Source organism: Variimorphobacter sp. HTMS_6, assembly GCF_059717775.1.
In genome coordinates, this window is the sequence record NZ_AP046094.1 from 2,821,029 (window position 1) to 2,936,371 (window position 115,343).

Sequence of the window (115,343 nt, forward strand, 5' to 3'; positions counted from 1 at the left end):
ATGTTCTCCCATGACATTCTGACACTTTCTAGTAGTAACATATTAATCCACCTCCGCTTCTGTAAGATATCCGTCCAATATCTTAACCACTCGTTTTGCATGCTTTGCTATATTCTGATCGTGAGTGATCATAATAATCGTTCTGCCGTCCTCATTTAATTTCTCAAACAAATCCATGACCTGCGCTCCGGTTTTCTGATCCAGCGCACCGGTTGGTTCATCTGCTAGAAGAATCGTCGGTTCAGTAACTAATGCTCTGGCGATTGCAACACGCTGTTGCTGTCCACCGGAAAGCTGATTCGGTAAATTACTCATCTTATCCGATAAGCCTACCTTTTCTAACATTTCCTTCGCACGTTTCTTACGCTCTGATACGGGGACATTGCTGTATATCAGTGGAAGCTCAACATTTTTGAGAGCAGATAATCTGGGGAGAAGCTGAAAGTTTTGAAATACAAAACCGATTTCTTTATTCCTTACCGCTGCTAAATCCGTTTCGTCCAAATCCTCTATGTCCTTACCGGAGAGCAGATATTTTCCGGAAGTAGGGATGTCCAAACAACCGATGATATTCATCATCGTTGATTTGCCAGAGCCGGATGGCCCTAAGATTGAGACAAACTCTCCTGAATGTACGGTCAGATTCACATTATGCAGAACTTCCAGTTCATCTTCACCCATATAGTAGCTCTTGCAAATATTTTTCATATTAAATATTTCTGACATTACTTACTCACCTCCTCCATTGGCACGACCAAAGCCAGTGTTACTGGAAGTAGTAGTATTTTTCTTGTAAAAAACGTGATCTCCCTTTTTGATGCCACTTACCACTTCAACCGTGGTACCATCATTAATGCCTGTCTTGATTGAGGTTTTTATCAAATTGTCTTTCTCATCTTTCAAATATACATAAGGGCTATTGCTTTCATCAAACTGAACCACTGACATCGGGAGTGTGATAACATTAGTTACGCTTTTGCCCGGGAACTTAATCTCTGCAGACATTCCTACCTTGATTGCTTTATCCTTTTTCAAATTAATGTCAGCGGTAAAATAAGTTACTCCATTAACGACCTGACCTTCCTTGGAGATACTTTTAACAGTTCCTGTGATCTCCTTATCAATTGCATTGATATTAACATTCGCTTTTTTACCTACTTTTAAATCAGGGATACTGTATTCATCTACCTTAACGTTAATCTTAAGATTATTGTAATCAACTATCTCAAGCAATGAGATTCCGGCCATAACTTGTTCATTCTCTTCGATATCAAGTTTAGACACTTCACCGTCAATCTCAGCTGTTATTTCATCATTCGTAGTGGTAGTGAATAGAACGTCACCTTCTTTCACCTTATCCCCTTCTTCAACCTTGATATTATCTATCTGCATTACCTTTTCAGACATTACGTTTTGGCGGTTTTTCGCCTCAACATTTCCAGAATAGGATAAATAGGTTTTAATATCTCCGCTTTTTGCATCAACACTTTCATAATTGTTTGCCTTCGGCCGGGAAACAATAGCAAATACCACTGCAGCAGCTAATGCTATTACAATAATACTAGTTATAATGCGTTTTTTTATTTTCGACTTTCTTTTTGTATTCATTTTGTTACCTCCAATTTTTATTAAACTTAAAGTAATACGTTATTATGAATTAAATATGAACTAAGACACGTAATAATACAACTATTATTCTATCCACTTATTTGACTTCCTAAATATGGAATTGTATAATTATTTAAATGACGCATATAAGCGTTATAATTCGGATAAATAATTTGAATAAAATCTCTATGTAGTTTACTACTCGTTACTTATTATTTCCATATATGTCTCACACTTTTTGGTAATGCAAAGTATATTTGCGTGACAGTTCATCAGATATCATGTAGTGTGATAACAATATTATAGTGTGACATATTAAAAATCATAAATCACACATAATCATTTGAGCCTGTGATATCCTTGGCTCAAACTACTAAAAAAGGCAGACAATTTAGTTTAAAATTAATCACATTAACACGAGGAAGGGCATGGTTGTTTATATGAATTTAGTTTCTAAAAATATAAAAAAATTAAGGCAGCAGAAAAAGTTTACACAGGAAGATATGGCCGTCAAGTTATTTGTCACTAGACAAACCATCTCCAACTGGGAAACCGGGAAATCACAACCTGATATCGAAACATTAATGAAAATTGCAGAGCTGTTGGAAGTTGATATTACTGTTCTTATTTATGGGATTCCTAATTCGGATACTAACAAAAAAGAAAAGAAACACCTGCTTATCGCTGGAGCGATATTGCTTATTTTTGGCGTATTCCTTTATTTTGCAACTCAATATGGAGCTTATATGTTCAGGCAGCAGTTTATTATGTCACCAGTATGGCTTTTACAGCTACTGTTATATCCCATCTTCTGGCTTATTCTTGGATGGATTATATTACAGGTATTAGGAGTGTTAGGAGTTGTTAAACCACTCAAATCAAAGTATTCGAAAGCGATACATATTTCTATAATACTGATTCTGTTCTTGTACATTATTATTATGTCACCGTTTTATATAAATGCAATAATTGATACAATTCAATCGTATCTATACATGCAATATCCGTCACTTTATCAAGGCGGTTATTCTTATACTTATGTAATACCATCATTTATCTCAATGATTGAGTCTCCCATCATAGATACGACTGGTCAACATCCTATTTTATTTGTTATCCCCAGCCTTATCATCTGGTTTACAAAACCTACCAGAAATATCAACAGTTGTAAAAATATATTACAATCCAGGCATTGACTATTTATTCATACAGCCGTATAATTACCCAATTAACAATTTTGTTTATTCACGTCAAGTTAAACAAACAAAAATTATGGGGGTATTATATGGACGACATAAAAATTACAAAAAGAGCGATTACAGTGAATGAGTTTATCAAGATGAGAGATTCTGTCGGCTGGGGTTACCCTGATAAGAATACCCTACTAAATGGATTATCAAATTCATTATTCTCTGTTTGTGCCGAACACAAAGATCAGATTGTTGCATATGGAAGAATTATTGGTGATGGTGCTTTCACCCTCTACATACAAGATATTATGGTTAAACCGGCTTATCAACGATGTGGACTCGGAACTGCCATCATGACAGAAATCATGACCCATATTAGAGAAACCTATGTATCCGGAACCATGGTTTGCTTAATGTCAGCGAAAGGAAAAGAGAATTTTTACAAGAAGTTTGATTTTATCGAACGACCGAATGAACATTATGGCTCCGGAATGATACAATTTTTAGATAAATAGAATTTAAGAAGCTCTTGAATCCCTGTAACCCCAGGTATTTCAAGAGCTTTCATTCTTATTTCATATATAGTCCAATCAGTTTCATGTCTTTATTAAAACTAATCGTAAAAGTTACATTCTTCTTCTCATACTTTGCGATTACCACTACAACTGCTGCGTCATCCTTTGTACCTTTTACCTTTTGGCCAATCACTACTACATCCTTATATTTTACAAATGCACCGGCGCTTCCATAAGTCTTTTCAACTGCTGATTTTAATGCATCAGATGTTAATTGAGGTTTTAACTCCTCGGTAAACATGCTACATACACTGTCATATTTCCCAGCGTTTAAGTAATCTACTACCTGTTTGGAGGTAGATTCCACGGTCTCTTTGTTAAATGCGTCTGACAATTTTGTAGAAGCACAGCCACCAAGCATCGATGTAACAAAGACTAAAATCATAATTATAACAATTATCTTTTTCATATTCTATCTCTCCTTTTTCTAAATCACAATATATTCTTTATCGTTCATCGAATCACGTGAAAACCTTTCATTAAAACTCCATTTATAATTCACTACGTATGCTCCTGCTTCTCTTTGAGAACAACCGCAACGCAAAAGCAAGAACCAGGATGGAGATAATTATAATATATAGTTCTATTCCCATAATCCCTAACCCTATTGCCGCAGGAAGGATTACAATCATGCTATCTAATAATCCATGTAATAGAATTGCTAATATTGTATATCGGAGAGCTTTATGCTCCCGAATTCCATAGAGTATAATCAAGCTGGCACCGACATGGAAGCACATTGCAAATACTCGCTCCATTCCACCGATTAGCAGGTTTAAATTCCCCACACCCGATAAATCTACTTTTCCTAATGGATACAGGATCAAACTTGAGATATAGCCTATTCCGGTTATCAGCATCGCTTCTATCCCGCCATGACCAAGCCCGAAGGCCAGACCATCCGCTTCTCTTGTTCTTCCTTTTAAAAAACCCTTCATAAATATCAACCTAGCGGTTTCTTCAAATACTCCGGCTGATAATCCCAAGAAGATGCCGTATAGATACGGATTAAGTTGAAGCTTTATGTACCAGATGAAATTCGGCAATACCAGCTTGAGTATCGGAATGCGAATCAAAATCTGGCTAACTACAAATGCACACATACCGATAAAAAATGGCTTCCGGACTTTGCCGTATTTCCTGCTTAAGATAATAATTCCAATTATCGGAACACCAAAGCAAATAAAAACGTCAATTAGCAAACATAATTCTTGTAATAAAATATTTCTCTCCCCATTCATATTGAATATCTCCCTTATACTTTTTTACCACCCACTCGGCATTCTTAAGTCCAAGTCCTTCATGCTTTTCTTTGGTGGATAAAAAAGAGTTTCCTTGCTTTACCGGCTGATGATCCATCGTATTTTTCAGGGTTATCGTAATAAAATCATGTACTGCTGCCATTCGTAAAATAATTTGTTTTTCCTCGCTTCGTTTCGAGGCTTCAATTGCATTATCCAGAATATTAGCAAATAAGGAGGTCAGATCAACATCTCTGATAAAATGAATATCAACTCCGATTTTTATATCATCCTTAATGCCACAAGCCTGCATGGTTTGAACCTTATCATTCAGGATAATGTTTAGGATTTTATTGTCCGTATAATACTTATGCCCCATTTGATTTAGCATAGCGTGAACATCCTGTGCATATTGACGCCCTTCCTCATTCTTCTGCACCTCATATAGCTGTTCCATCGCCTGAATATGGTTACGTATATCATGAATTAATTTTCTGGTACTATCATATTTCTGCTCCAGATTCTCATAGTATTTGATATGTATATTCTGTTGCTGTTTATGAAGATTCAACTCATTTTCCAGATGATTGTTCCTGCTGATTACATCAAAAATACTGGCAAAATAGATGTTAAGCCCGATTAGAATAACCACGTTCACCGAAAACACCATCATATTTTCTTCCGATGGATACACCTGTATAAATAACAACATACTAAATAAATTTAGAATACTATATAGTGGAAGAATAAAGTAACCAATCAGCTGTCTTTTGCTCACCTGCTCATGAAGTTTTCTTCGGATCATCCATACTAATATCCGTAAGATCATAAATTCGATTAACCTTGTAGTGATAAGGAGTAAGATATAGTAGGCATTCATATTAATAAAATAAATTATCTCATTTGATACCAACAAAGTTATAATCGTATTCACTACGATATCCGTAAGATAGACCGCAATAACCAAAGCAGTGTAATACATAATATAAATTCGTAAATTATTATACAAATGATGTCCAATCACAGGAATGAATAACAATACAATAAGATTTATAATTCCACTACCAAGAAAAGATATCGAGACGGACAGTATGATGTAACTGATTACTATAATTCTCTTCCTCCATACACCTGTAGCAATATTCGTCCCGATTCGGCTCATACTGAAAAAGATTGCATACATTATAAATACGCTACCCACCAGTGGAAGAACAAAGTAAATCAATATATTCGACATTAATATCCTCCCATTCCTTCTGATAAGTATTGATTCAACGATTTGCGAAATTCCATTGACTTCTTCTGGGACAAAGGAATAACTACACCATTGGTCATCATAATATCATATCCTTTAATCTTTTTAACCGCATAGAGATTAACAACAAAACTCTTATGTGGCATCGCAAACCCCTTATCCGCTAACTCTCCAGCAATATCAGATATTTTCCGCTTTATCGAAAAACTTTGTTTGTGCGTTCGTAGATATACCTTGCGTTCTAGATACTCCAGATATATGATATCCGACACATCAATTCGTACTATCCCTTCTTCTGTCAAAAACTCCATCGGACTTGGAACAGGGATATTCCTATATTCAAACGCTTCATCCAACTGTTTATAGAGTTCTGATTTATTCACCGGCTTAAGCAAATATGCAAAAGCATGAACTCCAAAGGCGAAAGTCGTATAATCATTATAATTTGTAAGGTATATGATCTTAACCTTTTTGTTGGTTAGCCGTATATGTTTTGCGGTTTCAATACCATTCATATTAGGCATATCTATATCCAGAAGAATTATCTCATACGTCTCTTTACTAGCAAGGAGATCTCTTCCACTGGTAAACATATCAACAACGAGTAATGCCTTGTTGTACTCTTCTAGTACTTTTTTTGTTTGATGCAAAGTTTCCACTTTATCATCACAGATTGCAATCCGTATCAAATTCTCCCTCCCAATTATTACATATTCGAGTCTCTAGTTACATTATATTGTTAGGTTTTCAAAAAGCAATAGTAATCACCTAAGGTATGGTAATTTATGTATAAGATACGGCTTTTGTAGCCAATATGATATTGTTTAAAGAAAGATGGCACTGTATAATATTACCATAGTATTTTACTGAGTTTAATAATAAGTAAAACACTATTCTAGGTGGAATTAAGCTATATTTCATATTTACAATGTACATTCATTAATAAGGAATTATAAAATGGAGGCTTTATGAAAATTATACCAGTATTATGTTGCACCATTATTTTTATTGCTTTACCAATCCTTGTTGTATGGCACGCTCGTACTCATTCGTATATATGTAAAAAATGTGGTCATGTATTTTCAATTTCAATTTTAAAAGATTTTATAAGCCCTCATTGTTTTTTAAGATGTCCGAAGTGCAATACATTAACATGGCAAAAAGAAATCAAGAATAAAAAACTTAATAAATCCGACCCCTTAAAGCAAGATAAAAACGAGGATCATATTTTATAAATGGGGTTATTAACACCCAAATTTATAAAAATATATGCAACCTATTTAAAATATTACCGTACTTATCTTACGAGGGGGATAAAACATGGAAGATGACAAAATAATTGAGTTATATTGGGCCAGATCTGAACAAGCCATCATAGAAACAAAAAATAAATATGAGAACCTATGCACCAAAATCTCTTATAATATTCTACATAATAATGAGGAAGTAGAAGAATGTGTAAATGACACATATCTTGGAACATGGAATGCGATACCTACTGCCAGACCAATCTACTTCTCTGCTTTTCTTTGTAAAATTGCACGTAATCTTTCAATGAAAAAGTTGGAATATCGTTTAGCGAAAAAGAGAAATTATGAAATAACAAGAATTTGGGATGAACTCGAAGAAGTATTAGCAAAAAATATTAATTTATCAGAAGATCTTGAAATGAATGAATTGGTTGCCACAATAAATGAATACCTATTGAACCTATCACTGGAGAAAAGAAACATATTTATCCGACGCTACTTTTTCTTTGATTCCATCGAGGACATATCAAAAAGGTATGGTTTCAGTAAAAGTAAGATAAAGTCCATTTTATCAAGAGACGGAAAGAATCTGCGTGATTTTTTAGCAGAAAGAGGATACCAGAATGCGCATTAATAATATCTTTGATGCAATTGGAAAAATAGATGATGAACTTATTCATGCTTCCATAGAAACCCCCACAAAAAAGCAGGCTGTTACGAGTCATTGGTTGATCAGAGCTGCTGCCATATTAATTATTATTGCAGTCTCCTTTTCTACTGCCCTGACCGTCAATGCCCAGTTTCGAAAGTGGGTTATATCACTGTTTCAAATTCAAGAAGTTGAGAAGGTTCCTAGTTCAGAACAAAGTAATAAATCACCAACAAAATCAATGAAAGCTCCGAATACTTCAAACAATCAAAGCCATATCTCTCTTTTTGCAACCAATACAATTGAAGATTTATTTAAGGTACAATATCTAGAATCCGATCATTTTATGAACACGATAGGCCCACTATTTTATTATACAGACGATTTCGTAACTAACAAATATTTTGCTGCAGAAAATGGTAGCTTTGTACCGGTGAAAACCCAAAATATCAAAAGAAAAGTTAAGCTCTTGGGTATATCGGGGAAGATTGATTACACACGGATCAAATATGATAGTGAACTATTCTTAATAGAGAAAAATCGTAATCGCTTTTTGCTAAATAATGAGGATGAAGCAGAATTCAATTTAACTGTCGAAGATAATAATGAGGTCTTGCTCTGGCTAAACAAAAATCCACAATCGGATGTTTGGACGTATCCTGCAAAATATGACCTTGGTTCCGGTAAGACATTTGACTTCCTTCAAGGAATTCAGATAAACGGTAAACTACTTTCAGACTACCATCATCTCAATAATTGGAGCATTCTTGATAACGGTAAATTCACTGTATCCTTGGGGCAGTCACCAAGTGATAGTAATATCTATCTAATAGATTCTGAAACAAAGCACGCCACTGCTCTCTCTAGTATAACAGGTCTCTCCTCCGTTATGGGTGTAAAAGTGTTCGGTAATCAACTAATATTAATGGAAAGAAGCTCTGAAGCAAATACCAATAACTATACCCAAACATATTCCGGTGGTTATGGTGAAGAACACTTTAATTATTACAGGTATAACCTTATAACGGGTAAACTTACAAAGCTTTTAGAACATGCTAAATACTGGTCTTCAAGTGAGCAAGGAGGTGGAAGTATTCGGGTACGTTCTCTTGGTGGTAGATATGATTTTATAGAAGATGATGATTTAATCTATCTGCTTGATAATCTTACCGGTAAGCATATGACTGTGGAAGGAATCACAAAGGAATTAGCCGAAAACTCTGCAATTAATTCTGATGGTAGCAAAATCCTTGTATCCTCCTACTCTGAAAATAGCATGTCGCAGCTTGGAGTTATTGATATAAAAGCTGAAAAATTATACCTATGGAATCGAAAAAACCAAGAGGGAGTTCAAGAGTCTTCAATTGGTTGGAATGATCAAAATCACATAGCAATCAATGCAAGCAATGATATCTCCGGGAAAAGTTATGTTTATCTATATTCGTTAATCAAGTAAGTTTGATAAGTATTTTATATAATTCATCATTGTTCTGCTTCATATTTTAAAATAGATCCGCTTCATAAGAGATTATTACAATTTAACATAGTTCTGCTTCATAAGAGAATAATACCACTAATCTTTTAATTACAGATATCAGTTTGAGCTGTATCTTCTGTTATGGATTGAGTAGCCGTTCTTTCTTCCTGTTTTAGCGTAATAATATCATATTGAGAGTTGATAACAAGCCATAATTGTGGCAAATATATCATTATGTTCCATATAGCAATTCCCAGAGTTTTATATTGGATTGACAGGTTAATAAATGCATTCATTGTTCTTGCATCCACAAACCACACTTCATATTTTCTAGGAATATTTACTTCCATCTGTATATAAGAAAAGTGTGGATTTTGAGATTTTTCATCAAATTGAATCTCTACTTTATTATCAACGGCCAACCTTATAATCGCATTATAGCTCAAAGAAACTGCCTGTGTTACCCCTATTAGATAGGGTAGTTTCCATGAATATCCGATTAACGGAAGTCCAATCATTATCTTTTGAGGTGGTATCTGAGTAATCAGATAATTCATAAATTCTTGAATCATAGATACGGAAGCAGGAGGCGCTGGTGGCCCGGGATTATATCCCCAGTTATAATTCATAGCAATAACTTGATTAGCAGATTTTCCGATCACGGAATAATCAATCTTTTCAAATGTAACCGTACCGTTCTCCAATTGCAAAACCGGGGGGATTGAAACTACTACGCTATATCCCTGGTAGTTAATTCTATTTGTGACTTTTTCGACGAATGTATTGTAGGCATCTACATTTTCTGAATATAAATAAGATAAAATTATGCCTACTCCGCTTAATCCTTTTCTTTTTAAAATCGCTATTGTGTTATTAATATATCGATCCAAAGCTTCCTCGTTATAAATTACATTATATGCGGCCTCCGCACTTCCGACTCCTTCATATGATAATGTTGAAACCAGCATAATAGGAGCCACCCCATAATCCTTAGCCATCTGAATAATATCATCAACATCAGGCTCCTTTATCTCAGCGCCTGCCGTTAATTCATATCCAAATATGGTTAAATAGGTTAGAAAAGGTAAGGTTTGCTTTAAAATCTTCCGATCAATAAAAGGATTTGTGTATCCATTTGTCATCAGCTTTGTTCTATTTTCTCCATAACTGATGATTAATGTATCTCCCGGATAGATATATTCACGCTCCGATAAAAACGGATTATTTCTTAATAGTTGTATGATTGTTATATTATAAGCATTCGAAATCGACTCCAATGAATCTCCTTCTTGTACAACATAGGTTACCTTTGGATATGCGATAACGATACATTGTCCAATTACCAGCTCCGTCGGATTGTGTATACCGTTATCCTCTATTAATTGTTTCGCAGTAGTATTATATTTTCCCGCTATTGATTCAATCGTATCCCCTTTTTGCACTACATAAATTTCCATAACAAACCCCGATAGTGTAATCATACTATTATATGAGCAAACATATGAATCGATGTATCCACCTAGTCTATATTTAGTATTTGGGTTATTCTAATTTGACAATAATATCCTTATGTTATACTATTAATCTAATATATTTATATTACACCTATCCCTGTTAAAATCCGTTAAATCCATCCAGAGAAACCATCAATACTGTTTAAAAAAGGAGTAACCTTATTATCATGAAGATATTAGAGATCTGTGGCAGCCCCAGACGATCTGGTAATACGCAGTTTGTCCTGGATCAATGCGAAACGAAGTTAAATCATTTGTATAACAATGAAAATATTACATATGACAGAATATCCATTTATCACAGTAACTTAAATTGGTGCAAGGGATGTAGAATATGCTTTAATATATCCGAAACCAAGTGTCCTCACAAGGATGACTTATTGGATATGAAAAGCAGAATGGAGGAAGCTGATATTATAATTATCGGCAGTCCCATTTATGTGGAGGATGTGACAGGTGCATTTAAGAATTGGATGGATCGAATGGCATTTAACTGCCATAGACCTTTCCTTAATGGGAAGCCTTTATATGTATTTACCACTTCTGCTGCCAAAGCATCAAAGCATGGTATTAAGACAATCTCAAGAGCTTTGACCTCATGGGGAGGGACTGTAATCTCGAACGATAACTACATAATGGGAGAAAATTTTATTTCATCTGATATTGATAAAGCCTACACTACATTAATTACTAAACGAATGTTGATGCTTACTCAGGCATATCACAAGAAATCAGTGTCCCTTTACTCTTTAATCAGCTTCGGTATTCAAAAAAGATATTGGAAGCGCAAAAAACAAACAGCCGATTATCAATATTGGATCGATAAAAAGTGGTTTCAATCTGACGTACTATATTTCAAACCAATCAAAGTGAATATCATCAAAAAGTATATAGCCTCTACCATCAGTTGGGCGGTAGACACGTTTATTCTATAGATTAGGAGCAATACCATAAAAAAAGATGCGATAAAGATGAATCCAATCACCTTTATAACATCTTTTTATGCACTAATTCTTGTCGATATGGAATATTCCAATCTCCTTGTAATGCTCGATTTTAAAATTCACAATATTAAGACTGTTGTCCAAATTCTTCATTTGCTCCTGAATCCTTGACTGATGTCTTATTAATAACTCTCTTCTCTCTTCCAAAGAATCCTTGCCCTTTAAGCATAGCTGCATAAATTCTTTGATTTCCTGCAACGGCATACCGGAGTTTCTTAAACAACAGATTAGGTTGATCCACTCCAAATCATCCTCAGAGAATTGACGAATACCACTCTGCGTTCTCGTGATTAATGGGATGAGTCCTTCTCTGTCATAATATCTTATGGTGTGCTCCGTTAAGTTTGTCTTTTCTGAAATCTGCTTGATTGTAAACATTATTCTCCCTCGGTTATTCTAATAATATAGTCATGCGTTATAAACATTTTAACATAGTTTCGAATATTTTCAATAATTGCTTGACTTTGAGTCAACTCTAAGGGATATAGTTGATTTAGTTAAAGAATTGAAAGGAGTATTGTATTATGAATTTTAATTATTTTATTCCAACAAAAATATTATTTGGAAATGGAAAACTGAATGAACTCCATAAGGAGAATTTACCGGGGAAAAAGGCTTTAATTGTTATTTCTTCCGGCAAATCCATGAGAGCAAACGGATACTTACAAAAAGTAGAAGAACAACTACGCTTAGGCGGCATACAATCCGTAGTATTTGATAAAATATTGCCAAATCCTATAAAAAGTCATGTTATGGAAGGTGCAGCACTGGCGAAACAGGAAAACTGTGATTTTGTAGTTGGGCTAGGTGGCGGAAGCAGTATTGACGCAGCAAAATCCATTGCTGTTATGGCGACGAATGAAGGTGACTATTGGGACTATGTTGGAGGTGGCAGCGGAAAAGGACTTCCTGTACCAAATGATCCCCTACCGATTGTAGCCATTACGACCACCGCAGGTACCGGTACCGAAGCTGATCCCTGGACCGTAATTACCAAGGATGACACAAACGAAAAGATTGGTTTCGGGAATGCCAAAACCTTCCCTGTCTTATCCATTGTCGATCCTGAACTTATGTTAACGGTACCCCCACATTTAACCGCTTATCAGGGCTTTGATGCTCTATTCCATAGTACCGAGGGTTATATTAACATAACAGCGAATACAATGAGTGATCTATACAGTTTGAAGGCAATTGAATTGTTAGCGAAGAATCTAGCAGACGCAGTGAAGGATGGTTCAAATCTTAAGGCCAGAGAAAATGTTGCACTTGGTAACACCTTAGCAGGTATGGTTGAATCCACCTCCGGTTGTACCTCCGAACATTCCCTTGAGCATGCGATGAGTGCTTTCCATCCTGATTTACCTCACGGAGCAGGTCTAATTATGATTAGCAAAGAGTACTTTACCTTCTTTGCGAAGAAGAAGGTATGCGATGCTCGTATGATCGATATGGCAAAAGCTATGGGTCGGGAAAATGCCAATGATCCGATGGATTTCGTGGAGGCACTAGTAGATTTACAAAAGGCATGTAATGTGCATGAGCTTAAGATGTCTGATTACGGCATTACCAAGGAGGAGATTCCTACCTTAGCGAAAAATGCATTTGAGACCATGGGCGGTTTATTCGAAGTAGATCCTGCCCCGGTATCTCTAGAGGATTGTATCGCAATCTACGAAGCATCCTACCGTTAAACATTATCCATCTTTGATAACTAAGTAATTATAATCATCAACATTTAATAGAAAATATAGGCTAAATATTTATGAAGTCACGCCTTGAGAATAGTGAAAGGACTATATAATATGAAAAAAATACCTTTTGGTAAAAGTGGACTTTCGGTGCCGAACATTGCAGTCGGCTGCATGAGAATTAATAGTATTGAGCCTCAGAGGGCTGAAGCTTTCGTACAAAAATCATTGGAACTGGGCGCTAATTTCTTTGACCATGCGGATGTGTATGGTGGGGGTGAATGTGAGAAAATATTTGCAGATGCAATTCATATGTCACCCCAGGTACGTGAAAACATCATCCTTCAGTCTAAATGCGGTATCCGCCCCGGCATGTTTGATTTTTCAAAAGATCATATCCTAGCTTCTGTCGACGGGATCTTAAAAAGATTACAGACCGACTATCTGGATGTACTTTTGCTACACAGACCGGATGCTTTAGTTGAGCCTGAGGAAGTGGCTGCAGCATTTGATGAACTTGAAACCTCAGGCAAGGTTCGTCACTTTGGTGTGTCAAACCAAAAGCCAATGCAGATTATGCTATTACAAAAGTTTGTAAAGCAATCCATTGTGGCAAATCAACTACAGCTAAGTATAACCAATGCAACCATGATCGGTAATGGTCTAGAGGTGAATATGCTTACGGATAATGCAATCGATCGTGATGGAAGTATTCTTGATTATTGCAGAGTTCATGACATTACCATTCAACCTTGGTCTCCGTTCCAATATGGCTTCTTTGAGGGAGTATTTCTGGATAATGATAAATTCCCTGCGCTTAATAAAACCGTAAATCAAATAGCAGAAAAATATAATGTTACCAATACTACTATTGCAATTGCTTGGCTCCTTCGTCATCCCGCTAATATGCAGCCGGTTATCGGAACGATGAATCAGAAACGCTTGGAGGAAATCTGCAAGGCATCTGATATCTATCTGACAAAGGAAGAATGGTATCAGATTTACATTTCAGCGGGAAACAAATTACCGTAAAACGAATCCGCAGTATTTAAAACCAGCATAGATGATACCATTGTATTGGTAAAGAAATCTATGACTCGATATACGAGGAGCGTAACATATGAAAATATTATTCATAGGCGGAACAGGAATTATCAGTACCGCTATTACAAATCAAATACTTGAAAACTCTAATCATCAGCTCTATTTGATCAACCGTGGCAATCGTAATGACATGCTATCCGATCAAGTAAACCTGATTCAGGCGGATATAAATAATGAAGAGGACGTAGCATCCAAAATAAAAGATATGCATTTTGATGTGGTTGCAGATTTTATTGCTTTTGTTCCCTCACAACTAGAACGGGATTACCGTTTATTCCAAGGGAGAACCAAACAATTTATATTCATCAGTTCAGCCTCCGCTTATCAAAAGCCGTTGAGCGACTATAGAATAACGGAAGGAACCCCTCTCTCCAATCCTTATTGGGAATATTCAAGAAATAAAATTGCCTGCGAGGATTTTCTTATGAAAATGTATCGTGAGAATGGCTTCCCTGTGACTATTATCAGACCAAGCCACACCTATGATGAACGTTCCGTTCCACTTGGGGTTCATGGCGATAACGGTAGCTGGCAGGTAATCAAGAGAATGAAAGAGGGTAAGCCGGTAATTATCCACGGTGACGGAACCTCCCTGTGGACCATGACGCACAATAGCGATTTTGCGAAAGGTTTTATTGGATTAATGGGTAATCTTCATGCAATCGGCGAGGCAGTTCAAATCACCTCAGATGAGTCCTTGACCTGGAATCAGATTTACAAATGCCTTGCTGATAGCCTAGGAGTAGAGTTTAAGCCCTACTATGTATCTTCAGACTTCTTAGATGCAGTTGGCAAATATGATTTTAAAGGCGGGCTAATCGGTGATAAATCAAACTCCGTTGTCTTTGATAATAGCAAATTAAAACGCCTCGTTCCCTCTTTCGTCGCTACTACACGATTTGATGAAGGTATTGCGCAGACGCTTCGTTATGTTCTAACTCACGAAGAATGTCAACAACCGGATGAGGAGTTTGACTTATGGTGTGATCGTATTATTGAAGCGTTAGAAGATGCGAAGAGGAAATTAACACAGTAAATAAAATGATTATCAAAAGCCCTTTCATAAAGTATAATCATCAATATGTAACAGGAAGGATACACCCCAATGAATTTCAATCAAAAGGCTGTTATTTGGGATTCCATCGATCGAATTCAACGAGCGAAAAAAATAGCAGATGAAATAAATAATTCCATACCTCTTAAGAACAATTATCTGGCAATGGAATTTGGCTGTGGTACCGGATTAATCAGTTTTAATCTTATGAAACAGTTAATGCATATTACTCTAACTGACACGTCAGAAGGCATGATTGATGTACTGCATCAAAAAATCAGAGCAAATCATGCTACGAATATGGATGCGGTTTTAGGAGATGTTATTGAGCATCCGGAACTTATCCCGCAAAAACATGATTTGATTTATACATCCATGGTATTACATCACATTATAGATACTAAAACCACTTTACAAACTCTATATAATATGCTGAATGACCAGGGTTATATCTGTATTGTCGATCTTGTGGAGGAGGATGGCAGCTTTCATAAATCAGAGAATGATTTTAACGGACATGATGGATTTAATCAGCAAGATTTAGGTCAGCTATTAACAGATGTCGGCTTTCATGATGTAAGCTCCCATGTATTCTATTATGATATCAAAAGAATGGAGCATGGTGATGTTGATTATTCCCTTTTCATAATGGTAGGGAAAAAATAAGCTAAAATTAATAATAAGAAGATAAAAAAGACGCGTTACAATATAAATTCAAAATCATATTGTAACGCATCTTTCATGAATAATATCTTATAATCTTTAAATAAGTACAAGAATTAACCCAATATATTATTTTAGGGCTATTGCGGATAATCAAGCCTTTAAACGGGGAAGCTGATTAGCAATAGCCCCCTTACTAGCATAAAATTATTTTGTAATCGTTCCATCAAGATCCCATAGATCTTCCCAACCTTTTGCATCTTCCCATAGGAATACCTGACCTTTTATCAAACGATTATTTTTATCAATCGTTTTTAATATAGCCATCTCTTCATCGGTTAACGGATCCTCTGTGGTACATCTTAAATTGCTCGCATACTCATTTTCATGGATAGAGAACGGAATTGGAATTTGACCCCTTTGAACAGCCCACTTCAGGCAAATTACAGCTGGATGTACATTGTGCGCTTTTGCAATTTCAACTAATTCAGGCACTTGAATATCTGCAACATCATCTTCTGTTTTATCACGATCAGGTCTAGTAGGTGATCCGATTGGACAGAATCCGATCGGCTGAATCTCATGTGCTATACAGTAATCATATAATTCAGGCTGTTGGAAGCAAGGATGTAATTCCATTTCAATTGCTACCGGTTTAATCTTACACAGCGGAAGTACCGCTTCCAATTTAGGAATTGTCATATTAGACATACCTATGTACTTCACAAGACCCATCTCTACTAATCTTTCACATTGTCTCCAGGTTTTCATGAATTCCTCTACACTAAAAGGTTTTGAATCAGGGTTTCTGGAATCTCCATCACAGCCCGGTGCATGATAATTAGGAAATGGCCAATGAATAAAGAACAAATCTATATAATCTAAACGTAAATCGCTTAAGCTTTTTACACAAGAGAGTAATACATCCCCCTTGCCATGCATATTATTCCAAACTTTTGTGGTAATAAAAAGCTCTTCTCTTGTTACGGTACCTTTTTCAAAAGCAGCTTCAAATACTTTACCGATTAAATCTTCATTACCATAAACTGCAGCACAATCAAATAAACGATATCCTACTTCTATGGCACCTGCAACTGCTGCAGAAACCTGATCAGGGGTGAAGCGATCAGAACCGAAGGTTCCCATACCCATGGCCGGAATATAGTCCCCTGTATATAATTTTCTCTGTGGAACAGTTTTTGGATCAATAAATGCTGTCATAATGTGTTCTCCTTTACTTTGATATTATAATCACTGAATTTTTTGTACCTTTATATGTGGCAATAATTCTTCCATATCTTGTTTAATGAAGAATCCGGTTTCCATACGCATCGCATTTGCAGCAGAGATTGCACTTGCTAGCTTAATGATCTCTTCCATGGACATTCCTTTCGCGTAACCAACCGCAAAGCCGGCAATCATCGAATCTCCGCAACCTACCGTGTTGACTGCTTCAATCTTCGGCACAATTGCTCGGTACACACCTTCATTACAAACAATTAGGGATCCCTCAGAACCAAGGGAGATTACCACCACTTCAACACCTGCACTTTGAAGCGCTATTGCTGCTTCAATTAAATCTTCTTGGCTATCCAGTAATTTTCCTGTAAGCATTTGAATTTCATCCATATTAGGCTTTATCATATAAGGCTTTGCTGCAACGGACTCTTCCAACAACTTACCACTGGTATCTAGTATTACCTTTTTGCCATGCTGACCTGCCAATCGAATCATATCAATATATAAATCGCTGGTTACACCTTTGGGCACACTTCCTGATATTGCAACGATTGAACATCCTGGAAGCAATTCGATATATTTGTTTAGCATCTCTTCTTTATTTGAATCGGTTACAAATACGCCAGGCTCCAAAAATTCTGTCTGAGTAAGATTGGTTTCATCATATATATTAATGCAGGATCTGCTTTCTCCGCTGATATGAACGAAGTCACTCTTAATGTTCTGACCCTCCAGAACTTCTACGATATAGTGACCTGCATGACCTCCGACGAATCCGGTTGCGGTAACTTTCTCACCTGCAATCGTAGCAACGCGAGATACATTAAGTCCCTTGCCTCCGGCAGAGTAACTGCATTCCTTTACTCTACATACGCCACCGGTTTTAAACTCTTCCACTACATATCGTTTATCAATGGCTGCATTTAATGTGACTGTTAAAATCATATGTGTTTAATCCTTTCCATTGATATCCGGCATTCTCTGATCGGCAATAAGGATACCGGATCAATTCATGATCTTATTCTTCATTCACTAATAAGATCTTACCATTTACCGCGCCGGGTACCTTAAATAACTGGAAAGCCTCCTGAGCCTGACTCATAGGAAATCTATGTGCGATTAACCCTTCATCAAATTTCAGTTGCCCGGTTGCATAATAATGTGCGGTTAACTCCCACTCTTTGCCCGGGAATGGTGCACTATAAGACATCCAGGAACCAGTAAGCTTGAATTCTTTGCGGTTCATATTCTCCCACATCTTCTGCGTAAATTCTAAATTCACATGAGGTGTACCGATAAAGCATACATGCGCCTTATTTGCAGCAAGTTCAAAAGCCATATACATAGTTGGTGCTGCTCCTGCAGTCTCAAATACGTAATCATAACCTTTTCCATCCGTGAATTCCTTTGACTTATCCATAAAGCCATCTTCTTTTGTATTTACTGTTTCATCAGCTCCGAGTCGCTTAGCAAGTGCCAGTCTTTCATCATTGATGTCAAATACTACAACCTTCTTAGCACCAAAGATTTTAGCCCATTGCATCGTGAATAAGCCAATAGTTCCTCCACCTAGAATTGCTACTGTTTTGCCTCCCTGGTAATCATTTAAGAACAAACCGTGAAGCGCAACTGTGGATGGTTCAAACATTGCACCTTGTTCAAATGGTATACTTTTATCAAATACAACTGCATTTCGTTCCGGCAAAACAACATATTCCGCATTACTGCCTTGTTCTCTGGAACCGATAAAGCTGTAGTGTTTACACAAGGAATAATTACCGTTCTGGCAATCCTCACATTCCATACAAGGTAGAAGAGGCGCTCCTGATACTCTATCTCCAACTTTAACCTTTGTAACACCTTCACCAATCTCGACTACTTCTCCTGAGAATTCATGTCCTAATACGATTGGATAAAAGTGAACTCCATTTTCTAATACTCTGGGAATATCTGATCCGCAGATACCGGATACTTTTACCTTTACCTTAATGGTTCCCGGTGTGGTTACCGGTTCTTTGTAATCCTGATAACGTACGTCTTCATTTGCGCATACCACTGCTGCTTTCATGGTGCTTACCTCTCTTTCATGGTATTTTTTAAGTTGTTATATATCTCTTTGTATGTCTTATAATTTTTTTGATAAACTGCATGATGTTCCATATTGGGTTTATGATATCTCTTTACCTTTACCGTCAGCTCAACCGCTTCTTCAAAATCACGATACAACCCAACGCCCACACCGGCTAATATCGCGGCACCTAGGGTTGTAGCAGTATCCGAAGAAGGAACAGCTATTGTTTTGCCGGTAACATCCGCCTTGATCTGTGTCCATAACAGGGAATTGGCAGATCCACCCATTGCTCTCATCTCATTTACCATTGCTCCTGCTGCTTCTGCAATATCGAGATTATGCTTCAAAGAATATGCTACGCCTTCCATAACCGCTCTTACAAAATGTCCTTTTGTTTTGCTATAGTCAAGTCCGTAATAAACTCCCTTGGCATGAACATCCCATATTGGTGATCTCTCCCCTGCCATGTACGGAAGGAAAACCATACCATCGCATCCGGGATAAATTTTATCTGCTATCACATTTAGCTGTTCCAATGAGGATTTCCCTGATGTCTTTGCTTCTTCTCTTTCATAGTCCGCAAACTCTCTTTCAAACCATCTCATAGCCCCACCACCTCCGGTGGTACCTCCTTGAAGAAGCCATCGATCAGGGATTACATGAAAGCTTAAGATTAAGTTTGGATCTGCATTGTACTCGCCCATGCAGATGCTCATGCCACCGGCTTGCCCGCCCTGTTCTTGGGTCTGTGAAGGGTTTATCACTCCGGCTCCAAGTGTACCGCATGCAGCATCCAAGCCACCTGCTACCACCGGTGTACCTACGGACAATCCGGTTAACTTTGCCGCTTCCTCAGTAACATATCCAACAACCTTATGACAATCATAGATATCGGGAAGCAAACTCATTTCAATCCCAAGTCTTTCGCACATCTCTTCATTCCAGGTACCGGTACGCATATCAAAGCAATGAAAGCCATAACCTTGAGATTTATCCTGGCTAAATACTCCTGTTAATCGATGTACAATAAAGCTGTTTGATTGTAAAATCTTATATGTATTCTCATAAACCTGTGGTAGATTTTCTTTGTACCAAATAATCTTGGCTGTTGTATAGGATGGCTGGAGTGAGTTTCCTGCTAGTTTAAATATAGCCTCAGCACCAACTTCCTCATTCAATCTCTTGCAAATATCATCAGCTCTGGTGTCCATCCAAATCGGAGTATTGTGTAAAACTTTGCCTTCCTGATCAACTGCAATTGCCGACCAGCTTTGCCCATCGACACCCACTCCGGCAATCATCGTACCATCGATATTCGCTTTCTTTAATGTGGTACTCACTGTCTGATAAATTGCCTCCCACCATTCTTCCGGATTTTGCTCAGCATAGCTACGCTGAGGATAGTAAACCTGGTAATCTCCGTTACCGCTGGCAATTACTTCACCATCTCGATTAAATACAGCCACCTTACAAGCACTGGTTCCGATATCTATTCCAAGTAAATATTCTTTCACTTTCAACCTCCATAAAAGTCGTATCGTTTCGGTTTTTAGCTAAAAAACTGTATAAAACTATTGCTCTTACAGTTTCCTGATTGAATTACCTTCCTTAATGGCTGTTTGTAATTTAAGAACCTGAAATTCCCGTTCCTCTTCACTGTCATTTTCTTCAATTCGCTTTAAGATCAATTCCGCTACATTTTCAGCAATTTCTTTCATTGGTTGTGTAACGATCGTTAACTTAGGATTACATGCTCTGGCAAATTCCACATTATCAAATCCGATAACTGACAAATCGTCCGGTATTTTTATACCAAGCTCATTAATACCAATAACAGTTCCTAACGTCATTTCGTAATTCGCTACAAATACAGCGGTCATATCCTTATTGTTACTTACAAGATTTTTTACGCAATTCACACCGCCATCAATGGTATAATCACCATGAACGATGAACCTCTCTTCCGGTACGATACCTGCCTCCATTAATGCCAGGCGAAATCCGAGCATTCTTTCCTGCGCGGTAAAGATATCCTCCGGTCCTCCAATCATACCGATTCGGGTGTGGCCATTCTCAATTAATTTCTGTATCGCCTTTTTTACAGCAGTAAGATTATCCACCAGAACATAGTCACAGTCGATACCGTTTATCTTACGGTCAATCATAACAATTGGCTTATTCGACTTCTGAAACCAGCTAAGATGAGACCCGTCCGAGTTAACCGGCATATTAATAATACCATCCACTCTTTTTCGATATAAAAATTCTACTGCTCTCTTCTCCAAATCAGTATTCGTTCTGCAATCACATACGATTGTCGCATACCCATGATTTCTAAGAATATCCTCCATATATGTAATGATTTGAGTACAGAAGTTATTATTTAATTCCGGGATCACCACTCCGATGGTCTTGGTCTTATTTGTTTTTAAACCTCTTGCTACTTCATTCACCTCAAAATTCAATTCCTCTATCGCCGCTTCTATCTTCAACTTATTTTCAGCTCTTACATTTCCGCCATTCAGATAGGAAGATATCGTCGCTAATCCGAGTCCTGTATGTTTTGCTATATCCTTAATTGTAGATGCCATTGCGTAATTACCTACTTTCGATAAAATAAATATTATTTTATCACTTTATTATCACTACCGCAAACCAAAATACGATTTTTAACCAATTCTTTCAGCTTTTCCATTCCCGCTAACCCAAAGTTCTTCGGATCAAAGGTATCGTTTTTCGCTTTTAATAGATCTTTTATACCATCGGTGTATGCAACACGAAGTTCCGTAGCAAAATTCACCTTACAGATACCTCTCTTTACACATTCCCTAACTTCTTCATCACTTAATCCGGAAGCACCATGTAATACCAACGGAACTGACACTACTTTTCTGATTTCAGAAAGTCTCTCTCTATCCAGTACCGGAGTTCCGCTATAAAAACCATGTGCGGTACCGATTGCAATCGCAAGTGAATTAACACCTGTTCTTTCAACAAATTCCTTTGCTTCCATAGGATCGGTATTGGTATCCGCTTCCGCTTCCAAATCATCCTCTTTACCGCCAACCTTACCAAGCTCTGCTTCTACCGGAATTCCGTTTGGTGCAGCCACCTCAACAACCTTTTTGCTTAGTTTTATGTTTTCTTCAAAGGATTCGTGAGAACCATCGATCATAATTGATGTATATCCCTCTTTGATTGCTCTTACTGCAAGTGCAAAACTACTACCGTGATCCAGATGAAGTGCAACCGGAACAGATGCTTTTTTCGCTTCTGCACTTATGATAGCTGCAAATGTTTCTAATGAACCATATTTTACTGTGGATGGAGTTGTCTGAAGCATAACCGGCGCATTCAATTCCTCCGCGGCTGATAATACTGCTTTCACCATCTCCATATTTTCAACATTAAATGCTCCTACCGCGTATCCGCCTTTTTGAGCATTCAGTAACATTTTTTCCGATGTAACTAATGGCATATTTATTCCTCCTAAAAGATAATCCGAAACGTTTCTGTTTTCAACTTAATAATAATCCATTTTCATTCTATTGTCAATCGATAATATTTCAAATTTTACGCCGCCCAATTCTATTGACTTTTTGTCGATAAACCTATAATATTGGCTGTATAACGCAGAATTAAGAAAGGTGGTATACATGAATTATTTATTAGAAAATGAAAATCTCGTTATTCAGTTCTCCATACAAGGTGGCGGAATCGTTTCGATTAAAGACCGAAATGATATTGAATATTTATGGCAGGGAGACAGTAAGTATTGGTCGGGTCAAGCTCCTGTTATGTTTCCTATCTGTGGTAGCATCCGTGATAATCATGCGCAGATAGGCAATGATATGACATGCACTATGGATCGTCACGGAATCGTTAGAAAGCTAAACTTTGATTTTATACGAAAAACAGAGGATAGTATTACCTTTTCCATTCAATCGAATGAGGAATTAAAAGCAAAATATCCTTATGAGTTTGAATTGCAAATTACATATATCCTAAAGGATAAAACTTTAACCACTCTTTATCAGGTATTGAATCAAGATTCTATCCCAATGCCTTATTTTATCGGCGGTCATCCCGGCTTCAACTGCCCTCTTTTACCAAGCGAGAAGTTTGAAGATTACGTAATTGAATTTGAAAAGCAGGAATACGCAATGTGTCCGGAAGCAAATCCCTCTACTGGTCTTATTAACGTAAATAACCGTAGTTTAGTTTTAGAGAACGAATCTGTACTTCCACTTAAACATGAATATTTCAATGTAGATGCTCTGATCTTTGATCAGTTACGCTCTCGTTCGGCAAAGCTTGTAAATCCTAATACCGGTAGGGGAGTCAAAGTGGATTTCCCTGACTTTTCCTATTTAATTCTATGGTCCAGTGCTAACCAAGGTCCTTTCGTAGCTCTGGAGCCCTGGAGTGGCCTCTCTACCTGTAACGATGAATCCGATGTATTCGAAGAAAAACGTGGTGTTTCAATACTTCCCGCTAATCAAAGCAAAAAACATTCCTTTGATATCACAATTTTATAGTTTATGATTGACATTACATGTAATAAGCTTTATGATTGATATAACCGAAACGTTTCCGTTTTAAATATTTGAATGGAGGAAATAGATATGTTAAAAGGAATACCCTCAATTTTATCCCCCGAATTATTAAAGGTATTATGCGAAATGGGTCATACGGATGAACTTACAATAGGTGATGGCAACTTCCCGGGTCATACATATGGCAAAAAAGTAATTCGTCTAGACGGACATGGTGTTCCTGAGATTTTAGATGCCATTCTACAAGTATTTCCGCTTGATACCTATGTTAATAACCCAGTAACCCTAATGGGAGTTGTTAAGGGTGATGACGCCAAAACTCCGATTTGGGACGTTTATAAACATATCGTTGCAAAATACGACGATAGAGGCGCTGATTGTTTTGAAGAAATCGATAAATGGGATTTTTATGAGAAAACAAAAGAGAAATCAACCGTGGTTATTATGACCGGCGAAACAGCTATTTACGCAAACATCATTCTAAAAAAGGGTGTTGTTATTTAGTATATTGTGGATTATCCGCTAATTGGAAAATGCACAACCCCCCCGTCTAATTTATACAAGGCAAAAAGGGCAATTTTATTGCCCTTTTTGCCTTGTATTTTTACCCGGAATGAAGCTCTCTGAATATTAAGCTGATTGATTTTTATTTCATATTTAATGTACTAAATACCCTGATGTAATTTCTCCCATCCCAAACTCAGGGCCGCTCCAGCTTACTTTTAGCTCCCCAACCTGTCTGAAGCTGGTATATAGCACTTTTATCGGATAATAACCTGATTTTAGCTCAATCATGGTCTCTTCCGCTTTATAATCATGAGGCTCATCATTGTCAACAAGTAGTTTCCCACCAAGCAACAATACACTTCCATTAGTACTTTCCAGCTTAAAGGTATAAACACCCTCCACCGGTACATTAATATACCCCTCATAAGATAATGAATATCCTAAAGGAACCTCAGCCGGATTGACATTGATTGTCTCGAGTATACCTTTTTTTTCATATTTTATTATGGATGTGGACTCAATTAAAGCTGCAGTCTGGATGCCTCCCGTATAATACTTATATTCTATCCCTTTAACAAATTTTGTAGCGTCTGTAAGGACCGGATTAAATCCTGTTTGTATGCTATCTTTTACATCGTTTGTATCTTCCGGAAAATCACTAAGATAAAGCCCGAAGTTATTGATCATCGGATTATCCCAACTTCTCAGAATGTTAAACCGAACTCGATCTGTTGTGACTTGTTCGATACGTTTAATATTCTTATAGCCTATGGTTTTATAATGAACTAATTCCTTCCACTCATGCCCATTCCAAAATTCAAAGTTCCATTCTGCAATTCTTTGCCCTTCTCTAACATATTCCTGTAGCATAACATTGTCGAACGTCTTACTTTCTCCCAAATCTAAAGTAATAGAAGCCTTGCTGTTATTAACGTCCCATACTCCGTCGGTAGTCCAATATGTCATCTTATCATTATCTAATATTGTAGTTGCTTTATGATCCGAAATCTCACTGCTTGCAATAACGTTCGCTGTTGCTGCTAGATTAAAGCTGAATGTCCGACGGGTGAACTCTTTCAACAACATAAGGGCTTGTATCTGCTCTTCGGGTACTACCCCACTTCTGTCAGGACTGATATTCAGAAGCAGTACACCATTATTGCCGATGGAATTATAATACGTATCAATTAACTTGCTTAGACTTTTTACTTTTGATGTATCCGGGTTCCAGAACCATTGATTCAATATGGTAGTATTCACTTCCACCGGATACCATACAGCACCTACTGCATTTTGATAGTATTTTTCCTCCCCCAAATCCTGAAAGGTAGCATTTTCAGCTATCATCCTATCAAATACAGGCTGAACACTCCATTCATTGGCTCTGCTATTACCCTCTTCATTTCCAACCCAACGTACTGCTTTTCCTCTCCACTCAAGTTTGGCTTCACCTGCCTTGATTTCCTCCCATTTCTCCTCCGATGTAAACATATATGGGTCATACATCCTAAATACTGCATTAGGCTGAACCGACTCTATATAATCATACCAATCGTCCGGTTTATAGGTAGGAACTTTTTTCCATATCTCATAGTCACCGCAGGCACCATCAAACCATACTTCATTCACATCACCATATTGAGTCAGCAGTTCCTTCAGTTGTGCAAGAAAGTAATTGTTGTACTCTTCTGTATTCCATAAACCAAGATCTCTCTGATGCATATCCCATGGTGAGAGATAAACTCCAAGTTCAATTTGATTACTCTCGCAACTATTTTGCAGCAACTGTGCAATGTCTTGCTTAACCGGAGAGTTTTTCGTTGAATAATCTGTAGTATCGGTGAACCATTGGCAAAACCCATCGTGGTGTTTTAACGTGTGAATCGCCATTTTCATCCCTGCCCGAGAACATACATTTATCCATTGCGCTGGATTAATGTCTTTAGGGTTAAAATTGGAGGGGTCTTCACTCCCTGTTCCCCATTGTCTTCCGCTGAAGGTATTCGGTCCAAAATGTATAAACCCAATATATTCCTTTTCCATCCATGCAAGCTGAGCATCGCTTGGTTTGACGTGAGCCGCTTTTCTTAGCCTCTCTTCCAAAGTATCATTCGGTGAAAAGGTTACCACCCATGGACTTTCACTAATGTCTTGATTCATAATTATTCTCCTCTCTTAAATCACTACACCATATTGTACTTCAATTAATAGGATCCTTCTTAAACAAATTACTCTGGCATTAATTGATAAAATCATTTACAATGTAATTATATTGATTTTATCAAAGATATTCTTGCTCATTTTTGACTCATTATAATATTATATTGACATGCGAGGTGCTAAATGGAAAGTTTCCAAAAAGAAATGTATAAAGAGAAGGCGATTCGAGGTGAATCTCTGTTTCCGGTTGGTTTTTATCGAATTACCGACATACAATCCATTCAAATTCTTCCTTATCACTGGCATAAGGAATTTGAAATCATATATATGACAAAAGGAACCGCAATTTTTCAAATAGATGATGAGTGCTACGAATTGAAGGAAGGCCAAGCGATATTTATCAATGGTGGTAGACTCCATTCTGGGTTAACAGTAAATGATCACCCCTGCAGTTATGATGCGATTGTCTTTGATCTTGAGGACTTGGTTGATTTTTCTGACAAATGTATTGAATATTTAAAAGATATCAAAATGAACAAAATTATTATTAGAGTCTGCTATACCGGTGAAAATCTTTGGGAACTGGAGCTTTTGCATCATTTGAAAGAGATTTCTACCAGCCTCTATAAACAAGAGTATGGTTTCCATCTTGCAGTGAAAGGACGGCTTTTACTGTTGTTTTCGCTACTATTGGCCAATGGGGCTTATTCAACCAATGTTAAAGGGAATATCCCTTTGACTGAAAACGTTGAACGACTGAAAATAGTAATTCAATATATACAGGAACATTATCAGAACAAAATTACAATTGATGATTTAGCAGCGCAACTGAATATGAACCGCTATTATTTTTGCAGGTTCTTCAAAAAGGTTACCGGTATTACAGCGGTTGACTATATCAACAGCTATAGGACTGATCGCGCAGCTGCTCTTATTGAAACAACAAGCATTAGCATCATGGAAGCTGGAATGGAGGCTGGTTTTGACAATTTTAGTTATTTTATTAAAATTTTTAAACGTATCAAAAATTGCACACCCTCCGAATATAGGAAAATCCAAATCGGAAAGCATAATGAAGAAGACAGATCAGAATAAAAACCGGAGTTTTTGCTATAAAAAACCTTGGGTTTGCTATAAAAAAGAGGGTTCACCCATGCATATTTTAATGCAAGCCGTGTGAACCCTCTTTTGCTATTCGCTGTCTATTTATATGAATATCATTACTTTATAGTTGATTTTCTGTTACTAATTGATATCTGAACTCGTGAGCTTTTAATGAAGAGTATCTTATAATGTCTATCTTATAATATTTAACTTATAATCTCTCTCCTTCACCATTCCCTGATAGCTCCCTACTACATCTCCAAAACTCAGCTTTTGTTCAGTTTCAGACCAGGTCAACTTCGTAATTGCATATTCTCCATTCTCATAACGATAACTGTTACCTTCATCCTCATAAAGTTCAAATTCAGCATCCTTACCGGAATAAACACGTATCTCAATCGGCGCATCCGGTATCTCATCAACGTAATTCATAAACTCAGTCATTGGTAATATACTTCCTGCCTTGACGAATAACGGTATAATATCGATTGGTGCCTCTGCAGTGATTATCTGTCCGCCTTCATAATATTTATTTGTCCAGAAATCATACCAGTCTGCTCCCTCCGGAAGATAAACCTTACGTGATTTTAATGACTCCTCAATCGGCTTTGAATTCTTTTCATAATACATGGGTTGAGTAACAGGGCATACCATTAGGCAATCACCGAACAGGAACTGATCCTTAATTTCTCTGGCTGCTGAATCATCCGCAAAATCAAAGGCAAGCATTCGGAGCATAGTGTAATCGTCCTTCCATACTCTTGCTGCTATGGAATAGATATAAGGCATGAGTTCGTATCTCATATGATTTATTTTTATTAGTGCCTTATAAAATGGATCCTCTTGATCTCCAAAGTTCCATAACTCACGGCGAAAATCAGTTCCATGGCTTCGAAACATAGGGAGAAAGCATCCGTACTGGAACCACCTAGTAAATAATTCGCGATACCCTAGATCCTCATAACCCAACTCATAATCTCCGTTCCAGAACCACTGTACGCCTTTCTTTACGAAGAAAGCTCCAATATCCAGCGTCCAGTATGGAATACCACTTACACAGAAATTAAGTCCTGCCGCTATCTGTCTCTCCATCGTTTGCCAGTTTGCTGATATATCTCCGGACCAAAGAACCGTTCCATATCTTTGCTGACCTGTATAACCGTTACGAGTGAGATTGACTACTCTTTTTTCATCCGTGACTCCCCGCTGTCCCTCATACATAGTTCTTGCATGAAACAAACCATAAGAATTTGTTAATTCGGCAGGAATATACTGGCTGGCAGTATCATAAAACTCATGATACATGGTGCTTGCCTCCGGCTCACCCATATGATTCCATTCCGGCGTAAACGGCTCGCAGGAATCACACCACCAAGAATCTATTCCATGAGAAAACAGTCCCTTATTCGCTTGCTCCCAGTAAAGCTTTCTCCCCTCCTCAGTAAAAGGATCATATATACTACTACCCTGTAAAAGTAGCTTCTTTTTTTCAAATTCCTTGTAGTTATCACAATCATTACTCATATTCGGCCAGATAGAAATCATCAGATTCGCATGATTTTCATGTATCTCCTCCATCATAGCCGTGGGATCCTTAAAACGTATGTTATCAAAGGTCTTTTGTCCCCATAACTCCCCTTCCCAGGAGCGCCAGTCTAGCACAACGCAATCGAGACCAATTTCTCTGCTTCTGTAATTCTTAACAAGATCGATCATTTCAGTTGCACTCTCATATCTTTCTTGAGATTGTACAAAACCAAATGCCCATTTCGGCAACATAACCGCTTTGCCCGTTAGATATCGATATCCTTTGATTACTCCATCCATATGACCTCCATGGATAAAGTAAAAATCCATCTCCTCATCCGCTTGTGTATACAGATAGGAACCAAAATTAGTATCATTAAATATCATCGGTGAATAAGTATCTACCAGCAACCCATACCCCAGGCTGGATACCATTAGTGGTATTGTAATTTTCTTATTTGCCTGATGTAGGAAGGCAGTTGTCCCACGAAGATTCAGATACCCTTCCTCATGCTGTCCAAGTCCGTATAATGATTCCTCCGCCTGCCATTCGAGAAAAAGCCTGGTTCTATAAAGCTTCTTGTCAAATACTTTCGCAGCATCCTTTATCACTTCTTTAATACCGTCTGGCGTGACTACCTTTTCGATTTTCGTATTCTCATCGATTACTGTCTTGAACGAATCAAATTCCTCTAGATTTTTACTTTCATAATCTCTTTCCTTAAGAAGGAGTTTACCATTTTGGTCAAAATACTTAATGGATGCCGTGATTTTATTCAATATCAAACTAAGTTTTTCTGTTCTTAGTATAATTTCGTTTTCTGTTTCTTCATAATTCCAGCAACCATAAGCATCATTTGATACAATTCCCGGTTTCACCTGCTCGTTAAATGCATCTGCCAAGGTATAAACCACCCTAATGATATCCGCGGTTTTTGGTTCAAGCTTTATCATACCATGATTGGAATGCAGTATTAGTGCATCTTTTTTTCGTTCAACCCTGATGATTTTTCTTACTGACCTTTCAATTGCTTCTAACATAGTATCCTCCATCCATTAATTATAAACGATCTTATAAACGATACCTAATTTAGGGGTTCTACTGAATAGAACCCCTTTATCACACAAATTCTTTAAATTTCACTTATTTCTTTCCATTGATTTAACAAGGACAACAAATTAGTCTTCAGTAACAAATATATTGACTTTTTCCTCCAGAACATTCGAATCATGCCCCATCTCATCCACGGTCTGATTCAGAGCTTCTACAGCTCTCAGCTGTTCTCTGGCCGTTTCACTGAGCTGATCCATCGCTGCGGTCGTCTGCTCTGAAATCGCGGAAATCTCTTCAATTGCCGCTAAAGCATCTTCCTTTGCATTTTCAATTTCATTAATTCTTAATGTAATGTTGTCAAGAACCACCGATAATTGTTCCACATTATTATCAATATCATGAAAGATAATGATTGTATTGTTTAACGCATCCTCTCTTAGTGCCTCTTCATCCTGCGCCTGTCTTGCGGTTTTCACCGTAATTTGAGTCTGAGTTTGTATCTGCTTTATAATTTTTCCGATCCGTTCCGATTCTATCGAGGAACGATCCGCTAACTTTCTTATCTCATTAGCCACCACATTGAAGCCCTTTCCTTCTCTACCGGCTCTGGCAGCTTCAATGGAAGCATTTAATGAAAGTAAATTCGTCTGCTCCGATATCTCATTGATACTCTTTACGATATCCGAGATTGCACGAGATTTTTGCTCCAGATTTTCAATATTATTGATTACAGATTTCACAATTTCGGATGATTTTTTCGTTTTATTACCTAAATCATCAATGATTAATATACCTTTTCTGACCACTTCCTTGGTAGTATCCGCTGATCGTTTAATATACAGAGTATTCTCTGATACTTTACCAATCTGCTCAGAAAGATCCGACATTTGCAACAGACAACTTTCGGTTCCTTGTGATTGTGAATGAATACCTTCCTTAACTTCACCAACGGATGTAGTTATATTTTGTGTGGTATGCATAAGTATCTCAGCATTATCTGAAACCCCTACCGCCGATGAAGAAACCGTCTTGCTGACGATTGCCATATCCCGTATCAAACCCTTAATACTTTCCAATAATTGATTAATACCATTTCCTAACATAGAAAATTCATCTTTGCGTCTGATACTAACTTTATTTGTTAAATTGCCTGATGTACTTTTATCAAGCACCCCATTGATGGTCTTAATGGTATTGCTGATGCCATAGGATATCACCGATCCGAATATAATCGCAGTTACGCTTGCAATCAGAACAATGATTACAGTAAGGTTCTTCACTGCATCTGCCTGCTTCGTAATGATTCTTTGTGGAATCAATGCACACAGATAGCTGTCACTTTGTTTGACATAACTATAAAGAAAAAGATATTTCTGACTATTTACAACTACATTGTCAAAGCCGCTTTCCTTTTTCCCATTCCGTATCAGTTTTTTATAGTATTCCTGACCACTAAAATACTTTTTATTTAATGATGAATCACTCCGTATCTCTTTTCCGTCATTTGAAGCAAACGCCACTATACTCCCTTTTGGTAGCCCACTTCCCTTTAACGTATCGCTAATAAAATCCGTAGATACATCCAAAATGATATAACCAATCTTTTCGCTATTTCTATTATAGATATAGCTGACATTACTGATCGAATAATCACTATCCGTTATTGTAGTAACCCGATCCAGATAGGAATGTCCTCCAATCCATTGATTTTTAGCCTTTGAATCCATAAAACTTTTTCCTTCATCAGATAGGTTGAAGTCTTGATACAGCGAACTTGGGGATATTCCTTGGGTCAAGATCCCATTTCCATAACTGCCGAATATATAGATGTTTTTTATAATACTGTCAGATAAAATATTTGCATATACAAATTCCTGCAACTCTTTAAATTTCTTTTGCTCATCAACTAAATCATCTTTGTAATTTCCGGAATAATAATTTTTCAGTACACTATTTGTATTCAGTAGAATCGATTTATCCGAAACCATCTGAAGTCCGAGATCAATATAGCCTGCCATATTCTTCATATTGGATAACGTTGATGTCTTGTAGTTATTAACCAGAGCATCAGATGCTCTTAAGAATGATGTAGTCCCTAAAAAAATGATGAATCCTACCGGAATTAAAAATGCTCCAATCAGCTTTATATGAATTTTATTTAATTTACCAGCCTTACTTTTTATATTACCCGCCTTATTTTTTAAATCAACGGCTTTATTTTTTAATTCATTACTTTTTTTATTTTTCTTTAATCTCATTCTTAATACTTTTATTTTTTCTTCTGTTGCTTTTCTTAGTGTTGATAACATCATCGTTACCCCCTATTCGTCGTGTGTATGCCTGAATTAATATCCTAATTCATTATTAATTACAAGAATCCTCGCTGTCGATCATTTATATGATTTATGAATTATCCTTTTACAGCTCCTGCTGTCATTCCTGATACAATATACTTCTGTCCAAAAAGATAAATCAGAATAACAGGAATACTTGTCATTACAATATCTGCACAAATGAGATTCCAATCCTTGAAAAACATTCCAAAAAAGTTGTAGACGGACAAGGTCATCGGCCATTTTGCTGAGCTACTCAAAAAATAAAGAGGAGAGACAAATTCATTCCAATTATTTAAAAAGGTAAGAACAATAACAGTAGCAACTGCAGGCTTAAGCAGAGGGAATACAATCGAAATAAATAGCCTTATGGGCTTGCAGCCATCGATAATGCCTGCTTCGTCCAGTTCAGTAGGTATCTTAGATATAAAACTGTATAACAAGAATATGGAAAAAGGAATCTGCATTGCCGCATATAAAAGCACAATCCCAAGTCTCGTATTATTGAGGTGTAACATCATCATTACCTTCACTAACGCAACATAATTCATCGGCATCGTAATTCCAAGAACTATGAATAAATATATCACCTTACTCAGTTTTGTACGGTTTCTGGATAACACATAGGCTGCCATTGAAGAAAAAACGCAACAGATAACCACGCTTCCAACCGTATATATACTACTGTTAATAAATGATTGTAATAATTTCCCTTTCTCGATAACTACAGAAAAATTACTCCACTGTAAAGGGAACTGTGGGAAACTAAGATTCATGTCCGATGCATTAATACTAGTTTTTAAGGAATTGAACAAAATTAAAATCAACGGAGCCAGTGAAATAATTGATATTAACCAAGCAACCAGATTTCTTAATATTACATATAATTTTTTCTTCATCATTCCACCACCTCATCCTTTGTCATAATCCTTATCATAAAGATTCCAATTACCACCATAAATAAAAACATGACTGTAGAAAGTGCCGTTCCAACAGCATATTGCCCTGTACCAAATTTTTTAAATACTGCGGTGTATAAAACTTCAGTTGTTGTTTTTCCTGGACCGCCATTAGTCAAAGCATATATCATATCAAATATCTTGAGACCATAAATCACATTCAAAACTGTTGTAGTAGCTAATGTCGGAAGTAATAATGGTAAGGTAATATAACGAAACTTTTGAAAACCGTTAGCACCATCGATGCCGGCCGCCTCATAGTATGTAACGGATATAGACAGTATACCGGCAATTAATATTGTCATGATATAACCGGTTCCTCTCCAGATATCAACTGCCATTACCGAACCAAAGGCAAGTTCAGAAGTTACAAGCCATTTACCCGCAAGAAAACCGAGTCCTATAGAACGTAAAAAAGTATTTAATAGCCCTCCCGACGGATCAAGAATAGACTTGAATATCATACCAATAATCAAGGTTGACAAAACCGAAGGCATGAACATAATTCCTCTATGAAAATTTAAAAACTTAATTGATTTCGTAAGTAATAAAGCTAAAATAAGGCCTAATACATTTTTTAATACAGTAGTGATTAGTGTAAACTTTAACGTATTACCGATTATATTCATATAATTTTCATCTGATGAGAATACCAGTTTGAAATTATCTAATCCAACAAAATGTAACTTATCCGAATATGCAGACCAATCCGTAAAAGAATATGCGATTCCTATCAGACTGGGAATTACAAATAAAACGACATATAACAAAAGAGCACCAAATACAAAATAGATAGGGTAGACTTTGTTCTTATTCATTGTCAAAATTCCTCCTGTTTATTAAATAAGGCCGTCTTTGATAACAATTAAGACAGCCTCATTACTACCTATAACTACCTATAACTACTTAGCCCAAGCTGAATCTTTTGCCGCTGTAGCCTGTTCAGTTCTAGTTTTGTCAATAGCAGCTAATACTTCATCTGGTTTCATTTCACCTAACAACAATGCTGACATATTCTTTCCAATATCCATCCACTGTGGATTTACATATTTTACAGCTGTTTGAAGTACTGTTTTCTGGTTCGGATATCTGTTATAGAAATCCTTGATGGTATCTGTATACTTAGTTGGAGCATTTACATATGGCAACTTATTAAACTTCGCAACGTTATCTGTCATATATTTCAAACTATCAGCAGAAGCCATAAACTCTAAATATTTCTTAGCTGCTTCGGCATTCTTACTTCCTGAAAAGATAAAGCGGGACGGTCCGGACGGATTTACATTCAAAGTCTGGTTATCTGCCAAAGGAATTACAAAATATCCGATGTCATCTGCACTGAACTTAGAGTCAACCTTGTTTACCTCAGTACCAAACCCTTGATTAGCAAGTGTCATTACATATTTACCTGATGCAATATTCTTAGCCGAATCCGCATAGGTATTTGACATGTAGTTATCACCCCAGTATCCTGCATCTACCATCTCTTTAACCTGAGTTAAGATTAATTTCATTGTAGGATCCTGTGCAAGAGTGGTTTTATTATTATTTAAATTGTCAAAAAGACCGGGTGTAGCTACTTCAGCCTCTACTGCAGCTTCAGGTAACCAAAGAACATGATGCCATCCGTCGGAAACACATTCATAAATCGGAGTCTTTTTTGCAGCAACGATTTTATCACATATTTGTTTAAATTCTGCGTAATTCTTAGGAATTGAAAGTCCTAATTCACTAAATATCTTCTTGTTATATGCAACAGCCCATACAGCTGATAAATCTTGTGTTGGCTGTCCATATAATTTTCCATTCACCGAAAGTTCTGTAGCAGCTAATGGATCAACATCCTTAGCCCAACTTTCACTGGATAAATCAACCGCATTTTTTTCTACATTATATTGTGTCACAATATCGAATCTACCGCTTTGACCACCAAAAATATCAGTACATTCGCCAGTATTCAGCTTTGTCATCAATAAACTGTTATACTGATCCGATGGCACAATCTGATAATCAATCTTGATACCAGTCTGTTCTGTAAATTTCTTGCCCAACTCTATTTCAGCATCTTGTACCCAGTCCTGACTTGCCATAAAAGATAGTGTGATATCCTGTTTCTTAGTATCAGTAGGCGCTTTTGTTGCGTTGTCTCCTCCTTTAGTTTCTTCTGTTGCCCCCTTGGAACCACATGCCACAAGTAAGAATGTCATGGTTGCCGCCAACCCTAAAGTCAGCACTTTTCTCCAAATTTTCATAAAACCTTCCTTTCTTGTCCTCCAATATCAATTTAGCATTATGTCTAATAAATTCTTGTAATAAATTTATTTTTATAAATTATTGACATATTAATGCTATGTCTTAATTATAGTGATCAAAGCTTGTTGTTGGAATGTATAATTTGTGCATTGTATATGTAATAATTTCACCTTATAGAAACACAGGTAATAGTCTAATTTACTAAAAGCTGAAAATGAATACAATCATCTTTGTTTAGAATCTGACCTTTCAGTAAAAGACATTTAATACCTATTAATTTTGATCGAAAGTAAACAAAATTTTATTCCCTGCTGGTTTGTTAAGCATTATGTCTATTATTTGTACCTAATCTTATTTCCTTTTATACATTATTGACATTTGAATGCTATGATAATATTATAGATGTTGACTTCTCGGATTGAAATATATGATTTGAGTTATGTATATGTAATAATTCTACCTAATTAGCAAATATAGAGAGGGCTTCAATTAATGAAAAGATCACCAAAAACCAAAAGTATTCAATCCACCCTATTTGTTACTTATTTTTATATATTATTTAGTGTTTTACTATGTTTAATGTCCTTTTTTATTATTTCAGAAACAAAAAAAATAGAGAAAAATGCTTACTTACAACTTACGCAAAATACGGATACAATTTCAACATATGTTGATGAAGAAGCAAAAACATTAGATACCGTAGCACAAAACATCTCTTATTCCAACTTAATTAAAGAACGTTTTTCAACTTATGTAAATAATGTTGAAAATCAAACATCACCAACCAAAATTTCAGATTATAATAATATTCAAAATACAAAAGTGCTTATTGATATGCTGACCGCCATATTAGGTCCAAAACAACCTGTCGCGCAAATTTACTTATATTCGCTCGATAAAGGAGTATTTGGTGTGGGTCTTGATACGTCAACATCCAAAAACACAGCTAAAAATTTTCCATGGTATGATAAATTTATGTCATCTGAGCATTATAAATTATTAACCTGTGATACAGATAGTCGACTTAAAAACTTTTACTCTTATAAAAATGGCTCCTCCTTTATTTCCATGTACGAAATGTATTATAATTCTTACAATAACCCGCAGGGTATTATTGAGGTTAAAAATCCGATTTCTTTATTAAATAAAAAAGTCAAAAAAATCATTAGCTCCTATAACGAATCAATTTACATATATGATTCAAACGGTAATTTAATTTATCCCGAATTTTCCAGTTACGAAAATTCAAGTTATTACACTTCAATAATCTCACAACCAAAATCGAGTGATAGTAAAGTTCTTAATTACAAATATGATAATAACACCTATATATTTTACAAAACCTCAGAATACACAGACTTTACGGTTGCCACTGTTGTTAAAAATAAAGATTTGTTTAAACCTATCAGTGAATATGTAAAAGCTAATGTGATCATGCTTGCTATAATTACTATTGTTTTGCTTTTGGTTTCGTTTTTAGCTGCACGGATTATAACCATACCCATTACAAAAATATACAAACAAGTTCACTCTTTCAAATTAAATACAACAAATACTAATGAAAACTTTCCTAATATTGATACTCATATTATTGAATTCAACACTCTTTATGACGCATTAGTTACAATGCAAAAAAAAGCGCAACGATCTATGGAACGAGAAATCACCTTACAAAATCAAGAAATGCAATCTCGTATGCTTGCTTTACAGTCACAAATGAACCCACATTTTTTATATAATTCATTAGCCGCTATTCAGTCCATGGCCGATGAGAATATGAATACTGAGATCCAATTAATGTGCCAAAATATTTCGAGTATACTTCGTTACATTTCTTCCGATAAGGAATTATTGGTTCCACTACAGTTAGAAATAAATCACACCGTTGATTATTTAAAATGTATGAAAATAAGATATGACGACGACCTAGTTTATGAAATTTCCATTCCCGATGAAATGTTAGGCATAAAAATTCCAAAACTTTGCATGCAGCTTATCGTAGAAAATTCCATTAAATTCACAACAAAATCAGTAAAACCACCATGGAAAGTCACTATACGCGGCACTATAACAAAATCCTATTGGGAGCTCGCCATTTCAGATAATGGAATGGGATTTAGTGACTCTGAAATCGAAAACTTGAACGAAAAAATCGATATAATAAACAAAACCGGGTTACTACCTAATTTAGAGATAAGTGGTATGGGACTTATGAACATCTATATACGATTTAAAATTTTATATAAGGGAAGTCATATTTTTCGCATAACTAATTTGGCACAAGGTGGCGCGTTGTTAACAATAGGAGGAAAATTGGATGAATGATAAAAAGTTTTTTTCTGTTGTAGTCGTTGAAGACGAGAAATTATTAGCCAAGAATATTGCAAGAAAAATCGAACAAGCTAATAATAATTTTAAAGTTATTGGTATTGTTAATAATGGTGAAGATGCATTAAGTTTCATAAAGGAACAAACTCCCAATGTAATTTTTACTGATATTCAGATGCCAATCTTGGACGGAATCCAACTAATTAAGCAAATTTCTGAATTTAATAACTATATAAAATGTGTTGTATTAAGTGGTCATGATGATTTTTCCTATGCTAAATCAGCCATTGAATACGGTGTGTTCTCATACTTGCTTAAACCCATAAACTCAGACGAATTGACCAGTTTACTAAAAAGACTGGAACTTACATTTCTTTCTTCTCATGAGATGTTTGCAGCTAATCAGGATCCATCAGTTCACAGTTCAGAAGAAATTGCAGAGTTAATCAAAAAATATATTGAACAAAATTATCAAAAACCAATTGACCTAAATTTAATTGCCGACCATTTTTCATTTTCTCCGTCCTATTTGACCAAAATATTTGTGAAACATACGAATATTACTCCCTCAAAGTATATTATGAACTATCGAATCAATATAGCAAAACAGCTTTTCCATGATAATTCATTAACAATAAATATGGTTGCAAATATGGTGGGTTATACTGACCCTTTTCACTTTAGTAAAACTTTTAAGCAATGTGTCGGAATCAGCCCTGCCAGTTACAGGGAAGAACTAGGTAAAAATAATAAGGAAAGGTAATAATTTTTGATTAGTGTAAATCAAATAATACGGAGTTAGCATAAAGGTGCTGACTCCGTATTATTTGTCTATCCTACTATCGTTAATATTTTATTTCCCTAGTCTAATAACATGAAAACTTTTATCACATAAAATTGCTTGAAGTATCCCATCTTCCAGTTTTGAAGTACCTCCCATAACCGGTGCAACATTATCCGGAAACTCTTGTGAGTTAACTGCCTTTAAGTCAGGATGAGTCAGTACTATATGCTCTTTAATCTGATAGTCTTTAAACTGACGTAAATCACAACTTAATTCCATGGATTCGTGTAGATCTTTATTTACAGCAAATATTGTTAAGGTTTCCTGCTCCTCATTCATCATACAAACTGCATCCAGATAAGGAGCATCCCCATGCTTACTGTCGTATACCGGTGCTTGCACCACCGTATTCAATACAACTCCGGGGCCGTAATTACTAATTAATGCAAATGGATGGTAGATTGTCTGCATCCACGCTCCGGTATCAGAGGTCATGATTGGTGCTATTACGTTTACTAATTGTGCTAGGCATGCGATTTTAACACGGTCCGCGTGACGAAGTAATGTTATCATCATGCCTGCTACCAGTAATGCATCTTCAAAATTATAGATGTCCTCCAATTGATGTGGTACTTTTCCCCAACGTTTCAACTGTTTATCCTGTTCATTTGAATGATACCAAACATTCCACTCATCAAAGGATAGATGAATCGTCTTACTTTTACGTTTTTTCGCTTTTACTGCGTCGCATATCGAAACTACTGATTGAATGAAACGATCCATCGCAACCGTATTAGCCAAGAAGTCCGCAGTGTTATTATCCTGATTACCATAATATTGATGCAGTGATAGGTAATCTACCTGGTCATAACACTCACTAAGAACGGTATCCTCCCAGGAACCGAAGGTATCCATCTCGAGTGATGAACTTCCGCAAGCCACTAGCTCAATGGAGGGATCCACCATTCTCATGATACGCCCCGCTTCCGCTGCGACCCTACCATATTCCTTTGCTGTCTTGTGTCCCATCTGCCAAGGACCATCCATCTCATTTCCCAGACACCAAAGCTTAATATCATGAGGTTTATCATAACCATGACTTTTCCTTAACTCACTGTAGTAGCTACCTCCATCTATATTACAATACTCAATAATATTTTTAGCATCCTCAATTCCTCTGGTACCAAGATTGATTGCCATCATCGGAGTTGTGCTCGCTTTGTTTGACCAATCCATGAATTCATTTAAACCAAATTGGTTCGTCTCAACAACACTCCATGCTAGATCTAATTTTGCTGGGCGGTCTTTGATGGGACCAACTCCGTCCTTCCAATGATAGCCCGATACGAAATTACCTCCTGGGTAACGTACTAGTGGTACATTCAATTTTCGAATTAATGTAATTACATCCTTCCTTAACCCCTGTTCGTCAGCAAGTATACTATCCGGTTGATAGATCCCCTCATATACCGCGCGTCCAAGATGTTCGATAAACGATCCATAGATCCTTTTATCCACCTCAGCGACAATAAAATGTTTATCAATCCACAAAACAGATTTTTTCATTCGTATGTCTCCTTTCAATGTTTATGTTTGTAATAAATTCCCTTTGAAGTATATTATTTTTTTGTTGAAATTTGTCCTATAAAATGATACGATAAGGCCTGTGCGTTTTTGCACGAATATAATAATGGAAGGACTACTAACAATTATGTCAACTCAAACACAATCTAATATTGCTAATCCAGCCCCTCTTGGTCTTTTAGGCTTCGGTATGACAACCTGCTTACTCAACTTATGCAATGCAGGCTTTTTACCTTTTTCAATCGTTATCATCGCTATGGGCATTGCACTTGGCGGCGCTGCACAGATTATTGCAGGTATCATGGAATTTAAGAAAAATAACACCTTCGGAGCAACTGCTTTTACTGCTTATGGCTTCTTCTGGTGGTCTTTTGTTTTAATCAAAATAAATCCTTTCAAAGGTATCGCAGCTGCAGACACAAAAAGCCTTGGTTTTTACTTAACTCTTTGGGGCATATTCACCCTATTTATGTTCATCGGAACATTAAAGCACAACCGTACTTCTCAAATCGTATTTTTCTCATTAGCTGCGTTATTCTTCTTACTTGCAGCAGGAGATTTTACTGGTATTGAGCAGATTCATACGTTTGCTGGATACGTAGGTATCTTCTGTGGTTTATCCGCAATCTATAATGCCCTTGCACAGGTTGTAAATCAGGAATTCGGAAAAACTGTATTACCTTTATAATTTATAACATAAAGAAGCAGAGTCGGAATAAGAACTTTTTAAATTTAGTTCTTTCTTATTCCAATTCTGCTCTTTCATTTATAAAGCTATTAATATCTTCCACTTCTCTTTTCTGAGAGGTATATATCTAGTGCTGCAATTCCTCTTCTTAAAAACATTATCAGTAAAACTATGATGTAGATACTTATTCCAATTATAGCAAGTGAAAACAAAATATAAAATATACCGATAAATCCAAATCCAATCATATAATTACCCTCCACCTATATCTTCTATGACATCTATAATACGATAACTTGTATAGCTCTATTATAATAATTACAATATAACTTTACAACTTATTTTTCCTATTATATCCATGGATAAGATATTAGGTTTTCAAAGAAAGGCTTAGATATTTAATTCAGTATATATAAATTCACACGCATAAAGAATAATAAATACTTACTGATATACCCTGTGTCAATCCGCTGCAATCGCAACTTAATACCTTCTGGTATACTCACCGGTTACATTCTTTACACTAGAGGTCTCATCAATAAATAATGTACCACTGCAATCAACATTCTCAATGATACAATTGGATCCGATTATAATATCTGTACCATTCACAGTTTGTGATTTCACTCCATATAACTCAATCGTTGTCGCCTCAATCATTCTAACCTTTGAGCGAAAACGATTAAATAGATTAACAATCTTATGTCTCGGGTTATGGGAGCATATTTTTATCTTATCACCAACTATCTCATCGGCTTCGATGCAGCCCTCCGCATTCAATATATCCGTTGATATCTCACCCTTTGCTTTAATTACACCCTCACATACAATCTCGGTTGCTTCAATCTTTCCGAATGCGTCTACATTAAATACGCCCTCAACATTTATCTTTTTTGCTCTGATACTTGCTTTAAAGTTTGCTACTCCTTCACAATACAACGTTCCAGCTTCAATTTCACCGGAGCAGTTGAAAACCCCTTCGATGTTTATGCTTTCTGCCTTTAAATCATTCGAGCAATTCCCAACTCCTTCAATTTTAACTGTATCAAATTGGCCTCCGTTTATCTTGCCGATACCTTCCATAATATAATCACCCATACAAATTACTCCTTCCAATATTATTTGATAAATAAACTCTTATACTTCATTTTAATCATATCTGATACTTCACTTAAGTAGATATGTTCTACCGATTCAATATCGTCGTCAAAAGCCAATGGTGTAGAATTCAAGGAAAATACGGTGTGATATTCCTCCTCCAGCTTAAATACCGTACATAATACATTTGTATTCTTCTTCGCGATAGCCGGTGTAACTGATTTCGCCAGCAATCGCTTCGTCTGCTCGGTGGACATCCCGCACTTTGCAGCTGCTTGCGATAAGGCAACAATTAATGCCACATCAGAAAAATCGAACTTATCCTTTGTGAATATCTCCTCCATGCTGTCAACCAATTCGGGAGCAATCTCAGTTACTTCCCGAAGTGATTTAAGTGATATCTGCGCCACTGATGATTCCGGCGATAATAATTTCGCTAATTCCTCCAGTGAATAGTTATCCTTCAATTCCAAGATTGAATTGATTCTACTTAAAATCTGCTCTCTGGGAAAGAAGGTCTCCTGTCCTGTGTATGATGATTGTTTAATAAACCACTCCTCCGGTATCAATCGTTCTCTCTTCCATCTGTATAATTGACCGTATGATATTCCGGTGATTGCTAATAAGTCTTTTTTTGATATTAAATTCAAACATTTCACCTCCGTAACGTAACATTGTTTTATTTCATGACTATAATGTAACATAACAATGTTACGCTGTCAATATGTAATTTACATATATTTCAACTAAAATATGATTCCCTTTTCTGATTTTCAAATTTATTGTTTCTTTTTTTATAAATATTCGATATACTTATCTCATTACATGTACGCAAATGGTGGTTAATAATTAGTAAACCATTATTTTTATGTTTAAATTTATTCTAATGCCAAAATTCATAGGTATACACAGAAAGGAAAATAATAATGAAAAACGAACTATTAAAAATCGGTCCTTTCGTAATTCACGGGTATGGCTTAATGATTGCTATCGGAATTATGGCGGCCTACCTGACAGTAGAATACCGGGCAAAGCTTAAAGGTCTGAAACATGAACTCATATTTAACCTGACCATATGGTGCGCAGTAGGTGGAATACTCGGTGCAAAGCTTCTTTACATAATCACTCAATTAAAAGAGATTATTTCTGATCCTAGCGTACTATTACAGGTTTCAGAAGGATTTGTAGTTTATGGTGGTATTATAGGCGGCATCTTTTCCGGGTATTTATTCACTAAGAAGCATAAGCTTAATTTCTTAGAGTATTTTGATATTGTTATGCCCTCTATCGCACTGGCTCAAGGTTTTGGACGAATCGGTTGCCTCTTGGCAGGGTGCTGTTATGGTGCTGAGACTAATAGTCCTTTTAGCTTGATATTCCCTCACTCAGATTACGCGCCGAATGATGTTCACTTAATTCCTACCCAGCCAATCTCCAGTTTATTGAATTTTCTAAACTTTGCTGTTCTTGTACTGATTTCCAAAAGAACAAAGGCTCATGGACAGGTTGCAGGTTTTTATCTGATATTCTATAGTGTTGGAAGATTTATTATTGAGTTCTTCCGCGGTGATTTAGAGCGTGGACAAGTTGGCAATCTATCTACCTCACAATTTATATCCATCTTCCTGTTCTTATTTGGTGTTGCACTTGTTGTGATTTGTGCTTTCAAAGCAAAGAAGGTAATTCCGGCGGAGATTCAGGATTCTGAAAAGATATCCGAGCCCACAGATAAAGAGGATTAATCAAAGGTGATAAAAAAACCTACCCCTATGAAAGTTATCACAACTTCTGAAAGGGTAGGGATTTTTTATTTATACATATAAAGAAGCCAATCTATTTATCATATACCGTGCATTAATTCACAATCTTAGAAACATCGATAGAAAATCACTCTATTTCGAGATATTCTGTCGAATGTCCAGTCTCTTCCTGTCCAGCGGAACCCTTGAATAAATCTATCGTCTATTCGGGTAATATAAAACCAGAAGTTGCTTCCATTTCTTAACCAGATATACGTAAAACTATTTAAACATCTTCTTATAGGACGATTATACCTACCCTGTTGATTAGATGGATTGACAAAATACACCCCGCCCATCGGGCTTCTCTCCATCTTTGGTGCTTCCGGAACAAAGTTGGGAGGAGGAGTATTTGGCATTCCATCCATACCGGGTGAAACAGGAGGGAAATTAGGCGGCATAGGCTGTGGCCTCGGTCCCGGTCCTGGCATAGGCTGCGGTCTTGGTCCCGGCCCTGGCATAGGCTGTGGCCTCGGTCCTGGCCCTGGCATAGGCTGCGGTCTCGGTCCCGGTCCTGGCATAGGCTGTGGTCTCGGTTCCGGCCCTGGCATAGGCTGTGGCCTCGGACCCGGTCCTGGCATAGGCTGTGGCCTCGGACCCGGTCCTGGCATAGGCTGCGGTCTTGATCCCGGTCCTGGCATAGGCTGCGGTCTTGGTTGTGGCATAGGCTGCGGTCCTGGCATAGGCCTTGGCTCTGGCCTTGGTTGTGGCATAGGTTGTGGCTGTGGTGACGACCCAGGTCTTTGATTTCTGTCTCGATTACGCTGATCCCGGTTCTGATCACGGTTATTAGATCTATTATTGTTATTTTCTCTATTCAACGATGTATCCCTTTCTTTGTTTAAATTCATACAATATTTTATGACAATTAAATAGAAAGGTGAGAACAAACGTTATGATTGCTGGAATGAATGCACATACAAAAAATCCCACAATATATTGCATGAAAGTGGTTAAAATTCTTTCTTTATCAACAATTGATTATTTCAACAAGTTATAATATAATGTAAAAATATAAGTTAAAATTTATAAATAATCGCGCTGATTCCATGCGTAGAAAGAGGATAGTCTATGAATGATACTAAAGTTGTGAAATTTGGCGGAAGTTCACTTGCTGATGCGAATCAGTTTAAAAAGGTTGCGGATATTATCCACTCTGACAAATCCAGACGTTTTGTTGTTGCCTCCGCTCCCGGTAAACGCTACTCCGAAGATATTAAAATTACAGATATGCTTTATAACTGTTATGATAAAGCTTCCAAAGGCGAGAATTTTGATATAGAATTCTCATCTATTGAAGAACGTTATAATTCTATAATAAAGGACTTGAATATCGATTTATCTTTGGAGGAGGAGTTTAAATACATAAAAGCCTCCTTTGCTCACAGTGCAGGACGTGATTATGCAGCTAGCCGTGGAGAATACCTCAATAGTATTGTTCTTGCAAAGTATCTCGGATTCCCATTTCTAGATACCGTTGGTCTTCTCTACTTCAATGAGAGTGGTATATTTGATTTAGATAGAACGATCTCAAAATTGGGTCCTAAACTTGCGGAGTTAGAAAATGCTGTTATCCCCGGCTTCTACGGATCTATGCCTAATGATACGATTAAGACCTTTTCACGAGGTGGATCTGATATTACCGGTTCTATTGTTGCTAGTGCGATCAATGCAACAATATATGAGAACTGGACTGATGTTAGTGGATTCTTAATTTGTGATCCTAGAATCGTTGAGGATCCTAAACCGATTAGAACTATTACTTACAGAGAATTAAGAGAGTTATCCTATATGGGTGCTACTGTTCTTCATGAAGATGCGATCTTCCCGGTACGTACCAAGGGTATTCCGATTAATATTAAAAACACCAACCACCCTGAGGATAAGGGTACCATGATTGTATCCCAGACTGTCGACAGCAGTAATTTTATCATCACCGGTATTGCCGGTAAAAAGGGCTTCTCCGTTATCAATATTGAAAAAGATATGATGAACAGTGCCGTAGGCTTTGGAAGAAACGTTCTTCGTGCTCTTGAAAAAAGCAATCTTTGCTTTGAGCATATGCCATCCGGTATCGATACACTCAGTGTAATTATTAACACAGAGGCAATTAAAGGGAAAGAAAAAGTAGTTTTGGATGAAATCACCTCCAGAACAAATCCGGATCATATCGATATTGAAAATAATCTTGCTTTAATAGCCGTAGTTGGTCGAGGTATGAGAAAAGCGAGAGGAACAGCGGCACGTATCTTCACCGCTTTGGCAGAAGCGAAAGTAAATATTAAGATGATTGACCAGGGCTCTTCCGAATTAAACATTATCATTGGTGTTTCAGAAGAGGATTTTGAAGAAGCAACCAAGGCAATCTATAAAATATTTGTTCAAGAATAATTCTAATCAACAACATTAATTGAATTAAAAATACGAACATACAAAAAGGCTGTTACAATAAATCAACATATTGTAACAGCCTTTTAAACCACTCTAAAATGCTATATTAAGTACCGGTCTAACGTGAATGGTTTGGCTCGTGACATCATAACCGTAATCCATTATTGTTCCCTTCTCGGAATAGAAGGCTGCCGTTCTTTGACTACTTCCCGGAGAACGAAGCCACGCATTTAATTTCATAGTTGGTAATTGCGGTAAAAAGGTTTTTGCCTCGTCAATACTAAAAAGATAAACATAATCCTTCGTATCATTACCACCACTTGTTCCATACGTAGTATTTTTGCTATTTTTTAAGTTAGTAAGCTCTATCTCCTTTTGCTCTTCTTTTGAAAATGCCTGATTCAGATAATCTGAATTTAACCATTTTCTAATTGTAGATTTCTCCCAAGTTATATCACCTTGCGTCTCATTATAAGCCATAACGGGTAGGTTTTTTTTTCGTATCATGAATATATTATTGTTTTCATTGCTCAATATAATCCACCTACAATTACCAAAGGTAATAATATCTCCTGCAACACTGTTCTTCATTTCCTTCTTTTCCACAACCGTCTTTAAACTTGCACTATCCTTATAATCTCCGGCATTACCGAATGCATTAATTGCATCATCTAATTTTTTCGTATGGGACAGTGACTTTCCCCACAAATAATAACATTCGGTCTTTTTCAATTCACTATCCTTATAATTGTTTAGTCGAGTAAATTCGTGAATGGCTGTGCCATAGGCTTTGGTAAACATACATGCATTTGCATAATAGTATTTTGCATGTTTGGTATTCGCACCAACAATGATAACCACTAACACAAGCACTGTAATTAGCGTTTTTATCATTGATTTTCTTTTCTTATCCCTGCTCTTTATATCGGATAATTTTTCACACTCTTCAATCAAATCTTTTGAATCAAGATATCCTATTACCTTTTTATATTCATTGATAGCTTCTGAGTAATCCTCTGAGTCTCGTGCATTCTCTTTTAAATAATTTGCTTTCTTATAGATTACTTCCTTTAAGTCTTTCTTGGCAATTTTGACATTCTCCTGACAAATCTTAATCATATCCTGAGAATCTTTATACCCATCCATTTCTTGCAGATCGATAATTAGCTTTTGATACATATCAATTAACTGATTACTGATAAGCATACACTTTATACTTGCAAGTAATCTGACCGCAGTTTGATAATCTTCCTCCAATTGGATTAACGCAAGCTCTTCTTCACTCAGCTCGTTTTCACTGATCATATTATCATTCTGATTAAATTTTTGTTCCACTTTATTATCACTCCTCGTATTATTCATATTTTTTCCCGTTTACCCTACTTTAATCCAGATTGATAACTTATTACTGAATATCGCATATCGATTTAGTTTAGCACATGTATCACCAGTTGAAAATATATATGGGCATTAAGATATTGTGTAGATTCTTGCTATTGTTTTTCCATTTTAATCCTTGTAAAAAATAATACTTGAAATCTCCATTAACTTTCATTATAATATAAAAATCCAGTAGATTTTATATACAATTCAGCGAGACAATGACGTCTAGAAGATGAGTTCAATTATGTTCTCATTTTTTAACGTCATTTTTTCGTGCATTTTTCTACTGAAGGTTACAGATACGGATTCAAAGAAATTTTCATGCTATCAGTCCTTCAAAGGGGAAGCGGCAACGGAATTAAATTCTGTATAGGCATGAGTAGTCTGGTTCGCAATCGTTGAAACGAATAAGAAAGAGGCAATTTCTCAACGCAACGACGCCTTGAGACCGCTCACTTAACAAGGAGGTTTATGTATGAAAGCTTTAAATGGAGCAGATATGGCATTTGTCATTTTCTCTGCTGCTCTTGTCATGCTCATGGTGCCAGGATTGGCATTATTTTATGGTGGTATGGTAAAGAGTAAAAATGTATTAAGTACAACACTACATAGTTATGCTGCATTAGTAATTATCTCTGTGCAGTGGATTTTCTTCGGCTATTCTTTAGCCTTTGGACCTGGAAATGGTTTTATTGGTAATTTGGACTGGTCCTTCATGAAAAACGTTGGTATGGATGCCAACGCTGCTTATTCTTCATCCATTCCTCATTTATTATTTGCAATATTTCAAATGATGTTTGCTGTTATTACAGCTGCTGTTATATCGGGTGCTTTTGCAGAACGTATGCGCTTTCCGGCCTTCATTCTGTTCATTCTTCTATGGACCACTTTTGTATATGATCCGATTGCGCATTGGGTATGGTCAGACAACGGCTGGTTAAAGAATATGGGTGTTCTTGACTTTGCCGGCGGTAATGTTGTTGAAATCAACTCCGGTGTATCCGGCCTTGTCGCAGCTATTATATTGGGCAAGAGAAAGAAAACAAATCCCGATCCACATCACCTCCCTATGGCTATTCTCGGTGGTGGTATCCTTTGGTTTGGTTGGTTCGGATTTAATGCTGGTAGTGCGCTTGCAATAAACGGTGTGGCGATCAATGCATTTTTAACTACGAATACATCAGCTGCTGCAGGCGCAATCGCTTTTGTAGCATGCGAATGGTTAATAAATAAGAAACCGACTACCCTCGGAACAATATCCGGAGCAATCGCCGGACTTGTTGCCATCACACAGGGTGCCGGTTTTGTAACCCCTACTTCTGCATTTATTATCGGTTTAGGTGGTGGTACAGTAAGCTTTATCGCAATTGCGATCATGAAAGTGAAGCTCGGTTATGATGATGCTCTGGATGCATTCGGTTGCCATGGTGTTGCCGGTATCTGGGGTTCTATCGCAACCGCAATCTTTGCAACAACTAGTGTAAATGCTAATGGAGCAAATGGTTTATTACACGGTAATGTCAAACTTCTGACAGCTCATCTTATTGCAATTGTAGCCTGTGCTGCATATGCAGCTGCAGCTACCTTCGTTATCTTAAAACTCATCAGTCTAGTTGCAAAACTTAGAACGGAGAAGGACGCTGAATCTCTTGGATTAGATATCGCCTTACATGGGGAAGCTGCCTATAACATCTACAACAGATAACGATCGTACGAGTGATAACATGGGTATACTTGGCTATATTAATTGCTATTATTCCCATATAATGATACAATGTACCTAACAGACAAGGAGGGATACTTATGAATGAAGTAATGACTAAAGTGGATATAATAACTTCTCCCAACAAGCTTGACGATTTGATTGATGCATTGAATAAAATCGGCATCACCGGAATGACTGTATCAAATGTATTAGGATGCGGTGTTCAAAAAGGCCACAGAGAATATTACCGTGGTATGCCGGTAGATATTAAGCTTTTATCAAAAATCAAGATTGAAATTGTAATCTGTGAGGTCCCAGTTGATTTGCTGGTTGAAACCGCTAAGAAGGTTCTCCATACCGGTAATATCGGCGATGGAAAGATTTTTGTTTATGATGTTCAAAATGTAATCCGTGTCAGCAACGGCGCTGAGGGAAGAGAAGCTCTAAAATAATCGAATCAATTATTGAATCGACAGAAGAAGGGAGTATCGCGAAACTATCTTACAGTAGTTCGCGGTACTCCCTTTTTCTTATTAAACTCAAATAACATAGAGTATATACATATACAATTTCGTAATAGTAACATGCCGTTATTCTACATATTTTCTCTGAATCCCTTTTTGAATCGCAGCAATAGCTGCTCCCACTAAGATTACGCCCATAACGGCAGGGGCATAATGTCCCAGTGATATGTATAATACTCCACCAAGAATTGGTCCTATAATACGTGTCAGTGCTTGAATGGATTGACTTCCCCCTTGAATTCTACCCTGCTCCTCCGGTCTGACTGAATTGGAAGCGATTCCGTTAACAGCCGGGCCAAATATGGCATCTCCAAATCCAAATATTACAATTCCCACAATAAAGAATGGAACGCTTAAGAATAAGCCGGAAAGGGCAATTAGTCCATAAGCTATCATTTCACAGATCATACCGAGGACTGCAATCTGTATTACTTTGAGTCTCTTTAAGAGCATGGGCATAATAAGACTTTGCGTAATAATGTCCATTCCACCGATTATTGAAAATACTATTCCTATGATAACAGGTTCCCAGTGGAATGAATCTTTCGCAAACTGTGAAAAGAAGGTTTGCAACGAACCGGAAGGTACTCCTAGTAAAAATATTGCAATAAAAATCCATTTTAAATTCCTCACTGAAAATATACTTGAAAACTGGGTAAATGGATTAAGCCTTACAACGGATATTTTTTTTAATCTATGCTCCTTACTCAGACTTTCCGGCATGAAAATTGCTCCATACCCAACATTTAATAAAGTTATCATCACACCAAAATACATAGGGGTTGAATATCCAAACTTAGCAAGCAAACCACCTAAGGAAGGTCCGATGATAAAACCGATTCCGGAAGCAGCTCCTGCCCACCCGAAATATTTGGTACGCTGCTCATCAGGAGTTATATCTGCAAAATATGCTAATATGGTACTGATATTCCCCCCTGTTATCCCGTCTATGATACGTCCTAAAAACAGAACCCATAATGCTCCCCCAATACCAAAGATCAGATATCCTATGGCTGATCCTAAAAGACAGATAATAAGAACCGGGCGCCGACCATACCGATCGCTCAAAGCCCCAAGGGCCGGCGCTGCCAAAAATACGCAAACCGCATAGATGAAGGTTAATAGAGCAATAACAATAGCTTGATTTTGCGGACTATTTACATATGGTTGCACTAAAAATGGAACAACCGGTGTAGTCAGTCCAAATCCAATTCCATAGAGGAGCACGGATATCAAGCCGAATATTAAAGCATTCTTATCCACACTTTGTTCTATGGATTTTGTATTCATTGATTTTAATTTGTACATGTTAATTCACACCTCTCATAATTATGTTTCCCAGGAAACATAATTATGATATCATCATATTGTTTCCTTGTCAACAAAAAAGAACCGAATAAAACGCATATGTTGCAGCATTTCAATCAGCTCTATAAAAATGAATTAAATGGTTCAATTATTCAATATCATTTTGTTCCGTAATATCTAACCCTTGATTCTTTATTTCTTCATCCAAATGATTACCATATTTCTCTATAAAATCAAGCATGACTTTATATTGTTCTTCGCTTACCTGATCAAATACCGCCTTATCCCTATCTTGAAACTCCCTATGCAAGCTCTCGTGGATTTTATAAACTTCATTTCCCTTCGAGGTCAAGCGAAAATAGATTTCCTTCTTATTATCAGCTTTTTGATAGCTCTCAATGATGTCTTTATTAATAAGCTTCTTTGTAACTTTACTCATAGCCCCCCTGGTCATGAAAAAGTACTCTGCAAGTTTTGTTACATTAGCGTCAATATTTTCCCCTATATACTCAATACAATGTACTTCAGAGGGTTTATAATCCTTCAGTCTCTCTTCCATTTTAATCTTATTTAGAAAAACCATCTTATTATATAAATCTCTAAAACCCCTTATTACCTGTACTCCTTTATTCATGGATGCTCCTCCCACGTATTGTATTATTGATATTATATTTAATTTTTGTTTCTTTTTCAACAATATCATAATAATTTGGTAAAATTGAGTCTATTATAGAGGTATGTTTTGTCAATACAAAAAAAATCATAATTTTTCATTCAAAGTTGAAGACATTTGAATTATACTATCGTTATAAATTACATGAAGCGACTTACATATATAACAGAGGGGAGGCGGAAACGATCAGTAATGAGCAATATTATGAGTATCTAATCGATACATATCAAAATTTAATCTACTCCATTTGCTATAAAATTGTAAGAGATTACTTTGAAGCGGAGGATTTGGCTCAGGAAACATTTCTTTCTGTCTATAAGCATCTTCCCACCTTCGACCGTCAATATGAGAAAGCCTGGATTTGTCGTATCGCGACAAACAAATGTCTGGATTTTATCAAACGATCGGATAGGCAGAGTCTCCCCACAGAAGAAGAATACTTTTTAGCACAACCGGTCAAGGATCCCTTGCCGGAGGAAAATGTACTGGAGAAGGAAATTAAGCAACAGCTCTCTGATCGGTGTAATCAATTAAAACCGCCTTACAGAGAAATTGCACTGGATTATTTTTATCACGAGCTATCTGCTGCAGAGATAGCGACAAGCACAGGAAAAAACATCAAAACAGTCCAGACTCAGATTTACCGAGCCCGCACGCTGCTCCAAAAAACATATCGAAAGGAGGCAATCATCCATGAGTGATAAACATCATATCGAAGAACACGATTATATATTATTTCAACATGACCTTATGAATCCTGCCGACAGAATTGAGTTCCTAGAGCATATCTCCGGCTGTGATTATTGTGCTGATCATTTTGCCTCCTTAATGTCTGAAGAAGTTATAACTGCACCACGTGATCTGAAAGCCAATATTATGAGAGCAGTTAATCGCCCCGATATCAGGCTTTCTAAAAAAACAAAGGAAAGTTCAAAGAGGTTACAATTAATATGGTATAGCCTAAAGGTGGGCATGGCTACTGTATGTGCATTAGCACTCCTAATTATTACGATGAATCTGTCCCATATCGTTAACACCTCTCAGGCCCCACCAACTGTGGTATTCGTGGGAATTAAGGAACCCAGCAATGAGGAACCAATTACAGCATCGATAAAAGATAACATGGATCAAATCAGTAATTCAATATTAAATTTTTCGAATAAAATAATGAAAACGGAGGGATCTAATCATGATCAACAAACGAAGTAATTTCTTAACTTTTTGTTTTGCATTCTTACCCGGAGCAGGACAAATGTATATGGGCTTTATGAAGCGCGGAACCAGCTTTATGTCAGCTTTTTTCCTTTTAATATTTGCCTCAACCTGGCTTAATCTTAGCCCACTCTTATTTGCTTTGCCGGTTATATGGTTCTTTGCATTTTTTGATACCTTTAATCTACGTTCCTTACCGGATGAGAAGTTTTACGTAGTTGAGGATAAATACATCATATATCCGGATCTGTTTGCAAATAAGACCAACATCCTTCAAGGAAAGCCCCGCCTCATCTTCGCAATTGTATTAATCTTAGTGGGCTTTTCCATCCTGTGGAATAATCTTTACTCGATGATTAACTGGGTTCTTCCGGATGTTATCCGACAGATACTTTATTCCTTCGGACGTTACTTCCCTCAGTTCTTTGTAGGTTGTGGAATTATTGCCCTCGGCATATACCTGATTGCTGGTAAGAAGAAAGATCTTGATAAGGAAAACAAAGATAATCAAATTGAAAATCAGGGAGGGTTTTAAGATGAATCATTCTCATCGTGTCGGTACCTTAACCTTAGGTGGTATGTTAATTGTATTTGGAGTTTTATTCTTACTTCGTATGTTTGTGCCACACTTAAATTATGAATACGTATTTCGCTTATGGCCAATTGTATTAATATTTTTGGGATTTGAAATCCTGATTGCCAATTTTACACGTAAGCAGGAGAAGCTTCTATACGATAAAACTGCTGTGGCCTTAATAATTGTGCTCTCCTTCTTTACAATGGGCATGGCAGTAGTACAATTGTGTTTGGAATATGCCACCAATCATCTGACACTAAGCTTCTAGAGGAATCTATATAATTTGCTTACAATCAATCTATTATATAAAACCGAAAACTGACGTTTACAGAAAAGAGTCCTATGATTTTACATAGGGCTCTTTTCTGATATAAAAAACTTGATACCTCATCATTCAATCTGAATATACTTATAATCTTTGAAAACAAATGAATTTTGTATGATTAATATAAACTCTGCAAACAATAATACATATATTTTCGGTAATTCTAAATCATGCATTTAGCCAGTCGTCTTAACTGGTAGATTGGAGGTTCAATGGGTGTTTCTCATAAAGGTGCAATCTCACTTGGTCTTCTATATATTCCGGTGGGCTTATATACCACTACCAGAGATAATGATATCAAGTTCAATCAGCTATGTAAGGATACCAAAGAGCGGGTTAAATATAAAAAATATTGCCCCAGCTGTAATAAGGAAGTAAAACCGGATGAAATCATAAAGGGTTATGAATATGAAAACGAAAAATATGTTATGATGACGGAGGAGGAATTAGAAAAAATAAAAACTAAGAAGGATAAAACAATACACATCATTCAGTTTGTTAATCTCTCTGAAATTGATTCAATGTATTATGAGCGTAATTATTATGCAATCCCGGAAACCGGGGCAGAAAAAGCCTTTGAGCTGTTACGCAGTGCCATGCTATCCGAACAGAAGGTAGCCCTTGCTAAAACGGTAATCGGCACCAAAGAAAATCTTATCGTGTTATATCCAACAGAGGGTGGAATAATCGCTAAAACACTCTTCTACCAGGATGAGATTATTGCCGTACCCAAGCAGGTTGCTCCTGTAGAACTAAACGAGGCTGAAGTTACCATGGCAAAGACATTAATAAATTCTATGACTCAAGCATTCGATGCTTCCAAGTATAAGGATGAATATCAACAAAGGCTACGGGATGCTATCATGCAAAAAATCCATGGAGAGGATATCGTCGCAGTGGATACCTCTGCTCCGAATAATGTCATAGACTTGATGGAGGCTTTACAACGTACGCTTGAGATGTCAAAGGATCAGAAGTTGAGTGGTACCGCCTGATGGATTTATTTGAAGAAAAGAATATTAAACCCATGCTAATCTCTGATATGACGCAGCCTTTTAATGACCCTGATTGGATCTATGAACTAAAGCTCGATGGAATTCGCTGTGTTGCATATCTGGATAAAGAGACTGAGCTTCGTAATAAGAGAAATGACAGACTTCTGCAGAAGGTTCCGGAGTTATCCGATATCTTTAGGCAAGTATCCACTCGCTGCATACTTGATGGGGAATTAGTTATATTAAAAAATGGGGTTCCTGACTTCTTCGAGCTGCAAAAAAGAGCTCTAACTTCAAATCGCTTTAAGATAGAACTCTCCTCCGGCAGTTTTCCTGCCTGCTTTGTTGCATATGACATTCTATATCGCACCGATACCCAGTTGACTGATCTTCCGTTAATTGAACGTAAAGCCATACTCAGTGAAGTGGTGAGTGATAGCCCGAAGCTGGCTGTCAGCAGGTACATTCCTGAGAAAGGAATCGAACTGTTTGATGCTGCGAAGAGTCAACAGCTGGAGGGCGTGGTTGCAAAAAAGAGAAATAGTAGATATTACTTTGATAAACGTACAAAGGACTGGATCAAATTCAAATTCCTTGCCGACCAAGACTTTGTGGTATGTGGATATATCCAAAAGGAAAAAGGAGTCACCAGTATTGTACTCGGACAATACGATGGTGACACTTTAATCTATAAGGGGCATGTTACATTCGGCGTAAAATATGGAGATTTAAGAAAGCTAGATACGATGGAATCCTCACCCTTTCGTGAATTACCTGCAGGTAATGAGAATGCGGTCTGGCTGGTGCCGGAACTGGTTTGTGTCGTTCAGTATATGCCAAACGAAAAGGGCATGCTTAGACAACCCGTATTCAAGGGGTTTCGCGATGATAAAGATCCAATGGAATGCCAGATCAAGAAATAGTAGCAATGCCTTGGAGATTATGAAGTTTATAATAATATGAACGAAAAATAGCATACAATTATTATCCATCAGAGACACGTTCCCACTCGTTGACGCACGTAGCGGCACATAAGGCTCTGTCAGATCAAAGACATCTGCCACAGCCTAAATGCCGACGGCGTCAAACGGTCTCTTTATGGATTAATAAATGTATGCTATTTTTCAGCCAAGTTATGTGATAAACTTCATAATCTCCAAGGCTCCGTTACACAATTTTTAGTTTTAATATACCATAATTTACTCTTTTATTAGCGCATGCATTATTTTCCGACGAAGACATGTTTCCGCTCAATTATCGCATGTAGCGGCACTGCCGACAGCGATTAACGGTCTCCTTATGGATTAATAATACATGTGCTATTTTTGAAGGTATCGTGTAATAAATATTCAAAACATGAACGGCGCCAACATAGTTATTGAGGGTTGCATTGCAACGATGGTTTGATGCCGGAATAAAATATCTTGTTAAGTGGTTAATCGCCAAAGGCATAATTTTCAATAATTATCTGTATGAATAATCTATGCACGTCAAAAGCCAGAATATTTCTTACAATCGTTAATATGCATATCAATATGTTTCGCAATTTAATTTGTTACATTTATTTGTACATATTAACGATATCATTTTCGATAGCGGCTTAACTCATATTTCAATTATTTAACACCTCGCAGGTAATTAATATATCTACTTGGTAAAATACGTTTCTAAAACTAAATACGAACTCCTTAATTTGATATCTATATGACGACGCCTATGCAAAAGTTTCTATATTCACTTATAGAGTTGGAATATGGTTCAGAGTCAACAAATAGCATGTTTGACGAGCGTAGCGAGGAGTTTTCGCGTAGGCAAAGTGAGCAGTTATAAGCTAGCTTGTAAAATGCGAACGCACCCGCGATCAGGTGGAACACGTTTGTGTTTCACCTGATGCTTTTTTGGGCTCTGTTTTACCATATGACAAATCTATTAGTGAATTGTAACGTTGCATTGAAGTCGGAATAAAGATATTAAATTAAGGAGTTCATCTTTAACTATATAACGTATTTTAGCAAGGATAATAATATAAATCGCCTGCGAGGTTCATGTTAATTATTTAAAATATGCCACTCCGGATTCGAAGATATACTGGTTCTGGTCACCTGCTATATTTATCGCAACGGAAGAACCTCTACGCTCGGAATGAGCCATCTTACCGAGAACACGGCCATCCGGGCTGGTGATACCCTCAATGGCATAGTAGGAACCATTTGGATTGAAATCCTCATTCATCGTCGGATTGCCGTCAACATCTACATATTGAGTAGCAACCTGGCCGTTCTCTACCAACTTCTTAATCCACTCCTCATTAGCAACAAAGCGTCCTTCGCCATGGGATGCAGGGATGGAATATACTCCGCCAAGCTCAGCCTTCATTAACCAAGGAGATTTATTGGTAACTACTTTGGTATAAACTGACTTGGACACATGGCGACCAATATTATTCATAGCAAGTGTCGGAGAATCTTCCTTTTGAGGTGTAATTTCGCCATAAGGTACAAGGCCTAGCTTAATTAACGCCTGGAAACCATTACAAATACCAAGTGCAAGTCCGTCCCTGTTCTTAAGAAGATCATTTACTGCTTCTGTAATTCTTTCATTACGGAAAGCGGTTGCAATGAACTTACCGGAACCGTCCGGTTCATCACCTGCTGAAAAACCACCGGGGAACATGAGAATCTGTGCCCCCTTAATTCCCTCTGCAAAGGCCCCCACAGATTCTCGTATATTGCTCTCCGTCAAATTCTTGAAAACAACAGTTTCGATTTCTGCACCGGCATTCTGAAATGCTTTTAATGAATCATATTCACAATTCGTTCCCGGGAATACCGGAATGAAAACCTTCGGTTTTGCTACTTTATTTTTTGCAACATAGATTGTTTTGCTATCATAAAGCTTCGTTTCAATCTTGGAATCGGAAGCCTCGATCTCCTCAGCCACTTTAGAACGAGTAGGATATACCTTCTCCAATGTTCCTGTCCATGCAGTTAATGCTTCCTCCATCGTGATGATAACATCTTTGTATACGAATTCACTCTTTTCTGTTACTGTACCGATTACACTATATTCCTCTGCTGCAAATCCTGCCTGAGATAACTCCGCAGCAGCTTCCTTAGTCATCTCTATCACTAAGGAACCGTATGCTGGTAAGAAAAGATCATTATCGCTTAACTTACTATCTAGGGTGACACCAAGTTTATTACCAAATGCCATCTTGCTCACTGCTTCTGCAACACCACCAAACCCTAATGCAAAGGAGGATACAGTCTTGCCAGATCTCATAAATGAGGTAATCTTTGAATAAAGGTCTATTGTTTGTATATAATCCGGAAGATCATATTCATCCTTCTTGATATCAAAGCGTACCAAGACATTTCCGGCATTCTTAAGTTCTGTTGTAATGACATCACCGCTCTTTGCGATATCCACTGCAAAGGATACTAAGGTCGGAGGTACATCAATATCATTAAAGGTTCCTGACATACTATCCTTTCCACCAATGGATGGAAGACCAAGCTTAATCTGAGCATCATAAGCGCCGAGAAGTGCTACTAACGGCTCACCCCAACGTTTTGGATCATTTCCAAGTCTTCTGAAGAATTCCTGGAAGGTAAAACGAATCTTCGTATGGTCACCACCTGCTGCCACAATCTTAGCAACAGAAGAAATCACTGCATATACCGAACCGTGGAATGGAGACCAGGTAGAAAGGTAAGGATCAAAGCCATAACTCATCATAGTTACCGTATCACAAGCGCCTTCAAGTACCGGAAGCTTCGCTGTCATTGTCTGAATCGGTGATAACTGATATTTACCACCATAAGGCATCGTCACTGTGGCTGCACCTATGGAGCTATCAAAGATTTCAACAAGGCCTTTCTTGGAGCATACATTTAATGCTGCTAAGCTCTTTAACCATGTTTCCTTTGTGTCTTTTCCCTCTACATCAAATCCTTTATTCAGATAATTATCTTCTTTGGATGGAAGTGTTACATAAGCACTTGCCTCCTGATGCGCACCGTTTGTATCAAGAAATGCTCTAGAGATATTAACGATTTCATTACCTCTCCACTTCATAACCAATCTTGGTAATTCAGTAACCTCAGCTACCACAACAGCCTCAAGGTTTTCTTCCTCCGCAAATGCAAGCATTGTGTCTACATCCTTAGGGTCAACCACGATTGCCATTCTCTCCTGGGATTCTGAGATTGCAAGTTCCGTACCATCAAGGCCAGCATATTTCTTTGGAACTTTATCTAAGTCAATTTGAAGACCTGCTGCAAGCTCACCAATCGCTACGGATACACCGCCTGCACCGAAGTCATTACATTTCTTAATTAATTTACTAACTTCTTCTCTGCGGAATAAGCGTTGAAGTTTACGCTCGGTTGGAGCATTTCCCTTTTGAACCTCTGCGCCGCAGGTATGAATTGATTCTGTTGTATGGCTTTTTGAGGAGCCCGTTGCTCCGCCACAGCCGTCACGTCCGGTTCTACCACCCATTAAGATAATAATATCACCTGGGTCGGAGTTCTCACGGATTACGTTCTTTCTCGGAGCGGCGCCCATCACGGCACCGATTTCCATTCTCTTAGCCACATAGTTCGGATGATAGATTTCATCCACCAACCCGGTTGCAAGACCAATCTGATTACCGTAGGAGCTGTAGCCTGCTGCTGCACCGGTACAAATCTTTCTCTGCGCTAATTTACCTTCTAAGGTATCCTTAACAGGAATCGTCGGATCACCTGCTCCAGTTACACGCATCGCCTGGTATACATAACCTCTTCCCGATAGTGGATCGCGAATTGCTCCGCCAAGACAGGTTGCTGCACCACCAAACGGTTCAATCTCGGTTGGATGGTTGTGTGTTTCATTCTTGAAGAATACAAGCCACTCCTCGCTCTTGCCGTCGATTTCAACAGGCACTATGATGGAGCAGGCATTGATCTCATCAGATACTTCCATATCCTCAAGTTTACCGTCTGCTTTTAATTTCTTCATTGCAAGTAAAGCGATATCCATCAAAGAGATATATTTGTCATCTCTGCCCTTATATAATTTCTCACGTTCATTGATATAGCTGCTGTAAGCAGCCTTAATCGGAGCTGTATAATATCCTTCTTCAAACTGGATGTCTTTTAGCTCTGTCAGGAATGTAGTGTGACGACAATGATCAGACCAGTATGTATCGAGCACACGGATTTCTGTCATGGAAGGGTCACGTTGTTCCTCTGTTTGATAATAATTTTGAATGAACTGAAAATCCTTCAAAGTCATTGCAAGATTCAAGGAAGCATATAGCTGTGATAAGTTATCCTGCTCCATTGTTTGAAAACCTTCAAATATAATAACATCTTCGGGATCATTGAACTGTGTTACCAAGGTCTCGGGCTTTACTTCATCTGTCTCTCTGGAATCCACAGGATTAATACAGTATGCCTTAATTTTATCAAATTCCTCATCTGTAATGTCACCGGTAAGGACATACGTAGTAGCGGAATGAATTACCGGCTCTTCCTTTTCATTCAAAAGCTTCACACATTGCACCGCAGAATCTGCTCTCTGATCAAATTGTCCGGGAAGGTATTCCACTGCAAAGGTTCTGTCCTTCTTGTCAGTCTCAAAGGACTCCTCGAAAAGCACATCAATCGGCGGTTCAGAAAATACTGTACCAAGGGATTTTTTATATGTCTCTTCACTAACATTCTCTATATCATATCGGATTAAAACACGAACTGCTTTTATGCCCTTTATATCCAGGTAGCTACGGAGCTCAGATTTTAATTCCTTCGCTCTTACTGCATACGGTGCTTTCTTCTCTACATAAATTCGTTTTACGTTGCCCATGTGATAAGCTCCTTTTAAATATTATAGTCTAAATAATTTTCGGTTTCGTATGTTATTTGTATGAAAGAAGTTTAACCCTTTTTCACGCTCTCTATCATTTACTTGCATTATAGCATAACATGTCTTATAATCATAATTAATATATGTTAATCTTTTTATTAGATTTGCTTATAGATATTGGAAAATAAATTGACGTATTTGATTATAACGGAGGTTTGTATGGATATCAATTATGAATTGTACAAGGTATTTTATCAAGTTGCCAAAAGCCTTAGCTTCTCAGATGCTGCAGATACATTATTTATCAGCCAGTCAGCAGTCAGCCAGTCCATTAAGACGCTCGAAAGACGACTGAATCAAACCCTATTTATTCGTAGTACAAAGAGGGTCGCCCTCACCAAAGAAGGGGAACTCTTATTAAAGCATGTTGAACCTGCCATTAACCTCATAAGCCGTGGTGAAAATCAGCTTTGCGCTGATCCTAAGAGTGGCGTTCAATTAAGAATCGGTGCAAGTGATACCATTTGCCGTTATTACCTTGTTCCATTCTTAAATATGTTTCATAAAAAATATCCAACGATACACATTAAGGTTACCAATGCTACCTCCCTCCAATGTGCGAAGCTTTTAGAACGAAACGAGGTCGATATCATAGTAACGAACTCACCGAATTCCGGATTGAACAATATGATGCAAATCGTTCCTGTGAAGGAGTTCAGGGATATTTTTATAGCTAATAAGGAAGCCTTTCCATTAGAAGGACGCCCAATCACGCTACAAGAACTTCAGCAAAATCCAATTCTGATGTTGGACAAGCGTTCCACAACCAGCATCTTCCTGCATAACTTATTCCTTGAGAACTCTCTGGATCTGGTTCCTGCGATTGAGTTAAGCAGTAATGACTTGTTGATTGATCTCGCAAAGATTGGTTTAGGAATTGCTTTTATCCCGGATTTCTGCGTAAAGGAACTGGATGATTTATCCGTCATTACAACCACTCAAGAGATTCCATCGCGACTATTAGTTGCTTCCTACAATAATGACATTCCTCTTTCGGATGCTGCAAAATTCTTTATTGATAGCTTAATTGAAGCAAATAATCAGGAATAACATTAAATCATATTGTAAGAAAAGAGTAAACGCCTATATTCCTTGATGATTCAATAAATACAGTTATAAAAATAGCATGAGCCTCTGGTTATATGATTAAGATACACACAAAATCATATAACCAGAGGCTCATGCTTTGATTAATTAATTATTTAAACTCTTCTAATCTGCCCTGAATTATCTTGTTATAATTCATCACTCTTCTTTCATAATCCTCATTCATAAACTTTGAAGTAATTAAGAAGTCCGCTGTTGCACGGTTATTTGCAACCGGAATATCATACACGGCACTGATACGAAGAAGTGCCTTAACATCAGGATCATGTGGCTGAGACGCAAGCGGATCCCAGAAGAATATAACAAAGTCAATGTTACCCTCAACGATTCTGGAGCCGATCTGCTGATCACCACCCAAAGGGCCACTGTTATATGCCTTTACCGGTAATCCTGTCTTATCAACGATTAAACGCGCTGTTGTACCTGTACCACTTAAAAAATGGTTTTTTAGTATATCTTTATTCTTATTTACCCATTCCACTAACTCATGCTTCTTTGTATCATGCGCAATTAATGCGATGTGCTTTTGTTTCGCAATTGTAAAACCTATATAGTCATCATTAATCATCGTACTACTACCTCACTTATTCATCAATATTTGGCTAAGATACTTCTATATTTCACCATCATCTGCTCATAATATGTAACTATCTATATCATATAGGAAAACAAACATGATTTCAAGTTTCTTTATGTAAGGATGATGGAAATTTCTATAAAAAAGAAATTGAAATCAATCCTATCCATTATTCACTTTCGGTTTCTTTTTAGCAAATACCAATCCATCTACTTTATGAAGAGCCTTCTCAAATAATAATGCCAAAACTATAGTACTCAAAACTGCTATAATGAAATACGCGTATGGATGTGATGCAATATGACCTTTACGGCTCATAAAACCCATAGGAATGCGTTGAAGTATATATAAACTAAACACATGATTACCAAAAAATTTCAGAAAATTATTATCGAAACTGATTTTCATCGTAATTAGCACAACTAAAACCGTAAAACAAACTGCCCATCCTTCATAATACCATACATGTAAGCCTCTTCTGGTATAAAAAACATAATAGGTCATCAAAAACACAAGTACAGAACCAAAATACCATAGATCATTTTTCATGACCCATTTTTCGATCTTTTGTCGATACAATGAAAACCAAATTCCTAACGGATAGCAAAGAATTGTGTTATACCAGTAACTGCCTTTCCAAGGCATTAAAATATACATAAATGCTATACATAATAAAGTAGTGAGAATTGCACCTAATATATGATTTTTTTTGCATGCTTTGAATGCAACATAAGTAAATAAATAAGTGACTATAATAGCCATAATATACCAGTTGCTGTTACCGATACTTTCCCAACAAACAAAGGATAATAATACTTGTTTAACGGACACTTGGACTCCCAGAATAAAATCAAGCAATAAATATAATATTACAGCAACATCAAAATGCATTAGCGTTTTCAAAGCTTTTTGGGTTGGAATAGAATTCGCATAAGAAGTTCCTTTTGACTTAATTGCTTCTAGTATTCCATAACCGGAGTAAAATAAAAACATTGCTACAATTAATTGCCCTGTACTTCCATCTATCCATTTAGCAAAACCATCAAATGGCCCATTTAACTTAACATACTGTAAAAAATGGCGAAGAAAAACAAGCAGTACAAAGATACCTTTCACAGCATTGGTTTTTGACATTTCCATATAATCTCTGCAAAAATCATTTTCTTTTGCAAAGGCAAGATTTTTGCAGCTAAATACAAATAACACAAGCAGAATTATCGACATAATAATCTCCCTCCCTTTAATTCTATTATATTATAGGGTATACAAACACTATTTGCAATTACTAACCTTCTATTTTTTACAATCGTGCTATATTGTTTTTATAATAAAAGAAAGATCATAACATATCATAACGATTTATCACTTAGCTAACATACGAAAAAGAAACAAATTTTCACAAACCATTATGAAAACCTGTTTCTTGTTCATTTATAAATCTAATAGTTATTATCAATTAAAATAATCATATTTATTCTTAGTACTATGCTTATATTATCTCCTGCTTAAGTGCATCAATAATATTTTCTTTTCTTACCTTACTGCTTGAATAGAGCATTGCCATGCCTACGATGAGAAATACAGATACAATAACAATAGCAATATTTCTTATAGGTAATGTAAACACAAAATCAAACTTTGCCATCAACACATCATAGATCAGATACATTACAAAAATACTAATTGGTATACCATATAACAAAGCTTTAATTCCATAAAAGATACTTTCATAATTCAACATTTTATTAAAGCCCTTGGGTGTAATACCAATGGATTTTAACATAGCAAACTCTCGCTTACGGAGCGCAATACTTGTGGATATCGTATTGAAGATATTCGCAATGCAAATCGCTGTTATCAATATGATAAATGCATAGGTAAACACGGATAGCAATAAGACGGATTGCTGCTCATTCTGCTTATAAAAATATACATTATCAATGGTTATGCTTCCCATACCGACTTCATTTTGAATCGCTTCTAATTTATTCTGAAGTTCCATCGGTTTATCACTGTTCAAATAGATATAAGTATCTATTATAGGGTTACTTTTACTGCCCATTCCCTTTAGCAATTGATGAAGAGTCTCTTTTGAAATAATCATATAAAAATATGATGCGTTACCGCTTGATAATATCCCCATCGGCATCTCTTTTGTTAATGCAGCCACCTTAACCTGTGGTAATACTTTATCAACACTTGTATCATCATTCCTGGTAGTAAGATTAAAAAATTCACCTACATTGGCCTTTATACACTTCGTTTCAATATACTTATCACTAACTCTGTCTTTGTAAGTCACTGTATCAATTACAATTGCGGATGGCTGATTTTTATCTTCCAACTTCTTTTTATCAACACCAACCTTCTTAGCATACTCCTCCAAATTCTTATCATCTAACACAGTAAGTACAACCTCATATGGGTATTTTCCGTCTTGTAGCATTTGACTACTGTCCGCTTTTAGAAAATCACCAATTTTCTTTGGATCAACCATAGTAGAAACATTCAAGGTCATAGCTGTGCTTATTTTTGTAATGTTATCTAGGGATTTGATCTTCTTTATAATATCATCTTTCGCATCACCTACTTTTGGATCTATTCTTACCTGAACGTCGTAATTAACGCCAACTTGTGACATTGTCATTGATTTTTTTAAATTATCCGTAAAGGCAGAAACCACTAAAAATAGGACCATACTGATAATTAGTGAGAAAACAGTTGCTTTATATCTCGCCTTATAACGCTTTAGGTTTTTTAGTCCAAGTTCCCCTTCCATTCCGAATATCATTCTAGTAAGTCGAGAAGTTTTCACCTGTTTTCTACTGATTTTCACATCACTTACTTGACGTATCGCATCAATTGCTGAGACATTGGAGGCCCTCCGTGCCGGAATGTAGGTAGAAATCAGTATCGTTACTGCAGATACCAGAAAAGCAGTAATCACAGAGGAAGGATATACAATCAATCGGAATCCTCCCTTATGGTTCAGCATACCTTCAAGCATCGGATTAATGAATAAATAAGTGATACCAAGACCAATATATCCAGCCAGAATTCCAATCGGAATACTGATGGCACCAATTACTGCCCCTTCGAAGAAAACCGAATTACGCTTTTGCTTTTTGGTCGCCCCAACACTGGATAACATACCAAGATATCGCGATCGCTCCGAAACCGATATTGCAAATGCATTGTAAATTAATGATACCGACCCTATCACAATAATCACCATGATAATAGCTGACAGTGTTGCTAACATCATTTTCACGGAATCGTCCTTGATAATTCCATAGAATCGAAGTAAGCTATTATTGTACTCATACACTTTAATATTGTTATCCTTTGCGATTTTATCACCCCAAGAAAAGAGCTTATTATTAATATTTTTAAATAATACGGATACATCAAAAGTATCGGAAGTTTTTACTGTATTCTGATCAAGATAAGAGATTGATGTATAGCCCGGCGACCATGTCAACTCCCACTCCGGACGCTCGAAAAATCCAACTACAGTATAAGTCTTCCCACCTTCTGTCGTAAGCTTTTCAGCAACTTTATCACTCTCCCATTGTAGGCTACTATTTTGCTCTAGGGGTTTACTGTTATCCGTATCTTTCCGGGTTGAAAATCTCTTACCTACGGATAGCTTAATTTGATCTCCTACTTTATAAGTTACGCCTGCATTTTCTGCAACCGCTTCGGACAGCAGTATCTCACTTGGCTTTTGGGGAAGCCTTCCCTCGGTTACCTTGACCGGCATATGCTGAAACATAGATTGACTGAATTCTAAAATATATAGATAAGGTTTATTGGTATTCTTGCTGCCTTTTAGATAAGCATATCCACTCTCCCTGTTCATCATCGCCGTTTTCACATGCTTGTTCTTCTCAATTTCTTTCAGCTGTTGTTCATTAATATTTTTATAGGTAGCATGCCACTCACCATTTTGCGTAATGACCTGTCTTTGTAAAACATCCATAAAGGAAAGTCCAAGGGTAGCCACTGCTGTGATCATCGCCGCAGATATGATAGTCCCGATTATGGTCACCAGTGTTCGTTTTTTATTTAACATCAACTGACGAATCGTTAACTTATTGATTATATTCATGGTCGGATCACCTCATCCTTAGCGATTTTTCCATCCTCAATAGCAATGATACGATCAGCCTGTAGAGCTATTCTTTCATCGTGAGTGATGATAAGAAGTGTTTGTTTAAAGTTTTTATTAAACATTTTGAGAAGCTCAATAATCTCATGACTATTCTTACTGTCCAGATTTCCGGTTGGTTCATCCGCTAACATAATAGCAGGGTTGTTGATTAATGCTCTACCAATGGAAACTCTCTGCTGCTGTCCACCTGACAATTGATTCGGCAAATGATTCAATCTTTTTTCTAAATCCAAGGATTTTACAATATCATTTAATTGATTTTTATCAACTTTTTGTTGATCTAAAAGTAAGGGCAATGTTATGTTTTCTTCCACGCTCAGTACAGGAATCAAATTATAGAACTGATAGATCAGTCCAATCTGTCTACGTCTAAAGATAGCAAGCTGTGTTTCATTCAATTGATAAATATCTGTGTTATCTACATATACCTTTCCTGCTGTTGGGCGATCTACCCCTCCTAGCATATGAAGTAATGTGGATTTACCGGAACCGGAAGGGCCGATTATCGCCACAAATTCTCCCTTTTCTATAGAGAATGAGACGTCATCCAACGCATTCACCGCTGTTTCTCCGTTTCCATATTTCTTTGACAGATGCTCTACTCTTAATATTTCCATTTTATAACTCCTTTTCTATGGCGGCTTTCGCCCTCCATCCAATAATCATTATTACCTTATAAGCAAAGTTTAACTGTCATAGATGACGGCACGATGACTGAAATATTACAATTTAGTCACATAACTTGTTTTACCAGATTATTCTATACCAGAATCTTATTATACAACATGAATATGTTAAAATTAATGAATACAATGAAATTTTTAATAAGAAAACCAAGTAAAATGCAAAAAGTTATATGATAATCGTTTGCTCGAAGTAACGGGGAAAGTGGAAAGTGTAGGTACTGATATACTAAACCACACTTATGTTTGCCTTGGTAGTGAAGAACAATTTACCTTTGTTGGAATCCAATGTTATGCAAAAACTGAAAGTGAAGTTAACAAAATAGCAGATTTAAAAAAGGGAGATCTTATAACAGTACGCGGAAAAGGCGATTGTAGTTCCCTTACTTTCAGCCTAAAAAAAATAGAAATAGTAAATCCACATAAATAAATAATAATTATACCCCCTCACAATACGAATATTGTAAGGGGGTATTAATCTCTATTTCCATTTTCTTTTATTGGATAGACATATTTTAATTCATAACACAGCTAAACGATATTTCTTTTCCCACTCTCAAGGGCCATAACTACATGACTTCCTTCTTTCAGATATAAACTACCCGTTTTAGCCAGCTCATCTGATGCAATGTGCTTTATATCAGTATATGCCTTAAACTTACCTGTTTTTAGCAGCTCTCTCCGAAGTGATAATGTCGTATTATTCGCAGGAATATTTAATCCTGCCAATTTATAGCATGCAGATACAAGTGATGAACAATCGAATTCACCTTTTGCGCCCACTACATGTTTACTGTTTCTCAATATAGCATTATAACCGGTCAACCGCTGTAATTGGTCATACCCATAGCCTTTGTTATCACAGATTTGTTTCATAATTGAGACAGCTCTATTCGCTAACTTGCTATCAGTACATTCCAGATATACATTCCAGGGTCGATTATACCAAGAACCGATCCGAATTTCTCTACCGGTTTGATCTCCTATCTTCCCTCCAGCTAGTTTTCCGTTCTCGTCTATACTTGCGTAACCTATCCTAATACTCATTTGTTCCACCCCCAGTCATTTTCTTCTCATACTATTTTAGTACAATCCTAATGAAAATGTACATTGTCCTTGTCGAATATTCGCATTATTTGTCGTATGAGTTCTGACTGATAAATCGGGTGATGATTATACGATATGTTTATAAAATTTTATATTAAATTCAACGCCCTTCTTCTTATTTGTCACAAAGATATCTCCGTTCTGATTCATGATAATACTCTTTGCCATAGCTAGACCAATGCCAACGCTATCCTCATTTGCGTTTTTCCCTCTGTAAAATCTTTTAAAGATAAACATAAGATCTTCTTTTGGTATACCAACTCCGCTATCTGATACTGTAATGTCTGTACTAATCGGATTTTCACTATAACTAATTGAAATCTCCCCACCTTCACCGGTATGCTCAATGCAATTCTTTACAATATTAATGAGAGCTTCCGCGGTCCACTTGAGATCTCCCTGAAAGGTAAGTAAAGGATCTCCCTTGACGGTAAACTGCTGATTTTTTAACTCCATCGCAATCAGCAGCGGCTCTACCGATTGATTAATTAGTTCTATTAATGGAACCTCTTCCGTTTTAAATTTTATTGTACCTGCATCAATCTTAGATAATTTTAGAAGCGAAGTTAGTAGCCATTCCATACGTTCCAGCTGAACCTCAATATTTCTTGTAAACTCCTGTCTTCTATTTATCTCAAGATTTTCATTTTTCAATAAGTCCGTCATAACAAGCATAGATGTCAGAGGAGTTTTTAATTGATGAGAGATATCGGATAATGCGTCTGCTAACTGCTCTTTTTCCTCTTTTAATTGTTCCGCCTGCTTCGATAATATAAGAGTCACCTTATATATCTCATTTTTAAGTATGCTTAGCTCCCCTTCTTTATTATCACGAATGTCAAGAGAATAATCTCCATTATAAACTCTTCTTAAATATCCAGAAAGTTTTTCAATATCCCGATATCGACTATTTGAAAATTGAATATATATTCCAATTAAAAATAAATCAGAGAATATTAGAACCAAACCTGCTGCCAGGTTAATTACACATGCAATGATACTAAATATCATCAGTCCCAATGCCATGAAGAACAACATTACCCGATATTCTTTATTACGAAGCATCTCAATCACCCACCTTATATCCCAATCCTCTGATTGTTTTAATAATAAGAGGGTTTTGAGGATCATCCTCCAACTTATCTCTTAGCCTCTTTATATATACGGTCAAAGTATTATCATTAACAAAATCCCCTGCTACATCCCATATCCCTTCCAGCAACTGATTACGGGATAATACTTGTCCTTCATTATTCGCAAAAGTCAATAAAAGTCGGTATTCCAAAGCCGTTAATACGATTTCTGATCCGTTTTTATATATTTTGGCATCCAGCGTATTAATACGGATAGGACCCAATTCTATAATATTCTTTGCTTCACTACCTGATTGATAGCGGCGAAGAACCGATTTAATGCGAGCTGTAAGCTCACGTATTCGAAATGGTTTGGTAATATAATCATCAGCACCTAATTCCAGTCCCATAACCACATTCACTTCCTCATCGCATGCAGTGAGTATGATGACCGGAGTATTCCATTTCTCTCTTGCCAACTTACACAACTCATAACCGCTCCCATCCGGAAGAGTGAGGTCAAAGATGCATAGATTAAATCCATGTTCATAAAAAGCACTTTTCCCTGAGGATACATCATGGCATACAACAACGGTATATCCCTCTTGTTGTAACGAATACTCTAATCCCATTGCAATTGTTTTATCATCTTCTACGATCAGTAGTTTCATACTTCACCCCATTTGTTTCGCTGATATCATCATAAACCATATTATATCATAATCTTAATCTGCTTTAAATTGCTTTAACCTTAGAATACAGATTTTCTCATATACTCCATTCAATTCAGGTTTTTTGACAAAATGTAAAATATATTGCTATAAGCCACTTCTTATTCTACAAAATAATAAATATTTCCATTAATTTCAAATTACCCATTTACATATATTACTAAATATGTTATAACCAGATTAGGTAGATACAATATTTACCAACATTTAATACCATTGTTATGGTTTATTCCCCAATATCCTACATAGACAAGACCTTCCGGTTATAATCAATTTGATATACCGGAAGGTCTTTCTAATTTAAATCAAGTATTCATGAAGTTTACTTACTAAAATGCTCTAATCTTTCTGAAACCTGCTTCATCATATCTGTATATTTCTCTAACTTCGCTCTTTCTTCAGCCAATTTGCTTTCCGGTGCTTTACTAACAAAGTTCTGATTATTGAGCATACCAGTAACACGCTTTAATTCACCTTCAAGACGTTCTTTTTCTTTTTTCAGTCTTTCAATCTCTTTTTCAACATCCACTAGATCTGCGAAAGGAATATAGATAACTGCTCCCTGAATAACTGTTGAAACTGCATCCTCCGGAATTCCTGCCTTATCCGCTTGAACAACTACCTCATTGGAATAACTGAGAGTAGCAAAGAATACTTTACTATCATCAAAGATATCACGAATCTTTTCATTCTCAGATACTACTGTAACGGTAGCCTTTCTACTAGGTGGAACATTCATCTCTGCGCGAACATTACGGATGCCTTTAACTGCTTCCTTGATGAGTTCCACTGCTTCTGCTTCACTATGAAATGCATATTCATTCTTGTATTCAGGCCATTTTGCAATCATAATCGACTCTGCTTCCTGTTGACCCAACATCTCCTGAAGAGTACAGAAAATCTCTTCTGTGACAAATGGCATATATGGATGAAGTAATTTTAACGATGTAGTTAATACATACTTTAAGGTCCAAAGTGCTGCTGCCTTGGTTTCATCGGTTTCACTATATAATCTAGGCTTCACCATTTCAATATACCAATCGCAGAATTCTTCCCATACGAAGTCATTAATTTTTTGAACTGCAATACCAAGCTCGAAGCCTTCCATATTCTCGGTTGCTTCCTTCACTACAGTATTTACTCTGGAGAGAATCCACTTATCAGCGATGGTTAAAAGCTTCTCATCAATGGTCTCACTGATGGTTGCTTTCTCAAGATTCATCATGATGAATCTTGATGCATTCCATACCTTATTCGCAAAATTACGGCTCGCCTCTACTCTCTCCCAGTAAAATCTCATATCATTACCCGGAGCATTACCCTGAATCAAGCTAAAGCGAAGTGCATCAGCACCGTATTTATCAATTACCTCAAGTGGATCGATACCGTTTCCAAGTGACTTACTCATCTTACGACCCTGTGAGTCACGCACTAAACCGTGTATCAACACCTTACTGAACGGCTTTTGACCCATCTGTGCATATCCGGAGAATACCATTCTAAGAACCCAGAAGAATATGATATCATAACCGGTTACAAGTACATCAGTAGGGTAGAAATAGTCAAGTTCCTCTGTTTTCTCCGGCCATCCGAGTGTTGAGAAAGGCCAAAGTGCTGAACTGAACCAGGTATCCAATGTATCCTGATCCTGTCTAAGGTGATCATGTCCACACTTAGGGCAGGTGGTTGGAGTTGATTTAGATACAACTATTTCGCCACATTTATCACAATAATATGCTGGTATTCTATGTCCCCACCAAAGCTGTCTGGAGATACACCAGTCTCTAATGTTCTCAGCCCAGTTAAAGTAGATTTTATCAAAACGCTCTGGCACGAATTGAACATCCCCGGTCTTAACCCCTTGGATTGCTGGTTTGATCAACTCATCCATTTTCACAAACCACTGCTGTTTAACTAGTGGCTCAACGGTTGTTTTGCAACGATCATGTGTACCTACATTGTGCACGTGATCTTCTACTTTTACCAAATAGCCTAATTCCTGTAGCTCCTTAACAATAAGCTTACGTGCTTCATAACGATCAAGGCCAACGTACTTTCCACCCTTCTCATTGATGGTAGCATCATCATTCATGACGTTGATTTCCGGAAGATTATGTCTCTTGCCAACTTCAAAGTCATTCGGGTCATGTGCAGGTGTAATCTTAACCACACCGGTACCAAATTCCTTATCCACATAAGAATCAGCAACAACCGGAATCTCTTTGTTCACGATTGGCAGTAAAACCATCTTACCAATCAGGTGCTGATATCTTTCATCCTCCGGATGAACCGCAACCGCTGTATCACCAAGCATCGTCTCCGGTCTCGTAGTAGCAATCTCAACAAAGCCTTCTTCTCCGACGATCGGATATTTGATATGCCAGAAATGTCCGGCCTGCTCCTCATGCTCAACCTCAGCATCAGAGATGGTCGTATGACAAACCGGACACCAGTTAATAATCTTAGATCCTTTGTAGATCTTACCTTCATTATATAATTTTATAAATACTTCATTTACGGCATTGTTACAGCCCTCATCCATCGTAAAACGTTCTCTTTCCCAATCACAGGAGGAACCTAGTTTTTTAAGCTGAGAGATAATTCTACCGCCGTATTCTTCCTTCCATTCCCATGCCTTAACTAAGAATTCTTCTCTTGTTAGGTCTTCCTTGTTAATGCCCTGTTTCTTTAACATCTCAAGGATTTTAACCTCTGTCGCAATACTTGCGTGATCGGTTCCGGGCTGCCAAAGTGCATTATAACCCTGCATTCTCTTAAAACGAATCAAGATATCCTGCATTGTATTATCGAGTGCATGACCCATATGCAGCTGACCGGTGATATTCGGGGGCGGGATCACTATCGTGAAGGGTTTCTTACTACGATCCACTTCTGCGTGGAAATATTTTTTGTCGACCCATTTTTGATACTGTCTCTCTTCAATATTTTGGGGGTCATAGGTTTTTGCCAGTTCTTTTTCCATGATTTCTTTCCTTTCGTGTTCTGGGGTAGGTTATGACAAAGGTCTAGGTAGCGTGTTCTAGGGTAGCCATCGTGTTCTAGATACGGTACTTTGCTTACCAATTTTCATTTGTGCGACGGTATAAGTTCCTAGTAACTACTACACTTCTCTTAGCTCGCTTGTTTCGGTCCGTCGGATTTGTAGCGGCTTCCTTGCCGCACAATCCTCTAACGCCCATCCATGGGCGTTAGCCGGATTCAATTCTTACTATAGTAGAGCGTCAAAAGCACTGAGCGATAATTATAGCAGTTAATATGCACCACACAATATACTGCTTAGGAAATATGTTTTACAGTTCTTATCGATTCATATATTTGTGCATATTGACGTGACTACTTAGCAACAGAGCTTTTGACTCTCAAATTCTAGCACAATAAAAAAGGCCCTACGTCTCAAAGGACGAAGAACCGCGGTACCACCTTTATTCTTGGCCTGCACCTATAGTGGGTACAAGTCAACTCTTTGTCTGTAACGGGACTTCCCGGCATTTCCTACACACCCTAAGGATTCAGAAATGCTGTTCCGGAGCTACCTTCAATAAGCTTGCCTTGGATCACCTTTCAGCCGGTGAGCGATCCTCTCTGATAAGCTACCCTTATCTAATCCTCTCCATCACTACATTTACCATATGATATTTAATATTATTCAATGTTTCATGATATGTCAAGTAGTATTTCGAATGTAACCTATATCATTGGTATGAAGAAATTGTAAATATTCCGACCAAAATCTTGCAGCTTATATAGCTGATATCAATTGTTAATTCAAAAATCCTGTGAATATCAGCTATGTTATCCACATTGCTACGGTTTTATTCCCAATTCTTCCACACTTCCGGCTGATAACCCACCGTTGCCTGCTTACCGTTACGCACAATTGGGGATTTAAACAGCTTTGGATTCTCTAATAGTTTCTCTTCCATATCTTCTGGGGATATATATTTTATCAACGCTAACAAATTTTTATCCTTCGCTTTGTCATCAATCAGATGCTCTACTCCTCCAACCGCTTGCTTCACGTTGTTGAATTCGCCCTTACTCATACCGAATTTTCCTAAGTCGATGGATTGAAATTTGACTCCACGTTCCTTAAAATATCTCTCCGCTTTTTTTGTATCAAAGCATTTTGACTGACCAAATATCTGTATATTCATGCTTATTGCTCCTGTCCTTTTAGCTAAAGATTACCTTCTTCTGCATTAAGATCAATTCGGTAATTCCTAAGTAACTTGTCCGTCTCATCCTCACATTCCGGATATTCATATCTAATTTTTCGAATCTCCTGTATTGCATTCTCAGCTTGCTTAATATTTAGGTCAATTCGTTCTCTGAGTTTTTGTCTACGTATATTGAGGCGATGACGGATATCTGTCATTTCCTTCATATCAAGAATTGCTGACGCCTGCAATATCCAGATTTCACAATCAGAGATTCCGAACTTTCGAAGTTCCATGATCAATTCTTTATTAAAATATTCTAATTCATCTGTGTTTCGTTGATACTTGCTCGCTTCCTCTTTAATTCTTCTATATTCATTCCATAAGGACTTGAACTGTTCAAAGCTTTCAACACTATATTTATTATAAGTGTAATCCAGATAATTCAAATTGTTAACTGATTTGATAGTCACTTTATTAAGTAATGTCACCAAACGCTTCTGCTTTTGATGTACAATATTTACTTCTGATTCATTCTTTCTTGCCTCTCTGACAATATAGAATGTTGCTACAATCCCCATCAATACCGTCATGGAAAAAGGAAGGACATAATCGCCTCCGGTATATTGTTTCAGCATTATGAAAAGTGTGAATAAGAATACAACCATCATACTTATAATAATTGCAATTCCTCGAAGAAATGACTGTTTACTACTGATATCCTCTTGCTCATCCTCTAGATCTAATCTTTCATCCTCAAGATGATTCATATCCTGTTCAATTGCCTCTCTCAATAGCTCATTTTCCTTTAACTTCGGCAACTCCTTCGGAATCTGCAGCTCATATTGTTCAAATATATGAAATTGTTGTTCGGATATCGGACTATCTTTTCGGTTTTGAAATTTTTCCCGCTCCCTAGTTAATGAGATAATATTTTTCGCCGCTTCATATAGCTTACCTCTTTGTTCTAGCGGAATCATTTCGATTTTCTGCATATCGGTAAGATACGAAGTAACTGCCTGATACTCTTTCTTGGATTCCTCCGTCTGTCTCTTACTTTCCTGAACTGTTTCGCAATTATCCTTGACATAATCCATCATGTCACTCATTGATTTAAATCGCTTTGACCTCTTTTTATCCTTGGCCAAATCAAGTGAGAAGGTAGCTTGCCCTTTTTCCTCTATATTATGTTTCGGTTTACCCTTAAATAGATCAAATAATCCCATTCCTTCAACCTTTCTTCTGTCCGGTTAACTCAAACGAACCTTTTCCTTCCACGTTTCTATGATTTCATTTATCCCGTGATAAAATTCATTCATCTTACCTTGTATTTTTTTATCCTGAAGTTTATAAATCGCCTGAAGCGTGGTTGTTTCCTCCGCTTCCTTCTCAAGCTCCAATAAAAATCCCTTAATTAACTCCCTCTCTTCTTCATCCACCTGGTTAATCTCAATTACATTCTGGTACTGCTCCTCATTCTTCATTATATAAAGAGTATAAAGGTGTTGCTTAAAGCTCTCTTTCTTATGATTACGCTCATATGCCTTTTCAAATAATTTGGAGGCTTCCTTAAGCCCTGTAATATGGACTTTCGCAACTGCCAAATTATGATATACATCTCCGTATTCTTCCGGTGTTAATTCTACCGCATCCGGTGAGAGAATAATCCGCTCGTATTCTGCTGCTGCCTGTTCATATTGTTGCTCTCTTAAAAAGCAACCTGCTTTTATGATATTTCGCTTGATCATCGGCATCCCTGCCACATCATCTAATAATCTAAGAAGATTTTTTATCTCCTGTTCGGTATAATAATCGGTACTGCATAGGATGAATGTTACTAGCGTTTTCAGATCGGCATTCTGTTTTCTCAGCGTACGCAGCTTATCCGCACGCTCTGTAAGTTTTAACTCCAGATCGATAAAATCAAACAGCTCCTCCGTTAACATCGTCTCATCAATCACATGAACATGCTGATATAAATAATAGCACAGTTCCTCCATTGAATAAATACGAATTCCGTTACGGGTAAAAGTATAAGGCTTTGTTGTTCGTGATCCGCTACATAATATTAGTTTACCCATGGATACCTCCAAACATTAGATTTCTATCGTAATTTGCGTTATCTGTCCTGTAGCAGGGAATATGTCTCCAAATCCCAGATCATTAACCGTCAGATGCGCTGTTAATTTATCGGTACAGTTCAGGGTAATTAAAAGTCTTGTCATTCGGTTTGGTCTTTTCGGAAGATCTTGTAGCGAATACGTGATGTGCTCTACTTCATGCGTCATAATATTTTTTTTCAATAGCTCGAGATTTGTCTCCCCATCCATTATTACTTCTAAAGTACGATTAATCTCAAACCAATTCTCTCCCGGTGACATAATCGAATATTCCTTGAAAGCCGTATCACAATATACTTTAACCGATAAATAATTGGTTACCATATCATCGCTAAGTAAGATAAAATCCTCTAATTGACCGTCACCCGATAATTCCTTAGCTGCAAAACAGGCTCCCATAGTATATAGATTCTGTCCGAAAAACACTCTTCGCCCGGTACATAGTGATTTTATAACTTCTTCTGCCCAACCACCGTCAAATCCACAACCAGTAAAATATAGTGTAGTGATCAATTGCTTATACAATACTGTATTAGCCAGATTTTCAAGAATATAAGCCGGATCTGCTTTTCCCATTTTCCTCAGTTTCAGGATTTCATAATTCATCTCTTTCGTAAAGTCCAGCTTATCGATTTCTGCAACCATTGGCTTTGATCTTCGATTCATTTTAATCTGATAAAAGTTTAATCCCTCTTTATCAAAATCGAACAACCCCACATCATTCATCCATAGTGACTTATCCTGGCTGAGCGCATAATACAGATAAGCACCGTCGTGATTCATGATTACCACTCTGTCTTTCTCTAGCCCAAGCCTTGTCAGCGCCTCGTATAACTTTGAAACCAGCGAAGGGTCAGTATTTTTAACTGTAATTACCATCTTTGTAATCGGTTCTGAAGGAAAATAATTTTTAACCAAGGATAATGTCCTTCGTAGAAATATTTCCAATAAGGATATTGTACTGACTGTCTGTCCCAGAATCTCGATATCCTCACCTATCGTCGCCTTCTCCAAGAGACGTTCCACCAGGATACCGGCTCCTTCCTCACCACATACCCTCGCTTCATCCCCAAATAACCATTGCTTTGTGCTTGTTTTCAGACACAATAAGGTCGGTATGGAGTATAGCTCTTCTCCATCCCGCATACTTATTAGAATCGGTTCCATCGACTTATAGCTGAAGCAGCTGATTTGAGTCGCTTCTTCACATAAATCATAGCCAACAATTAATTTTCTCGGTGAATCCATGAAACCAAACCTCCGACTCGCCTAAAGCGTTTACTTCAAATCTTTAATTAATCTTCTATCTGATGAAAACATGACTCTATCATATATTCCCTCTTCGCATAATTACCCATAAGGTCAACCAGTGTCGCATCCTCTTTCATCTCTAAAGCCATCAGCATTAAATTAATATGATTATAACTGGAATGATCATCCTCCGGATTATCACATTCATATTGGAGAATCACGCTCTCCATAATCTCTGTATCGTCGTCTGATTCCACCGTAATATAATACTGTAGTGTCTCATGATAGAATAATAAAAAGCTCTTTGTACGAATTCCCATAAAGGAATCCTTCATCAGTTCGGTTATATACTGCTGCCCTTTGTCTTTATCCATACGATAATGGATAAAAACGCGCTTTCTAGGATCTGCGTGAAAGGAAACGATATGTTGATCCAGAATTTGATCCGGTAGATTAATACTCTCTTTATAGCCCAAAAAGAATGGAAGAACAATTCCCTTTTGAACCATCATCAATATATTATATTCTGCGAAGGTTCTATCCTGCTCATTCAATTCCTTATTATCAGCATGATACTTTAACCAAGCTAGCAAGCAAACATCATTTTGTTCATAAAAGAGCTCCCTCTTCATAACCTGGAATAATTCTACATCAATTATCTGATCATGTAACAGATATTGATATGCATAGTAAGAAAGAAATGCACGAACTAACAGGCTGTTTGAAGCTCCGCTATAATAACTTCGAAATATCACATAACTGTCGCCTACGTAGCTTTCGGTATATAGAATCTGCACCAATAATCTTTTCTCCAAACTATGACATGCTAGCTCAAAGCTCTTAGAAGCCTGCCACAACTGGTACATTGATATTGTCGATCCGGTATAAAATACGGTTAGATATTGAAGGATTACCTCATCATACTTCCCTTCACAGAACGCATAATGACATAGTTTCACCATAAAGTCCTGTTTTTCCTCCACTCCGAACGCTTTCAAGTACCCTGAACACAGCTTAACCAAACGGGTGATTGCAATTCCTTCAAGTCCAAATACCTCAAGATTTAAAATAGCCTTATCATATAATCCTCTGACAATCATTAATTCAATGTATTTTGCTCTTTCATTTTGACGAATATACTGTAGATCTATTTGACAAAGATAATAATCCAGCCATTCATCATTATAATGCTCAAAATAATATTCAATCAGCATCTGATAACATGCTGTTTTATACTCATTTTGAAGACCTTCTAGTAATAGCACCTTCTTAAACAGTTCGATAGCATCTTTTCGAAAGATTCTGTTCTTTTGATAACGATCAAACAGATGCAACAGTAAATTAGAATGATCACTGCAATTTAAACAAGTATCTAAGTACTGTGAATAATCAAGGAACTGTGTTAACCGGTAAGGAACGGTATCTGCATAACGATTGCCGAAGGAATCCACAAAAATCAGCTGTGTATTCTCTGAGACTATATCAAACTGTGCTTTTTGGTTAACTAGATTATATGTTTCTGTAGAATTAATTTCATCCTGTATCACTAATAGACTACCAATACCCGCATCCATGCATTCTAATTCCTGACGGAACATTACATAGGGAAGATGCTTCCATACCTGTGCACCATGAATGTTTTTATTCAGAAACTCTTGATATAGCACCGCCAAATCTCTGTTTATGTAATGTCCCTCTAGCATTGTCAGGGTAAAGATCTCCATCTTTTTATAATAAGAACGGTAAATCGGTTCATTACTCTCTTTATTCTTTACTACATTGGCATATAAGAAAGCTTTTTTGCTATCACTTAAATTATTATTATAGATGAAATAAAGCAATACGGGTTGGGCAATAACACCTTGAACGGAACTGTTAATTGAATGCATATAGTATTCATAGAGCTCGGTTATGCGAAGCTGTTCCTCAACACCCAAACGATACCACTCAAAATATTTTTCAGTTCTTTTCAACCCTTTAATCAATAGGCTACAGATTGCCGTCAGGATATCTTTGCCTCCATACTCATCATAAAGCTTAACCAACCCGTTGAAAACAAGTGGACTAAAGCTCTTCATCTTCGTTGACAGATAAGTATACTGCTTTGCAGCCTCTTTTGACAATATCCAATTCTTTATCCCAAAATTAAGAGTTTGGATTTCAAATTCAGATAATTCCCGAAGCAGGTAGGGTTCTTCATTCAAGATGCACACTGCCTCATAATACATAATTGGGCTGCGGCAACCCTCCTTATATTGTTCCTTAATATAAGAAAGCTTCCCGTTTTTATTATGATCAAAGCTCTTATCCGTATATAATAAAAACCACAGAATCCTCCAGTTAAAATGTCCACTAACATAAAATTTACGAATTGTGTCAGCAGCTTTCTTAATCTTTGCGTCCTCTTTATAATATAGGGCGTCAAGATAAAGATATGCACAATACTCTATAACAGATTTCCTTCTAACAATCACTTCATCCTTCGCAAAATCTGACAATAATTCTTCCGCAAGCTTTGTTCTTCCGGTTATAATAGCAATATGAGTTCTCATAAGTTCCTTCATATAGCTGACCTCTGGCCCAGGTAATCTGGCAATCATCATCTCCGTGTCATCCAGATATTCCTCCAGACCTATTTTATTAAGTCGGAAACTTAAATAAGTGTCCAGAAGTCCTGCGTCGATTTTCTGTCTGAAACGCTCAGAAGAAATTTTATGTTCCACCTTTTGATAATTGCATACTATGGTAACGGTGATATTCTGGTGTGCCGTTCGTATATAGATATGACCATAATTTTCTCCGGTCTTTAACTTTGATTGAATGATTGTATATGAAATTTGATGAGAATTACCGATAAAATGATCAGCCCAAACAAATTTTTGATCCAACTGAATGAATGGAACATCCGTACTAACTCTGATCTCAGCATATCCCCAATGATTTTTCGATAATATTAATTTGTCAGATATATTATCCTGGGTAACCGTATATTCGCAACTTACTCGGTCAATTTCTAGTATAATTTCAGATTTTTTATGTATCGTAACTAAAAACTCCTCCAGCGCCTGGCTGGTAGAAATGCTTTTTACCAGATTTCTATAGAGTATTTTATAGCGATCCTCGTTAGCAAGGAGAATGCGTTCAAACTCCTCAGAACGGAACAACTTTTTTGCATCCGACCAATCCATAATTGCCAAATTGGTGAACTGGAATAAATCCTTGATTTTTCCCATAGTGGACGAACAGTAAGCAGCTTCTACCTGAATCGTATAAGGAATCGATATTTCACCTATATCGCTAATGATAAAGAATTCTCCCTTTACCTCTTCCCCTGCTTGTAAGGAGATGGCATTAAAATGATATCGGATTGTATTCACAATATCACGAAAGCTCTCATTTTCGATTTCCATCAAACGATTAGAAGTATAAACCGAACCCTGCATCTCACACTCTCGGCTGTTACTTATGGTAAAACCGCCCTCACGAATTTTACCTGCTTCCACCGTTACTATAATCTCATCATCGGATAAGACGATGAATGGTAGCTGATATTCAAAATACCCTTTTGAAAAACGCTTGATTTTTTCTCTCAATTCATCACCCCAAGATATCATTGACCCTTCGTTTACTGATTCAATTCCACATAAATTCCTTATCTGCCCTATTTCATATGACAATACCATATTTGGGGCATCCCCTAAATGATAAGTGATTGCAATTTAAGGAAAATCAGCTATAATATGTATCATATTATAATTCAAACAATAGAAAAAATCTAGTATTTCACATAAATCGCCAGTTAAACTTTATTTCAGACAAGAAACTGCTTTAATTTTAGATAAATCGATTAAAAATATCAATTACCACTAATACTTTAGTCCTATAGGAGGGAAATAATATGATTAAACATACGGATCATTTTCATGGAAGTGACCTTGAGATGATAGAAAAAGTATACGGGATTAAGAAAGAAGATATCATCAGTTATTCAGCGAATGTAAATCCTCTTGGAATATCCCCAAAATTGAAAGCTACACTATCAAGTCAAATCGATGCGATAATGAGCTATCCGGACAGAGAATATACACAGCTGCGAAGCAAAATAGCAGAATATGTACAGACCGATTTAGAAAATATTATCGTCGGAAACGGTTCTACCGAATTAATCTCATTATTTATACAGATCAAGCATCCACAAAAGGCTCTCATTATAGGACCTACCTACTCTGAATATGAGCGTGAGGTATCCTTAGGGGGAGGAACCACAAGGTATTACCGCTTAGATGAGGACAACGACTTCGAGCTGGATCTGCAGCATTTAGAAGAGGAGCTCACCTCCGATATCGACCTGTTGGTAATCTGTAACCCAAACAACCCAACATCTACTGCTATTACGCGTAATGATATGCGAAAAATACTCGATATCTGTAAGCAGAAGGGTATCTTTGTGATGGTAGATGAAACCTATGTTGAATTTGCAGAAAACACAGATTACATCACCTCAGCGCCACTGACCGGTTACTATAATAATATTATCATTCTACGTGGAATATCCAAGTTTTTTGCAGCTCCAGGCCTAAGACTTGGTTATGCAATCTGTGGAAATGTCGATCTGCTCAAGGAGATTAATCAAAGAAAGAACCCTTGGACAATCAATAGTCTCGCTGCTATCGCGGGCGAAATCATGTTCTCGGATTCTGAATATATTGAGAACACACGAACGCTAATCAGCACAGAAAGATCTAGAATTTGTAACATTCTAAGTAATTGTGCTAATGTAAAATATTTTACGCCTACAGCTAATTTTATACTAATAAAGATATTAAAAAAAGATGTAACCTCTATGGATCTGTTTGAAGCAGCCATCAGAAAAGGTCTAATGATAAGGGATTGTTCTACCTTCCCTTTCCTAGATAATAAATTCATTCGATTTTGCTTTATGGATCCGAAAGCAAATGACACGCTTTTAGAAATCCTTTTAGAAAAATTGAAATAATAATCTATGTTTAAAATATTCTCTTTTAAATACCGATATACGCACTTTAAACTCCGGAATATGTTATTGCTGTTTCAATAAATCATAGAAACAGTAGATAATTATAATGAAACATAAGAAAGGATAGATACAATGGGATGCCTGATATGTGAACGTATTGATATGATTAAGAATAATCAAAATCCATATTTTGTAAAAGAATTAGAAACCGGTTATGTTGTAATCGGGGATCATCAACATTTTAAGGGTTATACCTTATTCCTATGTAAGGAGCATGTAACCGAACTTCACTTTCTGCCGGAGGAATTCAGAATAAAATACTTAGCGGAAATGTCTGTTGTTGCAGAAGCCGTGTATAATGCTTTTCAACCGGATAAGCTTAATTATGAGCTCCTAGGCAATGGCGACTCGCACATTCATTGGCATCTGTTTCCGAGAAATGAGGGTGATACCCCAAGAAGAGGTCCTGTTTGGTGGTTGCCCTACGAAGAAATGTATGATGATTCAAAGCGACCTACTAATGACGAGTTATGTCGCTTGAAGAATGTGCTAAAAGAAGAACTAGATAAATTATTACTAAAAAAAGCAAACACTTACTAAACTGAGAATTTGATAGAAGCAGAATGATCATCACCAAAACAAACCAGTACTTAATAATATCAACCGATGAAAGGATAGGATTATTATGGAAAATATCTTAACCGAACACCTGATTATTAGAAGGTTTCACCCAAAGGATTGGTCGGATCTGTACGAATATTTATCGGATGAGGAAGTAGTCAAATTTGAACCCTATCATACCTATTTACCGGATGAGGTGAAGGAAGAAGCGATACGAAGATCCACCGATAAATCATTTTATGGTGTTTGCCTAAAGGATAATCAAAAATTAATTGGCAACCTCTATTTAGGAAAAGGTGAATTTGATACCTGGGAATTAGGTTACGTATTTAACCGTAGCTATCAAGGTAGGGGCTATGCCTTTGAAAGTAGTAAAGCTATAATTGATTATGCTTTTTCACAATTAGGCGCAAGGCGTATCGTTGGAATGTGTAGTCCGAAGAATATTGGTTCGTGGAAGCTATTGGAGCGCTTAGGTTTTCGTCGTGAGGGATTCCTTCGTCAAAATATATATTTTAAAGAAGATAATAATGGGAATCCTATATGGCTGGATACTTATGAATACGCTATGTTAAAAAATGAATGCAACATCCTTTTCTTTTTGTGTTATTAATGTATGAATTATTTACTTTTGGTTAGATTTAAATAGATATCGTAGAAATCTTAACGAAATTTTAATGTTCCTGATGATTGACTTGAATATAATGTGTGATATAATACAATTTACTTAGGTCCCTAACTAATTTGACCATAGAAGGAGGGATGTGAAAACATAATGAAATCAGAAGTAAAAGCACTGATGGGAAACCTAGCAGAAATAATGAAATACATCCATCTTCGTTCTTATCATAAAATGAATGATAAGAATGTGTATCCTGGCCAACCAAAGCTTCTCTCTTGTATCAAATCTAATGAAGGAATCACGCAAAAGGAATTGTCTGAAAAGAGCTTTGTCACACCGGCAACTATTACGGAGATGCTTCGTAAACTTGAGAAGAACAGCTATATTTATCGTGTGGCCGATGAAGCTGACAAACGTGTCATGCGTGTATACTTAACACCGGAAGGGCGTAAATTCGCGGAATATTCCGAAGAATTTATTAACTCCATCGTTGATCAGCTATTTTCCGGATTAGAAGAATCAGAATTACAGCAATTGTTAGCTCTCACCGAAAAGGTGAAAACCAATACTCAGAATATTGATAAATAAATGAACGGCTTAACTTATCACTAACAGAAAGGAACATTTATGTTAAAACTAATTAAATTTTTGAAGAGCTCAGCTTTGACCATTGTATTTGTAATACTGCTGCTCATCTTACAGGCAAATTGCGACTTGGCTCTTCCAACCTATACTTCTGATATCGTTAATACCGGCATCATGAAGCATGGTATTAAGGATTCCATACCGAATGTTATTCGTAAAACTGAGCTTGATAAAATCTCTCAACTCATGACCGAGAAGGAGAAAAACACTGCACTTAAGCATTTTAAGCTCATGAAAAAAGAGGACTATACCGAAAAAGAATGGTCCGATTATCTAAAGAAGTATCCCGAATTAACGAATAAGTCAATATACAAATGGGATGGAGAAGACGAGGATACTGTGGCTGAGGCTATGGGAAAACCAGTATTATTAGTCCTTGGTTTGGAAGGTGATAGTAAGGATTCCAAAGACAAGAAAGAACAGATTTTATCCATGCTACCAAAGCAAATTACGGATAAAACAAAGGATATCTTTACTATACTTACACTACTTCCGGCTGAACAATCCGCTCAGCTTGTAAAAGGAATGCGTGATAAAGTGGATGCTATGCCTGAGATAATGATTACTCAGTCTGCTGTGGCCTATGTTAATAAAGAATACACTGCTATCGGTATCGACGTGGATAAAATGCAGGTAAATTATGTGTTGATTGCCGGTGCTAAGATGCTCGCTCTCGCCTTTATCGGAATGTTAGCCGCCATCCTAGTTGTATTCCTAAGTGCACGTATCGCTGCAAAGATGGGTCTTGAATTACGAAGTAAAGTATTCAAAAGAGTATTGTCCTTCTCAAATAAAGAAATGGATCAATTCTCGACTGCATCCCTCATTACCCGAAGCACAAATGATATTCAACAAGTACAGCTCATGATGGTTATGTTGATAAGAATTGTATTCTATGCACCGATTCTGGCGATTGGAGGTATTATTAAAGTATTGCATACCAACTCTTCTATGTCATGGATTTTGATTGTTGGTGTAGGAGCAATCTTTATATTAATCGGTGCACTCTTAATTGTTGCAATGCCTAAATTCAAAAAAATGCAGACCTTAATTGATCGCATCAATCTTGTTACCAGAGAAATTCTTACCGGACTACCTGTTATTCGTGCCTTCAGTACAGTGAAACAGGAGGAAAAAAGATTTGATGAAGCAAATGTCAACTTAACAAGAAACACATTATTCGTAAATCGTGCGATGACTTTTATGCTTCCTTGCCTCATGTTAATCATGAACCTTGTCTCCATTCTTATTGTATGGGTAGGTGCTGATAAAATTGATGCCGGAACTATGCAGGTCGGAGATATGATTGCATTTATTCAATATACCATGCAGATAATCATGTCCTTCCTGTTCCTAACAATGCTTTCCATTATGCTCCCCAGAGCAATTGTGGCAGCTGGTCGTATTGATGAAATCCTTAATACAAAAACTTCAATTAAGGATCCTTCCAAAGAAGTGTCACTTGATGACAATTTAAAGGGAGTATTAGAATTCCGTGATGTTGCTTTCCGTTACCCTAACGCGGAGGAAGATGTATTATCAGGCATTAATTTTATCGCGAAACCTGGTGAGACAACAGCTATTATCGGTAGTACCGGTAGCGGTAAATCCACTTTAATCAATCTAATTCCAAGATTTTATGATGTAACCGGCGGTTCTATCCTGATTAACGGTACCAATATCAGAGAGATCAAGCAGGATACTCTTCGAAAGAAACTTGGTTTTGTTCCACAAAAGGGTATACTATTTAGCGGAACAATCGAATCCAATATTAACTTTGGTGTTCATGATACTACGGAAGTGGGTATGAAGCGTGCTGCAAGAATTGCTCAGGCAGAAGAATTCATTAACAGCAAACCGGAAGGCTATGCAGAACATATCTCACAGGGTGGTACTAACGTATCCGGTGGTCAGAAACAACGTCTTTCCATTGCTAGAGCAATTGCTAAGGATCCGGATATCTACGTATTTGATGACAGCTTTTCCGCTTTGGATTATAAAACCGACTCTGCTCTTCGTAAAACCTTAAAGGATGAAATCGCAGACAGCACCGTGATTATCGTTGCACAGAGAATCAGCACCATTATGAACGCAGATCAAATCCTTGTACTGGATGACGGTCAAATTGTTGGTAAGGGTACTCATAGAGAATTATTAAAGAATTGCGAAGTATATCAGCAGATTGCTTCTTCCCAATTGTCAAAGGAGGAGTTAGCGAATGAGTAATGAAGAAATGCAACAATCCAAAGCTACCCCCCGCAGAAGACGTGGCGGCGGTGGTATGGGCATGGGACCCGGCGGACCAGGTATGATGCCCGGAGAGAAGGCAAAAGATTTCAAGGGAACCATGAAAAAATTAATCTCTGCTCTCTCCATTTATAAGATAGGTTTTTTGTTCGTTTTAATTTTTGCAATTGGTAGTACTATTTTTAGTGTTATTGGTCCTACTACTCTCGGTAATGCTACCACCGTTATTACTGATGGTATCATAAGTAAAGTTGGTGGTGGTGACGGCATTAACTTCACTAAATTAGAAAATATCTTAATAAAATTAATCCTTATGTATGTAGCAAGTGCCATTTTCTCCTTCCTTATGAGTCTTATTCTCACCGGCATTACTCAGAGAGTAACCTATAAGTTCCGTAAAGAGATATCAGAGAAGATTCATCGCATGCCGATGAACTACTTTGACACTACCTCCCATGGAGAGATTTTATCAAGAGTAACCAATGATATAGATACCTTAGGACAGAGTTTAAATCAGAGCTTAGCTCAATTAATCACTTCCGTTATTATGATTATCGGCGTACTAATCATGATGATTCGTATCAGTGTGCCTATGACATTATTAGCATTGGTTATGCTTCCAGTCTCCGGTATTGTAATTAGTAAAGTAGTGAAGAAATCTCAAAAGTACTTTAAGCAACAACAGGAATATCTTGGCCATGTTAATGGTCAGGTTGAAGAAGTATACGGTGGACATAGCATCGTTAAAGTCTTTAATAAAGAAGATGATGCTATCAACGAATTCGATGAAAAGAATACCAAGTTATATGAATCTGCATGGAAATCACAATTCTTATCAGGAATCATGATGCCAATCATGCAATTCATCGGTAATCTTGGATATGTAGGTGTTGCAATCCTTGGTGGATACTTAGCAATTAAGGGTGATATCAAGATCGGACAGATTCAGTCCTTCTTCCAGTATATCCGTAACTTTACCCAGCCGATTGCACAGCTGACCCAGGTAGCGAACATGTTCCAATCTACTGCTGCTGCTTCTGAACGAGTATTTGAATTCCTTGCGTCCGAAGAAGAGGTTCAGACGGTAGAGAATGCCAAATCCATCGATGGTATTGAAGGCATGGTAGAATTCAAAGATGTACACTTTGGTTACAATCCTGATAAAATTATCATTAATGATTTTAGTGCCAAGATTTATAAAGGGCAGAAAATTGCAATCGTTGGTCCTACCGGTGCAGGTAAAACCACTATGGTTAAATTGTTAATGCGCTTCTATGATATTAATAGTGGTGAGATCTTAATTGATGGCAATAATATTCAAGACTTTAACCGTAGCGATCTTCGTAAATTATTCGGGATGGTTCTTCAAGATACCTGGTTATTCAACGGCTCCATTATGGATAACATCCGTTACAGTAAATCGGATGCCACAGATGAAGAAGTAATTAAAGCTGCTAAGGCTGCTCATGTTCATCACTTCATCTCCACCCTGCCAGATGGTTATAATATGGTACTGAACGAAGAAGCCAGCAATGTATCCCAGGGTCAAAAGCAGTTATTAACAATTGCTCGTGCAATCCTTGCAGATCCTAAGATTTTAATTCTTGACGAAGCTACCAGCTCCGTTGATACCAGAACAGAGATACTGATTCAGAGAGCAATGGATTCACTGATGAAGGGAAGAACCAGCTTCATCATTGCACATCGATTATCTACGATTCGTGATGCTGATTTAATCCTTGTTATGAATGAGGGTGATATCGTAGAAATGGGTAATCATGAGGATCTTCTTGCACAAGGTGGCTTCTATGCGAAGCTATATAACTCTCAATTCGAGAGATCAGCATAGTCAATTATATTCCCCATAATTTGATTATTTTCTTCTTTATTATCGGGAGCTGATGATTTGATATAATACCAAATCATCAGCTCCCTTTTTCATATTATAAGAAAGGGATTGTCATAAAAATCATTTATTACCTATCTTACCATGTATCTTACTGATTAATCCGTTACACTTCCATCAAAATCAATTAATCTGCAGATTATCTAAATATGCATCCCATTGACCATTATCGGCTGTTACAACAAGCTGAACCTCTTGGTTCCCGGTTCCATGGCTGATATTATTCAGGGTGTAAACTGCAGGACTACTTCCACCGAAATAGAAGGTTCCTTTTGTTTGTCCACCTATTTTCAAATCAACTCTTGCCATGTTGGAATTATTGGAACATCCACGTAATGAAAAGTTATTGGTGGAAGTAGTAAAATTCTTCGTAAATTTCACCAAATCATTATTGCCATATAAAGCCACACCGTTAAAAGGAGAGCTGATATTACCGGTATACTGTCCACCTTTTGTCATACTCTCACATTCTGTCGTGTTACCTGAACCACCGGGTACCGGAGTTGGAGTTACTGTTGTGCCAGGAGTGGGGGTTGGTGTTGGGTTAGTACCACCGCTACCTACGGTAATATTTGAACTACCACTGCTTTGATAACCTTCCGTCTCCATAATCTGATAATCCCAAGTAGATCCCATATTCATACCTTTATTTGCCCAGGCACTAATATGGTTACCGAATGAAATCGTACCGCTAGATCTCTTTGCAGTGCGAACACTCCAATACTGATCAAATGTCGCGGTTCCAATTATGGACGGCTGATTAACACGCTGTAATTTATAGATATTATACGTTCCACCATCGGAACTTAATGTACCTAAAGAAGATCCTCCCGGAGGTGTCCAGGAACCGTAGTTTTCTACTACATAGTATTCGATCAGTGCATTCTTTGTCCAACCGTAAAGAGCTAAATATCCATTGTTACCACCGTTAAAGCTACCGGAATAGCTTACATTTCTGGCAGAACCAGTGCTCCAACCTTTACCGCAGGTAAAATTATTGCAATTGCTCCAGTTAACACTGTAATTACCACCGCTGCCTAAAGTCATGGTTACTGAGCCACCTCCGGCATTCCAAAATGAATAAAAATATCCATCATGAGTGCCTGTTTGATTCGAAGTAACCGTTGTATCGGCCAAAGCATTTACTCCCGGAATTGCCAACATAAAGCTTATTAAAACTGCTATAAATAACCTCAACTTCTTTTTCATTAACGTACCTCCTTTCAGATTTGTATAGCCATCTTACAACTCGAGTTGCTGTCTCCCTATGTTAAGGTTGAATAAACGAATGCATTAGAAAAAGTATAGTATATAAACTAATTTCTTATCAAAGCAACCCCTCGAAGCCTTGGCACTCAGCTTACCTCTAACATGGTTGGTAAATATTTACAGCTTCATAGTATCACCATTTCAAATATTGTGCAAGATTTTTCATGAATCATTTTATGATTGGATTCTTTCTTATATTTTATATAATGCTCTTCACTAATCCACGGAATATTTTGGTTAATTTTACCATAATCCTTTTTATCAAAAGATTCTGCTTAAACCACCGTAATACGCCGTTATTTGTCCTGCTAGCCCGATTCGTTTTTTACAGATTGTCCTTATTAGTATTCATATTTTATCGATAACGATAATATATTCAATTTTTTACAATATTGCTTCAAAATGATTCATATTCTGATTTTATTAAATCTTTACGCAAATTGTCATATAAAAGAATCTCAATCATATAATATACTGATGTATTAGATTGGACAGGCTCGGGAAAGGAGAAAAAGCTATGAGAAAAATACTAAGTTTATTTTTGGTTCTTGGAATGGTTTTTGTCAGTGCTTGTTCACAGGACAAGCCTGGTCAACTGGTTTTGATCAAAGGAGGGACATTTAAGAATACTAATTCTAATTTCTATGGGGAAAACAGTACTAGTATTTCAGATTTTTATATTGGCAAATATGAGGTGACACAGAAAGAATGGGATGCTGTTATGGAAAGCAATCCATCACAATTTAAAGGAGATAACTTACCGGTTGAAATGGTGACCTGGTATGATTGCGTGGATTACTGCAATAAGAAAAGCGAAAAAGAGGGCTTGCAACCATATTATAATATAGACAGGAATAAAAAGGATCCGGAGAATAAGAGCCAAAATGATTCGATAAAATGGATCGTAACCTTTAATAAGGACGCGAATGGCTACCGATTACCGACCGAAGCGGAATGGGAATATGCTGCTGATGGGGGGCAAAAGAGCAAGAACTATACCTATAGCGGATCAAATAATGTGAATAAAGTGGCCTGGTATTGGAAAAATTCAGGTAATAAAACATTAAATGGAGCGTGGAATTGGCCAGCTATCCAGGCAAATAAAAATCAGACTAAAAACGTTGGGAAGAAGAAACGTAATGAATTAGGCATTTATGATATGTCAGGAAATGTAAGGGAATGGTGTTCGGATTGGTACATAGACTCTAATGGAAAAAACACCTCCATGCGTGTGTGGAAAGGCGGAGGCTGGATTGGTGATGAGAGTGGCTGTGACATCACCTACAGAGGCCAGCTGGATGCAAATGGGGTAGGCCCCGATCAAGGCTTTCGAATCTGCCGTAGCAAATAAAATCTAAGGCTTACCATATTATTTTATACCTAAAAAGGCTGTTTAAACAAATATATAGTAGGAATGATGTTGTATTGCCATAACGCACTGTTTGGAATACCATGTTTATAATTATATATTTCGAAGGCGTACTGTTATGTACAACTACGAAACACATAATATGAACATTGTCCTCAAACCTATGTATGAGGCAATACAACATTATTCCAAATTCATTATTTGTTCAAACAGCCTCTTATTTATTTAAGTTCAATTATATTACCGCCGTAAATCTGCGATGAAGTACTGATGACACCGATTTCAACTTTTGAAGATAAATCTAAAATACGACCAGAATCCGTCACAGCCAATATTTTATACACACCATCCTTATTCATATGGAATGTTATACTTTGATCCGGATGATAGCTGTCGATTAATATCACTTCTTTACTCTTCATATTTACTGCTTCAATTTCAGCGTTTTCTCCATTTACATCAAGTCTCAACTCAGGGATATGAATTTCAGAATCAGTGGTAAATTTTACTGCAGTACCATAGTCATGAAACACCAAGTCATTTTGTTTATCGTCAAAGTCTGTTTTATTCGATACTTTTCGTTGATCTCCAGTCGTATTATTATCCTGAAGAGCTAATTCACCTTTCCGACATCCGGTTAATGTCAGGACTGATAGAAGAACGACAAATATGATAAGCTTCTTCATCCCTTCACCCTTTCTGCTCTGATTTTGTTATCCAGTATCTTTCTACCTAATTATTCTAACTCATATCTTCTTCCTAGTCTACCAATAATTCCCTAACAAGTATCTATTTATATATTTTAAAAATTTATTTGTTTTTCATTTTAAATCATGTTAAGTTGATTACAGACCGGTCGAGTACAATAAGAAAGGATAAAAAATATGAATTTTCATACTGAAACCATGCCCTCATATAAGATTTTATATATGAGAAATGTCGGTCCTTATGGAACGGACAATGTACAGACCATGGAGAAATTAAAGAGTTGGGCAAATTGCAATGAACTTTTAGACGAGAATTCAATCATCTTGGGAATCGCAATGGATAATCCGGAGATAACTCCTCCGGAATCCTGCCGCTATGATGCATGTCTGGTTCTTGATCAGGACTACAAGCTAAAGGATACTCCCCTTCAAACGGGTGTATTACCCGGGGGAAACTATGCTATTTGTGTCATCAATCATACAACTACCGAATTACAAAATGCTTGGAACCAGTTATTTCCCGAACTACAAAAGCATAATTTAACCATTGATCTGTCACGCCCTATCATAGAACGTTATGCCGTAAAGATGGTACAAAATCATCTCTGTGAATTATGTGTTCCGGTTAATCTTTGATAAACTTGTTGAGAAATAAAAAATAAGGATAAATTATCTTTACTCATAAAAGATAATTTATCCTTATAATAGAAATTAAATTAATGACCGATTATAAAGTATGCTTGTAATAGAAATTCATTAATTACTGTTTGAATATATAGTGATATATCCACACTCTTACTAGTTCTTTGAGGCTTCAATCTGCTCTGCAAGATCATTGAGATACACCCAACGATCCATCTTCTCTTCTAAATTCTTCTCAAGTTCTTCTTTTTTTGTCATCAATTCATTGAGCTGAGCGTAATTCGTTGCGGATTTCCCTATCTCCTCCTCTGTTTCAGCGATCTGCTTCTCCAAGGAGGCAATATCCTCATCAATTGTGTCAAATTCTTTTTGCTCCTGATATGTGAACTTTATCTTACTGCTTTTCTGCTTCCAGGTTGTAATACTGGCTGATTTCTGATCCCCTCCGGAATTGCCCGAATTTGAACTGGAGGAGGAAGTCATCTGCCCTTCGTCTCTTATGGTTCTCGCCTCCTTATAATCCGTAAAGTTCCCCTCGTATTGACGAATGTTGCCATTCTCGAAAGAAAAGATTCTTGTTGCTATCTTATCAAGGAAATAACGATCATGTGATACCGTTACGACGATTCCTGGGAATGTCTCCAGGTAATCCTCAAGTATGGTCAGGGTTTGAATATCCAAATCATTCGTTGGTTCATCCAGTATCAGAATATTCGGAGCTTCCATTAAAACCTTGAGCAAATAAAGTCTTCTCTTCTCACCACCGGATAACTTTGCTATTACGGAATACTGCATTGCTCCCGTGAATAAGAATTTTTCACACATCTGAGAAGCGGTAATCGTCCCTTCTGAGGTTTGAATAAATTCCGCAGTTTCTCGTATATAATCAATCACCTTAAGGCTTTCATCCATATATTCATTTTCTTGTGAGAAATACCCAAGCTTAATTGTAGTTCCAATCTCTAATGCACCAAAGTCAGGCTCTAATTTACCGGTAATAATGTTCAACAAGGTAGACTTGCCACAACCATTTGCTCCAACGATACCAATACGGTCTCCGGGAAGAAGGATATAGGTAAAGTTCTGAATTAACGTTCTGTCTCCGAAAGCTTTCGAGATATTGTTTAATTCAATTGTCTTTCTTCCCATGCGGGAGGAAAGAGCATTGATTTCTACCTTTCCATCTACTTCTACTCCCTTTCGATCTCTTAACTCTTCAAAACGCTGGATATGTGCTTTCTGCTTTGTGGATCGAGCTCTTGCTCCTCTTTGCATCCATTCCAGCTCCATTCGAAATAAGCTTTTTGCTTTTCTCTCTGTTGCCAGAACCATATCTTCTCGTTCAGCTTTAAGCTCCAGGAATTTTGAGTAATTAGCATTATAGGTATAAATATTTCCCTTATCCAATTCAATAATTTTATTCGTAACCTTATCCAAAAAATATCTGTCATGGGTGATCATTATAAATGAACCACGATACTTATTTAAGTACTCTTCAAGCCATTCTGCCATTTCACTATCCAGATGGTTCGTAGGCTCATCCAGCACCAGAATTTCCGCCGGTGTTAATAACGTACGAACCAACGCAACGCGTTTTTTCTGACCACCGGATAGTTTTCCCGGATATGTATTCACATCCGCAATTCCTAGCTTAACTAACATTGCGGCTGCTTCTCCCTCCAGATTACGGTATTCCTCTTCTGCTTTCTGGTTTAGCACGACATTCTGTAATATAGTGAGCTCATTATCAAATTCCGGTGATTGCGCCAGATATCCGATACGAACCTTCTTACCCCTTGTTACCGTTCCGCTGTCCGGCTCCTCAATTCCCGTAATAATCTTTAATAAAGTGGATTTACCGGTACCATTGATCCCAATTACACCGATTTTTTCCCCTTCGTTAATGCCAAAGCTAACATGGTCAAAAAGCATTCTTTCCGTATAACTTTTCGACATATTTTCTATTGTTAATAAATTCATCTTAAACCTCACATATGCTATTTCAGCCAAATTATTTAGAACAATTTCCTACTCGATCAGTTTCAGTAGATAATGCAGAAGTCCTGCATGATAAATCATACAATCAAATGGTTATTCGTTCTTATAGTTACTGCCAAATTATCGTACCATATGGATATAGAAAAGTCTAGAAACATAATTCCATTGTTTGCGTCAAGCACTTATTGGCTAAGAAAACTCCGTGTTAATTTACAGAAAAGTACATGTATTTCTAAAAGTAATGCAGCAAGTGCCAGAAAACACGCAATGTTTTAGTATTGTGGGTTTTTCTTATATCTCTGTCTCTCATCAATAATAATTTATAGATCTTGTATTAGTTATTCATATAGTTACATTCGTTCCGTGATTTTTCTTAAGAACGAAGTGACTAGAATATGAGGCTTTTCCTTGGTGGCGCTTAATTGTGGTTGGTATAACGTGATTACATAGAAATCCTTCCCATCATGTACCAGAGCGCGTATCTCGCCCTGCTCGTCCTTTGCAGCTATTTTCCAATCCTTCTGCAATAATGCTTTTTCAAACTCCTGATTCAAACCGAAACTGCAATTATAACGCTCAATTACCGTAGATTCCTGATAAATATCAGATAGTAGGGAATTATCTTGGATGAGTATTGTCCGACTTTGACCAACAAGGGAACAGGACAGTTCGGACAAAAAGATGTTAGTGGAATATATATCAAAATTCTCATCTTCTATCTCATTATTATGAAGAATGTTTTTTGCATATTCAAGAATTGCATGCTGAAAACCACCACAGGTCCCTAGAAAAGGAACATCATTCTCCCTAGCATATTGAACCCCATTCAACGCTCCAAGCATACTTTTATAAGGACTACCGGGTGCACACCATAAACCCTGATATTCTTTTAACTGTGATGTATCTCTTAATAATGACTCCGTTGGTACCCAAGTCACACTTATTGCTATACCAAGTGCCTCACTACTATGAAAAAGTGCCTCTGAAGTTGCAACATGTGATGGTCTTCCATCATAATCTCCGATAATTCCAACTTTAATCGTTTTACCATTCTTCATATAAAAAATCACGCCCCTTCCTTATTTTCTGTATACTTTTTAACTACCCCTCATATCCTGTATACTTTAAAACAGTCCTCACTCTATTATTACCACTTTTATAATAAGTTTCTATTATATGTTAAATATCCCCTTAGGGCAAGTATATATTTCAATTACTTCATGAATTAAATGCAAACCTTAATTAATAGTATTTGGACAATGAATCGTCAACAGTAAATTAGACAACTTTTTTAAGGTTATCCAGCTTGTACTGATATGGTGTTTTGTAATCAAGTGATGAATGAATCCTGTGATTATTAAACCAGTTCACATAATCAGCTAGTTTGTAATTAAGCTCTTCTAAAGTATTAAAAGTCTCTCCGTTTACAAACTCAGTTTTTATAATTTTGAAGGTGGCTTCAGCCACAGCATTATCATAAGGGCAGCCCTTCATGCTAAGAGAACGGGCTATGCTGAAAGTGCTCAAGGTATCATCAATCAATTGATTTTTAAACTCATTTCCTCTATCAGTATGGAAAATTTGGATCTGTTTTAAATTGGTTTTTACATTTGCAAATGCCCTATGCACCAAGATGGCATCTTTCCTACGACCAGCACTATATCCTATGATTTCTCGGTTGAACAGGTCAATTAGTACACAGATATAGTTCCAGCTCATGCCTACACGGACATAAGTCAAGTCACTTACTACTATATTATATATTGGCTGATTGCTGAATTTACGGTCAACTAAGTTAGCCACCTTAGATTCATTACATTTATCATGGTGTGGCTTAAACTGCACTACAGTATATTTAGATACCAAGCCTTCCTGTTTCATAATCCTACCGATACGTCGTCTTGAAATTTGGTAGCCTCGTTTCTTTAGCTCAACCTTGATTTTTCGAGTCCCATAGTTATTCCGGCTACCTTTAAATATATCAACTATTTCAGAGGTTAGTGTACTCTCATCGGCTTTTTGCTTTGATTCATAATAGTAAGTGCTTTTAGCTATTTGCAGGACTTTGCACAGTGCTGATACCGAATATTTGTGAAGATTATTCTTAATCACATTTATTTTCGTCCCATGATCAGCGCTGCTTGTTTTAAAATATCGTTCTCCATTTCTAATTGTGCAACGCGTTTACGGAGAGCTATGAGTTCATTTTCCTCAGGTGACCGGTTGTCTATCTCCTTAAAGGAGCAAGATGTCTCAGATTGATGTATCCATTTGTCTAGCAGAGATGCCGCAAGGTCATATTCTTTGAGGATATCACATTTTCTTTTGCCGCTGTGATATAACTGAACCATTTGAGTTTTAAACTCAGGGGTAAATGTGCGGCGAGATCTAGGTTCTTTGTTATTGGACATAAGGGCACTTCCTTTCATTATTAAGTAAATCATACATGCCCTTAAAAAAACTGTCCAGTTTATTGTAGCCTATTCACAAATATCCTTATTAGAGTGAATCTGCTTGTCATTTATATCACGTAAATGTATCAAATTGATTAAGCCATCTTAAAGAGCAATATTATATCCAACTTTGTAAGCACTGATTACACTTTATTGAATAACTAAATTGCACTTCATATTTATCTTGATAAGGAAATAAAATAAGCATAGTACAACATATTATGCTTACTGAGCTATTAAACTCTACCATACATAATATGTAAACTATGCTTAAACTAATTTTAACTAATCCCCTAACTATAATTGATACTATAATGAACTGGAAGAAAGTATATCATGTTCTTGCAAGTTCTCTATATACTAATCCGCTGCAGTAGTGCAAAATTTTTTATATATATTAAAAAAAGGTATCTTAACATCAGGCTCATCAATGATGCCAAAGTCCAACTTTTTATATGTCCAAACTGCTGAACCAATTCCATGTCTTTTAAATACTCTACAGATATCCTTATACCATAAACTTGCACTTTTCGCATCAGCTTGATCAATAACTCCATATTCTCCACAATACAAACTAACACCTTTTTTTTCAGCAACTTTGATTGCTTCTTCAAATAATTCTTCAAAAAATCTATGATCTATCAATTTCTCAGGTGTCGGATCATATTCCATTGGGTTTTCTCTACTTGGAATAATATCAAAGTACTCTTTTCTTTTTAACGGATACGTTATGCTGAAATCCTTTGGCATATCCTCAACCCAATATGCATTCTGGTGAGTAAATACTAGCGGTTCATAGCAATGGAAATTATAGATTAGGTTTTTATCCTCAGGTAAATCTAATAATTTAATTGCATTTACGCTATTGTAGCAAACGCCGCCGACTATTATTTTTATATTTGGACATATAGAACGTATTTCATTAATTGTTTCTGTCGCGATATTATTCCACTGTGAAACCACCTTCGAATCAACAACTTCATTCAACAATTCAAAAGCTAGTATATCTTCCTCTTTACCAAATCTCTTTGAAAACTCTTTCCATATATCAATAAACTTTAACTGTAATTTTCTATTATAAAAAAAGTCATTTGAATTTTCGTAATCATCAAAAACATACCCTTCCGTTTTATGAAGGTCTAATATCATATTCAAACCATATTTTCTGCACCATAAAATGCAGTTCTTAATATAGGAATAACCTTTTTCTATATAGTGACCATTCCCATCACTAATCAATTCAAAATCAATCGGTAAACGGATATGATCCGCTCCCCATTCTGATATTCTTTTTACATCATCTTCCACTATAAATGAGTCGTAATGATCATAATCCTTTGGACATTGTGATAACCAACCGCCCAAATTAATCCCGTGCATATATCCGTCTAACTTTTTCATGTTCTTTATCCTTTTCTTATCTGTTCAATTTATCATAAATATTATCGTTCAAAACGAATAATCTTTTATCTTCTGAGTTGTTAACACACTGGTGTTAGTATATAACAGTGGACACGAAAAGTTTAACACATTACAATAGTTCCAAGAAAGGTGTGTGTTATTCAATGTCCAAGAACGGTGTCCGTTATTCGGAAGAATTCAAACAACAGATAATCGATCTGTATCAATCAGGTAGTTCAGTTAGCTATCTTAGTAGTGAGTATGGTGTGGCAAATGTAACGATTTATAAATGGATTAAAGAATCATCTCCAATTAAAGTATCTGAGAAGGAAGAAATCACTTCAAAGGAATACGAAAAAATGAAAAGACGTATTGCTGAACTTGAAATGGAGAATGAAATCTTAAAAAAAGCTACCGCCATATTCGCCAGAAAACGATAGAAGAAATCGTTACCTTCATCGAAAAATACAAATCAAAGTATACCGTTAAACTTATATGCAAAGCCTTGAAGTTCCCTAGGAGCACCTATTATAAGGCTCTAGTTCATGTGCCCTCAAACCGACAGATTAAAGCTGAAAAGTTGAAGGCAGAAATCCATAAGATTTATTCAGAAAGCAAATGCCGCTATGGAGCTCCCAAAATTCATAAGATACTGATAATGAGAGGTAAAAATATTAGTCTTAAAAGAGTTCAACGTTATATGTCTTCCATGGGGCTCCGCTCTATCGTAGTTAAAAAGTTCCACCCACATTCCTCTAAATCAAATGTGGTAGAAAGAGAGAACATTTTAAATAGAGATTTTAAAGCAACCAATATAAATCAAAAATGGTGTACTGACATAACTTATATTCATACGTTAAAGGATGGTTGGACTTATCTTGCGTCTGTAATGGATCTCTACAGCAAAAAGATTTTAGGCTATGCATATGGAACTTCAATGACTACAGAGCTTGTAATTAAATCTTTAGAAAACGCCTGCCTAAATGTAAAAAGTACAAAGGGAATTATTCTCCATAGCGATCTGGGAACACAATATACCAGTCAGAAATTTAACGAGTTAATAACCCAAAAGGAAATGGTGCATTCCTTTAGCAGGAAAGGCAATCCTTATGATAATGCATGTATTGAATCCTTTCACTCCTTACTAAAAAAAGAAGAGGTCAATCATAAAAAATACTATGATTTCAATGATGCCAGTAAGGCAATCTTTGAATATATCGAATCCTGGTATAATCGAAAAAGGATTCACGGTGCAATTAACAATATGACTCCTCATGCAGTGCATGACGCTGCTGCATAGGAAGTTAAACTTTTTGTGTCTACGTTATTGACACAAGTCCAACACTATAACAGGCCTAGCTGCTGTATAGTCAAATTAGGGAACAAACCATTTTTAAGAATTCACAAAAATGGCTTGTTCCCCATTGTATCTTATTCCACTATAAATTTAATTATTTAGTTTTTACTATACTAATCTCACTAATTTCTATTGTAGAAGCAGGTGTATCTATATCCTTAATCTTACCCATTGATATAGCAAATTCAATTGCTGAACTTGTATCTTTTGCTACAGTTATATCTTCTTCAAAAGTTAGTTCTTCGCCTGCAGTGAGAGCGATATCTTCTCCCTCATACCAATCGTAACTTTTGGAAGGACAAAGTAATGCATATTTTATAGTTCTTGCTTGCGTTGATTTAACTTTAAATTTAACATGGTAAGTAGATCCGTTCTCTAGTAATAACCCATCCTGCTTAAGCTGAACGTGCCAATCCTCTGAACCCGTGTTAGTAATATCATAGATAGCCTTGCCTTGCGTTAAATCTGCCGTTGCAGCTCCCGGTGCAGTAACTGCATTGATCCAGCTTTCTTCTGCCTTTGAAAAATCTCCGTTCTTGATTAAATCAGTTCCAACTGGTACGGTATCAATTTGAGGAGCCTCTACTTCAACTAATTTAATGTTATCAATATATACCTGATGTGGCTGTTCAATTCGATTTCCATCTACAGCACCCATGGATATACTGAATATCGTTTTCGGATCAGTAGTACCACTCATCTGGAATACCTTTGAAAAATTCTGATAATCTCCTGTAATACTGATTTTATTTGATCCAGAGTATGGTGTCCAATCATTATCTGAGCTTCCATCTCTTTGTAATGCATACATAATAGAACGATCCATCGATGCTTTCGCATCAAAGCTTATCTTATACCATTTACCTTGCTCAAGCTTAATATTATTCTGTTTCAGCTGAATCTTCCATTCTGCGTCACCTGTATCATTGATATCAAAGAGCGCCGCATTATCTTCTTTCTGGGAATCTACTGTGTAAGTCACCTTACTGGAAACACTAGCATCAGCAAATGCTTCAAAACCGGTTAATCCGTTTGAGAAGTCGCCGTTAATCAATAATGCATCCTCTTGGATACGAACATTATCGATATAGGCTGTACCTTCTACTCCTAAAAGGAATTTAAGCTCACTACCGGATAGTCCGTCTTCGGTTGTAAAGGTATATTTGTAAGATTTCTTTGTATCGGTTAAGGTTGTATCAAAAACTTTACCTGCAACCGTAGTTTGAATGGTTTGAGCATTATCTCCATATGCATCAAAAGATAATATATAAGTTTTTCCACCTGTTATTGCTATAGAATCTTGTTTTAGAACAACCTGTGACATGTCTGTTACACTATTTGGAACAACTGCCTTTAATTCACGAATATTATTAACATTCGTAACAGAAACTTCTGCTCCATTACACTGATTATCAATATTCCAATAAGCTAAACGGTTTATGCCTTCCTGGAATGCTCCATTATAAACATAATTTCCATCTGGAAGTACACTCTTCGTCTCTGGTGGTGTAACCGCTTCACCGATCATCTCTAATCTTACATTACTGATTTTTACTTGTGCAGTGGATCCCTGATTACCAAGATTAAATTCTAATCTTCCATTTGGATCACTGTTATTTAACATATCAAAATCGTATGTATATGATTTCTTTTCAGTAGTTAAATTCGTAATGGTATTTGGCATGTAACGAATATAACCATTATCCGGTGCTGACACATCTGTTATCATAGTACGATTGTCTGCCGCGGAAGCATCAAAAGTGAGACGATAACGATAGCCTTTTTTCATCGGTAAATCAGGTTGTACAACTTGAACGCTGTAATCTAAACTTCCTGCATTAGTTGTGTTAATTACTAATTCATTATTTGTGATATCTGCTGTTGCTTCGCCGCCTGCAAGTAAGAATCCCCAGTTTTTATTATCACTAAGACTCTCATTTACTGAAAAATCACCGTTATTAATATAGTTGCCTGTTGAATCAGGATCACGTAAGGTTACATCAGTGGTAGGTTTCTCTACATTTTCATTATAACTATCTTTCTGATATACTTTTACATAATCAACTTTCAATTCTGCATTCTCGCCAAATTGTGTAGTTTCATCCGGATTACCAGGCCAACTACCGCCAACTGCGAGATTGAGAATCATGTAGAATGGTTGATCAAATGGAGCAGGATAGGTCACTTCACCAAAACCTGGCTTCTTTGAAAACCAATCATTTACCGTATTGTATAATATACCATCTACATAAAAACGAATTTCACTTGGTTCCCATTCACAGGAATATACGTGATATTCACTTGCAAAGTCACCATTTGCCAATGTATAACTTCCTTGCTTTTGAGTATGTGGTTCTCCAAAATGAAGTGTTCCATACGCCTTATTAGCCTTGTCACCAAGAACCTCCATAATATCAACTTCACCACATTTTGGCCACTGACCATATAGGTTTTCATCCGTTGGCATCATCCAAAATGCTGGAAGGAAGCCCTTTCCGCTAGGTGATTTAATTCTTGCTTCAAAGCGACCATATTTATAGTCTTGCTTTTTCATAGTATTTACTCTACCCGAGGTATAGGAAACTTTTCCATTTGCATCGACTTCTTTTATAGCTTTAATTACGAGTGAGCCATCTTTAACAAAGACATTATCCTCTGAAGCTGTATACTTTTGTAATTCATTATTAACCCAACCTGGATCATGTAATTCATAATTCCAATCGTCTGAATTCAATGTTGTTCCGTTAAAATTATCCGCCCATTTTAAGGTATATCCCACATATGGATCATTAATGTTAATTGTGCAAGTTTCTTTTACACCACTTCCATCTGTAGCTGCAACATTTATTGTTACGGTTCCAGCTTTTAGCAAGGATACCATACCGTTACTGTCAACAGTTGCCAAAGTTGTGTCCGTGCTGGTGTATAAAAGCTTTTTAGTTGTTGCATCGCTTGGTAGAATAGTTGTAACTATCTGATAACTAGTCCCAAGATCTTGTGTAACACTTGATTCAGCTAATGTAATTGTTTTAACTGGTGTTACAATCGTAATTGTTACAGTTGCTTTCAGTCCACTTCCATCTGTAGTAGCAACATTTATTGTTACGGTTCCAGCTTTTAGCAAGGAAACTTTTCCGCTTCCGTCTACGGTTGCCAAAGATGTGTTAGAGCTTGTGTATGTAAGCTTCTTATTTGTTGCATCACTTGGAAGTACACTAGCTACTATTTGATAACTGCTGCCAACATTCTTTGTTACATTTGTTTCTGCTAATGTTATTGTTTTAACCGGAGTAACAATAGTAATTGTTACGATTGCTTTCACTCCGCTTCCATCTGTTGAAGCAGCTGTAATTTTTACAGTTCCTGCTTTCAGCAAGGAAACTTTTCCGCTAACGTCTACTGTTGCCAATGATGTGTTGGAGCTTGTGTATGTAAGCTTCTTATTTGTTGCATCAGTTGGAAGAACACTTGCCACTACCTGGTAAGTACTGCCAACATTTTTTGTTACATTCGTTTCAGCTAATGTTATTGTTTTAACCGGAGTAACAATAGTAATTGTTACGATTGCTTTCACTCCGCTTCCATCTGTTGAAGCAGCTGTAATTTTTACAACTCCTGCTTTCAGTAAGGATACTTTTCCATTCGCGTCTACCTTTGCTATGGATGTGTTGGAGCTTGTATATGTAAGCTTCTTATTTGATGCGTTACTTGGCATAATAATTGGAGTCAACTGATAAGTGGTTCCAACATTCCTTGTAACACTTGTTTCGGTTAATGAAATTGATTTAACCGGTGTTATGATATTAATTGATAAACTTGCTTTTTTACCACTTCCATCAGTAGCGTATACTGATATTGTAACTGTACCACTCTTTTTAAGCGCTACATTGCCATATTTATCTACTGTTGCAAGCGCTGAATTTGAACTGGAATATCTTATCGCTTTTATGGATGCATTGGATGGGGTAATCACCGCGTTCACCTTATAATTAGTTCCCACTACCTTAGTTATTGAAGTAGGATTAATGCTAATTCCTGTTACCGGATATCCTACCACAACATTAACGGTATCCAGTTTTCCGCTTCCATCTTTTGCTTTTACAGTTATTACAGCATTTCCATTATTTTTTCCTGTTACTTTTCCGTTACTATCCACTGTTGCAACTTTAGTGTTAGAGCTGCTATAGCTTAACCCTTTATTATTTGCATCTGCGGGTGATACGGATGCTTTAACCGTATAAGTCTTCCCTTTTGTTAATACGATACTATCATCTGTTGGATTTACAATTGTTACTTTATTTACCGGTATAACCGTATTTACAGTTAAAACCGCTTTTTTACCACTCCCGTCCCTTGCTGTTACAGTAATTTTTGCCGTTCCTTTGCTTTTAGCTGTTAGCTTCCCCGAATCGCTAACAACGACAATTTTACTGTTTGAGCTCATGTAACTCACATTTTTGTTTGTTGCACTAGATGGTGCAACCTTCACCTTTAACTGATAAGTACTACCCACCTTTAAAGTGAGTGATTTTTGGGTTGGTTGAGTGATCGTAACCGAACTAACTTTTACCTTAGTTTTGGCTTCTGTCAATTTCATTCCAAAAATCGGTAGTAAAACCATGACCATTATCATAGTAATAGCCAAAATTATTCTTTTACTAGTCTTTTTCATAAATTACCCCTTTCCATATTATAATTTCTACTACAAGACAAACTGTATCACTTAGTATTTCTAAAAAATATCACAAAATTCTGTTTTATATCTAATTTTTCTGATATAATAAAATAAATTACATAACAAGTACTTATGTCCCAGGAGGTTAGTTATGGTAGAAAACATTACAGATTCTCAGCTTATTCATTCCCTATTTTTGCAAAGAGAAGATCATCATAATCATCTTCCGTATGAAAAAGAACTGCGTTTTTATGAAGCAGTGAAAAACGGAGATCTCGATACATTAAAAGAAATTATGATTCCCCTGGACAATCAGCAACTTGGTGTTCTTTCTACTACGCCAATTCGTAATATGCAATATCACCTTACGATAGCAATTGCATTTATCACACGCTTTTGTATCGAAGGCGGAATGGATGTAGAAACAGCATATACGTTAAGTGATGTTAATATTCGCAAGCTTGACCGTTGTACCTCTACCAAAGATTTGACTAGGCTACATCACGATATTGTTTACGATTATGCGATCAGAATGAAAAAACTACACACCAAACGCAGTAATTCAATCCCGGTTACTCAATGTATTGACTACATATACAACAATTTGCATGATGTGATCACAATAGAAGCGTTATCGCATTATACCGGTAAAAATGCTACTTACTTGTGTGGGCTTTTTAAAAAAGAAATGAATTCAACAATCGGGAATTTTATATTAAGTAAAAGAATAGAAGCTGCTGAAAATATGCTAAAGTTTTCTGATTACTCAGCGACCGATATCTGTAATTACCTCGCATTTAATTCACACAGCCATTTTATCAATGTTTTCAAAAAATATACCGGATTAACACCGAAGGAATATCGCAAGCGTTATTACCGCAGTAACTGGAGATAGAAAATTGCATAACTAACAAAGAGTGCGATGCCACTTTAGTGAACGAAGTTTATCACATAACTTAAAAGCATGTAATTATTATCCACCAGAGACACGTTTCCACTCGATTGACGCACGTAACGGTATTTGGGGTTTTGAAATTTATCACCATTTATTTATTGAAAACCGCATCCAACAATTTTTCTTTTCATTTCGATTGTATAATCTATTTTTTCATTAAAGAAAGGAAAAAAAACGAGCTGCACACCAGCAATTTTTCTTTTCATTGCGAATGTACAGCCCATTTTTTATTATTTATTAATTCTTATTTACGAATTATCTCTTCTCTACCTGGTCCGTTTGATACTAAGGTAATCGGAACCTCAAGCTCTTTTTCGATAAACTCGATATATTTCTTACAATTCTCAGGAAGTTCATCATAGTTTTTTATTCCTCTGATATCCTGATTCCAACCCGGAAGATTTTCATAAACCGGTTTTGCTTTTGCAAGCTTTACTGTAGTAGGGAAGTCTCTGGTTACTACACCGTCTATCTCATAACCGATGCAAACCGGTAGTGTATCGAGATAACCTAATACGTCAAGAACGGTAAGTGCTACTTCTGTTGCACCCTGCATTCTGCAGCCGTAACGGGAAGCTACTGCATCAAACCAGCCCATACGTCTTGGTCTGCCGGTTGTTGCACCGTACTCACCGCCGTCACCACCACGACGTCTTAGCTCATCCGCTTCTTCACCGAAGATTTCACTAACGAACTCACCTGCACCGACAGCACTGGAATATGCCTTAACTACAGTTACAACATTCTTGATTTCACAAGCCGGAATACCCGCACCGATTGCACCGTAAGCTGCTAAAGTGGAGGAGGATGTTACCATCGGATAGATACCGAAATCCGGATCCTTTAATGCGCCAAGCTGTCCCTCTAATAAGATGTTCTTTCCTTCCTTAATTGCTTCATGAAGAAAAGCAGATACATCACATACATAGGGAGCAACCATATCTCTATATTCTACCAATGTCTGGAATATCTCTTCTTCAACTAACGCAGGTTTGTGATATAAATGCTCTAGAATAACATTCTTAACTTCACAAATTCTTGCGATTTTATCCTTTAATAACTCATCATCAAATAATTCCGATACCTGAAAACCGATTTTTGCATATTTATCAGAATAGAAAGGAGCGATCCCTGATTTGGTGGAGCCAAAGGATTTACCGCCAAGTCTTTCTTCTTCATATTGATCAAACAAAATATGATATGGCATCATAATTTGTGCTCTATCTGAAACTAAAATCTTAGGAGCCGGAACACCACGATCCACGATGGATTTTATCTCTTTTACTAAGTATGGAATATTAAGTGCCACACCGTTTCCGATAATACTTGTAGTATGATTATAAAATACGCCGGACGGAAGTAGATGAAGAGCAAATTTACCATATTCGTTGATAATTGTGTGACCTGCATTACTGCCACCCTGATATCTTACGATGATGTCTGCCTCTTGACCTAGCATATCTGTTATTTTGCCTTTTCCTTCGTCGCCCCAATTGGCGCCAACTATTGCTTTAACCATAGTGAATTCCTCCTTGGATGTACGATTATGCTATTAAACATATCGCAGTAGATTATTATACCCAATTACTTACCAAGTATAATGCATTTCTACTCATAAGTAAAATCAATATTCATTATGCTTGCCATAACTTTTACTTATGTCAAATGTTAATCATACTCAACTGAAAGCATCATATATGGAATTTTCACTATGACTTATAATTCTAATTCGTGCAGTTAATCACGATTCGTGCCAATTTTAACTAAAACATTTTCGGAAAGCTAATATCATCCGTTAATCTGGAAACGATATCATCTGCTGCCATATGTACGAATTGAACCATGCTATCATAGGTAATCACTCGTGGTTGTAGATCTTCATTTTTAATATAATAGTGCTGAAACAACAGCCAGTCCTTGCTCACCTGCATTTCTCTTTCCGTAACATAATTTTCTACCGGATGAACCTCTGCTTTCTCAAGTACCGTTTTAATCTCATCACTACCTTCATATTGTTTCACCAGTTGTATATCATTCCGGTTCATATCCGCCACAATATATTCAAAGAATAGCGGATCGCTTTGTAATATCCCCTGCTTTTCCATCTCCATACAGAATTCCTTACGTCTGGTCAACACAAATAATTCATCCGTTAGGATATGGCAGATATATCCCCTGTATAAATCAACCTGATTCTCATGATCCCTGAATTCCAAGATAAAATCTCTTACCCGAGAATGAAATATATTACGATTTATCTCACTCTCAAAGTCCTTATCCGGAATATCATCCCGTAAATGAGTGTGCTTTTTGTACTCTCTGATATATCCTTCTCTGGCATGAATGGCGTCGGGAGCAAGATTTCCGAGATAAAAGGATCCCATATTTTGAATTGTTCCCTTGGGTAAACGTTTGCTAATCTCCCTAGCTACTACCATGTGTGTGATAACTCCGGCCATAGATTCCTCCATTTCCTTTTCACGATATTTCATATTACATTATTCCACTAATAAGATTTTCGTATCCTAATCTATCATCAGATGTGCGTTACAACTATTGTTTGCCCGTACTTCCATGTCCACCACGATCTGTGTTACCCAAAGTGGTTGCTTCAATGAATTCAATCTGCGGTTGATGTTCCATGATTCGGAACTGGCATATACGATCATTGATATGGATTACAGTATCCCTCATCGCAAGAGCCGGGAAAAACCATTGATCATTATCACCACAATAGGTCTCATCAATCACTCCCATTGAATTGGTCTGAATAACTCCGTAATTCTTAAAGGTACTACTTCTAGGTACCACATGTGCTTCATAACCGGATGGAAGCTCCATTGCAATGCCAAGCGGGATCAACTTAAATTCTCCTGCTTTTAAGGTAACCTCCTCCGAAGCTCTTAAATCAATCCAATCTGATTTATTCTCGATGTATTGCAGCTTTTCAATTTTGTCACTAATATATTTTATTTTAATATTTTTCATATTTTCCTCCATTCCTGCGCACGTTTTATGCGCATAGTGAAAGATTTTTCTTTCACTCTTTCTTCCAAGTGTTTATCATATTATCATTATTTTTGTTCTGTATAAATCTTACCATACACTATTTTTCAATCCCATTCTCCATCATGTTCAGTAATTCTTTTGCCGCGGTAGAGATTGGATTTGAGTTACCTGTTATGATACAAAAGTTACGTTTTGGAATATTAGAATCAAACTTTAACTCAAAAAGTTCTCCACTCGCTAACGCCTCGTCAGCAAAATCCCTTACCACACATCCGATGCCCAGATTACGTGTTGCAAATCGAACAATGATATCACTCATGGCTAGTTCAAATTCAGGCTTTAGTGTAACCTCATTCTTTTGAAGAAATTCATCAATAAATTTTCTGGAGCTTGTATTACTTTCAAGGCAAATAATCGGAAGCTCTTCCAAGGAACGATATGATAGTGTTTCTCCCTTCAGATATTCGAATAACTTTCCTCCGACGAAGACATCCTGAATCTCTCTTACCTTCCTAACCTCCACCTCCTGCTTCCCTTCAAAAGGCTCACTGACAATACCAAAATCGATCTTCCCTTCATACAGGTATTCTAGTGTGTCCGGTGTCGGAGCATTTGTCACAGTTACCTTAATCTTTGGATGTCTACTATGGAATTTCTCCAGATACGGCAGAAGATAGAATTGTAGGGTCATGTCACTAGCTCCAATACGAATTTCACCATTCTCCAGATCGAGCATCTTTTTAAACTTTTCTTCACCCAATAAAATGTACTCATAACCTCTTTGAACATAGCTAAAAAGCACTTCTCCCTCAGGCGTAAGCTTAACCCCCTTAGGAATACGAATAAAAAGCTTACTACCCAGATGTGTCTCAAGTAATTTGATTGCCTGACTGACTGCCGGCTGTGAGATACACAAAGACTCCCCGGCCTGGGTAAAGCTACCTATCTTCGCTACATAATAGAAGATCCGATAATATTCCAAATCAATATTCATATAATTACTCCTTATGGATACCGCATTGATTATATGTATATATTATACCATCTTATTTATTCCAAAGTAAACAACGAATCAAATATCACACTTACCTCCAACAAATTTCCTTTCATCCTTGCCTTCGTATATCCACCCAGCTGCTCAGTAAGAAGCTTTACGATGGACAGCCCCAGTCCGGTTGAATGATTCCTGGAACGATCCGCGGTGTAGAAGCGGTCGAATAATTTCGTTACATCGATCTCCGATGGGTTTTTTACCTGATTGCAAAATGAAAGACATGCATTTTTATCCTGAGAAATCGTAACCATTATATCACCCTGTGAATGCTGAATGCAGTTACGGATGAGATTCTGAACGATACGGGTAACCATCTCCCTGTCCGCCATAAGATAAATGGGTGGTGTATTATCATTAAACTCTACCCTCAGATGTTTCTCCTCCAAGGTAGTGATAGAATCAACCAAACACTCGGTCACAAGATTTGTCAGATTAATTCTTTCTTTGTTTTGTTCCTGCTCACTATTTAATAAATAAGAATATTCAAAGAAGTGCTCAATCAATTGACCAAGCTCATTCGCCCGGTTCTCTGCTATGGTAATTTTATTTCTTTGATCCGGAGTCAAATCCTCACCGCTCAGTAATTGTTGATACCCCTTAATCGCAGTAAGTGGTGTCCTCAAATCATGGGAGATGTTCGCTATCATTTCCCGAAAACGCTTCTCCTCCCGAATTGCGTTAAGACGGAGGGTTTCCTCCGCCTTAAAACATTGATTCATATTGTTTGCCAGTCTATTCAGCTCCGAATTAATAAGTTCCAGTGTAATAGGTTGACGTGAGTGTTCTACAATCCTTTTTTCCAACTGTTTGTTCATATTCCGTATCTGTAGTAAAATGCTTATCAGATATAGGATTAAAAACAGAATGATAACCACCATTATCCCGATGATGTACAACATCTCATGCCCTCCATCTTATTTAAAAATATAACACTAATTGTTCTCCCTTTGTATCTCTTCTTTACTTGTATCTCTTCTTTGCTTGTATCTCTTCTTTACTTCTATCTTGCGTCATTTACTATTGCTCTGGATATCCTATATGTCACTTAATCTCTGCTTTTCTAAACATCTGATAAGTAAGTTCCCCGATTATTATAAGAAATACCACACTGCTGATGGATGCTTTGATTAAAAGTTCTGCTTTGCTTTGCAAATTAATCAACATGAAATCCGATGAATAAGGAGTCAGTTTTACGACAGTCGTTATAACCGGAATATCCTTCAGTAACCGAATAAATAAATCAACCAATCCGTTAAATACAAATCCAAAGGCTAAGATTGCTACCGATTTCCTTACCTTAAAGGCCAATAATAAACAAATACTTAATCTTGCAGCGTACACCAATATAGTCACCAAAGAGATACATATTATTTTTGAGATCATATCAAAGGTAACCTTCGATCCGGAGATATCATATAGGATTCGAATAAACATCGAAGGGACAAATGGTTTCGTAAATTCTGCACCCGTACAAACTGCTATTATTGTCGCAACCGCGTAAGGCAGCAACAATAACGCCAACACGATAACATATATAACAACCTTACTGATTACTACCATTCTTCTACCATTTCCATTCGCAATGGAGCTATGGATCGTCTTTGTATCAAAGTCACTGGAAACTAAAATTCCTGCCATAAGAGAACCGAGTAAGGATATAATACAGACCTCCGTTAAGCCGGAGGCATTCCCGCTTATACTCTCACTAAGTGTTCCAACTGCTATAAAATGCGATATCACAATAAGGGATACTCCACTGATCATACTTAACAGAAAGCATACTCGAAATGCAGTTGATTTGCTCAATTTATATATTTCCGCATAAATCAAATTAAGCATTCTGACCACCTCCGATCATGGATATAAAATAGTTCTCCAAGGTATCACCTTCAATTGAAAACCCTGTTATAATAATACCATTCTCATAGAGAACTTTCGCCACTTGGCTCTTCTGTTCCAGATAATCGTAGAGTTTTATGCTTTGATCAGGCATTACTTTATAATTAGTCGTATCTAGCTTTGATTCGAGGACATATATCAGCTTTTCACATTCTTCACATTCAATTCTGATGTGCTTTTTGCAGTTTTCCTCCAGCTCCTCCAGGGTCAATGTCTTTTTGATCCTTCCCTGATCAATGATGATATAGTCTGTGGCTGTCTGATATAATTCAGGAAGATTATGACTGGAGATCAATATTGTCATATTTCGTTCTTCACACATCTTTTTAATTAGATTACGTACTTCTACCACACCCAGTGGGTCAAGTCCATTTACCGGTTCATCAAGGATCAATAATTCCGGGTCACCAAGTAATGCAATTGCGATTCCCAGACGCTGCTTCATGCCTAGGGAGAAGTCTTTGACCTTCTTTCTACCGGTTCCACTTAGTCCTACTAAGTTAAGTAATTCTTCATCTATTGTCTCATTGGGAATTCCCTTAATAATTCTATGAAGTTTCAAATTCTCCTTCGCTGTCATATTCCCATTCATACTTGGGTTCTCAATCAGCGTACCAATTCTCTTTAACTCGGTTTGCAATTCCTTAGGCTCGGAATGTCCGAACAATTCAACGTTTCCACTTGTCGGAAAGCTCAATCCGCTGATTAACCTCATTAATGTGGTCTTACCCGCACCATTTTGTCCAATTAACCCATATATTTTACACTGGTCTAATGATATCGTAACATCCCTAAGGGCGTGAAAGTTGCGATAGCTTTTTGTTAAGTTATATGTTTTTAATACACACTCTTTCATGATTCCTCTCCTTACCAAAACTATTCTATGAGCCATAGTATACGGACTTACTGTTTAGAAAAGGATAAGAAAAAAACAAAAAGGGTAAAGAAAAGGATAAATTATTCTGCCAACTTACAAAGACGGTATCCAATCCCCCAAACCGTCTCTATATACTCATCGTCAGGATTTACCTTTTTTAGCTTACTACGCAAATTACTCATATGGGTTTTTACCGCATTATCATCGCCTAAATATTCCTCTCCCCATATTGTCTCGTAGATATTCGCCTTCGAAAAGACCTTCCCCTGATTCGTCAGGAAAAGCTCAAGAATAAAATACTCTTTTGCAGTTAGCACCAATTCTTCAGAATTAATCGTAACTCGTTTTATTCTTTGATCAATAATCAAATCTCTATAGGTCAGGACAGAATTTTCTTTTTTATGTACTCTTCGAAGATGGGATGAAACTCTCGCTGATACCTCACCCAAATCAAATGGCTTTGTTATATAATCATCCGCTCCCCACCTTAATAAATCAATTTTGGTTGATACCATATCCTTAGCTGATATGATAATTACAGGCATCTCACTATAGGTACGAAGCTCCTTTAATATCTCATCTCCACTTACATAGGGCAGCATGATATCCAAAAGCAACAAATCAAACTCTTTGGATTTCAATAGTTTCCCTCCACTTATTCCATCAAATGCTGATTCCACCTCGTACCCATCCTTAACCAAACTCTCTTTTAAGAGCAGATTTACATCCTTATTATCCTCAATAATCAGAATTCTGTCCATAATCCTCCTCCAGATGAAGCATCCATAAATTATGAATTATCATTTGTAAAACATGTTTATTATACTGCAAGAAAGGTAAGCTATCTATAAAATTTTAAAATTCTTTTACACAGTCTTAGATTAAAAACTCTGCCATTCGCCCGACACAGGTACCTAGATTTTGAAAATTATAAATTCCAAATTTTTATTAGTAAATTAATACAACTTATCCTATAAAACCTCCATTATAGTTATGATAAAAACGATTACAAATCCAAAAACTATCAAGGATAATAAATCATGTAATTTTCGATACAAGAAAGGATGATAAATATGAACAATATTCATTATAATGTGAGCGGATTAACCAGCAATCTCGTGAAAACTCAGATAAAAAATTCTTTAGAAAAAATAGATGGTATTCAGATGGTTAATATTGATCTTCATCGTGGAACCGTTGAAGTGGGCTTTAATGAACCCGCCGCGGAAGGAGAAATCAAGAACACAATTGAACATACCGGTTGTAAGGTTCAGTAAAGACGAAGGGGATGTTGCAAAATAAATAATTCTATTTAGGAACAATGTTATTTGCCTCACACACAGGTTGGAAGGACAGCATTCATATTTTGTATTTCGCTGTCGTACATAAAAGTACGCCTTCGAAAATACAAAATTATGAATACAATCTTCCAAACAGTACATTATGACAATATAATATTACTCCAACAAATTCTTTGTTTTGCAACATCCCCGATTTAATATTTATTTGGTGGCTACTACGCAGATAATGTTACCTTCATTACTATACTCTGCTCCTGTCACATCCCCATAGAAATCTATATATTTAAACCCTGCTTTCTCAAAGTCCAAGATGATTTCTTCCCTAGTAAAAGTGTGTTCCCAAATATTATAACAATTGACTTCTTTCTCAGTTATGATAATACTCTGTCTGAGCATGGTGTTTGTATCATCATATCGATATAACGAGTTGAGACACATATGTGGAACAGGCGACCAGAAGTCTCCATCATTATAATCCCAACTATTTGATTCCGGCCTGTTATCATATTCTCTGGATGTAAATACATCCACTATAAATTTTCCACCTGACTTCAATCCGCGATAAATCTTCTGAAGAATCATCGCCCTATCCTCATCCGATAACACACCAAAATCACAATAAATCAAAGTAATAATATCAAACTCTTCCTCATAAGACATGTCTAAATAATTCATGTTGCTATATACAATATCTGAACTATTCTTCATTGCAGTTTGCACCGCATAATCTATTGAACGCTTTGAAAGATCTATTCCGGTAACTTGATATCCCTTCTGATAAAACTTCTCCGCATAAATACCAGGACCACATCCCATATCGAGTAATTTACCAAATTGATCCGGTGGTGAAACCTTTGTAACCCAATCTACGGAAGCATTTACGAAGGTTAAGTTTCTGGTTGCTCCGTCCACATTTGGATTTAGATGTGCCTCTAGCATACCTTTAGAGATATGTTCATCATCCCAGAATCTTGCAGAACTTTTCTCATAGAGTTTTGGTTTATTTAGATATTTAAA

96 protein-coding genes, 1 pseudogene and 1 other annotated feature (2 of these 98 cut by a window edge) are annotated in these 115,343 nt (G+C 36.9%); of the genes and pseudogenes, 38 read left to right on the forward strand and 59 right to left on the reverse strand.

What is annotated here, in order from left to right; all coding sequences use genetic code 11:
• The 3 genes in view from AC6IWN_RS12800 to AC6IWN_RS12810 are tightly spaced (at most 3 nt apart) and all read right to left on the reverse strand, a layout consistent with a single transcriptional unit that may run on beyond the window.
• Positions 1–41, reverse strand: the 5' end (the start) of a protein-coding gene (locus AC6IWN_RS12800) for an ABC transporter permease (RefSeq protein ID WP_497987800.1). The gene continues 1,135 nt to the left of window position 1, outside the view; only the first 41 of its 1,176 coding nucleotides appear in the window; its start codon is at positions 39–41; the stop codon falls past the left edge of the window.
• A 1-nt stretch (position 42) separates the two neighbouring features.
• Positions 43–726 carry an ABC transporter ATP-binding protein gene (locus AC6IWN_RS12805; RefSeq protein WP_497987801.1) on the reverse strand — a complete coding sequence of 228 codons (684 nt, stop codon included), beginning with the start codon at positions 724–726 and terminating at the stop codon, positions 43–45.
• Positions 727–729: 3 nt separating this feature from the next.
• A complete protein-coding gene (locus AC6IWN_RS12810; RefSeq protein ID WP_497987802.1) occupies positions 730–1,608 on the reverse strand; it encodes an efflux RND transporter periplasmic adaptor subunit in 879 nt (292 codons plus the stop codon).
• Between the two features lie 428 nt (positions 1,609–2,036).
• Here AC6IWN_RS12810 and AC6IWN_RS12815 point away from each other — a divergent pair, with 428 nt between their 5' ends.
• Positions 2,037–2,804, forward strand: coding sequence for a helix-turn-helix domain-containing protein (locus AC6IWN_RS12815; RefSeq protein ID WP_497987803.1), 768 nt, complete (start codon positions 2,037–2,039; stop codon positions 2,802–2,804).
• 89 nt (positions 2,805–2,893) lie between these two features.
• A complete protein-coding gene (locus tag AC6IWN_RS12820; protein WP_497987804.1) occupies positions 2,894–3,313 on the forward strand; it encodes a GNAT family N-acetyltransferase in 420 nt (139 codons plus the stop codon).
• A 55-nt stretch (positions 3,314–3,368) separates the two neighbouring features.
• Here the strand turns inward: AC6IWN_RS12820 and AC6IWN_RS12825 are convergent, their stop codons facing one another.
• The 4 genes from AC6IWN_RS12825 to AC6IWN_RS12840 form a co-directional block, all read right to left on the reverse strand.
• On the reverse strand, positions 3,369–3,782 hold the full coding sequence (locus AC6IWN_RS12825) for a DUF3887 domain-containing protein (protein WP_497987805.1): 414 nt from the start codon (positions 3,780–3,782) through the stop codon (positions 3,369–3,371).
• Positions 3,783–3,864: 82 nt separating this feature from the next.
• Positions 3,865–4,614, reverse strand: a complete 750-nt coding sequence (locus tag AC6IWN_RS12830) for a YhfC family intramembrane metalloprotease (protein WP_497987806.1) — start codon at positions 4,612–4,614, stop codon at positions 3,865–3,867.
• Complete coding sequence (locus tag AC6IWN_RS12835) at positions 4,565–5,851, reverse strand: sensor histidine kinase (RefSeq protein WP_497987807.1); 1,287 nt, start codon at positions 5,849–5,851, stop codon at positions 4,565–4,567. Before AC6IWN_RS12835 ends, AC6IWN_RS12830 begins: the two co-directional genes overlap by 50 nt.
• On the reverse strand, positions 5,851–6,558 hold the full coding sequence (locus AC6IWN_RS12840; protein ID WP_497987808.1) for a LytR/AlgR family response regulator transcription factor: 708 nt from the start codon (positions 6,556–6,558) through the stop codon (positions 5,851–5,853). The genes AC6IWN_RS12835 and AC6IWN_RS12840 overlap by 1 nt, the downstream gene beginning before the upstream one ends.
• A gap of 631 nt (positions 6,559–7,189) precedes the next feature.
• On the opposite strand from AC6IWN_RS12840, the gene AC6IWN_RS12845 reads away from it, so the two are divergent.
• The gene (locus tag AC6IWN_RS12845; RefSeq protein WP_497987809.1) at positions 7,190–7,753 is read left to right on the forward strand and encodes an RNA polymerase sigma factor; all 564 of its coding nucleotides are present in this window, start codon (positions 7,190–7,192) and stop codon (positions 7,751–7,753) included.
• Positions 7,743–9,224, forward strand: coding sequence for a hypothetical protein (locus AC6IWN_RS12850; protein WP_497987810.1), 1,482 nt, complete (start codon positions 7,743–7,745; stop codon positions 9,222–9,224). The genes AC6IWN_RS12845 and AC6IWN_RS12850 overlap by 11 nt, the downstream gene beginning before the upstream one ends.
• Before the next feature lie 125 nt (positions 9,225–9,349).
• Here AC6IWN_RS12850 and AC6IWN_RS12855 read toward each other — a convergent pair whose 3' ends face one another.
• Complete coding sequence (locus AC6IWN_RS12855) at positions 9,350–10,702, reverse strand: LysM peptidoglycan-binding domain-containing protein (protein WP_497987811.1); 1,353 nt, start codon at positions 10,700–10,702, stop codon at positions 9,350–9,352.
• 224 nt (positions 10,703–10,926) lie between these two features.
• Here AC6IWN_RS12855 and AC6IWN_RS12860 point away from each other — a divergent pair, with 224 nt between their 5' ends.
• Entirely contained in the window at positions 10,927–11,694 is a 768-nt protein-coding gene (locus AC6IWN_RS12860) for a flavodoxin family protein (protein ID WP_497987812.1), read from the forward strand.
• A 72-nt stretch (positions 11,695–11,766) separates the two neighbouring features.
• Here AC6IWN_RS12860 and AC6IWN_RS12865 read toward each other — a convergent pair whose 3' ends face one another.
• A complete protein-coding gene (locus AC6IWN_RS12865; protein ID WP_497987813.1) occupies positions 11,767–12,141 on the reverse strand; it encodes a MerR family transcriptional regulator in 375 nt (124 codons plus the stop codon).
• Between the two features lie 146 nt (positions 12,142–12,287).
• On the opposite strand from AC6IWN_RS12865, the gene AC6IWN_RS12870 reads away from it, so the two are divergent.
• The 4 genes from AC6IWN_RS12870 (at position 12,288) to AC6IWN_RS12885 (ending at position 16,278) form a co-directional block, all read left to right on the forward strand.
• On the forward strand, positions 12,288–13,457 hold the full coding sequence (locus tag AC6IWN_RS12870) for an iron-containing alcohol dehydrogenase (protein WP_497987814.1): 1,170 nt from the start codon (positions 12,288–12,290) through the stop codon (positions 13,455–13,457).
• Between the two features lie 111 nt (positions 13,458–13,568).
• Positions 13,569–14,486: an aldo/keto reductase gene (locus AC6IWN_RS12875; RefSeq protein ID WP_497987815.1), complete on the forward strand. Its 918-nt coding sequence runs from the start codon at positions 13,569–13,571 to the stop codon at positions 14,484–14,486.
• Between the two features lie 88 nt (positions 14,487–14,574).
• The gene (locus AC6IWN_RS12880; protein WP_497987816.1) at positions 14,575–15,594 is read left to right on the forward strand and encodes an SDR family oxidoreductase; all 1,020 of its coding nucleotides are present in this window, start codon (positions 14,575–14,577) and stop codon (positions 15,592–15,594) included.
• A 69-nt stretch (positions 15,595–15,663) separates the two neighbouring features.
• Positions 15,664–16,278 carry a class I SAM-dependent methyltransferase gene (locus AC6IWN_RS12885; RefSeq protein WP_497987817.1) on the forward strand — a complete coding sequence of 205 codons (615 nt, stop codon included), beginning with the start codon at positions 15,664–15,666 and terminating at the stop codon, positions 16,276–16,278.
• Between the two features lie 204 nt (positions 16,279–16,482).
• Here the strand turns inward: AC6IWN_RS12885 and AC6IWN_RS12890 are convergent, their stop codons facing one another.
• The 6 genes from AC6IWN_RS12890 to AC6IWN_RS12915 all read right to left on the reverse strand — a co-directional run bounded on the left by AC6IWN_RS12890 (position 16,483) and on the right by AC6IWN_RS12915 (position 23,063).
• Positions 16,483–17,496: an aldo/keto reductase family protein gene (locus tag AC6IWN_RS12890; RefSeq protein WP_497987818.1), complete on the reverse strand. Its 1,014-nt coding sequence runs from the start codon at positions 17,494–17,496 to the stop codon at positions 16,483–16,485.
• Between the two features lie 30 nt (positions 17,497–17,526).
• Complete coding sequence (gene pfkB, locus AC6IWN_RS12895; RefSeq protein WP_497987819.1) at positions 17,527–18,459, reverse strand: 1-phosphofructokinase; 933 nt, start codon at positions 18,457–18,459, stop codon at positions 17,527–17,529.
• 73 nt (positions 18,460–18,532) lie between these two features.
• On the reverse strand, positions 18,533–19,582 hold the full coding sequence (locus AC6IWN_RS12900; RefSeq protein WP_497987820.1) for a galactitol-1-phosphate 5-dehydrogenase: 1,050 nt from the start codon (positions 19,580–19,582) through the stop codon (positions 18,533–18,535).
• A gap of 5 nt (positions 19,583–19,587) precedes the next feature.
• Positions 19,588–21,099 (reverse strand): xylulokinase, encoded by a 1,512-nt coding sequence (gene xylB, locus AC6IWN_RS12905; protein WP_497987821.1) that lies wholly within the window; start codon positions 21,097–21,099, stop codon positions 19,588–19,590.
• 66 nt (positions 21,100–21,165) lie between these two features.
• Entirely contained in the window at positions 21,166–22,176 is a 1,011-nt protein-coding gene (locus AC6IWN_RS12910) for a LacI family DNA-binding transcriptional regulator (protein WP_497987822.1), read from the reverse strand.
• 32 nt (positions 22,177–22,208) lie between these two features.
• Positions 22,209–23,063 carry a class II fructose-bisphosphate aldolase gene (locus tag AC6IWN_RS12915; RefSeq protein ID WP_497987823.1) on the reverse strand — a complete coding sequence of 285 codons (855 nt, stop codon included), beginning with the start codon at positions 23,061–23,063 and terminating at the stop codon, positions 22,209–22,211.
• A 178-nt stretch (positions 23,064–23,241) separates the two neighbouring features.
• On the opposite strand from AC6IWN_RS12915, the gene AC6IWN_RS12920 reads away from it, so the two are divergent.
• Entirely contained in the window at positions 23,242–24,123 is an 882-nt protein-coding gene (locus tag AC6IWN_RS12920; RefSeq protein ID WP_497987824.1) for an aldose 1-epimerase family protein, read from the forward strand.
• Positions 24,124–24,210: 87 nt separating this feature from the next.
• On the forward strand, positions 24,211–24,645 hold the full coding sequence (locus AC6IWN_RS12925; RefSeq protein WP_497987825.1) for an RbsD/FucU family protein: 435 nt from the start codon (positions 24,211–24,213) through the stop codon (positions 24,643–24,645).
• A 153-nt stretch (positions 24,646–24,798) separates the two neighbouring features.
• On the opposite strand, the gene AC6IWN_RS12930 is transcribed toward AC6IWN_RS12925, so the two are convergent.
• Positions 24,799–26,808, reverse strand: coding sequence for an alpha-L-fucosidase (locus AC6IWN_RS12930; RefSeq protein ID WP_497987826.1), 2,010 nt, complete (start codon positions 26,806–26,808; stop codon positions 24,799–24,801).
• A gap of 183 nt (positions 26,809–26,991) precedes the next feature.
• On the opposite strand from AC6IWN_RS12930, the gene AC6IWN_RS12935 reads away from it, so the two are divergent.
• The gene (locus AC6IWN_RS12935; protein WP_497987827.1) at positions 26,992–27,903 is read left to right on the forward strand and encodes an AraC family transcriptional regulator; all 912 of its coding nucleotides are present in this window, start codon (positions 26,992–26,994) and stop codon (positions 27,901–27,903) included.
• Positions 27,904–28,104: 201 nt separating this feature from the next.
• On the opposite strand, the gene AC6IWN_RS12940 is transcribed toward AC6IWN_RS12935, so the two are convergent.
• The 5 genes from AC6IWN_RS12940 to AC6IWN_RS12960 form a co-directional block, all read right to left on the reverse strand.
• Positions 28,105–30,480 carry a glycoside hydrolase family 31 protein gene (locus tag AC6IWN_RS12940; protein WP_497987828.1) on the reverse strand — a complete coding sequence of 792 codons (2,376 nt, stop codon included), beginning with the start codon at positions 30,478–30,480 and terminating at the stop codon, positions 28,105–28,107.
• 138 nt (positions 30,481–30,618) lie between these two features.
• A complete protein-coding gene (locus tag AC6IWN_RS12945; RefSeq protein WP_497987829.1) occupies positions 30,619–32,805 on the reverse strand; it encodes a methyl-accepting chemotaxis protein in 2,187 nt (728 codons plus the stop codon).
• A 98-nt stretch (positions 32,806–32,903) separates the two neighbouring features.
• Positions 32,904–33,725, reverse strand: coding sequence for a carbohydrate ABC transporter permease (locus AC6IWN_RS12950; protein ID WP_497987830.1), 822 nt, complete (start codon positions 33,723–33,725; stop codon positions 32,904–32,906).
• Positions 33,725–34,603, reverse strand: a complete 879-nt coding sequence (locus AC6IWN_RS12955; RefSeq protein WP_497987831.1) for a carbohydrate ABC transporter permease — start codon at positions 34,601–34,603, stop codon at positions 33,725–33,727. The genes AC6IWN_RS12950 and AC6IWN_RS12955 overlap by 1 nt, the downstream gene beginning before the upstream one ends.
• Positions 34,604–34,687: 84 nt before the next feature.
• Positions 34,688–36,037 carry an ABC transporter substrate-binding protein gene (locus tag AC6IWN_RS12960; protein WP_497987832.1) on the reverse strand — a complete coding sequence of 450 codons (1,350 nt, stop codon included), beginning with the start codon at positions 36,035–36,037 and terminating at the stop codon, positions 34,688–34,690.
• A gap of 493 nt (positions 36,038–36,530) precedes the next feature.
• On the opposite strand from AC6IWN_RS12960, the gene AC6IWN_RS12965 reads away from it, so the two are divergent.
• Together AC6IWN_RS12965 and AC6IWN_RS12970 are read left to right on the forward strand one after the other, a co-directional pair.
• Positions 36,531–38,363 carry a cache domain-containing sensor histidine kinase gene (locus AC6IWN_RS12965; protein ID WP_497987833.1) on the forward strand — a complete coding sequence of 611 codons (1,833 nt, stop codon included), beginning with the start codon at positions 36,531–36,533 and terminating at the stop codon, positions 38,361–38,363.
• Positions 38,356–39,129, forward strand: coding sequence for a response regulator transcription factor (locus AC6IWN_RS12970; protein ID WP_497987834.1), 774 nt, complete (start codon positions 38,356–38,358; stop codon positions 39,127–39,129). Before AC6IWN_RS12965 ends, AC6IWN_RS12970 begins: the two co-directional genes overlap by 8 nt.
• Positions 39,130–39,219: 90 nt before the next feature.
• Here AC6IWN_RS12970 and arfA read toward each other — a convergent pair whose 3' ends face one another.
• Positions 39,220–40,716 (reverse strand): arabinosylfuranosidase ArfA, encoded by a 1,497-nt coding sequence (gene arfA / locus AC6IWN_RS12975; protein WP_497987835.1) that lies wholly within the window; start codon positions 40,714–40,716, stop codon positions 39,220–39,222.
• Positions 40,717–40,861: 145 nt separating this feature from the next.
• On the opposite strand from arfA, the gene AC6IWN_RS12980 reads away from it, so the two are divergent.
• Positions 40,862–41,422, forward strand: a complete 561-nt coding sequence (locus AC6IWN_RS12980; RefSeq protein ID WP_497987836.1) for an acetate uptake transporter — start codon at positions 40,862–40,864, stop codon at positions 41,420–41,422.
• Positions 41,423–41,511: 89 nt separating this feature from the next.
• Here AC6IWN_RS12980 and AC6IWN_RS12985 read toward each other — a convergent pair whose 3' ends face one another.
• The 3 genes from AC6IWN_RS12985 to AC6IWN_RS12995 form a co-directional block, all read right to left on the reverse strand.
• Positions 41,512–41,670, reverse strand: a complete 159-nt coding sequence (locus tag AC6IWN_RS12985; RefSeq protein WP_497987837.1) for a hypothetical protein — start codon at positions 41,668–41,670, stop codon at positions 41,512–41,514.
• Positions 41,671–41,905: 235 nt separating this feature from the next.
• Positions 41,906–42,520 carry a hypothetical protein gene (locus tag AC6IWN_RS12990; RefSeq protein ID WP_497987838.1) on the reverse strand — a complete coding sequence of 205 codons (615 nt, stop codon included), beginning with the start codon at positions 42,518–42,520 and terminating at the stop codon, positions 41,906–41,908.
• Positions 42,521–42,540: 20 nt separating this feature from the next.
• Positions 42,541–43,170: a DUF4004 family protein gene (locus AC6IWN_RS12995; RefSeq protein WP_497987839.1), complete on the reverse strand. Its 630-nt coding sequence runs from the start codon at positions 43,168–43,170 to the stop codon at positions 42,541–42,543.
• Positions 43,171–43,446: 276 nt separating this feature from the next.
• Here AC6IWN_RS12995 and AC6IWN_RS13000 point away from each other — a divergent pair, with 276 nt between their 5' ends.
• A complete protein-coding gene (locus AC6IWN_RS13000; RefSeq protein ID WP_497987840.1) occupies positions 43,447–44,262 on the forward strand; it encodes a prolipoprotein diacylglyceryl transferase in 816 nt (271 codons plus the stop codon).
• A gap of 125 nt (positions 44,263–44,387) precedes the next feature.
• On the opposite strand, the gene AC6IWN_RS13005 is transcribed toward AC6IWN_RS13000, so the two are convergent.
• Positions 44,388–45,140, reverse strand: a complete 753-nt coding sequence (locus AC6IWN_RS13005; RefSeq protein ID WP_497987841.1) for a hypothetical protein — start codon at positions 45,138–45,140, stop codon at positions 44,388–44,390.
• 250 nt (positions 45,141–45,390) lie between these two features.
• On the opposite strand from AC6IWN_RS13005, the gene AC6IWN_RS13010 reads away from it, so the two are divergent.
• The gene (locus AC6IWN_RS13010) at positions 45,391–46,710 is read left to right on the forward strand and encodes an aspartate kinase (RefSeq protein ID WP_497987842.1); all 1,320 of its coding nucleotides are present in this window, start codon (positions 45,391–45,393) and stop codon (positions 46,708–46,710) included.
• A gap of 93 nt (positions 46,711–46,803) precedes the next feature.
• Here AC6IWN_RS13010 and AC6IWN_RS13015 read toward each other — a convergent pair whose 3' ends face one another.
• Positions 46,804–48,045, reverse strand: a complete 1,242-nt coding sequence (locus tag AC6IWN_RS13015) for a DUF6273 domain-containing protein (protein WP_497987843.1) — start codon at positions 48,043–48,045, stop codon at positions 46,804–46,806.
• A gap of 523 nt (positions 48,046–48,568) precedes the next feature.
• Here AC6IWN_RS13015 and AC6IWN_RS13020 point away from each other — a divergent pair.
• Together AC6IWN_RS13020 and AC6IWN_RS13025 are read left to right on the forward strand one after the other, a co-directional pair.
• On the forward strand, positions 48,569–49,798 hold the full coding sequence (locus AC6IWN_RS13020; RefSeq protein ID WP_497987844.1) for an ammonium transporter: 1,230 nt from the start codon (positions 48,569–48,571) through the stop codon (positions 49,796–49,798).
• A 98-nt stretch (positions 49,799–49,896) separates the two neighbouring features.
• Positions 49,897–50,250: a P-II family nitrogen regulator gene (locus AC6IWN_RS13025; RefSeq protein WP_497987845.1), complete on the forward strand. Its 354-nt coding sequence runs from the start codon at positions 49,897–49,899 to the stop codon at positions 50,248–50,250.
• A gap of 138 nt (positions 50,251–50,388) precedes the next feature.
• Here AC6IWN_RS13025 and AC6IWN_RS13030 read toward each other — a convergent pair whose 3' ends face one another.
• Both AC6IWN_RS13030 and AC6IWN_RS13035 read right to left on the reverse strand, forming a co-directional pair.
• On the reverse strand, positions 50,389–51,630 hold the full coding sequence (locus AC6IWN_RS13030) for an MFS transporter (protein WP_497987846.1): 1,242 nt from the start codon (positions 51,628–51,630) through the stop codon (positions 50,389–50,391).
• Between the two features lie 148 nt (positions 51,631–51,778).
• Positions 51,779–52,264 (reverse strand): MarR family transcriptional regulator, encoded by a 486-nt coding sequence (locus AC6IWN_RS13035; protein WP_497987847.1) that lies wholly within the window; start codon positions 52,262–52,264, stop codon positions 51,779–51,781.
• Between the two features lie 146 nt (positions 52,265–52,410).
• On the opposite strand from AC6IWN_RS13035, the gene AC6IWN_RS13040 reads away from it, so the two are divergent.
• From AC6IWN_RS13040 to AC6IWN_RS13065, 6 genes are all read left to right on the forward strand, one after another.
• A complete protein-coding gene (locus tag AC6IWN_RS13040) occupies positions 52,411–53,004 on the forward strand; it encodes an RNA polymerase sigma factor (RefSeq protein WP_497987848.1) in 594 nt (197 codons plus the stop codon).
• Complete coding sequence (locus tag AC6IWN_RS13045; RefSeq protein WP_497987849.1) at positions 52,997–53,512, forward strand: anti-sigma factor family protein; 516 nt, start codon at positions 52,997–52,999, stop codon at positions 53,510–53,512. The genes AC6IWN_RS13040 and AC6IWN_RS13045 overlap by 8 nt, the downstream gene beginning before the upstream one ends.
• Positions 53,493–54,050 carry a hypothetical protein gene (locus tag AC6IWN_RS13050; protein WP_497987850.1) on the forward strand — a complete coding sequence of 186 codons (558 nt, stop codon included), beginning with the start codon at positions 53,493–53,495 and terminating at the stop codon, positions 54,048–54,050. The genes AC6IWN_RS13045 and AC6IWN_RS13050 overlap by 20 nt, the downstream gene beginning before the upstream one ends.
• A gap of 1 nt (position 54,051) precedes the next feature.
• Positions 54,052–54,360, forward strand: a complete 309-nt coding sequence (locus AC6IWN_RS13055) for a LiaI-LiaF-like domain-containing protein (RefSeq protein WP_497987851.1) — start codon at positions 54,052–54,054, stop codon at positions 54,358–54,360.
• Between the two features lie 269 nt (positions 54,361–54,629).
• Complete coding sequence (gene ku, locus AC6IWN_RS13060; RefSeq protein ID WP_497987852.1) at positions 54,630–55,412, forward strand: non-homologous end joining protein Ku; 783 nt, start codon at positions 54,630–54,632, stop codon at positions 55,410–55,412.
• On the forward strand, positions 55,412–56,335 hold the full coding sequence (locus AC6IWN_RS13065) for an ATP-dependent DNA ligase (protein ID WP_497987853.1): 924 nt from the start codon (positions 55,412–55,414) through the stop codon (positions 56,333–56,335). Before ku ends, AC6IWN_RS13065 begins: the two co-directional genes overlap by 1 nt.
• Positions 56,336–57,464: 1,129 nt before the next feature.
• Here AC6IWN_RS13065 and AC6IWN_RS13070 read toward each other — a convergent pair.
• Positions 57,465–61,262, reverse strand: coding sequence for a phosphoribosylformylglycinamidine synthase (locus AC6IWN_RS13070; RefSeq protein ID WP_497987854.1), 3,798 nt, complete (start codon positions 61,260–61,262; stop codon positions 57,465–57,467).
• 219 nt (positions 61,263–61,481) lie between these two features.
• On the opposite strand from AC6IWN_RS13070, the gene AC6IWN_RS13075 reads away from it, so the two are divergent.
• Positions 61,482–62,372 (forward strand): LysR family transcriptional regulator, encoded by an 891-nt coding sequence (locus AC6IWN_RS13075; RefSeq protein WP_497987855.1) that lies wholly within the window; start codon positions 61,482–61,484, stop codon positions 62,370–62,372.
• A gap of 148 nt (positions 62,373–62,520) precedes the next feature.
• On the opposite strand, the gene AC6IWN_RS13080 is transcribed toward AC6IWN_RS13075, so the two are convergent.
• The 4 genes from AC6IWN_RS13080 to AC6IWN_RS13095 all read right to left on the reverse strand — a co-directional run bounded on the left by AC6IWN_RS13080 (position 62,521) and on the right by AC6IWN_RS13095 (position 67,797).
• The gene (locus AC6IWN_RS13080) at positions 62,521–62,997 is read right to left on the reverse strand and encodes a methylglyoxal synthase (RefSeq protein WP_497987856.1); all 477 of its coding nucleotides are present in this window, start codon (positions 62,995–62,997) and stop codon (positions 62,521–62,523) included.
• 171 nt (positions 62,998–63,168) lie between these two features.
• Positions 63,169–64,230 (reverse strand): acyltransferase family protein, encoded by a 1,062-nt coding sequence (locus AC6IWN_RS13085; protein ID WP_497987857.1) that lies wholly within the window; start codon positions 64,228–64,230, stop codon positions 63,169–63,171.
• 265 nt (positions 64,231–64,495) lie between these two features.
• A complete protein-coding gene (locus AC6IWN_RS13090; RefSeq protein ID WP_497987858.1) occupies positions 64,496–67,117 on the reverse strand; it encodes an ABC transporter permease in 2,622 nt (873 codons plus the stop codon).
• Entirely contained in the window at positions 67,114–67,797 is a 684-nt protein-coding gene (locus AC6IWN_RS13095) for an ABC transporter ATP-binding protein (protein ID WP_497987859.1), read from the reverse strand. Before AC6IWN_RS13095 ends, AC6IWN_RS13090 begins: the two co-directional genes overlap by 4 nt.
• Positions 67,798–68,020: 223 nt before the next feature.
• Here AC6IWN_RS13095 and AC6IWN_RS13100 point away from each other — a divergent pair.
• A pseudogene (locus AC6IWN_RS13100) lies at positions 68,021–68,293 on the forward strand (OB-fold protein); the annotation flags it as partial.
• A gap of 101 nt (positions 68,294–68,394) precedes the next feature.
• On the opposite strand, the gene AC6IWN_RS13105 reads toward AC6IWN_RS13100, so the two are convergent.
• From AC6IWN_RS13105 to AC6IWN_RS13145, 9 genes are all read right to left on the reverse strand, one after another.
• A complete protein-coding gene (locus AC6IWN_RS13105) occupies positions 68,395–68,910 on the reverse strand; it encodes an endolysin-like domain-containing protein (RefSeq protein WP_497987860.1) in 516 nt (171 codons plus the stop codon).
• Between the two features lie 126 nt (positions 68,911–69,036).
• Positions 69,037–70,035, reverse strand: a complete 999-nt coding sequence (locus AC6IWN_RS13110) for a sensor histidine kinase (protein ID WP_497987861.1) — start codon at positions 70,033–70,035, stop codon at positions 69,037–69,039.
• A 1-nt stretch (position 70,036) separates the two neighbouring features.
• Positions 70,037–70,714: a response regulator transcription factor gene (locus tag AC6IWN_RS13115; RefSeq protein WP_497987862.1), complete on the reverse strand. Its 678-nt coding sequence runs from the start codon at positions 70,712–70,714 to the stop codon at positions 70,037–70,039.
• A gap of 382 nt (positions 70,715–71,096) precedes the next feature.
• Positions 71,097–73,757: a valine--tRNA ligase gene (locus tag AC6IWN_RS13120; RefSeq protein WP_497987863.1), complete on the reverse strand. Its 2,661-nt coding sequence runs from the start codon at positions 73,755–73,757 to the stop codon at positions 71,097–71,099.
• A gap of 431 nt (positions 73,758–74,188) precedes the next feature.
• Positions 74,189–74,421 (reverse strand) — a binding site (T-box leader).
• A 186-nt stretch (positions 74,422–74,607) separates the two neighbouring features.
• Positions 74,608–74,949: an arsenate reductase family protein gene (locus AC6IWN_RS13125; protein ID WP_497987864.1), complete on the reverse strand. Its 342-nt coding sequence runs from the start codon at positions 74,947–74,949 to the stop codon at positions 74,608–74,610.
• 23 nt (positions 74,950–74,972) lie between these two features.
• Complete coding sequence (locus AC6IWN_RS13130; protein ID WP_497987865.1) at positions 74,973–76,178, reverse strand: hypothetical protein; 1,206 nt, start codon at positions 76,176–76,178, stop codon at positions 74,973–74,975.
• A 24-nt stretch (positions 76,179–76,202) separates the two neighbouring features.
• Entirely contained in the window at positions 76,203–77,033 is an 831-nt protein-coding gene (locus AC6IWN_RS13135) for a tetratricopeptide repeat protein (RefSeq protein WP_497987866.1), read from the reverse strand.
• A gap of 15 nt (positions 77,034–77,048) precedes the next feature.
• On the reverse strand, positions 77,049–78,320 hold the full coding sequence (locus tag AC6IWN_RS13140; protein ID WP_497987867.1) for a DUF5716 family protein: 1,272 nt from the start codon (positions 78,318–78,320) through the stop codon (positions 77,049–77,051).
• Positions 78,321–78,367: 47 nt separating this feature from the next.
• Positions 78,368–82,006: a DUF5717 family protein gene (locus AC6IWN_RS13145; RefSeq protein ID WP_497987868.1), complete on the reverse strand. Its 3,639-nt coding sequence runs from the start codon at positions 82,004–82,006 to the stop codon at positions 78,368–78,370.
• Positions 82,007–82,221: 215 nt separating this feature from the next.
• Here AC6IWN_RS13145 and AC6IWN_RS13150 point away from each other — a divergent pair, with 215 nt between their 5' ends.
• The 6 genes from AC6IWN_RS13150 (at position 82,222) to AC6IWN_RS13175 (ending at position 89,303) form a co-directional block, all read left to right on the forward strand.
• Positions 82,222–83,319, forward strand: a complete 1,098-nt coding sequence (locus AC6IWN_RS13150) for a pyridoxal phosphate-dependent aminotransferase (protein WP_497987869.1) — start codon at positions 82,222–82,224, stop codon at positions 83,317–83,319.
• A gap of 132 nt (positions 83,320–83,451) precedes the next feature.
• A complete protein-coding gene (locus AC6IWN_RS13155) occupies positions 83,452–83,919 on the forward strand; it encodes an HIT family protein (RefSeq protein ID WP_497987870.1) in 468 nt (155 codons plus the stop codon).
• A gap of 85 nt (positions 83,920–84,004) precedes the next feature.
• Positions 84,005–84,553, forward strand: coding sequence for a GNAT family N-acetyltransferase (locus AC6IWN_RS13160; protein WP_497987871.1), 549 nt, complete (start codon positions 84,005–84,007; stop codon positions 84,551–84,553).
• Between the two features lie 162 nt (positions 84,554–84,715).
• Positions 84,716–85,150, forward strand: coding sequence for a MarR family winged helix-turn-helix transcriptional regulator (locus tag AC6IWN_RS13165; RefSeq protein WP_497987872.1), 435 nt, complete (start codon positions 84,716–84,718; stop codon positions 85,148–85,150).
• 39 nt (positions 85,151–85,189) lie between these two features.
• Positions 85,190–87,433, forward strand: coding sequence for an ABC transporter ATP-binding protein (locus AC6IWN_RS13170; RefSeq protein WP_497987873.1), 2,244 nt, complete (start codon positions 85,190–85,192; stop codon positions 87,431–87,433).
• Complete coding sequence (locus tag AC6IWN_RS13175) at positions 87,426–89,303, forward strand: ABC transporter ATP-binding protein (protein ID WP_497987874.1); 1,878 nt, start codon at positions 87,426–87,428, stop codon at positions 89,301–89,303. Before AC6IWN_RS13170 ends, AC6IWN_RS13175 begins: the two co-directional genes overlap by 8 nt.
• Before the next feature lie 180 nt (positions 89,304–89,483).
• On the opposite strand, the gene AC6IWN_RS13180 is transcribed toward AC6IWN_RS13175, so the two are convergent.
• Positions 89,484–90,569, reverse strand: a complete 1,086-nt coding sequence (locus AC6IWN_RS13180; RefSeq protein WP_497987875.1) for a glycoside hydrolase family 11 protein — start codon at positions 90,567–90,569, stop codon at positions 89,484–89,486.
• 577 nt (positions 90,570–91,146) lie between these two features.
• On the opposite strand from AC6IWN_RS13180, the gene AC6IWN_RS13185 reads away from it, so the two are divergent.
• Positions 91,147–91,980, forward strand: coding sequence for a formylglycine-generating enzyme family protein (locus AC6IWN_RS13185; RefSeq protein ID WP_497987876.1), 834 nt, complete (start codon positions 91,147–91,149; stop codon positions 91,978–91,980).
• A gap of 239 nt (positions 91,981–92,219) precedes the next feature.
• On the opposite strand, the gene AC6IWN_RS13190 is transcribed toward AC6IWN_RS13185, so the two are convergent.
• The gene (locus AC6IWN_RS13190; RefSeq protein WP_497987877.1) at positions 92,220–92,684 is read right to left on the reverse strand and encodes a hypothetical protein; all 465 of its coding nucleotides are present in this window, start codon (positions 92,682–92,684) and stop codon (positions 92,220–92,222) included.
• Between the two features lie 198 nt (positions 92,685–92,882).
• Here AC6IWN_RS13190 and AC6IWN_RS13195 point away from each other — a divergent pair, with 198 nt between their 5' ends.
• Complete coding sequence (locus tag AC6IWN_RS13195) at positions 92,883–93,341, forward strand: AraC family transcriptional regulator (RefSeq protein WP_497987878.1); 459 nt, start codon at positions 92,883–92,885, stop codon at positions 93,339–93,341.
• Positions 93,342–93,503: 162 nt separating this feature from the next.
• On the opposite strand, the gene AC6IWN_RS13200 is transcribed toward AC6IWN_RS13195, so the two are convergent.
• The 4 genes from AC6IWN_RS13200 to AC6IWN_RS13215 form a co-directional block, all read right to left on the reverse strand.
• Positions 93,504–95,327, reverse strand: a complete 1,824-nt coding sequence (locus AC6IWN_RS13200; protein WP_497987879.1) for an ABC-F family ATP-binding cassette domain-containing protein — start codon at positions 95,325–95,327, stop codon at positions 93,504–93,506.
• Between the two features lie 368 nt (positions 95,328–95,695).
• A complete protein-coding gene (locus AC6IWN_RS13205; protein ID WP_497987880.1) occupies positions 95,696–96,415 on the reverse strand; it encodes a CTP synthase C-terminal region-related (seleno)protein in 720 nt (239 codons plus the stop codon).
• 208 nt (positions 96,416–96,623) lie between these two features.
• Positions 96,624–97,756 (reverse strand): IS3 family transposase gene (locus AC6IWN_RS13210; protein WP_497987226.1). Its coding sequence is split into 2 segments (ribosomal slippage): positions 96,624–97,489 and positions 97,489–97,756, totalling 1,134 coding nucleotides; the frame shifts between segments, so codons are not numbered across the junction.
• 402 nt (positions 97,757–98,158) lie between these two features.
• Positions 98,159–99,199 (reverse strand): glycoside hydrolase family 5 protein, encoded by a 1,041-nt coding sequence (locus tag AC6IWN_RS13215; RefSeq protein ID WP_497987881.1) that lies wholly within the window; start codon positions 99,197–99,199, stop codon positions 98,159–98,161.
• 164 nt (positions 99,200–99,363) lie between these two features.
• On the opposite strand from AC6IWN_RS13215, the gene AC6IWN_RS13220 reads away from it, so the two are divergent.
• A protein-coding gene (locus AC6IWN_RS13220; RefSeq protein WP_497987882.1) for an IS3 family transposase occupies positions 99,364–100,499 on the forward strand; the annotation gives its coding sequence in 2 pieces (ribosomal slippage) (positions 99,364–99,610 and positions 99,610–100,499; 1,137 coding nt in all).
• A 151-nt stretch (positions 100,500–100,650) separates the two neighbouring features.
• Here AC6IWN_RS13220 and AC6IWN_RS13225 read toward each other — a convergent pair.
• Complete coding sequence (locus tag AC6IWN_RS13225; protein ID WP_497987883.1) at positions 100,651–105,228, reverse strand: Ig-like domain-containing protein; 4,578 nt, start codon at positions 105,226–105,228, stop codon at positions 100,651–100,653.
• 154 nt (positions 105,229–105,382) lie between these two features.
• Between AC6IWN_RS13225 and AC6IWN_RS13230 the strand changes: the two genes are divergently transcribed.
• Positions 105,383–106,126, forward strand: a complete 744-nt coding sequence (locus AC6IWN_RS13230; RefSeq protein ID WP_497987884.1) for a helix-turn-helix domain-containing protein — start codon at positions 105,383–105,385, stop codon at positions 106,124–106,126.
• Between the two features lie 304 nt (positions 106,127–106,430).
• Here AC6IWN_RS13230 and AC6IWN_RS13235 read toward each other — a convergent pair whose 3' ends face one another.
• The 8 genes from AC6IWN_RS13235 to AC6IWN_RS13270 all read right to left on the reverse strand — a co-directional run bounded on the left by AC6IWN_RS13235 (position 106,431) and on the right by AC6IWN_RS13270 (position 113,786).
• Positions 106,431–107,705: an adenylosuccinate synthase gene (locus tag AC6IWN_RS13235; protein WP_497987885.1), complete on the reverse strand. Its 1,275-nt coding sequence runs from the start codon at positions 107,703–107,705 to the stop codon at positions 106,431–106,433.
• A 244-nt stretch (positions 107,706–107,949) separates the two neighbouring features.
• Positions 107,950–108,678 (reverse strand): zinc dependent phospholipase C family protein, encoded by a 729-nt coding sequence (locus tag AC6IWN_RS13240; protein WP_497987886.1) that lies wholly within the window; start codon positions 108,676–108,678, stop codon positions 107,950–107,952.
• A gap of 61 nt (positions 108,679–108,739) precedes the next feature.
• Positions 108,740–109,174 (reverse strand): dUTP diphosphatase, encoded by a 435-nt coding sequence (locus tag AC6IWN_RS13245; RefSeq protein ID WP_497987887.1) that lies wholly within the window; start codon positions 109,172–109,174, stop codon positions 108,740–108,742.
• Between the two features lie 118 nt (positions 109,175–109,292).
• Positions 109,293–110,189 carry a LysR family transcriptional regulator gene (locus AC6IWN_RS13250; protein WP_497987888.1) on the reverse strand — a complete coding sequence of 299 codons (897 nt, stop codon included), beginning with the start codon at positions 110,187–110,189 and terminating at the stop codon, positions 109,293–109,295.
• A 56-nt stretch (positions 110,190–110,245) separates the two neighbouring features.
• Complete coding sequence (locus tag AC6IWN_RS13255) at positions 110,246–111,148, reverse strand: sensor histidine kinase (protein ID WP_497987889.1); 903 nt, start codon at positions 111,146–111,148, stop codon at positions 110,246–110,248.
• A gap of 142 nt (positions 111,149–111,290) precedes the next feature.
• Positions 111,291–112,088 carry a hypothetical protein gene (locus tag AC6IWN_RS13260; protein ID WP_497987890.1) on the reverse strand — a complete coding sequence of 266 codons (798 nt, stop codon included), beginning with the start codon at positions 112,086–112,088 and terminating at the stop codon, positions 111,291–111,293.
• Positions 112,081–113,004, reverse strand: a complete 924-nt coding sequence (locus AC6IWN_RS13265) for an ABC transporter ATP-binding protein (RefSeq protein WP_497987891.1) — start codon at positions 113,002–113,004, stop codon at positions 112,081–112,083. The genes AC6IWN_RS13260 and AC6IWN_RS13265 overlap by 8 nt, the downstream gene beginning before the upstream one ends.
• A 101-nt stretch (positions 113,005–113,105) precedes the next feature.
• Positions 113,106–113,786 (reverse strand): response regulator transcription factor, encoded by a 681-nt coding sequence (locus AC6IWN_RS13270; protein WP_497987892.1) that lies wholly within the window; start codon positions 113,784–113,786, stop codon positions 113,106–113,108.
• A 312-nt stretch (positions 113,787–114,098) separates the two neighbouring features.
• On the opposite strand from AC6IWN_RS13270, the gene AC6IWN_RS13275 reads away from it, so the two are divergent.
• Positions 114,099–114,302: a heavy-metal-associated domain-containing protein gene (locus AC6IWN_RS13275; RefSeq protein WP_497987893.1), complete on the forward strand. Its 204-nt coding sequence runs from the start codon at positions 114,099–114,101 to the stop codon at positions 114,300–114,302.
• A gap of 225 nt (positions 114,303–114,527) precedes the next feature.
• Here the strand turns inward: AC6IWN_RS13275 and AC6IWN_RS13280 are convergent, their stop codons facing one another.
• Positions 114,528–115,343 carry the 3' portion of a class I SAM-dependent methyltransferase gene (locus AC6IWN_RS13280; RefSeq protein ID WP_497987894.1) on the reverse strand. The gene runs 15 nt beyond the window's last position, so only the last 816 of its 831 coding nucleotides appear in the window; its start codon lies off the right edge, out of view; its stop codon occupies positions 114,528–114,530.

What these genes read in the sequence shown, in the direction of transcription:
- AC6IWN_RS12805 (WP_497987801.1), bottom strand. Translation starts at nt 726, where the DNA reads ATGTCAGAAATATTTAATATGAAAAATATTTGCAAGAGCTACTATATG.
- AC6IWN_RS12810 (WP_497987802.1), bottom strand. Translation starts at nt 1,608, where the DNA reads ATGAATACAAAAAGAAAGTCGAAAATAAAAAAACGCATTATAACTAGT.
- AC6IWN_RS12815 (WP_497987803.1), top strand. Translation starts at nt 2,037, where the DNA reads ATGGTTGTTTATATGAATTTAGTTTCTAAAAATATAAAAAAATTAAGG.
- AC6IWN_RS12820 (WP_497987804.1), top strand. Translation starts at nt 2,894, where the DNA reads ATGGACGACATAAAAATTACAAAAAGAGCGATTACAGTGAATGAGTTT.
- AC6IWN_RS12825 (WP_497987805.1), bottom strand. Translation starts at nt 3,782, where the DNA reads ATGAAAAAGATAATTGTTATAATTATGATTTTAGTCTTTGTTACATCG.
- AC6IWN_RS12830 (WP_497987806.1), bottom strand. Translation starts at nt 4,614, where the DNA reads ATGAATGGGGAGAGAAATATTTTATTACAAGAATTATGTTTGCTAATT.
- AC6IWN_RS12835 (WP_497987807.1), bottom strand. Translation starts at nt 5,851, where the DNA reads ATGTCGAATATATTGATTTACTTTGTTCTTCCACTGGTGGGTAGCGTA.
- AC6IWN_RS12845 (WP_497987809.1), top strand. Translation starts at nt 7,190, where the DNA reads ATGGAAGATGACAAAATAATTGAGTTATATTGGGCCAGATCTGAACAA.
- AC6IWN_RS12850 (WP_497987810.1), top strand. Translation starts at nt 7,743, where the DNA reads ATGCGCATTAATAATATCTTTGATGCAATTGGAAAAATAGATGATGAA.
- AC6IWN_RS12855 (WP_497987811.1), bottom strand. Translation starts at nt 10,702, where the DNA reads ATGGAAATTTATGTAGTGCAAAAAGGGGATACGATTGAATCAATAGCG.
- AC6IWN_RS12860 (WP_497987812.1), top strand. Translation starts at nt 10,927, where the DNA reads ATGAAGATATTAGAGATCTGTGGCAGCCCCAGACGATCTGGTAATACG.
- AC6IWN_RS12865 (WP_497987813.1), bottom strand. Translation starts at nt 12,141, where the DNA reads ATGTTTACAATCAAGCAGATTTCAGAAAAGACAAACTTAACGGAGCAC.
- AC6IWN_RS12870 (WP_497987814.1), top strand. Translation starts at nt 12,288, where the DNA reads ATGAATTTTAATTATTTTATTCCAACAAAAATATTATTTGGAAATGGA.
- AC6IWN_RS12875 (WP_497987815.1), top strand. Translation starts at nt 13,569, where the DNA reads ATGAAAAAAATACCTTTTGGTAAAAGTGGACTTTCGGTGCCGAACATT.
- AC6IWN_RS12880 (WP_497987816.1), top strand. Translation starts at nt 14,575, where the DNA reads ATGAAAATATTATTCATAGGCGGAACAGGAATTATCAGTACCGCTATT.
- AC6IWN_RS12885 (WP_497987817.1), top strand. Translation starts at nt 15,664, where the DNA reads ATGAATTTCAATCAAAAGGCTGTTATTTGGGATTCCATCGATCGAATT.
- AC6IWN_RS12890 (WP_497987818.1), bottom strand. Translation starts at nt 17,496, where the DNA reads ATGACAGCATTTATTGATCCAAAAACTGTTCCACAGAGAAAATTATAT.
- pfkB (WP_497987819.1), bottom strand. Translation starts at nt 18,459, where the DNA reads ATGATTTTAACAGTCACATTAAATGCAGCCATTGATAAACGATATGTA.
- AC6IWN_RS12900 (WP_497987820.1), bottom strand. Translation starts at nt 19,582, where the DNA reads ATGAAAGCAGCAGTGGTATGCGCAAATGAAGACGTACGTTATCAGGAT.
- AC6IWN_RS12910 (WP_497987822.1), bottom strand. Translation starts at nt 22,176, where the DNA reads ATGGCATCTACAATTAAGGATATAGCAAAACATACAGGACTCGGATTA.
- AC6IWN_RS12915 (WP_497987823.1), bottom strand. Translation starts at nt 23,063, where the DNA reads ATGCCATTAGTTACATCGGAAAAAATGTTACTGAATGCTCAAAAAGGC.
- AC6IWN_RS12920 (WP_497987824.1), top strand. Translation starts at nt 23,242, where the DNA reads ATGAATTATTTATTAGAAAATGAAAATCTCGTTATTCAGTTCTCCATA.
- AC6IWN_RS12925 (WP_497987825.1), top strand. Translation starts at nt 24,211, where the DNA reads ATGTTAAAAGGAATACCCTCAATTTTATCCCCCGAATTATTAAAGGTA.
- AC6IWN_RS12930 (WP_497987826.1), bottom strand. Translation starts at nt 26,808, where the DNA reads ATGAATCAAGACATTAGTGAAAGTCCATGGGTGGTAACCTTTTCACCG.
- AC6IWN_RS12935 (WP_497987827.1), top strand. Translation starts at nt 26,992, where the DNA reads ATGGAAAGTTTCCAAAAAGAAATGTATAAAGAGAAGGCGATTCGAGGT.
- AC6IWN_RS12940 (WP_497987828.1), bottom strand. Translation starts at nt 30,480, where the DNA reads ATGTTAGAAGCAATTGAAAGGTCAGTAAGAAAAATCATCAGGGTTGAA.
- AC6IWN_RS12945 (WP_497987829.1), bottom strand. Translation starts at nt 32,805, where the DNA reads ATGATGTTATCAACACTAAGAAAAGCAACAGAAGAAAAAATAAAAGTA.
- AC6IWN_RS12950 (WP_497987830.1), bottom strand. Translation starts at nt 33,725, where the DNA reads ATGAAGAAAAAATTATATGTAATATTAAGAAATCTGGTTGCTTGGTTA.
- AC6IWN_RS12955 (WP_497987831.1), bottom strand. Translation starts at nt 34,603, where the DNA reads ATGAATAAGAACAAAGTCTACCCTATCTATTTTGTATTTGGTGCTCTT.
- AC6IWN_RS12960 (WP_497987832.1), bottom strand. Translation starts at nt 36,037, where the DNA reads ATGAAAATTTGGAGAAAAGTGCTGACTTTAGGGTTGGCGGCAACCATG.
- AC6IWN_RS12965 (WP_497987833.1), top strand. Translation starts at nt 36,531, where the DNA reads ATGAAAAGATCACCAAAAACCAAAAGTATTCAATCCACCCTATTTGTT.
- AC6IWN_RS12970 (WP_497987834.1), top strand. Translation starts at nt 38,356, where the DNA reads ATGAATGATAAAAAGTTTTTTTCTGTTGTAGTCGTTGAAGACGAGAAA.
- arfA (WP_497987835.1), bottom strand. Translation starts at nt 40,716, where the DNA reads ATGAAAAAATCTGTTTTGTGGATTGATAAACATTTTATTGTCGCTGAG.
- AC6IWN_RS12980 (WP_497987836.1), top strand. Translation starts at nt 40,862, where the DNA reads ATGTCAACTCAAACACAATCTAATATTGCTAATCCAGCCCCTCTTGGT.
- AC6IWN_RS12985 (WP_497987837.1), bottom strand. Translation starts at nt 41,670, where the DNA reads ATGATTGGATTTGGATTTATCGGTATATTTTATATTTTGTTTTCACTT.
- AC6IWN_RS12990 (WP_497987838.1), bottom strand. Translation starts at nt 42,520, where the DNA reads ATGGGTGATTATATTATGGAAGGTATCGGCAAGATAAACGGAGGCCAA.
- AC6IWN_RS13000 (WP_497987840.1), top strand. Translation starts at nt 43,447, where the DNA reads ATGAAAAACGAACTATTAAAAATCGGTCCTTTCGTAATTCACGGGTAT.
- AC6IWN_RS13010 (WP_497987842.1), top strand. Translation starts at nt 45,391, where the DNA reads ATGAATGATACTAAAGTTGTGAAATTTGGCGGAAGTTCACTTGCTGAT.
- AC6IWN_RS13020 (WP_497987844.1), top strand. Translation starts at nt 48,569, where the DNA reads ATGAAAGCTTTAAATGGAGCAGATATGGCATTTGTCATTTTCTCTGCT.
- AC6IWN_RS13025 (WP_497987845.1), top strand. Translation starts at nt 49,897, where the DNA reads ATGAATGAAGTAATGACTAAAGTGGATATAATAACTTCTCCCAACAAG.
- AC6IWN_RS13030 (WP_497987846.1), bottom strand. Translation starts at nt 51,630, where the DNA reads ATGTACAAATTAAAATCAATGAATACAAAATCCATAGAACAAAGTGTG.
- AC6IWN_RS13035 (WP_497987847.1), bottom strand. Translation starts at nt 52,264, where the DNA reads ATGAATAAAGGAGTACAGGTAATAAGGGGTTTTAGAGATTTATATAAT.
- AC6IWN_RS13045 (WP_497987849.1), top strand. Translation starts at nt 52,997, where the DNA reads ATGAGTGATAAACATCATATCGAAGAACACGATTATATATTATTTCAA.
- AC6IWN_RS13050 (WP_497987850.1), top strand. Translation starts at nt 53,493, where the DNA reads ATGATCAACAAACGAAGTAATTTCTTAACTTTTTGTTTTGCATTCTTA.
- AC6IWN_RS13055 (WP_497987851.1), top strand. Translation starts at nt 54,052, where the DNA reads ATGAATCATTCTCATCGTGTCGGTACCTTAACCTTAGGTGGTATGTTA.
- ku (WP_497987852.1), top strand. Translation starts at nt 54,630, where the DNA reads ATGGGTGTTTCTCATAAAGGTGCAATCTCACTTGGTCTTCTATATATT.
- AC6IWN_RS13065 (WP_497987853.1), top strand. Translation starts at nt 55,412, where the DNA reads ATGGATTTATTTGAAGAAAAGAATATTAAACCCATGCTAATCTCTGAT.
- AC6IWN_RS13070 (WP_497987854.1), bottom strand. Translation starts at nt 61,262, where the DNA reads ATGGGCAACGTAAAACGAATTTATGTAGAGAAGAAAGCACCGTATGCA.
- AC6IWN_RS13075 (WP_497987855.1), top strand. Translation starts at nt 61,482, where the DNA reads ATGGATATCAATTATGAATTGTACAAGGTATTTTATCAAGTTGCCAAA.
- AC6IWN_RS13080 (WP_497987856.1), bottom strand. Translation starts at nt 62,997, where the DNA reads ATGATTAATGATGACTATATAGGTTTTACAATTGCGAAACAAAAGCAC.
- AC6IWN_RS13085 (WP_497987857.1), bottom strand. Translation starts at nt 64,230, where the DNA reads ATGTCGATAATTCTGCTTGTGTTATTTGTATTTAGCTGCAAAAATCTT.
- AC6IWN_RS13090 (WP_497987858.1), bottom strand. Translation starts at nt 67,117, where the DNA reads ATGAATATAATCAATAAGTTAACGATTCGTCAGTTGATGTTAAATAAA.
- AC6IWN_RS13095 (WP_497987859.1), bottom strand. Translation starts at nt 67,797, where the DNA reads ATGGAAATATTAAGAGTAGAGCATCTGTCAAAGAAATATGGAAACGGA.
- AC6IWN_RS13105 (WP_497987860.1), bottom strand. Translation starts at nt 68,910, where the DNA reads ATGAGTATTAGGATAGGTTACGCAAGTATAGACGAGAACGGAAAACTA.
- AC6IWN_RS13110 (WP_497987861.1), bottom strand. Translation starts at nt 70,035, where the DNA reads ATGCTTCGTAATAAAGAATATCGGGTAATGTTGTTCTTCATGGCATTG.
- AC6IWN_RS13115 (WP_497987862.1), bottom strand. Translation starts at nt 70,714, where the DNA reads ATGAAACTACTGATCGTAGAAGATGATAAAACAATTGCAATGGGATTA.
- AC6IWN_RS13120 (WP_497987863.1), bottom strand. Translation starts at nt 73,757, where the DNA reads ATGGAAAAAGAACTGGCAAAAACCTATGACCCCCAAAATATTGAAGAG.
- AC6IWN_RS13125 (WP_497987864.1), bottom strand. Translation starts at nt 74,949, where the DNA reads ATGAATATACAGATATTTGGTCAGTCAAAATGCTTTGATACAAAAAAA.
- AC6IWN_RS13130 (WP_497987865.1), bottom strand. Translation starts at nt 76,178, where the DNA reads ATGGGATTATTTGATCTATTTAAGGGTAAACCGAAACATAATATAGAG.
- AC6IWN_RS13135 (WP_497987866.1), bottom strand. Translation starts at nt 77,033, where the DNA reads ATGGGTAAACTAATATTATGTAGCGGATCACGAACAACAAAGCCTTAT.
- AC6IWN_RS13140 (WP_497987867.1), bottom strand. Translation starts at nt 78,320, where the DNA reads ATGGATTCACCGAGAAAATTAATTGTTGGCTATGATTTATGTGAAGAA.
- AC6IWN_RS13145 (WP_497987868.1), bottom strand. Translation starts at nt 82,006, where the DNA reads ATGGTATTGTCATATGAAATAGGGCAGATAAGGAATTTATGTGGAATT.
- AC6IWN_RS13150 (WP_497987869.1), top strand. Translation starts at nt 82,222, where the DNA reads ATGATTAAACATACGGATCATTTTCATGGAAGTGACCTTGAGATGATA.
- AC6IWN_RS13155 (WP_497987870.1), top strand. Translation starts at nt 83,452, where the DNA reads ATGGGATGCCTGATATGTGAACGTATTGATATGATTAAGAATAATCAA.
- AC6IWN_RS13160 (WP_497987871.1), top strand. Translation starts at nt 84,005, where the DNA reads ATGGAAAATATCTTAACCGAACACCTGATTATTAGAAGGTTTCACCCA.
- AC6IWN_RS13165 (WP_497987872.1), top strand. Translation starts at nt 84,716, where the DNA reads ATGAAATCAGAAGTAAAAGCACTGATGGGAAACCTAGCAGAAATAATG.
- AC6IWN_RS13170 (WP_497987873.1), top strand. Translation starts at nt 85,190, where the DNA reads ATGTTAAAACTAATTAAATTTTTGAAGAGCTCAGCTTTGACCATTGTA.
- AC6IWN_RS13175 (WP_497987874.1), top strand. Translation starts at nt 87,426, where the DNA reads ATGAGTAATGAAGAAATGCAACAATCCAAAGCTACCCCCCGCAGAAGA.
- AC6IWN_RS13180 (WP_497987875.1), bottom strand. Translation starts at nt 90,569, where the DNA reads ATGAAAAAGAAGTTGAGGTTATTTATAGCAGTTTTAATAAGCTTTATG.
- AC6IWN_RS13185 (WP_497987876.1), top strand. Translation starts at nt 91,147, where the DNA reads ATGAGAAAAATACTAAGTTTATTTTTGGTTCTTGGAATGGTTTTTGTC.
- AC6IWN_RS13190 (WP_497987877.1), bottom strand. Translation starts at nt 92,684, where the DNA reads ATGAAGAAGCTTATCATATTTGTCGTTCTTCTATCAGTCCTGACATTA.
- AC6IWN_RS13195 (WP_497987878.1), top strand. Translation starts at nt 92,883, where the DNA reads ATGAATTTTCATACTGAAACCATGCCCTCATATAAGATTTTATATATG.
- AC6IWN_RS13200 (WP_497987879.1), bottom strand. Translation starts at nt 95,327, where the DNA reads ATGAATTTATTAACAATAGAAAATATGTCGAAAAGTTATACGGAAAGA.
- AC6IWN_RS13215 (WP_497987881.1), bottom strand. Translation starts at nt 99,199, where the DNA reads ATGAAAAAGTTAGACGGATATATGCACGGGATTAATTTGGGCGGTTGG.
- AC6IWN_RS13225 (WP_497987883.1), bottom strand. Translation starts at nt 105,228, where the DNA reads ATGAAAAAGACTAGTAAAAGAATAATTTTGGCTATTACTATGATAATG.
- AC6IWN_RS13230 (WP_497987884.1), top strand. Translation starts at nt 105,383, where the DNA reads ATGGTAGAAAACATTACAGATTCTCAGCTTATTCATTCCCTATTTTTG.
- AC6IWN_RS13235 (WP_497987885.1), bottom strand. Translation starts at nt 107,705, where the DNA reads ATGGTTAAAGCAATAGTTGGCGCCAATTGGGGCGACGAAGGAAAAGGC.
- AC6IWN_RS13240 (WP_497987886.1), bottom strand. Translation starts at nt 108,678, where the DNA reads ATGAAATATCGTGAAAAGGAAATGGAGGAATCTATGGCCGGAGTTATC.
- AC6IWN_RS13245 (WP_497987887.1), bottom strand. Translation starts at nt 109,174, where the DNA reads ATGAAAAATATTAAAATAAAATATATTAGTGACAAAATTGAAAAGCTG.
- AC6IWN_RS13250 (WP_497987888.1), bottom strand. Translation starts at nt 110,189, where the DNA reads ATGAATATTGATTTGGAATATTATCGGATCTTCTATTATGTAGCGAAG.
- AC6IWN_RS13255 (WP_497987889.1), bottom strand. Translation starts at nt 111,148, where the DNA reads ATGTTGTACATCATCGGGATAATGGTGGTTATCATTCTGTTTTTAATC.
- AC6IWN_RS13260 (WP_497987890.1), bottom strand. Translation starts at nt 112,088, where the DNA reads ATGCTTAATTTGATTTATGCGGAAATATATAAATTGAGCAAATCAACT.
- AC6IWN_RS13265 (WP_497987891.1), bottom strand. Translation starts at nt 113,004, where the DNA reads ATGAAAGAGTGTGTATTAAAAACATATAACTTAACAAAAAGCTATCGC.
- AC6IWN_RS13270 (WP_497987892.1), bottom strand. Translation starts at nt 113,786, where the DNA reads ATGGACAGAATTCTGATTATTGAGGATAATAAGGATGTAAATCTGCTC.
- AC6IWN_RS13275 (WP_497987893.1), top strand. Translation starts at nt 114,099, where the DNA reads ATGAACAATATTCATTATAATGTGAGCGGATTAACCAGCAATCTCGTG.